Below are 115,343 nucleotides of genomic sequence, written 5' to 3'. Positions count from 1 at the left end.
TTGCTCATGCCTACGAGGAACTGGAAGAGTCCCACCGCACCATTAGCGAGCAGGCGTTGCTTTTAAAAGAGCTGAGCATCCGCGATGAATTGACCCAGCTCTATAATCGTCGCTATTTTAATGAACAGGCAATCAAGCTTTTTGCCCAAATGAAACGATATAACCATTCATTGAGCTTTATGATTGGCGATATCGATCATTTCAAGCGGATAAATGACAGATTTTCCCATGCTACCGGCGACGAGGTGCTAAAAGCCGTTTCCGGCATATTGAAAAACAGCACACGTGCAAGCGACATTGTCGCCCGTTATGGCGGTGAGGAATTTGTCGTTATTTTTCCTGAAACGCCGTTGATGCAGGCAGCGGCACAATGCGAAAGACTGCGTAAGTTGATTGAGGGTTTTCCCTGGTCAACCATACATCCCGATCTTCAGGTTACCATGAGTATGGGCCTGAGTGACGATCTTAGTCTTGAGCGCTTCGAACACATATTGGCGGCTGCCGATAATAATCTGTATCGGGCAAAAGCCGACGGCAGAAACCGGCTTTGTTCGGCGGCTTTGGAGCCTGAGTGTGCAACGCTTTAATATGCGCACCGCTTTGGCAGCGGTGCCGTGCAATACAAAGAAGCCAAGGGCGCGCATCCTGGAAATACACGAAAATTAGGCTTATTTAGAAAATAATTGACATCGTATGCATCAAATTGGCCGGCAGCCTGACAGACCTATGACTAGAAGATGCTCGAAGAAGACGAATTTATTAGGGTGGTGAAAAATACGCCGCTGGTGGCGCTGGATCTTGTTATTCGCTCCAAGGATAACGAGTTGCTGATGGGCATGCGGGTAAACGAACCGGCGGCGGGTTGGTGGTTCGTACCCGGCGGACGAATCCGAAAAGACGAATCAATCGAGGATGCGTTTTTGAGGATAACGAAGGCAGAGTTAGGGAAGCCCTACTCGATTGATCATGCCCGGCTATTGGGCGCATTTACTCATAAGTACCCGACAAACTTTACTCACGTGCCGGGCGTCAGCACGCATTACGTTGTTCTTGCTTATGAGCTACCGGTTGATGTCGATCAGCAGCAACTTCCGATGTAGCAACATAGCGAATATCGCTGGGTGGGAAAAAACGGCGATCTGACTATGGTTCATCCGAACGCCAAGGCGTATTTCCCCCACGCGTAGCGCCGAGGCCAATAAGTTAAGAAAAACCGCATCTTTTCGGTATCAGTCAAATTTGGCTTCCATTTTCAAAGATGATTTCCCCCACTTTATGTCCGTATTCATCCCACATAATAAGCGAACCATTTTTCCTGCCGTCTTTGTATTTCACTTCAACATATTTCTTGCCGTTTGAATGATGCATTTCATGTTTGCCTGTGAAGGGGGTCTCTGCATTAGGCCGGTAAGCAAGTTCATTTCTAATGTCCAGCTCCTCCTCGCAGGCCGGGGTTTGCAACCCCGTCCTATACGTTTTTGCAATGCCTGAGCTTAATAGCTATGTTTAACCAACACAAAACCTTTCGAATGTGGGCAACATGCCCCGTCCAGCTCTGGAGATTCTTCATTGATAAATATTATCTCGCCGTGTGTAAGGAACTGCTGCCTGAATGGGGAAGATGTCTGCCTTGGTTGCTTTCGCAGCATTGATGAAATTCTTCAATGGAGCGATGCAACAGAACAGCAAAAGCAAAAAATAATATATTTGGCAAATGCACGAAAATTGATCATCGATTTAAATATGGATCATATATAGATTCTGGCGGTGACAGCCAGGTAGGTCGGGTTAGGCTACGCTAACCCGACCTACGCAACTGAAACTTGCGCAAAAGGATTATTTTTTCTTAAACCCATGCACCATCGCCCTGGCCAGATTCTCTCGGTGGATATAGCTTTCTATAGCCACGCCTGCGACATGCACTACCACCAGAATCAACGTGAAGTTGGCGAAAAACTCATGCACTTCTTCCCACATTTTTTCGTTGGCCGGGCCTATAGCCGCCAGCGGTCCGGCGGCCTGGTCTGCGCCGTACACCGCAAATCCGGTGATAACCGTCGCTAATAGACTGACCAGTAATAAGACAATCATCGCCGCACCCGCCGGGTTGTGGCCGATGTAACGCTGGGTTTTTAATACGAGCAGGTCTTTAATATAGGCAATTGACTTGGCAGGGCTGCATAAAAAATTCGAGAACCGGGCATAGTCGTTGCCGATAAATCCCCAGACCAATCGGAATGCCAATAATCCGGCCACCAGATAACCCGCCCAGACGTGAACCGTTAATAAGTCATCTTCAGTCAGGTAAGCGATAAAAAATCCGGCAACCAGCAGCCAGTGAAAAATTCTAAGCGGGAGATCCCATACTTTAACTAATTCTTGCGAGTTCATTTTTGTACCCCTGTTCTTGTCGTGTTGATGAGCTATTAATTATATTTCATAGACATACAATGTATGACCGTCATTCCGGCATGGATTGCCGGAATCCAGGCACCATGGATGGATTGAATTGACCATTCATGGCACTAGAAACCCGCTCCCCGCGGCCTGACAAAGTAGACTTAAGAAAAAACCGGAAATGCAGTTGAGCTTAACATGACACTAAAATTCATTCTAGGTATTGGCGGCCTGTTCAACCCCATATCCGTAAAAAGAAACCCAGCAACAGCACGGAAAATCCGCCGATTTCCGCCACCGCCAGGATATTGAGCATAAGGTAATCTTTCGCTCGGTCGGCGGAATCGCGCAGGCTGTTATTGCTTTGGGTGGTCAAGCCTAGGTTGATATAGTGGAAAATAGCGATGCCGAAAAACAGTAGCGGAAAGATCACGGCGACGGTATTCACTGTATCGGAAAATGCGCTGGTCGCGGCGAAAACGGCAAGCAATTGCGCCGCAAACGCGTACATCAGTGCGGCACGGTGGGCGGTGTTGACATAGTGCGGCGTTTCGGCGCTTGGGTGCCGTCTCATGCAGAGGTACTTCCATGCGCCGGTCAGCAAACCGGTCATAAAGAAAATGCCGGAGGCGATAAGCGCAATGCGGGGCGCTGCGTGGTTGAGTAGTTCTTCCATTTTAGTATCCTTGAGTGTGTTGACAGTTTTGCCGAAGGGTTAAGCCTTTAGTCTGGTGTTTTTTACGGTTTCCCGCTGGTGCGAAACGGAACTAAAACTTGACCGTAACGGCTGTTTCGACTTTTATATGAAAACAATGAGTGAATATTTCTTTAAACAAGGTCCGGATCATGAATATGACTGCGTTATCCGATAAACTGCCGGGCAGAGCCGGTCTCAAGCTTTCGAGCAACGCTATTGCGCCGCGTGAAAGAGTCGACTGGTTGCGTGAGGTGATATGCCGTGAATACACGCATGTTGAGATAATCTCACCCGCCCATGGCAACTTGTCGCAAGACCTGATTATTTATCCTTGGGGAAATCTGCAACTGTCGATAATTCAATCCAGCCCGATCTCGTTACAGCGATTGCCCAGGGAGCCGCACTTGAGCAGCCAGGATGCCTACTTCGTGGTCATGCTTCTTTCCGGTTCCGGCCTGTTGGAGCAAAATGGACGGGAAGTTTTGCTCCGGCCGGGCGACATAAGTCTCTATGATGCGACCCGGCCGCACCGGGTTCATTGCTTTGGCGAGTTAAGCAAGATGATTTATTTATCAATCCCTCGGTCGGTGTTCAGGGACAGAATTGCGGGGATAGACCGTTGCACTGCGTTGCGCATTCCCGGCGCTCAAGGAATCGGTTTTGTTGCATCGAATTTCCTGCGCTCGTCCGCCACTCACGCCGACCAGTTACAAGACCACGAATTCTCCAGCCTTTCCGATCATGCGTTGGATTTGCTGACCTTGGCCGTCGCATCGGTGCGCCCGGTTGATTTTAATCTGTCCAGAAGCCGGTCAGTCTCGCTTAACGGCATCAAGACGTTCATCGAGCAAAACCTTAGGGATGCCGGTCTCGATACAGGTTTGATTACCCGTCACGCGGGTTTGTCGGCGCGTTATATCAACGACCTGTTTACAGATGAAAGGACTTCATTGATGCGCTACGTTTGGAAGCGCAGGCTGGAGAATTGCCGAAAGGATATGCAAGATCCGGTTTATGCAGGCCATCGATTGTCCGACATTGCATTTCGCTGGGGGTTTAACGATGCGGCGCATTTTAGTCGTGCATTCAAGCAGCGGTTTGGCTGTTCCCCGCGTGAATTCCGGCGAAGCTGTTCAACCTAGAAAAATTATTTGATCCACGAAAGCCAAAAGTAGGCGCCTCCAGGCGGCACGAAAAGCACGAAAATATTCAACTCGATACCAAGTTGCGAATCATCACCCAAAGGGTGAATGGCTGTGCAATACAACATAATGACTTTTTTCGTGTCTTTCGTGCTTTTCGTGAACTAACTGCGGTTTTCAGGTTGAACGGTGCCGAGGCTATTTTTCAACATCACTCACGATAGCCTCGGTTTGCCAGCCGCCGCCTAGCGCTTTATACAGGGCGACCAGGTTGCCGGCAAGCTGGGACTCGCTGGTGACCAGCAAGCTCTGGGCTTGATAAAGCGCGGTTTGGCTGGTCAGTACATCAAGAAATGCGGTCAAGCCCTTTTGATAGCGTTCGTTGGCTAATTGAACCGCCAGCTGGTTGGCGGCAACGGCTTTTGCCAATGCTTTGTGCCGCTGCTGCTCTTTGCTATAGGCGATCAGCGCATCTTCCACTTCCTTAAAAGCCGATAAAACGGTGGACTGATAAGTCAGGAAGGATTGCTCAAATTGCGCTTTTTTGCTGTCGATATTGGCGTTCAGTTTTCCCCAATTGAAGATCGGCAGTGTTAATGATGACGCTGCCGACCACGATTTTCCGACCGGCGTGAAGTCGGTGATGGTCGTGTTTTGCAAGCCGATGAACGCTGCCAGGTTGATTTTCGGGTAAAGCTCGGCGGTTGCAACGCCGACCGATGCGTTAGCGACGGCCAGTTGCCGTTCGGCGCGGCGAATGTCCGGCCTGCGTTGTAATAATTCGGAGGGGAGGTTGGTTATTACATTAGCGGCAATGGCCGGGATAGTGCCTTGTTGGTCAAGCCGAACGACCAGCGCACCGGGTTCTTTGCCGAGCAATACGCTGAGTGCGTGTATCGATTGCTTGACTGCCGTTTCATAATTCGGCAACTGCGCCTCGGTCGTTGCCGCCAGTGCTTGCGCCTGGGTCACTTCCAGCATGCCGGCAAGCCCTGTCTGTTGGCGGATTTGCGTCAGTTCCTGGGTTTCCTGCTGCGCATGTAAATTTTCACGGGTAATGGCGATCAGTCGTTGATTGGCGCGCAGCTCGATATAGTTGCGGGCGACTTCGCCCAACAGCGTAACCAGCACATCCCGGCTGTTTTCGACTTCGACATCAATCGTTGCATCGGCAGATTCTACCGCACGCCTGACGCCGCCGAAAAAATCCAGCTCCCATTGGGCATCGAAGCCCATCTGGAAAATGTTGATGAATTGATTGCCGATGCCAAAACCGCCGCCCGCAGAGGATGTGCCGGTTTGGGAAGCGGGTGAGGACGAGTTGTTGAACCGCCTGCTGGCGCTGCTCTTGGCGTCCAAGCTGGGCAAGCCTGCTGCAATGGTTGCTGAACGCAGGGCGCGGGCGTCTTTAACCCGCTCCAAGGCAAGCTTCAAATCCAGGTTGGACGCGATGGCCTCGCTGATCAGTTTGTCGAGAATCGGATCGTTAAAAGTCTTCCACCATTGTTCCGGTTGGGAACCTTGAACCGCAGGCGTTTCAGTCCATTGCCGGGGAATCGGGATTTTGGGGCGCTGATAGTCGGGGCCGACAGCAAAGCAGCCGGATAACAGCAGGGCGGCAAAAAGTGCAAGCGGGCGACGGGTCATAACGGTGAACCGCCATCTTCTGCATAATCCTTGGCTTCAATGAAGACATCCATTTGCTGGCCCACATAGACCGGCAGTTGGCTCCTGTCAAAGCTGTACAGCGCCTGCAAAACGCGGGTATCAACCTGTTCGGTGCTGTCGCCGGTCAGCGATTTTTTGGGGATCACATAGGGCTCGACATAAGCCGGAATCAGATCGGTTTTGAAGTTCCGGTTGCCGCGCAGGAAGGCCACGGCCTTGCTGTTTTTGTCGAACCGCCAGGCGTCATTCTCGTCAATGTCTACCCGCACATGCAGCTGATCCATATTACCCAGCACCAGCAACGGTGTGGTCAAGGCTCCGGCTTGGGCGAACTCGCCGGGCCGGATATTGACCTGCAACACCTCGCCGTCTACCGGCGCTTGAACGACGAGCCGGGCCAGCGTGGTTTGCGTCGTTGCCAACGCGGCTTCGGCCTGTTGCATCAGGGCTTTGGCGCTGTCCAGTTTGGCGGCGTTGATCTGCAGGGCATTGCGTCGCCTAAGCAATTCCTCGGAACTGATGGCGCGGCGGTCGGTCACCGCTTCGGCCAAATCGCTCAGCGATTGGGTATCTTTGAGCGAGGCATTGGCTTCGTTAATACCGGCTTGAGCTTTGGCGAGATCGGCGCGTTTAACGGCTAATTCCGCGCGGGTATCTCGGTCGTCCAGGTAAAACAGCGGCGCCCCGGCTTTGACCTTATCGCCGACCTTGACGGCCAAGGTTTTGACGATGCCGGACAAGGGCGTGCCGATGGCGATGTTCTGGCTTTTTGCCTCGACAATACCCGCCCCGGCAATAAACGATTTAAACGGCGCGGAGGCGGGCGGCGCAACGGCGGGAGCAACCGGTATCGGCTTATTGCTGTTGACGACCGTATAAATCGCAAAAAAGAATCCGACAGCCGCCAGTATCGGTAATGTGTATTTGACTTGCATACCACCTCCTGTAGATAGATTGTAACGACTCAGCAGTTAAAAAAAATGGAACGCTGATGCCAAAGCAGGCACCTCTAGGCGACGCTGATAATTATGATTAAATAAGATTTTATCTGTGTTCATCATATTCATCCGCGTCATCTGCGTTCTATTGTGTTTGAGAATACTGAGTAGTTACGATAGGTTTATGATTCGATTGTTTTGCTGAGCACGAACTTAATGGTTATTGTCCACGAAAAGGCTTTGCAGCATAATTTTTAGCCTTTAGCCTTTAGCCTTTAGCCTTTAGCCTTTAGCCTTTAGCCCTGCCCCTTTCACCCCAACAATATGCCCGTCATCCATTTCGGCGATGCGGTCGGCGAAGTCGAAAATCCGGGCGTCATGGGTGACGATGACCAGCGCCCGGTCTTTGTGCAAGGCCACTTCCTTGAGCAGGGTCATCACATTATGTCCGGTTTCATGGTCCAGCGAGCTGGTGGGCTCGTCGCAAACAATCAGTCTCGGACTATGAATCAGCGCTCGGGCAATGGCGACACGCTGCTGCTGTCCGCCGGAAAGCTCCGAGGGTAAAGCCGTCACTCTCGCGCCCAAGCCTACCTGCTCCAGCACAGCGACGGCTTTGCGCTCGGCATCGCTGCGTTTCATGCCGTTGATGATCAGCGGTACCGACACGTTTTCCGCCGCAGTGAGTGCAGGCAACAGGTTAAAGGCCTGAAACACGAAACCGATGTTGCGCGCCCTGAAATTCAGTTTGCGCTGGTTGCTCATGCTCAGTAAGTCCTCGCCGAATACTTCACAATAGCCGTCATCCTGGTCGAGAATACCGGCGATGACTGAAATCAACGTGGTCTTTCCGCAGCCTGAGGGGCCGACCAGCATCATCAACTCGCCCATCGCGATCTCCAGATTGACGCCGTTCAGCGCGGTCACTTTTTGGTCGCCGGTATCGTAAATCTTGACTACATTCTGGCAGCGTACCGCCAATGGTGATGGATTCATGCGTTAGCCTTTAAATACAATAGCCGGTTCCAAGCGAATCACTTTAATGATGCTGAGTAGTGCCGCAAAGATACAAATCAAGCTGACTCCGGCACCGCTAAACATAAGCAGTTGCCACGGAAACTTGAACGCCAGTATCGAATTGCGCATCGAATAGCCGAACAATGCGGTCAAGCCCACGCCTAACCCGTAACCGATGGTACCCACTAAAACCGCCTGTAGCAAAATCATGCGCAGCAAAACCCAGTTGCTGGTGCCCATCGCTTTCAGCACGCCGAATTGTCGCAGGTTCTCCAGCGTGCTGTTGTAGAAAGTCTGGCCGGCGATGGCCGCTCCGACGATAAAACCCAATAACACGGAAATGCCGAAATTAATCGGGATGCCGGTGTTGTGCATGAAATATTCATAAGTGAGGGTTTTAAACGCTTCCCCCGTATAAGCCGCCAAACCGGTAGTTGCCCGGATGCGTCGGGTCAATTCGGCGAGGTCTTGTCCTTGCTTGGCTTTAACCAGGACGAAGGACAACAACTTACGCTCCTTGGGCGCGTAGTTCTTGGCGCGGGAATAAGTGGTATAGACCACGGGTTGGGACTGAAAGGTGCGGGTGACCTTGGCGATGCCGACAACGATGGCGCGGTGATCGTTTAACTCCACGCTGTCGCCAATTTTAAGCGGAATGCGTTCGCCGCCGGGTGTGGGCTTGCCCAGTTTATCCCTGGCACCGTCTATATCGACGATAATGCCGTCGCTGCGGCGTAAATCTTCAATCGATCCTTCCAGCATGACCGGCGGGCCTCCGATTAAGGTGGCGTCGTCCAGGCCGACAACATTGCAGGTTTGGAAAGTGCCGTCGGCAAGTCGCGCTTTTAGAAGCCCCTTGTACATCGGCATCGCCCACTCCACGCCGGAAATGCCGCGCACCCGGTAAAGCTCGGTGTCCTGCAAGGGCTTAATGTCATCGACGAACTGGACTTTCTCGTCCATCACCCAAATATCGGGCAAACCGACATCCGATATGAAACTGTAAGAGCGCGACATCAGCCCCAAAAAAATCGCCGGTTGCTGGGTCATGATCAATGAGGCAAAGGTCAGTCCCATGACAATACCGAGATATTTGCCGCGATCCCCCATCAGCATTTTTATGGCAATGTGATTCATGGTTTTGAGTTCTTGGTTGGCTGGACGTGAAAGGATTCTATCATGCAACGCAAATTGATAACGGACAACCAGCGATGCCCATGTAGGGCGCGCCGTGCGCGCCAAAGGATAGCAGGATTATTCCAGCATCGGGGGAAGGCGCGCGTGGCACGCCCTACTCATCGTTCGTATTACGAGCAAGTGCTCGAAAACCCCACATAAATTGACAACGCACAAACGTATTCATAGAATACAAACCATGAACCACATGACCTCATCCCTGAAAATTAGCAAACGATGGCTGCGAAAGATTATTAGCTTTCACCGCAGTGCTGTCTTTTTGGTTCATTAGTCCCATTTTAGCAAAGCAACTGCGGGTCTTGTCCCCGTTGCTTTGGTAGTCTTTCCGGCAAGATTCGCAGTTTTTCCATTTTAAGGAGAAGTTTGTGCATCAACCCGAATCCGTTATACCGCCGAACAATCGTCAGGCTATTATCGGCTGCCTGTTTGTCTTACTTGGCGCGTTTGGCTTTTCAGCCAAAGCGGTGCTGATCAAATTAGCTTACGACTACAGTCATCAACTGGATGTCATCACCTTGATGGTGTTGCGCATGGCAATTTCATTACCTTTTTTTCTGGTGGTTGCGTTATGGCCAGTCAATAATTCGACAAAAGCGGAAGATGCACAACGCTTAAACAGGCAGGACTGGCTGATGATTTTCGGCTTGGGCATATTGGGCTACTACATTGCCAGCTACCTTGATTTTGCAGGGCTGCAATATATCTCGGCAGGTCTTGAGCGATTGATCTTGTTTCTTTATCCGACCTTCGTGGTTTTATTCACGGCGGCGATACAACGCCGGGCCATTAACCGGCATCAGGCACTTGCCTTGGCTTTAAGTTATGCGGGGATGATTCTGGTGTTTGTCGACAATAGGGCGGCAATGGCGTCATCGGGATTGTTGTTAGGTTCGGCATTGGTCTTGGCTAGCGCCATCGCCTTTGCTTTTTTCCTGATGGGTAGTGGCATGATGGTCAAACGGATAGGTTCGACGCGTTTTACCGCCTATTCGATGACCGTCGCCTGTCTGGCTACCGGCCTGCATTTCGTGATTCAGCACGGCGTCAAGCTATTGAATTTACCGGCCAATGTTTATTGGCTGGCGCTAATCATGGCGATTTTCTCCACCGTACTTCCGGCGTTTTTAATGAATGCCGGGATCAGTCGTATCGGCGCCGGTTCGGCATCCATTATCAGCTCTATAGGGCCGATAGGTACGTTGGCGCTGGCCTTCTTGTTGTTAAACGAGACCTTGACGGCGGCGCAACTGGCCGGGACTGCTTTGGTGTTGATCGGCGTTTATGTGGTCAGCCGGGCTAAGGCTTAAATGATTTATTAACAAGGAAAAAATGATGAAACTTTACCTGAAAATAATAACTTTATGGATATTCGCAGTCTGTTTGCCGGGTTGTCAGGAGTTGCCGGTAAAACAGCCTCAGATTGTTGAAAGCAATATCAAATCGGCGGACGGCGTACCCATTCACTTCACGATGCGCGGCAACGGCGATACCGCGCTGGTGTTTGTGCATTGCTGGTCTTGCGACAGCAGTTACTGGCAGGCGCAAATGGATTACTTTGCCGCCGACTATCGGGTGGTTGCTATCGATTTAGCGGGCCACGGTCAATCGGGAATGGGCAGGAAAGAGTATACGATTTCCGGTTTTGCGGATGATGTAGAGCACGTCATCGACAGTCTCGATTTAAAAAAAGTAATTCTGGTCGGGCATTCGATGGGCGGATCGGTCATTATCGAAACCGCACTGCGGATGCCGGAACGTGTTTCCGGGCTGGTTGCCGTGGATTCGTTCGAGACTAAGGTTCAATGGCCGCCGGAAAATAAAATTGCCGAAGTCCTTGCGCCGTTTAAAAGCGATTTTTATAAAACCACCTATCAGATGGTTAAGAGCATGTTTGCGCCGACCGCAGACCCGGTTATCGTTCAACATATCGCCGACGATATGGCTTCAGCGCCTCCAGAAGTCGGTATCAGCGCATTAACAAATATCTTTAAATGGGTATCCGGCGATTATCAAAAGCAGAGGAGTCGGTTGAAGTCCCCGTTGATTCATATTAATGCCGCTCAAACCAACAAACCGTCAGCGGCGGAAAAAGTCATTGTTGTGCAAAATGTCGGCCACTTTATCCCACAGGAAGCGCCGGACCGGTTTAATGCGGCTTTAAAACAGGCGCTTCAATAGGCCTGACTTAGCGCTGGTTTCCAATCTCCATATTGGGAACCTCAAAGGCGAAGCTAGAGCGTCCAAATCGAATTCCCAAGCTTGAGGCTCTCATCTTTATACACAAGTGCCTGTGGGACTCTGGCAAGGATACACAAGCCGTCTCTGCTCCGGTGCAAGCCTATGTCCATCGTTACATATTAAAGACGGCAGCGGGAGTGCAAGCTTTGCTTGCGCTTGCAGGCGAAGCCTGCACTCCAGCTTTCAACAACCGCCTGGACAGCCTTTGCGCGGGTACCCAAACTGGAGATTTGAGTACCCGCCGAAGATATGTATAACAATGAGAGCTTGAGCTTGGGATCTAGCGAACATTTCAAAGATTAGCATACGCTTCGTCATCCACAGCAGAATTCCATTCGCTCAAGGTGTCTTGTAGCGCTTCAGTAAAGGCCGAGTCGATCGGCGACTGGACACTGGTATGATCAATTTCAAAGGCAATTGCATCGCCTACACGTATCCAGGACATATAAAACCGGCTCCGGCTCATTTCGCCTTAAGTTTCTCTAATAATTGGAGCGTCAAAGCGTCCTGCTCGCCATTAAAATATTTATCAATGATACGGGCAAACACGGAGCATGGAGCTGCCACATAGGCAAACAATGTCATGGAAGATTTAAGCTTTAGATTATCAGGGTAACCGAAGATTTCTGAAATTGATCGTCCTTCAATGGCAAAAACCGCTTCGGCGCATTCCAGCAGTCTTTGTTCAAGAACGGGATGATTCAGGTATTGCCGAGCTTCTTCTATACTCTTAATGGCATAGTGTTTTGATGTTGCACTGTGCCCCAGGCCATCAATTTGCGGGAATATGTACCACATCCAGTGAGTGCGTTTCCGGCCGTTTCTTAACTCTGCGAGGACGCTGGCATAGATGCTTTCTTGCGCATTCGTGAAACGACTTAAGTCGACGGTGTTGCTTGCGTTTATCATGCTTGGCTCCTTGGCGAGCTACCCAACAGCTTATGATCCAGCTCAAGAGTGCCTGTTATACAAAGCCTTCACTATTTTGACGTAATTTTGGGTTTCGGGGTAGGGCGGAATGGAGTTGTTGTGCCGGATCACCGCATTTTCACCGGCGTTATACGCTGCAACGGCCAAGTCCAGATTCGAATCGAACATCTTGAGCAAGTCTTTCAAATAATGGGTGCCGCCGTCGATATTCTGGACCGGATCATTCCGGTTAACAACGCCGTAGCGCCTTGCGGTATCCGGCATTAGCTGCATTAAACCGACGGCTCCGGCTGTGGAAATTGCGTTGGCATCGTAAGCGGATTCCGCCTGAATAACGGCGTGTAGCAATCTGGCATCAACCTGATGCCGGTTGGCCGCCTCGGCAATAAGATCGGCGAATTTCTTTTTGTTAGTGCCCATATAGGGCAGGGCGGCGGCATAATTTATCGGCCTTGTTCGGATGATGCGTTTGTACAGGCTGTTTTTAGGCTTGTCGGTATAATAGATGCGGCCGTCATTCGCGATAAATTTATAGATGTCGGCCTGCACCTCGTTCGAGATGAGTAATGTGGTCAAGATAACGGCACAAATCTGTCTGGGACAGCTTTGCATTAACCCGAAGGGCAGGCAGGATAGCCTGACATGCATTCTCATCATATTGTCACCTATCGGTCAGGTTTAATAACGATCATCGTTGCGGCTTTGACCGCTCTGTTCCTGGCTTCATCGACAGTTTCAGCGGTAGCTAACGCAACACCCATGCGCCTGTTGGTAAATGCTTCAGGCTTGCCAAATAATCTGACTTCGCTGGTCGGCACACTAAGCGCCTTGTCCAGCCCTTCGTAAATCACGCCTTGTGCATCCAGGCCGCCCAATATGACGGCGCTGGCTCCTGTGCTTTGCATGCCGGTATCGACGGGTAAGCCTAAAATGGCTCTGGCGTGCAATTCAAATTCGTTTTGTTTCTGGGTGACCAATGTCACCATGCCGGTATCATGCGGTCTGGGGCTGACTTCGCTGAACCAGACGACATCGCCCTTGATAAACAGTTCAACGCCGAACAGGCCGAGCCCGGCGATTTCATTGGTTATTTTAAACGCAATGTCCTGTGACGCCTTGATGGCTGCGGCACTCATGGCTTGCGGTTGCCAGCTCTCGCGGTAATCGCCGCTTTCCTGTACATGGCCTATCGGTGCGCAAAAGTGAGTTTCGATTTCGCCTTGCTGATTCAGGGCGCGCACCGTCAGCAGGGTGATTTCAAAATCAAAGTCGATTTTTGCTTCAACGATGACCTTGCCGGTATCCACCCGGCCGCTGGATTTGGCGTAATCCCAAGCGGCCTTAAGTTGGTCGGCGCTTTTAACCATCGACTGGCCTTTGCCGGATGATGACATAGTCGGTTTGATAAAGCACGGATAACCGATGCCGCCGTCAACCGCCGCCTGCAACTGCTCAAAATTTTCTGCAAACGCATAGGCCGAGGTGGGGATTTTAAGCTGCTCGGCGGCCAGGGTTCTGATGCCTTCCCGGTTCATGGTCAGTTGAATCGCCCTGGCATTGGGCACCACGGTACATTGACTTTCCGCTTCAATGTCGAGCAGCGCCTGGGTCGCAATCGCTTCGATTTCCGGGATGATGAAATCCGGCTGTTCCAGTGCGATCAGTTTTTTGACCGCTGCCGTGTCGGTCATGTCGACCACATGGCTGCGATGCGCGACATGTTGCGCCGGTGCGTTCGGGTAGCGATCGACCGCAATCACTTCCACGCCGTAGCGTTGCAAGGCAATAGCCAGTTCTTTGCCCAGCTCGCCGCTGCCGAGCAGCAGGGCTTTGGTTGCGCTGTTTGATAATGCGGTGCCTATTTTCATTGTGAATCTGCCAGATAGTTGTCTATATCTTCTTTGGAAAAACCGATTTTTTTCGCCACGCGATCGGCATGACTGACGCGGGAAATGCCTGCAACCAGTTTGTAGGTCGGTGCGTCATTGGCAAACTCGACCTGCCTGGGCAAGCCTATGCCCTGAGCGACAAAATGATCGACCAGTTGATGGTTGTGGGTGATTAAGATGGTGCTGTTGCCTTTCCGGTAAAAGCCGTCCAGCACATTCGAAGACGATTCCATTTTTTCTTCGAAAGTCGTGCCTTCGGATAATTCGTCCAGCACCACCAGGCTTTTTGCGGTTGCGGCCAGGAAAATGTCTTTGGTTCGTTTCAGTTCGGTGCCGAAGCGGCCTTCGCCGTCATCCAGATGGCTGATTTCGGGGGCTTGGTAGAAAATCCGGTCGGCGACAGTCAGGGTTGCCGATTGGGCCGGAACAAAGCAGCCGATTTGCGCGAGCAGTTGGATTTGGGTGACGGTTTTGCAAAAAGCCGTCTTGCCGCCGCTGTTGGGGCCGGTGACCAGCACCAGTTTGTCGTCTTCCAAAACAAAGTCGTTGCCGACATAATCAGGATTCTGCTTGCCTAGGACAGGATTTCTGGCATCTTGCAGGTTTATCCGGTGATGCGGCGCGTCAACCAATTCAGGCAACACCTTACTGCCGCCGAATGCCTCGGAAAATTTTATAAACGACAGCAATTCGTCGAGCTGGCCCAGCGCATCCAACGTTTCGGCTACCGCCGGGGATTTTTTGAACTCATTTCTTAGCGGGATAATGCAGCTGTCCCGGTCAAAGCCGCCGACAATGGGGTAATACGCCAGCAATAAAGGTACGAAGAAAATAGTGGCAGTCGGGATGGCCTCGGTTGAAACCTGGAACATGTCGGTGGGGAAAAAATGCGCCAGCGCCCAGACGGCTGCGAAAAACAGGCTGATCAGCAGCGGTTTGAATAGCCGGGGCTTGAAAATAATCGCAGGTGAGATCAAGCCTTTTCTTTGTTCTTTGCACTGAATATTGTTTTCAGTGATGTAAACAGGTCCTTGCATCAGCGAATAAGGCCGAGATTCTGCAAAGGCTTTTATCTTGTCGAAAATACCTTGTAGATAGTGGCTTTGCGGGGCCTCTGTAGATTGAATTTGGTCGACCAGTTCCAACATAAAACGGATGCCGCGTTTATATTGCAGATAGCCGTAGCCTTCAATTTCATGCTCTTCTCGGGCGGTGCCGAAGGTTCCCAGAAATTCGCCGAACAACAGCAAATAGAAGTTTTTTTCATCGGGAACAGCCTGCTGTACGATCTGTTCCAGCTGTTCTTTGAGTGCCGGATTATTGCGCAGCTCTTCAACGGCTTGCTGTTTGGCTTTGATCTGATCCAGCTCATTCAGCGGTTGGGCTAAAGAACGGTAGAGCGCCGCCTGCCCGGCAATCGTTGATGCGTGATTAACGGCATCGAACAGTTTGTCGACTTCAATGGTGTTAAAGGTTCTTTCGTCAATAACGCCATCGCCGGTACCCAGAGCTTTGCTGGATTTGATGGTCGGCCAGCTGCTGTCTTGCCAGTTTTCTAATAGTGTTTGGTTCATCTGATTAGCCTTTTTGTCCGTCGTTTGCAACACCAAAAGTACGTATATTCAATCAATAAATATAAGCAGATTGACTAATTCACCACGAAGACACGAAGGGCACGAAGAAAAAAGCCACAATAAAAACTTCGTGTTCTTCGTGTCTCGGCAACTGCTCCATGCGTCGCATAAAGCGCCTACTGTTGGTGCTCTACCTCCTGCTTCCATGCAGTCGTTCGTGGTGCAATGTCTTAAATTAAAGCTTCTGCTCAAGCAGATTAACTATAGCATCAACATGGATTTCCGAGTCATTCAGCGCCGCGATATAACGATACTCCACGCCGCCGGACGCCATAAAAACAGCTTTGTTTTCCATGGCTATTTCTTCCAGCGTTTCCAGGCAGTCCACCGCAAACCCTGGGCAAACAACATCTATCTTTTTAATGCCTTGCCCAGGAAGATCCTTTAACGTGTCCACGCAATAAGGTTTCAGCCATTGCGCCTTGCCGAAACGCGATTGGAACACAATCATCCATTGTTTTTCATCGATGCCCAATTTTGCCGCAATCAAGGCGGCGGTTTTGTGGCACTGATGAAAATAAGGGTCGCCCCATTTAGTGAGTTGTTCGGGCAAGCCGTGAAAGGACATCAATAACAGCTCGTTTTTGCCGTGCTCCCGCCAGCTTTGCTCAATGGATTCGGCAACCGCAGCAATATAGTGACTGTGCTGGTGATAATCGCTGATAAAGTGAATGTTGGGTAGATGCCTCCACTGATTCAGCTCTTTAATCACATCGTCATAGATCGATGCAGTGGTTGTTGAGGAATATTGCGGGTACAACGGCAGGACGATTAAATTATCGATGCCCGCCGTTTTGAAGGCTTTTAACTGCTTGGCGATGGAAGGTTCGCCATAGCGCATCACATGCTGGGTAGTGACGCCTTTGGCATGCAACTTTTCGGCAACCCGCTCGGTTAATTGCAGGGTCAGGAAGATTAACGGCGAACCTTTTTCATCCCATACTTTGCGATAGGCCTTTGCCGATTTTCGGGGGCGAAAAGGCAGCACGAAAAAATGCAGTATCACCCACCACAGCGGTCTGGGCAGGTTGACCACGCGCGGATCCCAAAGAAACTCCTTAAGAAACCGCCTGACCGCCGATGTGGTCGGCGCGGTGGGCGAGCCCAGATTTGCCAGTAATACGCCGGTCTTTTTTGCGGTCATTTCAGGCTTATCGGTTGATCAGGTTTAAGAATTCCGAACGGGTGCTGATTTCCTTACGGAAAATCCCGGTCATCACTGACGTCGTCATCACCGAGTTTTGCTTTTCAACGCCGCGCATCATCATGCACAAATGCTTGGCTTCAATAACCACCGCTACGCCTCGGGCGCCGGTTGCCAGTTCAATCGCGTCGGCTATCTGTTTGGTCAGTACTTCCTGGATTTGTAGGCGGCGTGCGTACATATCGATAACACGAGCCACTTTGGACAAGCCCATGACCTTGCCTTTCGGCAAATAACCGACATGACATTTGCCGATAAACGGCAGTAAATGGTGTTCGCATAAAGAATACAGTTCAATATCCTTCACGATAACCATGTCTTCGGTATCGGCGGTAAAAATAGCGCCGTTCAGCACTTCTTCCAGGGTTTTTTCATAGCCGTTGTTTAAAAATTTGAAAGCTTTGGCCGCGCGTTTTGGCGTATCGATCAGGCCTTCGCGAGTTAAATCTTCACCGACTGCCTCAATAATGCTGGCAAAATGCTGTTCCATTGTTTCAATCCCAGTTATAAAAATAGCTGGTCAGTATACAGCATGGCGTTGGGAATTTTAAAGCTTCCGCTTCCTCGGCAATTGCTCCTGCATTGCTCTACCTCCTGCATCCATGCAGTCGAAGCTCACGCCCCTTGCCTACATCCCTGTAGGCAAAGCTTCGCTCTTTACCTAGATCCGGGTAGGCAGCGCTTCCAAAATCACCTTGATGTCCGCGCCGGGCTTGCAGGCATTTTCGCTAAGATGCCGTCGCCAGCCTCTGGCACCCGGCTCGCCATGAAACAGGCCTAAGATATGCCGGGAGATGTTGTTTAAGCGAACGCCATCGTTAAGTTCAAGTTGCTGCTGAATATAGGGGATCAACAAATCCATAATCATTTCCCGTGACCGGGGTTCTTTGGACTCGCCATAAAACCGCCGATCCACTTCGGCCAACAGATAAGGGTTGTGATAAGCCTCCCGGCCTACCATGACGCCGTCAACATGGGCCAAAACAGCTTCGGCCTGATCCAGGGTGGTGATGCCGCCGTTCAGGATGATTTCCAGCTGCGGGAAGTCCTGTTTTATTTGATAGGCCACATCGTAGCGCAACGGCGGAACATCGCGGTTTTGCTTGGGCGACAAGCCGCTCAGCCACGCCTTTCTTGCATGGATAATAAAAGTTTCGCAACCGGCATCGGCAACCGTCGATACAAAATGCACCAGCTCTTCATAAGAATCGCGCTCATCAATGCCGATTCTCGATTTAACCGTGACCGGAATTGAAACCGCCTGAGCCATTGCGGCAACGCATTCGGCGACCAGTTCGGGTTCCGCCATCAGGCAAGCGCCGAAGCGGCCGTTCTGGACTCGGTCGCTGGGACAGCCGACATTCAAGTTCACCTCGTCATAGCCGTAATCTTCAATCATCTTGGCGCAGATAGCCAGTTCACGAGGGTTGCTGCCGCCCAACTGAAATGCAACCGGGCGCTCGGCTGCGCTAAATTGCAGGAATCGGTGGTGGTCGCCGTGAATCAAGGCGCCGGTCGTCACCATTTCGGTATACAAAAAAGCATGTTGTGAAATCAGCCGATGAAAATAACGGCAGTGTCTATCAGTCCAGTCCAGCATCGGGGCAACGCAGAATTTTCTGCCGGGATGAGGTTTTTTATTTTGCTTACTTATCAATTTCTTGTCGGATAGTTGAGTTGATGAGGTTACGGATTGGCGGTGGGAGCGTGGGCGTTATGCAGTTCATCCGGTGGAACATTATAACGGGAGCCTATTCATAAACAGAAATTAGACGGGCAATCGAAGCCCAAACTGTCAGGTTTCACCCTACTATCGAATGCGGATCCATGTAAAATAAGCCAACATTTTAATAAGGAACTTCTTTTGAACACACCGACCTTCTGCCTTTGCGGATCGGGCATTGAATACGCTCAATGCTGCGGCCCATTTCATTCCGGCGAAAAAAAGCCCGTAACTGCCGAAGCTTTGATGCGTTCGCGCTTTACTGCTTATGCTTTGCATAATGCCGGTTATTTGCAGGATACCTGGGATGCCACGGTGCGGCCTGAATTGATCGATTTTTCCAAGGAAAAAGTCGATTGGCAACGCTTGGAAATCGGCAACACTAAAAAAGGCGGGGCCAAGGATGCTAAAGGTGTGGTGGAGTTTAAGGCGTATTATTTGGAGGATGGCGAAGAGTACGTCATGACTGAGATCAGCCAATTTATCAAACGCGCGGGCGGCTGGTTTTATCTGGATGGGCTGGTTAAATCCATCGGCAAGGTAGGTTTACAGACTAATCTGGGCAAAAATGCCCCGTGTTCCTGTGGCAGCGGCAAGAAGTTTAAGCGGTGTTGCGGAGCTGAGTGAGGCGGGGCATCAAGGGCGACCGGTTGGGCCGCCCTTGATTGGGCAGTTCTGATCAAGTTACTCAAAAAAACGTTATTTTTCACCTTTTGTGGGTTCTTCCGATTCCCCGATCAGGGCGGCCAAGCAATCCATCTGGCTTTCGGTATAGTTGGAGTGAGCTTCTGCAAGATCTTGTGCCGAACCGAAATCAGCGCGTAATTCTTCAAGGGTCTTTTTAGGGTCTTTAGACGAGGACAGCGTCAACATTTTTGTATAGTTACGGTAAGCGGTCAAGCGCTTGGGGTCGAGAGCAAAAATGCCGGGCATTTTGCCCGAGGTCGTATCGACGACGCATTTAGCCATGCGCTCGGGGGACAGTTTGTAGTCCTTAATGTCTTTTTCCAGCTGCATTTGCTCCAACACAGTCTCTTCATATTGTTTTTTATCTGCGCAACCGGAGAGTAATAATGCGGACAGGGAAATGAGCAGTAGTTTTTTCATGTGAGTATATTACCGTTATTAAATTGAAAATGCGCCGTGCGGCATTATACATCAGGCGCAAGGCGAAAGGCGAAAGGCAAAGGGGGCGCTCTTCTTTTTGCCCTTTGCCCTTTGTCTTTCGCCTGAATCAATCCATCTCCTTCATTGCCTGCGTTATCCAAGCCTCCGCTTCGGCATTGATGTCGGCGGCTTTGCGTCCCTTGGTCTCTATGACCGGGCCGATTTTCAGCTTGATAACGCCGGGATATTTTAAAAAACTATAGCGCGGCCAAAAATCACCGGCATTATGTGCGACCGGAATGACGGGGTAGCCGGTTTTATGCGCCAACATCGCGCCGCCGATATTGAACTTCAATACTTCCCTGGCTCCTGCGCGAGTGCCTTCAGGAAAAATCAGCACCCATAAGCCCTGGTTTAAATATTTAGTGCCTTGTTCGAGCAATGAACGTAATGAGGCGCGTTGATTTTTCCGGTTGATGACGATGGATTTCAGGGTGAGCAGCGACCATCCCCAAATCGGGAGATAAAGCAGTTCACGTTTTATGACGACTGAATGAGGCGGCAGAATATATCTTAACGCCAGCGTTTCCCACGCAGACTGATGATTGCTCAAAATAATGGCAGGCCGTTGCGGATCGATGGTTTCCAGTCCTTCCACTTCATAGGTGAGGCCGCAGGTCACTTTGGTTATCCAGCCGATAATAGCGCACCAGGCATGACCGATTTTCCAGCGTATTTTAAAGGTCGTCAGCATGCCTAGAATAAGCAATATTCCTACGATGGTAGCGGTAGAGAAAATACCCAAAAATAACAGGGCCGAGCCTATATAGTTTTTAGGTCTGGAGTCTTGATGTGAGGTGTTTTGCTGCGTCATATAAGTTCTCAAAAACAGGAATATCGAGATTAGGATTTTCAGTTAGGGTTTTTCGGCCTTTACCGGTTTTGACCAGTATCGGGCTTGCACCGACGGCCTGCGCTGCCTGGAGGTCGCGGAGCGAATCGCCGATAACCGCCATGCCGCTCAGGCTGACATGGTGGTCGGCTGCAAAGGCTTCAAGCAAGCCCGGCTTGGGTTTGCGGCAGTTGCAGTTGTCGTCCGGGCCGTGCGGGCAAAAATAGACGGCGTCGATTTTTCCGCCTTTCTCTTCGGCCATGCGCTGCATTTTTGCATGGATTTTTTCCAGCGTGGCGGCATCGAGTAAGCCGCGGGCTACGCCGGACTGATTGGTGACCACCACGACTTTATAGCCATGTTCGTTGAGCAGGGCAATCGCCTCAAGGCTGCCTTCAATCGGCAGCCATTGTTCCGGGGATTTTATGAAGTCATCCGAATCATGGTTAATGACGCCATCACGATCCAGCAATACGTAGCGGTTTTCGGGCATGGATTATAGTGCGTTCCCGCGCCGCTGGCGCGGCGCTGATTGTGTTCCCACGCTGGAGCGTGGGAACGATGAACCCTGTGGCATGTTCATTTACGATTGCAATTTGGAGATGTCGGCGCAGGTTAAGAACTGCTCGGACAACAGGTTGAGCAATGCCAGCCGGTTGGCGCGCAAGTCAAGATCATCGGTCATCACCATCACATGATCGAAAAAGGCATCGACGTCATTGCGTAAACCCGCCAAACGGTTAAGCGTCGCCTGGTAATTGCGCTGCGCCAGCAACGGTTGAATGTCATCGGCGGATTGCAGTGCGGCTTGCAACAGCTGCTTTTCTTGCGGCTCAAGCAATGCGCCGACGCTGGCGGCCGGTTGCGACTCCGATTTTTTCAGGATGTTGCGGATGCGTTTATTCGCCGCCGCCAGACTTTCGGCTTCGGGCAACTGCCTGAAGGCTTTAACCGCCTGCAAACGTTGCATAAAATCCAGCGGTTCGGCGGGAGTTACGGTGATGACTGCATCGAATTCATCGGCAGTGTAGCCCTGATCAAGACAATAGCCTTTCAATCGGTCGAAAATAAAATCGATAACCCGGTCGGATGTTCCCGATTGATCGGAAGTTGTTTTAATCTGAGCGCCGGCGAATTCCGTCAGCTCAATGATATTGATGTTGAGTTTATTCTCTATGATGGTTCGGAGAATGCCTAATGCGGCGCGGCGCAATGCATAAGGGTCTTTGTCGCCGGTAGGGATCAAGCCGACGGCAAAAATGCCGACCAGCGTGTCTATTTTTTCCGCGATAGCAAGGACTTGCCCCGTTGTGCTGTCCGCAGTCGGGCTACCGGATTGTTTGGGGAAATACTGTTCCTCAATCGCCAGTGCGACCTCTTCCGGTTCGTTGTCCGCCAGCGCATAGTAGCGTCCCATAATGCCTTGCAGGTTGCCGAATTCGCCGACCATTTCGGTCATCAGGTCGGTTTTGGCTAATAACGCGGCACGTTCGGCCAGTTCAATATTGGCGTTCAGGTGTCCGGCAATAAATTTCGCGAGATTTTGCACCCGTTTGGTTTTGGCGAAAACCGTGCCCAGATTTTCCTGAAAAACCACGCTGGACAAGCTTTCCACGCGATCTTCCAACGTTTTTTTCCGATCCTGATTCCAGAAAAATTCCGCATCGGAAAGACGCGGGGTTACCACGCGCTCATTACCCTGTTGGATGGACTTGGGATTGGTGCTTTCGATATTGCTGAAAGTGATGAAGTTCGCCAGCAAACCGCCGTCGGCATTTTTAACCGGAAAGTATTTCTGGTTGGTCTGCATCGTGGTGATCAATACTTCCGGCGGCAGCTCCAGGAAACGCGGGTCGAAAGTTCCGGTAATCGGCACCGGCCATTCGTTCAGGGCGGCAATCTCTTCCAGCAAATCGTCTTCGATATGCGCCTGACCGTGTACTGCGGCGGCGGCTTTTTGCGCCGCGTCACGGATCAGCGTTTTTCTTTGTTCAAGATCGGCGATGACGCGGCCTTGTTTATACAACACATCAGCGTAGTCTTCCGGCTTGGTCAGGGTGATTTTTTGCGGTGCGTGGAAGCGGTGTCCCTGAGTTGCCGCACCGGTTTTGAGGCCCAGGATTTCCGTGTCGATGACGCTATCGCCGTAAAGCAAAACAGCCCAATGTACCGGCCTGACGAACTCGGTAGTGAAACTGCCCCAGCGCATACGCTTGGCAATCGGCAATCCGGCGATGCTTTGACGGATAATGTCGGGAATCAGGTTTTCAGTCGCTTGGCCTTTGACGGCTTGAGTAAAGCTGAGCCATTCGCCTTTGTCGGTTTTCAGGCGTTCCAGTTGATCGAAACTGGTGCCGCAACTGACCGCAAAACCCAAGGCGGCTTTGCTGGGCGATCCGTCCGGTGCGAAAGCCGCTTGTATTGCCGGGCCGCGTTTTTCGACGGTTTTATCCGGTTGTGCTGTTGCCAAGTTTTCAATGAATACGGCCAGACGTCTGGGGGTGGCGTAGGCTTTGCTGCCGGTAAAAGTTAATTCGGCGGCGTTAAGCCCCTGGGTAATGTTGTTCAATAAGGCGTTGCTCAGTTTTAGCAAAGTCTTAGGAGGCAGTTCTTCCGAACCCAGTTCGAAAAGTAAGTGTTGTGCGGTCACGATAAGTTGCCTTTATATGTCGTTATAAGTTTATTAATTCGTGTTTATCAGCATTATAAGGATGTTCTTTTAAATACCTTGTCCAATTAGCCAATAAATTGATACCGATTGCATCTTGTTTTATTAAAGCGCGAAACAAACGTTTAAATCTTTGATCATTTTTACTGTACTCATGTTTGGTCTCATCCATGAGCTCTTTAAGTGTTATTGGAAGATCATATGCAGGGTCATCTAAAGAAATACCTACTCGTTTTGCCTCATCAAGAATCCATTGTTCGATTGGCGGATGAAATATCAAATAATGATTTTTTTCAGAATGCTTATATAGCTTTAAACAGTGCTTTTCAGTAAGTAATACAAATTTATAAGTATGAGATAAAGGTCTTTTATCGTAATCCAAAATACCTACGGAAAAATCATCATTCAATTTGTCTTTCATTACTCCAATAACTTTATTACAACTACGTTGGTGATTATAGCCACGTGTGCTACCGAATCTTTCAGGAGGAGTAATTGTTTCAACCAGGTTAGTATCGATATAACATTCTGGAATAATACGGTAATTGATATTAAAGCTCATCCGTAAATAGCTCAGAATTAAAGAAAAGGTCTAATCCATATTCATAAACATCATTTAATTCACCATCAGTCAGCCTTTTAATAACAGTCTGTCCATCCTTGAAATCAGCCATGAAAATCGCTAAATCATCACGCCTATTTTCCAAGAAGGTATCAAGAATATAAGGGCTGTGTGTAGCGATAAAAAACTGATTAGTTTCTGAGCTGATGATTTCTTTTGCTATATGCGTAATGTAAGGTGGAAAACAATGTGCTTCAGGTTCTTCAAACAATAAAATCGAATCTTCATTAGAAGCAATGGCGGCTTTAAAAAATATTATTCTTTGTAGGGTGTCGGCTATCGAATCATAAGGAAGTGAAAATACGAGGCCATCTTTTATTTCTTTCTGTATCCTTAACTCGTGATTTCCAGTATCAATAACCAACTTTAAGTTATATTCAGAAAAAATATCGCGCAGTTCTTTTTGTAATTGTTTATATTCTTGAATAACATTAAGTAAATTTGTGCCAAATGGTGGAATAAGATACGGTATATTTAAATTTTCCAATGCTGAGTTATGAATAAATTTATACTGCTTAATATCATATAATCCGCCTAACTCAGTAATATCAATATTTAATTTACTATTTACGGTTAGTTTGGAGTGTTTACCATCACTAAAAAGCAATGTAATTAATAGTTGCTCGTTATTAAGTACAAATGAGCCAAAGAGATCTCTCTGCTTTGAAGCTTGATAATCAACTCTACAGCTAGGAACATTACTACCACGATCATTATTATTCAGTTCAATAACAATCGGTTGAGTGGTGTCGCCATCAAAGAATAATTCCCGAATATTATTGAATCTGACGAATTGCGTCAGTTTTTTATTTTTATTAAGTCGGCTATAGCCGACGCCGAACAATCCAAGCGCCTCAAGAATATTCGATTTTCCAACATTCGGCTTACCAATCAGTAAATTAATACGTCTGCAATCGCTTAAAGTGACATCTTTAAGCGATTTGAAATTGGTAATATGTACCGAATTGAAGAATGTGGACATGGATTACTCGGCCGGATTCTGACACATCGGAAACCCCAGCGATTCCCTGCGTTGGTAATAAACTTCGGCAACGGATTTGGCCAAATTCCTGACCCGTAACAAATACCGTTGGCGCTCGGTAACCGAAATGGCGTGACGCGCATCCAGCAGGTTAAAGGCATGCGAGGCTTTCAGCACCATTTCATAGGCCGGTAACGGCAAGTTCAATTCGATCAGCTTGGTGCATTCCTGCTCGTAGGTGTTGAAACACTCGAACATGAACTCGACGTTGGCGTGTTCGAAGTTGTAAGCGGACATTTCCACTTCATTTTGATGGAACACGTCGCCGTAAGTGACGGTGCCGAAGGGGCCTTTGGTCCAGACCAGATCGTAAACGCTTTTAACGCCCTGCAAGTACATCGCGATGCGCTCCAGGCCGTAAGTGATTTCGCCGGTGATCGGCCTGCATTCGAGGCCGCCGACTTGCTGGAAATAGGTGAACTGGGTCACTTCCATGCCGTTTAACCAGACTTCCCAGCCCAAGCCCCATGCGCCCAGCGTCGGTGATTCCCAATTGTCTTCGACAAAGCGCACATCGTGTTCGAGCAAATCCAGGCCCAAATGGCGTAACGAACCCAGATACAATTCCTGAATATTGTCCGGCGACGGTTTTAACACCACCTGAAACTGGTAGTAATGCTGCAAGCGGTTGGGGTTTTCGCCGAAGCGGCCGTCGGTCGGCCTGCGCGACGGTTGCACATAAGCCGCGTTCCAAGGCTCGGGGCCTATGGCGCGTAAAAATGTGGCGGGATGAAACGTCCCCGCGCCAACTTCTTGATCCAACGGCTGCAATAAAATACAGCCTTGATCTGACCAGTATTTCTGTAAGGCCAGGATGAGTCCCTGAAAAGTAGATAAGTCGTTGTTTATGCTGGACACGGATTAACGCTCTTGGGCAATAAAAAGTGGGGGATTATAACTGAAAAACCGCCATGGGGCATATCGTTAGATTGGGTCGCCGCATATTCAGACAGGCGGATTCAGCAAGCATTTTGGCTTGGAAAGGTGTCTGCGGCTGTTAAGTGCAAGCGCATTCGCCGATGTCTTCAAACCAGATTTGCGGCGATTGTTCGATAAAGCGCCGCATCAGCGCAATGCAATCGGCGTCGTTCATTTCAACAATGTGTACTCCGGCATCCTTGAGCCAATCCAGGTGGCCTTCGAAGTTGACCGATTCACCGACTACCACCGTGCCGATATTGAATTGCCGGATCAAACCCGAGCAATACCAGCAGGGCGCCAGTGTCGTTACCAAAATCTTGTCGCGATAGTTGGTTTGGCGGCCGGCTTTACGAAAGGCATCGGTTTCGCCGTGGATGGAAGGATCGTTGTCTTGTACCCGGCGATTGCGGCCGCGTCCGAGCAGGTTGCCATGCGCGTCGAACAGCGCCGCGCCGACCGGTACGCCGCCTTCATCAAAACCGGCTTGCGCTTCGGCGAACGCCACAGCCAGCATGTTTGTATAGTTCATCGAGAAATCTCCAGTGTGGGCATCGCGTTATAGGCAGGTTATGCGCTTATTGTATCCCCAAACAGCGCGTTTAAGTGGAGTAGCGCTTGATTCAAGCTTTGGGTCATTTTTTCATCAATTCATTTTGAGGAAAATTGTTGTTGCTATAGTCTAGGACTTCAAGTAATTAGGTGGTGAGACGGTGTCTTACATCGTTATCCGAATTTTTGATGAACATCTGAATGGGTGTCGCTTAATGTTAGGTGACATTTTTCTATAATCAACAGGAGCATCGACATGAACGATCAACAAAAACAACGGGCTGTAGATATTCTTAACAAAATTATGGAGCTTGAACTGGCGGGGGTTGTGCGCTACACGCATTACTCGCTGATGGTTTACGGCTATAACCGCATTCCCATTGTTTCCTGGCTGAAGGGCAATGCTGACGAGAGCCTTGCTCATGCGCATAAAGCGGGCGAGCTGGTGACCTTATTGGGAGGACATCCTTCTCTCAAGATCGGCCCTTTATTGGAAACAGCCAAACACGATATTGGCGATATTCTAAGAGAAAGCCTGGAGCACGAGAAAACAGCGATAGCCGCCTATTTTGACCTGCTGAAAGCCTCCGAGGGCGTTTCAGTATTGTTGGAGGAGTATGCGAGAGAGATGATTGTCGGGGAAGAACTGCATCTGGACGAGGTGAATAAAATGCTTCGGAAACCGGGCGATGTGCAATCGTTTGACCAATAAGGCGGTTAAGGGGTGCGCATGAGGTAATCAATTATGCGCACCGGTTCCACGGAGAACATCAACAGATGACGGCTTCAATTGATGTGTTTGATGCAAACTCCTGAGATTATCCAAACTGCCGCCGGAAACGCCACACGCCGAAGCTGAAGAAGACTAAGCCCAATAGCGTTAACCCAAGCAGCGAATCCTTTAAAACAGCAATGCCCGCGCCTTTGAGCAAAATGTCATAGCCCATTTCAATAAAGTAGTACAAAGGGGAAATAGCCATGGCCCAGCGAAGACCTTGCGGCATGGCTTCCGGCGGCGTCCATGCGCCCGAAAGCAGCAATATCGGCATCAGCAGCAAAATCACCAACATTGACACCTGGCCCAGACTGCGACTGACAGTCGCTATGAACAGGCCAATCCCCGAAGTTGCGAAGACATACAAAGCGGTTACGGCAAAGAACAGTCCGATACTGCCTTTAACCGGCAAATGAAAAACCGGGATGATGATCAGGAATAAACACACCGCCGTGCCTAAAAGAATCACCAGGCTCATGGCGATGACCTTGGGCAGCAGAATCTGGAGCGGCGTCAGCGGCGATACCGCCAGTTGTTCGATGGTGCCGCGCTCCTTTTCCCGAACGGCCGCCGCCGCGGGCAGCATCATCGACAGTATGGTGATGACAGTCAATAGCTCCGAGATCGACATAAACCAGCTGTCAATCTGGTTGGGATTGTACAACACGCGATGACGATCCTCGATAACGGGCAGGCTATCCACCTGCCCTGCGCTCAACCCAAGCTGTTGCATTGCCAGGTCCTGGCCGAAGCCTGCGGTAATTTCCGTGGCGTACGAGGTTGCCAACGTGCCCAGCACCGTATTACTGGTATCCACCTGTAATTGAACGGCAACTTGTTTGCCCCGCAACAAGTCCCGTTGAAAGTGTTCCGGTATATCCAGTACCGCCAGGATTTGTCCTTTATTTAACAAGTTTTCAGCTTCTTTTTTACCGGAAATTTCTCCCTTCAAATCGAAATAAGGCGGTCGAAAACGATAAATCAATTCACGGGAGGCGGCGCTATGATCATGATCGATGACCATCACCGATGCGCTGTGAAGATTCAGTTTTATGCCGTTGCCTGCCATATAAACGTCAGCGGTAAAAAAATAAACAATGATCGCAAGCAGCACCGGATCGCGGAAAAGCTGTTTCAGCTCTTTAACGGTCATGGCGATGACGCGATCCCACCATAACAGGAAACGGCTGCTATTCATTGTTTCGGCCTTTTGTGGAAATTAAGGTAGCCGACAACCCACAGGATAATAGCGTAAAGCATTAGCGCAACCACATCGAACCAAAGTTCGGCCCAGCCCAATCCTTTAAGAAAACTGCCCCATGAAATGCGCAGATAATAAAGCGTCGGGAACAAATGCGCCTCAAATTGGGTTCCCGCCTCCATTGATTCAATAGGCACCAGCAGGCCCGAGTACAGCATAGCCGGGACAAAGGAAATCACCATGGTCAGCATGATCGCGGCAACCTGGGTTTGAACCAGCAATGATATCAGTAGGCCGGCACCCGCCGTACAGATCACATAGATTACTGAGGCGGCATAATAAAACAGTGGGTCGCCTTTGAAGGGGGTGCCGAACACGTTCATGACTACCCACCAGAGAATAAGAATGTTCAGGCAGGAAATCAGCAGATAAGGCAGGAATTTACCCAGAATAAATTCGCTACGGCTGATGGTGGAGGCATAAATATTGTAGATAGAACCGTTTTCCTTTTCCCGCACCACGCCCAGCGCAGTAAGAAACGGCGGAGTCACCATCAACACCAGCATCAGCAAGCCCGATGCCATAGACCACTGGCTACGCAACGCCTGGTTATACAAATAACGCGGATCAATCAATACCGGGGCAACTTGAGCAAGGGCTTGTTCTCTGGAAATGCCACGCGTTCCGGCTAAATAATCAGCCAAGGAATAGCTATTAAAATTGGCGATAATCGCCGATACATAACCTTTTGCCACCTGTGCCCGGTAAGGGAAAACGCCATCGATAAGGCTTTGTACCGATGTCGATTGCCCGGCCAGCAGATGCTCCTGGAATCTGGGTGGGATGATGATGGCAAAGCGTATATCGCTATGCGCCAACAGCGCGTCGAATTCGCGTTCGCTACGGACATCGCCTTTGTAATCGAAATAACGGGAATCAATAAACCGGTGCAGAAAATCCCGGCTCATGGCCGTCTTATCCTGATCGAGCACTGCGAACGGAATATTTTCCACGTCGAAGGAAATCCCCCAGCCCAGTACCAGAAAGATAACCAGAGGCAGCACGAAAGCCATGGCGAAAAACAGCCGGTCACGCAAAATTTCACGCCACTCTTTATAAGTTACCGCCCAGACACGGATTAAATTCATGACAGCTCCTGGTTTTCCAGGGCCAGAACCCGGTAAACAAAAACATCTTCCAGCGTAGGCGCATGGACAGTCAAATCAATCAGCCGAATGGCCTGTTTATCCAGTAAGGCGTCAATCTGTTTTTTCACTGTTTCAATATCCAGCGCCAACAGATGAATATGCTTGCCGAATAGAGCGGCACCCTTGAAATCGGCCTGTTTAAGTAAAGCCAGCGCTTCCAGTGGGCGGTCGGTGGCGATTTTAAGCAATTGCCCGGCTTCCTGTTGCAAGGCCCGGATCATGTTTGTTGGTGAATCGTCGGCTATGATACGGCCTGCATACATCAGCGCCAGATGATCGCAATGCTCGGCTTCACTCATGTAATGCGTAGTCACCAGAATAGCGACTTGTTCCACGCGGGCAAGGCGCACCAGAATATCCCAGAAGCGGCGGCGTCCGACAGGATCGACGCCTGAGGTCGGTTCATCCAGAAAAAGCACGCCGGGCTGGTGGGCCAGCGCACAACCCAACGCCAGCCGCTGACGGATACCCATCGGCAGGCTGCCTGTCAGCTGCCCGGTGACATCGGCTAATCCGGCAATGTCTATTACCCAGGCGATGCGTTGCTTGATGATGCTCCTGCTAACGCCATAAATGCGCGCATAAAGATGGATATTCTCCAGCACCGTCAGATCCAGATAAAGGGAAAACGCCTGCGACATATAGCCGATGCGTTCCTTGATAGTTTGTCCTGCATAACGCATATCGGCGCCCGCCACCTGACCTTCTCCGGCGGTGGGCGGCACTATGCCGGTCAGCATTTTAATGGCGGTAGTCTTGCCTGCTCCATTGGCTCCAAGCAGGCCGAATATCTCTCCTTGACGAACTGTGAAATCGATCCGGTCGACCGCACGGAATTGACCGAAATCGCGGGTTAATTGCCGCGCCTCTATAGCGATGCCTTGACCTTCAGGCAACGGCGGATCCAGACGGGGAACGGCATGATTGTTTGTCTTCTGATCGGCCAGTCGCCGCCTGCGCAACAAGGCAATAAAGGCATCTTCCAGTTCGGCTTCAGAGGCGCGAATGGCTTTAACTTCGACGCCAACGAGCAAATCGGAGACTGCTTTTGATGCCTCATTCGGAGATTTATCATCAACAAAAACCCGCAACCGGGAGCCGATGGCTTCCACCTGGGCATAATGATTTTTAAGTTGATCCAGCGCCTGAATCTGGGGTTCGGCCGACAGCTCGACCAGACTGCCTTGCGCCTGCCGACAAATAAACTCCGGCTCTCCTGCGGCCAGTATGCGTCCGTCATACATCAAGGAAAGCCGATGGAAACGAGCCGCTTCATCCATATACGCCGTAGAAACCAACGCCGTAACGCCCTGCTCGCGTAGCAGTTCGGCGAGAATGGCCCAGAAGTCGCCGCGCGAAACCGGATCAACGCCGGTTGTGGGTTCGTCAAGGACGACCAGTTCAGGTCCATGAATCAGTGTGCAAACCAGCCCCAGTTTTTGCTTCATGCCGCCGGAGAGATTTTTCATCGGCCGGTCGCGAAACTTGTCCAGCCGGGTTATTTTGAGTAGCTTTTGTTTGCGCTCGGCAAGTTGGGCGGGCGTTACCTGACGCAGTTGCGCAAAGAAATCGATATTTTCCTCGACCGACAAGTCGCCGTAGAGATTGAGGCCCAGCCCCTGCGGCATGAAACCCAGTCGCCCTTTTATGCGCTCTGCGGACGACTCGGAATCAACCTTGATACCGAACACTTCCAGCTCGCCTTGTTCAAAGGACAGCACGCCGGCAATCGCCTTCATCAAACTGCTCTTGCCGGAACCGTCCGGCCCGATCAGTCCGTAAATTTCGCCGCGCTCAACACTCAGGTCAACGCCTTTTACGGCGGCCTGTTTTTTATAGCTTTTGCAGAATCCCTGTATTTTGATGACAGGGTTTTCATTTACCAGCGGGGTTTCGCCCATGGCGCGTTCTCCTGCCAACGAATCACCGCGTCGGCGGGTAGTCCGGGAGTCAATCGGTGATCCGGATTTTCATCCAGATAGAGTTTGACGGCATAGACCAGCTTGATTCGCTCATCGGCGGTCTGGACTTCTTTAGGCGTGAATTCCGCCTGGGAGGCAATATAACGGAGCGTCGCCGGAAATGGCTTATCCGGAAATGCATCGGTATAAATCCGGGCAGGCAGACCTAATCGAACCTTGCCGATTTCTATTTCCGGCACATAGACTTTCAAATACAGACGATCCAGATCGACAATGTCGAATAGCGGACTGCCTGCCGCCACCACTTCACCGGTGTCGACAACACGGGTAGTAATCATGCCGGTCGCAGGCGCTCGAATAACAAGATCGTCCAGCATGCTTTGCGCCTCGGCCAGTGCCGCTTCGGCCTGTGTCACTTGAGCAGTCAGTGCCGCGACTTCGTCCTCCCTGGCTTTGACTTGGTCCCAATCCAGCCCCGCTTCCGCCAACAGTTTTTCGGCCTGAACAACGGCAGCTTGAGCCGTGGTGCGCTGCGCATGCGCCACCTTCCAGCTTAGCTCGGCCTGTTCGCTGCGCTGTTTGTCTACCGTTTGTCTTTTTAACAGTTCGCTGAACCGCTCGGCATCCTTGCGAGTCTGTTCTTCAGTGGCATTGGCGGAAGCCTGGAACGCATTGGCATGGGTAACCCCGGCTTTAGCCGTTTCTACCTTTAACGGGATGTTTTTCTTGAAAATTGCCAGCGATGTCTGCGCGGCCGTGAGCTTTGCTTTAATGACATCCACCGCCGATTTGGCCTGATCTAATCGGGCGCGGGTCTGGACATCATCCAGTTTGACCAGAATTTGGCCTTTTTCAACCGGATCGCCTTCCCTGGACAGCAATTCAGTGACGCGTCCCGGCCATTTACCGGCCACGGTGTAATGATCGCCCTCGATGCGGCCATTAGCCTGAACCAGTCCTTCGGGAAAAGGCGGTTCGCGCCACGCCAGCCACCAGACGACCAGTGCAATGAGCAAACCACTGATGAGCAGCGCGATAACAGTCAATATTCCGGTTTTATTTTCCATATTCGATGCAGGGAACCCAGTGTTATAAAATGCCTAACGCGCGCCGCAAATGTAGTGTCGCCAGTGTGGAATCATAATTCGCATTATTAAAATTATCGTGCATCGTCTTGCGCAAATCTTCCGCCTTAAGCAAGTCGGTATTGGTGGACAAGCCCTGCTGGTAGCGGTCGGTGGTGACTTTTAAGTTCTCATCGGCTTGCGCGATGGCTTGCTGAGTCACGGCGATGCGTTTTTGCGTTTCTTGAATATCCAGCCAGGCTTGGCGCACCTGCAAGCCGATCATACTGGATAAGTCGTCGCGTTGCTCTTTTAAGGCAATCGCTTGACGGGTAATCGCATCGCTACGATGACCGGAGCTGCCGTCGAATATTTTCCAATCCACGCCGACATTGGCCATCCACATGCCTTCAAAGGCCTGATAGCGGTTTTCCTGGTATTGATAGCCGCCATTGACGGCGACCTGCGGCAACAGTCCGGCTTTTACGCTCTGTGCCTGTTGGTCTAACGACTCTATTTGCTGCGCCAGCGTGACCAATTCGGGCCGTTGTTTTAACGCATTGCCGCTCAGGTCGTTTAATGTGCCTTGCGGGGATTCAGGGAATTGATGAGCCAGCTTAACCTCATCGGCAAGATTCCGGTCCAGTAGCCGGTTATAGTGCGCCTTGGCAATGTCCAGTTGATTATTTGCCTGCACGACCAGCTGCCGGGCATTGGCCAGCTCCACATTGGCCGCCAATACGTCGTTACGCGCGACCATGCCTTGATCGAACAGGTTATTCACATCCTTCATGTGCAGGTCGAGAGTATCGACATGGCTTTGCGCAACCTGCAAGGCGCTATCCATGCGCAATACCGTGATATAGGCTTCCGCCACCTGCATTTTGATATTCAATACCGAGGTGGTTTCATTGGATTGAACCGCTTGCAAGGAGGCTTCGGCGGCATCGATGTTATGGCTGATACGTCCGCTGGTGAAAATCGGCACCGAGGCAATCGCCTGGGCTTTGACGCTTCCGGCCTGAGCGGTGTTGAACTGGGCCGATTGCCCCGCTATCTGGGCTTTTGCCGCCGGTGTTTCGCTAAACTGGGTGTAACCGCTGCTTACGTTAAGATCGGGTAAGCGCTGCCCTTGGGCAGATTGCAATTGCTGTTCGGAGGCGCTGGTATCGGCTTTCGCCGACTTGATCTGGTGGTTGTTATTAATGGCGCTGTTCCAGGCGTCTTCCAGCGTTTCCGCCGAAGCCCCCGATGCAGTCAGAACCAGTAACAGTCCGATTAAATGATTTTTAGGACTTGGCATGGAGCATACCCCGCATGTAAAAAGCAATGACTTGTGAGACCAGGCGTTTTTTTTCGTCGGCGGAAGGCCGTAGCGTTTTCGACAACAGGCAGCGCAAATGCAGGTCGCCTTTCAGCATGCTGAAAAACGCATCCGCCGCAAATACCGGATCGGCGATATGATAGCTGCCGTCGGCATTCAGTTGCCGGAAATAGTCCTCCAGCTGCGTCAATACGGCTTGCGGGCCGCTCTGATAAAACAATTGACCCAGTTCCGGGAAGTCCGGGCTTTCCGCCACCACCAGCCGGTAAATGGCCAGCGCATCTTCGGCATAAATCAAATCCACTGCGGAGGTCGCGATTTGGGTCAGATTGTTTTCCACGCCATCCGACTCGATAGTCAGCTGGGTCATGGTTTGCAATAAAGACTCGCAAAGATCGGAAATGACTGCCGCGAGCAGGGCGTTTTTGCTGTCGAAATGGTTGTACAGCGTCGCCTTGGAAACCGGCGCGGCCTGGGCGATTTTTTCCATGCTGACGTTACGGTAGCCGTGCGCCAGAAACATGCGGGTTGCACCGCTAAGAATGGCTTGGCGTTTGGGGTCGGTGGGTTCTGAAGTCATGTTTTGTTAAATTTTAAGAGTGATGCGATTTATAGTCAGAAAAAATCACCACGAAGACACGAAGGGCACGAAGTTATTGGGCATTCCTTGATGGTTACAATCTTCAGTCATTTTGAAATGATATTATTCCCAGTTTCAATATGACGGCTATTAGGGAAAGCTAATAACCTGACTGAAATTTATATGGCAGCAGGAAGTATTCTATTCTTTAAACCTTCGTGTTCTTCGTGTCTCGGCAACTGCTCCTTGCGTTGCTCTACCTCCTGCATCCATGCAGTCGTTCGTGGTGAATCTATAACTTTTTGCGTAATGCCAAATGATAGTTTAGACTAAACTAAACCGTTTAGTTTATCAAGGTCATTTTATGCCCCGTTTTCGCTCTGTTTTACTGATTTTATTGATAGCCATTCCTTTAATCGCAGGAACCGGCTATTGGCTGCTGGATCGTCAGCATTATGAGACTACTGATGATGCTTATCTGCAAAGCAATATCGTGTTAATCAGCCCCAGAGTACAGGGTTATGTGACGCACATAGCTGTCAATGACAACCAGGCCGTCAAGCAAAATGACGTTCTGGTAACGATTGATGACCGGGATTATCAGGCCAGGGTTATTCAGGCGGAAGCCAATATTAGCGCGGAAGTAGCTCACATTGAGCGGCTGCGGGCAATGAAAACCTCCCAGCACGCGCACATCGAAACCGCCGGTGCCAATATCGTTGCGGTGCAAGCCAGACGGGAGCAAATCCAAAAAGATTTGCAGCGCGTTAATAACCTGATCGATCGGGGTTCGGCGGCCAGGCAATCCCTGGATAAAGTTCAATCGGAGTCCAAACAGGCAGCGGCTGAACTCAGAGGCTCCCAAGCCTCAGCCAGCGCCGAACACAATCAACTGGCCACGCTCGACATTGAAATCACCGAAACCGAAGCCCGCTTGGAAAACGCCCAGGCGCAATTGACCTTGGCGAAAATCGACCTGGAACATACCCAGGTCAAAGCGCCGGTAGACGGCATCATCGGCAATCGCGGCGTACAGCTTGGACAATTGGTGCGTCCCGGCGTTGCGTTGGCCTCGTTGGTGCAAAACAGCAAAATCTGGGTGGAGGCGAATTTCAAGGAAACCCAGTTGCAACACATGCGCTTGGGGCAGCCGGTTACGGTTAAAGTGGATGCCTATCCCGATCTTGAATTGACCGGTAAAGTGGACAGTTTTTCACCGGCCAGCGGTTCCGAATTCAGCATCCTACCTGAGGAAAATGCCACCGGCAACTTCACCAAAATCGTGCGCCGGGTACCGGTAAAAATAGTTTTCGATTCGGCTGAGAACATTCAGTTATTGAGGCCGGGCTTATCGGTTGCAGTCAAAGTAAAAGTACATTAATCCTGTGATGGAAACAGATAATCAGCAAACAGAAACGCCGCTGACCCTGGGCCAGTGGATCGGTTTTTTCAGTATGGCGGTTGGCGTGTTCATGGCGGTGCTGGACATCCAGGTTGTCGCCAGTTCGCTACAGGAAATACAGGCCGGGCTGTCCGCTACCAAGGATGAAATTGCCTGGGTGCAGACCTCTTACCTGATTGCCGAAGTCATTATTATTCCGTTGTCCGGCTGGCTGGGCCGGGTTTTCTCGACCCGCTATTTATATGTCATTTCTGCGGGCGGATTTACCCTGGCCAGCCTGCTTTGCGCATTCGCCTGGAATCTGCCGTCGATGATCGTGTTCCGCTGCTTGCAGGGCTTTCTTGGCGGCGCGATGATTCCGATGACTTTTACCGTGATCTTCATTCTGTTTCCCCCGCGTTTGCAACCGGCCATGACCATCGTACTCGGATTGATTGTGACCATGGCGCCGACCATCGGCCCGGTGCTCGGCGGTTTTCTTACCGAAACCTACAACTGGCAATTGCTGTTTTTGATCAACATCATCCCCGGCATCATAGTCTGCATGATGGTGTGGAAGTATCTTGATATTGATCAGCCCGACTGGGCGCTGTTGCAGAAAATCGATTTTGTCGGCATAGCGCTGATCGCGGTTTTCTTGGGCAGCATGCAATTCGTGCTGGAAGAAGGCGTGCGCAAGCAGTGGTTTGAAGACCATCTGATTGTCGCCTTGACGATTGTTGCCGTCGTTAGCGGCATCGTCATGTTGATTTGGGAGCTGAAAAATCCTCACCCGATTATCGATCTCTACGCATTCCGCAATATCAATTTTGCGGTGGGCTGCGGCTACAGTTTTGTGCTGGGCGTGGGGCTTTATACCATCATTTATTTGACGCCCATTTACCTGTCCAGCGTTAAAGGCCTTAACAGCCTGCAAATCGGCTACTACTTAATGGTTGTCGGGGTTTTTCAATTGCTCTCGGCGTTTATAGCCGGGCCGTTGGAGAAAAAAATGGATTTGCGCTGGATGCTGTGCCTGGGCTTTGGCTTGTTTGCGTTGGGCTCATGGATGAATGGCGGATTAACCGCCGAATCCGGGTATTGGGAGTTTTTCTGGCCGCAGGCTATTCGGGGCGGCGCATTAATGCTGTGTTTCCTGCCTATCAACACCTTGGCCTTAGGCCTGTTGCCGGTGGAAGAAATCAAGAACGCCAGCGGACTTTATAACCTGATGCGTAATTTGGGCGGTGCGATAGGACTTGCGGTTGCCAACACGCAAATGATTTATTTAACCAAAGCCCATTATGCAAGGTTGCGAGACTCGGTTACCGCAACCAGTTATCAGGCGCAGGAAATGCTGGAAGGATTAACCGCGTCGATGCAGCAAATGAATTTACCCGATCCTGATTTGGCCGCGTTAAAACAAATCACTGGGCTTGCCTTGCGGGAAGCGGAAGTGATGACTTTTAATAACCTGTTTCAGGTTATCGCCGTTATCTTCTTGGCTTCGCTTGCGATTGCGCCATTTCTAAAGAAGGTGGATGGCGAAAAGGCGGCTATGATTCACGAATGAAGCTGTCTCAGCGTAGGGCGCGCCGTGCGCGCCTTCTTCGTGGCGTGGGATTGATGAGCTTGATTCTCTCTGGCGCGCGCGGCACGCCCCACACAAAGTAACGCTTACGAAATAAGCGCTATTACGCAAACTTCTACCGGCTATCTACAGATTACCTTTTTATCGGACAATCCAGCTTTAATTAAGGTTAACTCATTGTCGTTGATGATAATTTAAGCTTGCACGGTATTACCAAGCCGGTGTATTTGGTGGTAGATTGTTTTTATTGCGGAATGAGTATGGTCGCCATGAACAACACCCGCGGCGGCGACTATCAAACGATCTGATTTTGGCGTAGACAACTATGCGCCGACCCTCGCTGATGCAGTCAACATCGTGCTTCAAGTTGAAACGATCAAAGACTGATCGGCCTTGTTTGTTAATGCAGCTCAGAGGAAAAAAACCATGAAACTTTATTACAGCAAAGGCGCTTGTTCGCTATCTCCCCATATCGTCGCTTGCGAAGCGGAACTGCCGATTGAATTGATTGAAGTCGATTTGCAAATAAAACGTACCGAAATCGGGGAGGATTTCCGGTTGATAAATCCTAACGGTTACGTGCCGGTGCTGATCCTTGACGACGGCAACAAGCTGATGGAAGGTCCCGCTATTGTGCAGTATCTTGCCGATCAGGCGCCGGATAAAGAATTAGTCCCACCGGCAGGCACATTCGAGCGTTATCAGCTGCAACAATGGTTGAATTTTATTTCAACCGAGATTCATAAAGGAGGGTTTGCGCCTTTGTTTAATTCCGCCACGCCTGAGGCCGCTAAAAAAATGGCGATTGCGACATTGACTTCGCGTCTGGAAACCGTTGCAGAGCATCTTTCGAACCGGGCATTTTTGCTCGGCGAACAGTTTACCGTGGCCGATGCTTATTTGTTTGTCATGCTGGGTTGGGGCGCTTATGTCGATGTCGATATTTCGCGTTGGCCGGTGCTGGCGGACTATGCCGCTAAAATTTCCGCGCGTCCCGCAGTGCAAAAAGCGTTGAAGGAAGAAGGGTTGGTTTGAGATTCGCTAGCTGGTAGGATGGGTAGAGCAGCGCGAAACCCATCCTACCAGCTTGTTCCAGCACAAGCTCCGCATTTGTTTGTACGCCATGTCCTGTTGGCATATACTCGGTTCAATCAAAAACAATTACACGATGAATTTATGAAGCATATACGACAAGTTAGGTTTTTTATAAGGCAGTCGCTGTTGGATATAGCACGTTAGAACTGACAATGCCCGTCTTGTATAAGTATTTGCCATCAAGGTACGCTCCTGAATTTCTCGATCGCGGCGAAATTCTGTTCAGAAACCTGACTTATTTTCGACAGCACGAGGGAAAGGTTCGTGGTGATGTTTATGAAGGCATTCATAAGAACCACCCTGGAACAGACATCGTTTTAGAGAGTCTCACCCAAGGAATTCGGTCAGTGGGGAAATTCTCGCTCCTGAACTCTACGAACGCTGATCTTGTATTCGCCTTTTGTCTTTCCAAACGACTCAGTAAAGGCTTGATGACTGAGTTTGAGTGTGATGCATGTATAGAGATTTTCAAACCGGATGAATTTATCCGTCGGATCCGCTTTACTCTAGCGCGTTTGACATCAGTACATCGAGTAGGACTTCTCGCTCAACCTGTTCACTATTACCACCCCGCCGAACCGGCACTATTTGATGTTAAGGAACCAAAGCAACTCGCGTTCGTCAAGAACGAATTCTACAAAGAACAGGAAGAGTTCAGGCTGTGTTTTGGCACGAGACAAGCATTCAAACTTGTACAGCAGATCGCACAGCCGCATCATGACCCATACGATGATGCTATGAAAGGCCAATGCAAGGAAAAGTTAGTCCGGGTCGGGGCTCTACACGATGTTGCTCGTTTCGTTCTGCCGTGAAGCAAGTATAAGGATATAACCCAATGAGCAACCAGAGCACATGTTTGATCTTTGCCCACCGTGGCGGAAATAAAGAGGCAGGAACCTTAATTGCCGAAAACACCCGCGCCGCCTTCAATAAAGCACTGCAACACCCGATAGACGGCATTGAAACGGATGTGCAGTTGAGTCTGGATGAGGTGCCGGTGCTTTGGCATGACTGGGAGCTGGATAAGCTGGGCCATCCGGGAAAATACATCGACGATTTTAATTTCGCGCAGCTTGAACAAATGGATTTTGCGGGATACAGCTCGCCCGATGCGGTGCCGGAAGGCGCTTTGAGTCTTAAGGAGTTTATTGACAGTTATCGGGGGCGTTGCGGTCTGGATATTGAGCTTAAAAGCCGCGACGGGGAACCGCAGCAACGGCTGGAAAGCAAGATACTGCAAATGCTGGCTATTATCGGCACATTGGCCGCCGATGGCGTGTTTATTTCCTCATACAGTCTGCCCGGCCTGATTTTTGCCCATCAACACTCACCGGATTTGCCGCTTTACTATCTGCTGTCCGGCCATCACACTCAAGCTGATATTGAGCGGTTCCTGACAAATTCGCCGGGAGCGAATTTGCATTTACCCGCAGGGTGCCGGGCAGGAAAGCCCGGCATGAAAGATTACAGCTTCCTGTCCGGTTTTTGCCTGCCCATCGACATTCATAACGAATCCATTGCAAAGCTTTTGCGAGAGCAGGGCAAAGGCGTCGGGGTTTATACCTGCAACAGTGAGCAGGAGATTCAAAAAGCACTGGATCTGAAGGTCAATATCCTGATTACCGATTACCCGCAGCTGGCATTACAGATGCGCGATTCGTGAAACGGGATTTTGTCCAACTGGCCGATCAGTATTTTGATGTGCTGATTTGCGGCGGCGGAATTTACGGCGCCTGGACGGCGTATGATGCCGCTTTGCGAGGTCTCAAGGTCGCGATCATTGATCAGGGCGACTGGGCCTCGGGAACCTCATCCGCTTCCACCAAACTGATACACGGCGGCCTGCGCTATCTGGAATCGCTGGATTTCAAACTGGTTAAAAAAGCCTTGCGCGAACGCGAGATGTTGAAGAAAGTCGCTCCGCATCGCGTCTGGTCGTTGCGTTTTGGCATTCCGGTTTTTAAGGACAGTCGACTAAATAGTATTCGCCTGAAAGTCGGATTGATGCTTTATGATTTTCTGGCCGGAGCGCTTGGCTCCGACCAAGTTCATCGTCATTTCAGTCGGGACGCCTTCGCGGAGCGTTTTCCCTGTCTCAATCCTACATTGTTAACAGGCGGTTTTACCTATGCCGACGCTCAAACAGACGATGCCCGCTTGGTTCTGGAATTGATCGATGGTGCGTTATCGGCCGGGGCGGTGTGCGTGAATTACTGCAAAGTAACCGGTTTTATTGAGAATAAGGGACAAGTCTGCGGCGCTAAGGTTCAAGACAAGGTCGACGGCAAAACAGCAGCCGTTTACGCCCGACAAATCGTTAACACCATCGGTCAATGGACGGCTGAAAGCGGATGCCGACTAACCAAGGGCGTGCATTTAATCCTGCCCAAGGCGCTGGGCAATGAAGCGCTGTTGCTGACCGCGAAAGCGGACGGGCGGGTGTTCTTCATGATTCCGTGGTACGGGCTGACGCTGCTGGGCACCACCGATACCGATTATAGCGGCGATGTCGATCAGGTTTGCGTCGAAGCGGATGAAGTCGATTATCTGCTGACCGAAGCCAATCGTGTGCTTGAAGTAAACTGGACTGAGGCCGACATTATTGGCCGTTATGCAGGACTGCGCGTTTTAAAACAGAGTTCAAAAACTACGCCGTCTGCGGTCAGTCGCGACTGGGAGCTGAAAGTCGCTGATAACGGCCTCTTGACCTCCATCGGCGGAAAAATCACTTCGGCGCGGGAAGACGCAGCTCAAATAGTCAATATGCTTTGTGAAAACTTAGGTATCAGTGAACCCTGCAAAACTAACGGCAGGCCGTTTCCGTGGCTGCCTGATCAGGATTATCAGCTGTGGTCGAAGGCGGCTGTGGCCGAAGCCGTAACACTGGGCATAGACAAAGAAAGCGCCCAATGGCTGATATGGCGACATGCAAAACGCGTGTCGATGATTTTTCAATTAATCGAACAGGATGCGGCGTTGGCAAGGCGAATAACGCCTTCGCTACCTTTTATTCTCGCTGATTTGGTGTTTTGTGCCGGTAATGAAATGGTCGTTCATTTGGAAGATTTGCTCAGACGGCGGATTCCCTTGTTAATCCTGGCAAAAATGACGCAGTCCGAATTACGGTCTCTCGCCGAAATGACTGCAACAACGCTGGGCTGGGATGAGACTGCTTTAAATAACGAATTTGTGATGTGCGTCAAAAAAAATATGAACTGCGAACAATCCGGTTCGATATTTTTTTGAGTTCCCAGGCGACGGTGATAATGATTCATTGGAAGAGGATTTAGTGGTATTTTTACGGTGCTTTATTTTTCTTTAAAGGCTATTATTGCGACTTCTTATAATTAAAAGAATAATAAATGATCTCCCCAAAGGCTTCTTTCTTGGTATTAACGTGCGGTTTTAACGAAATATACTAGAAATGAAACGCATCTTGCCTGTCTTTTTTATCTTTTCTGTATTTATTACCGGAAGTTACTGGTCTGCCTATTCCAATGTAGGGTCGACTATCTATTTTTATAATCCGGAAACAAACATCAATAATTTTGCCACGTTAAAAACAGCTTTTGATACGTATTTGGTGAACCATGGCGGTTATTATTTCCAGCCTTTTGATAGCAGGGAAAATTTTGAAGCGGTAATCAAGGAAAAAAAAGGCGATATTTATTTATTATCCAGTTGGCATTTAAAGGCATTACAGCAGAAAAATGTGCCGTTGAAAATAGCCTTGGTCGGCACGTCAAAGGGCAACACCATGCAAAGGAAGGTATTAAGTACGAAAAAAGACATTGCCGATGTCAGTATGCTTAAGAATACCGTAGTTGCAGGTGCAGGAAGTGAAGAATACATTCACAGTGTATTGAAGCAAATACTCGGCAAAGAGCAGGAAGCGTTACTTAAAGACATCAAAATACTCATTGTGCCTAAAGACATCGATGCGATTATGGCGGTGGGTTTTGGCATGGCGAGTGCTGCCATTTCCGCAGAAAGCGGTTTAGATAAGCTGGCGATGATTAATCCCAATCAATTTAGAGAATTACATAGCTTGGGGTTTAGCGAAAAGGATTATTTATTAGTTGCGGCAACATTGAAAAAGCCGGAGCGGCAAGAAGCGGAATTACTGGAAGTGTTACGAAAAATGTCGGAAGCCGATGCCGGTGGAGAGAATTTAAAGTTACTGGGCATAGATGGCTGGAGGGCAATGCAATGAAATGCTTCAATAATCGCCGCGCGTCTTATAAAGACAGGAGCCCCCTATGAAAATAATGGAATTTTGTAAGGTCTTAATCCTATTGAGTGTCTTTTGGGTTAGCGCCGGTTTTGCCCAGCCGAGTAAGGTGCTGATTGTTAATAGTGATAATGCCGTTTTTCGATATGGAACAATCGCCTCTGAATTTAAAAAAGTCTTGCAGCAAAACGCTTATCAATGGACTGAGTTTAATTTAAACAGTCATGCCGATGCCGAAGCGGAGCTGAAACAGCTTATCCAACAAGAAAATCCTGTGCTTATTTATTGCATTGGAACCAAAGCTTATTCGTTAGCGCGTAATGTTGCCTCTAACAAGAAATTGTTATTTTCAGCCGCTATTAATTGGCGAAGATTGGATATTGGCGAAGGAACTTATGGTGTAGCCAATGAATTGTCGTCTGCGCAAGAAATATCGTTGTTACGCTATTTCTTTCCAACAATTAAAAACATAGGCTTACTCTACAATGATAAATTCAGCCGCGAATACGTAGAAACCATTAAAAAAGATGCCTCAGCCTTAGGCATAAATATCATTAATCAGCCCATTAATGATGCGCAAGAAATCGGCGATGCGCTCAATGAATTGCTGCCGAAAATAGATATGTTCTGGATTATTTCCGATCCGGTTGTTTTAAGCAGCAAAGCGTCAGTGCAGCAAATTTTTCAATCGGCGCAACAACGGAAAAAGCCGGTTTACGCCTACAGCGATGTGTTTATAGAACAAGGCGCGGTTTTGGCAATTTCTGCCGATCTTGCAACGATTGGGCGACAATCGGCAAGTTTAGCTCTAATGGTGGATAAGGATAAAGTGCCGGAGGGGACGGTGCAAAACCCCGCGGGCTCAACGGTTACTTTAAATAAATGCGCTCTCGACGCCTTGCGGCTCAATTTCAATCAAGACGCTCTGGATTCGGTTAATAAAATCGTGGAGTGTAATAAATGATTAAATATTTATACACCCTACTGGTTGGCGCCTTGGTCTTGAATTCGAGTGCTTTTGCTGACGCGTCAGCACCGAATGACGATCTGGAAAAGGAATTGGCGTATCTTGCCGCCGAAAGGCAAGTCGTGGTTACGGCTTCGAAAATGGAAGAGCATGTGGACAAAACTATTGCTACAACTACCGTCATTACCCAGGACGATATTGCACATATCGGCGCACGTAATTTGTTGGATGTGTTGCGTTTGGTTCCGGGGATCGGTATTACTCAAAATCAGATTGGGTTACGTGAAATTGAGGTGCGCGGTGTTAAAACATCGCTGTCCGAAAAAGTGCAGATTATGTTGAACGGGCATCCGCTGGATCATAACCTGCAAAATGCCGGCAGTGCTTGGGTTTACGATGATTTACCGGTTGATACAATCAAGCGCGTGGAAGTGGTGCGTGGTCCGGGTTCGGCTTTATACGGCGCTAATGCTTTCCTTGCCGTTATCAACATCATCACCCAAAACGCCAAGGACTTGAATGGACTGCATACCTCAGCCGGTTGGGGTAGCTCGATACCCAGCAATATCGGGCATCCTGGGGCAAGCAATTTCATAATAGCGCCGAAGCGGCGTTGCATTTTAATTTTACCGATACCAACGGTATTAATTCGCCAATTCCCGCCGATAGTTCGAGCGTACAAGGTCTCAATTCCGCTGCGCCCGGTAAAAGCCAACTCACTGAGGGTCGTTATGACCTGGAATGGCAGTTAGGGTATCAGGACTTTAAACTGGACGGGCGTTATATCAATAAAAAAGCAGGTACATTTTTGGGAGCAACATCTATTCTTAGCGATGACAGGACTCAACAAGATTATAACGATTATTTCCTGCGCTTGAGTCGGACCTGGAAGATTCAAGATAAGTTCACGGTAGATACCCAGCTATTTCACGATTTTTTTAGTTATGATAATTTATGGCAGGTTGCACCGGCTCAATTTAGCCGTTTCGGGCTTCAGGATACGCGTACCGGCGGTGAAATTCAGGCTAACTATCATCTCAATGATGCCCAAACCGTGATCGCGGGATTTTCTTATGCAAAAGAGCAGCAGGGTAACCTTATAGATCAAGCAGGAACCGATCCGGCACATCTGACACAGGTGCTACCTAGTACCGAAGCAAGAACACGTCAACGTTGGGGCGTTTACATTGAAGATGTGTGGGATCCATTAAAAAACTTACGGATGACCGTGGGTGCTCGTTATGACCGATACAGCGACTTTGGCGGCACATTTAATCCCAGGATGGGCTTTAACTGGGAGTTTATTAAAAATTATTCACTCAAATTTTCTTATGGCACCGCTTATCGGGCACCTTCTTTCGGTGAGCTTGGTTCTATCAACAATCCTGTGTTATTGGGTAATCCAGCACTTAAACCGGAGCAGGTTAAAACTTTTGAAACGGGCATTATCGCCCATCCTGTGACGGGCTTGACGACTCAGGCTACCTATTATCACTCTGCAATCAATCAAATTATCACACAAGTTTTCGGGCAAACAACGTTTTTGCGTTACGACAATAATGGCAGCGTAGTTGCCGAGGGCGTTGAATTGGAGACGCGTTATGACTTTGGCGGCAAGCTGCAAGGTTCTTATATAAGCGCCAATCATGTCTTGCAGCATAGCGTCCAGCTTAATCAGCAGTTAGCGGATGTGCCGCGGCAGCGGACCAACCTGACAGCTTTGTGGGCTTTCGATAATACCTGGAGTAGCTTTGCGCATGTCCTTATCAAAGGCAGTACATTGCGCAATTTAGGCGACACACGGCCGGATGTGCCTGGATATGCCTTATTCGATCTGGGCTTACTGGGGAAAAACATGTTTGGCAAGCAAGTCGACATCAGTTTTAATGTCTACAACTTATTTGATAAACGTTATTACGATCCGGCTCCCGCCAGCTTGAATTTTATAGGTGATTATCAAATGACCGAAAGATCCTTTTTTGGGCATGTCAGCCTGAAATTTTAATTAAGGAACGTAATACATACGAGAATAGAAGCATGGATAAATTAGAGGTCTAGCAAAAATCCCTTTTTAATAAGCTTTAAAAATAATCCTAGGGTGATATGTTAGGCATAGCTTGTAACTTGTAGAGCGGTGGATTGCCTTTCGGCGAATCCACCTTACGGGTTAGGTTCTTAATAGATCATTTTATTTCTCCTTTCTAAAAGGGTTAATGTGAAAACCCATCACTCAATGTGAAAGAGTACCGGTTTGCCCCTCATCAAAAAACGCAGCCAGACAGGGGCGATCTTGGCTACCTAACAAGTTATTATCTAAAAATGCAAAGATTTCCATTATCCGTTGTAATACGCCATTAAATCCGGCAGTGGAATATATTTGTCGGGAATAGGTACATGATCTTCAGGGAACGCAGCCAAGGTTTCTTGAATATTTGATAAAAACAAGCTCACAAGTATAGTATTTTGCAATTTTTCATAAGCACACAGCCCGATAATACCGACCTCTGTTTCTAACGGTATGTTTTTAGGGTTTTTTTCAGGATCACTATTTATATCGGTATTTGAGAATGGTTGAGCGTCTTTCCTGGCAAGAAAGTTTATTGAATCAGGCCCCATAGCAGCATAGCATTTCCTTGTTACATTCCATGCTAATAGATTTTCATTTTTATAATAGATGAAAATTGTTTCATCTCCATTTGTTACCGTGATTTTTCCAGCTTCAAAACCGCTTATTTTTCTCTCTTCCTTATTGGTGATTATGCCTTCAAATAATGTATAACTGGCTAGTGAAAAGCTACCCAGAAATTTCAGGAATTCATGATAATCTCTGGATTCAATCATGTTCTGGCCTAAATTCCATGCAACACCCACTGTCCATTGAATGAATTTGGCTTGGTTTTGGCTAGATAAAATTGAGCAATTTAAGTCAGAGCCCTGCATTGGATAACATGCTAAACCAGCGGTGCTGTTATGTGACTGGGCAAATCGCCGTGCCTGATTCTCCGCATCCTCTGCATCTTTTACCTGTACAATTATTTTTTGATAATGTCCGGATTCGTCTGTATCGGAAGTCAAGATAACAGGATTTAGTGATAGCTTATTAATATTGAAAAGCGTCATGCTCAATTCCGGTACTGCTCTGCCGCAGGGATCCCCATTAATTACTGCGATCCCCTTTTTAGCTGAAATTATAAAAGGGATTAAGGCATTCATTGCCCCCATTTCAACGGGGATCAAATAGCCTAAGGGTTCTTGGCCGGATTGGGCTAGATAATTATCCATTTCCAAGAAAGCATTTAATGAAGCCGTTTTCCCGAAACCTTCAAGCATTTTAGCGGGAGAGCCTAAAACCGCCAGAAGAGATATGTTTTTATTTGCTTCAAGGTTATCAGGATTTACATAATACATAACATCGACATCGTTAATCATTTTGTCCATAAAAAGCAGGGTCAACCCAATTGATCCGCCGCCGCCGGATGCTAAAAAGCATGCGCCATAGACAATGTAGTTAATATCTTTTTTCGTTAATTGATAATTGCCTGGGCCAAAATCTTTTACTTTATAGTCATTTACACCCGCTTTTTTTATCGGTTTGTCTTTATCAAATGATGATTTTTGAATTGAAATTTTATTAAAATCATTAAGCATAAAAAATCCTCATTAAAATTAATGAATTATGTCTGTTTCGGTTGAAGGTTATCTGCGTTAAATACAGAAAAATTTTACTCGTATAACCTGGATAAATAATTCTGAACAGGGCAAAGGGATATTGTAAGCTATAACGTTGATAATACGTGGCAAAAACTGACGCGTATTTAGCGTAGCCATTTTCAGCGTTTGCGCGGCGTTGTCGGTGGTACGATTGGAAGCGGTAGGGAATCTATGCGGCGTTGACTTCATCGCCACCGGGCCAACCTCCAAAGCGGTGGACCTATAGTCAATCTATTAAGTTTTTTCAGTAGATATATCGTCTCGTTCCAATATAGCTAACACTACAGATAAGGGGTATCATCGGGTTAGCTTGCAGAGTGGTAAAAAATCTCAGGCCGATAATTTTACAGTTACCCCATAGCTTTCAGAGCGGGTTATACTGAAAATGTGAGTTTGACACAATGGTGATTTCCTAGACTTCTACCTTTAGACAAAGAAGGTGACATGAATAAAACACCTTACCCCGATGACTGGCCTGATATAGATACCAAGCTCTACAACAGGTCGGTCAAGTTGTTTAACGCCGTCAAAAACATGCTGAGCGTCAAGCTTGATCTGCACGCCGATCCACAGGTTTTGGAAGGCGACATCTTTTTATTTAATCATTTTTCCCGGTTTGAAACGTTCATACCGCAGTTTCTTATTTACGAGAAAACCGGGGCTTACAGTTGTTCCATTGCCTCTGCGGAATTCTTTCAAGAAGACAATGTACTGTCGCGGTATTTAAAACACGTTGGTGTTTTTCCTCACAACCATGCCCGACTGTTTGCGTTGCTGGCAGGGCATATTCTGCGCGGTCGTAAAGTCATTATTTTTCCTGAAGGCGGCATGGTAAAAGACCGGCGGGTTATCGACAAACGCGGTCATTACAGCATTTACTCACGGGTCACCGGCAACCGGCGCAAATTGCACACGGGGCCTGCTGTTTTGGCGCAGGGCTTGGAAACCTTTAAAGCGGCTATCCGTCACGCCCATAGTCAAAACGATGTTGCGCTGCTTCGGCAATGGAAAGATGCTTTGCAAATCGACAGTATCGATCAGCTGATAGCCGTAGCGAATAAACCGACGCTGATGGTTCCTGCCAATATTACTTTTTATCCGATTCGTTCCTCTGAAAACCTGTTGTTTAAAAGCGTTGAGCTGTTTTCTAATGGCCTGAGTTTGCGGCAGTCCGAGGAATTGCTGATTGAAGGCAATATTATGCTCAAGAATACCGATATGGATATACGCATGGGTAACCCTGTCGATCCTTGTGGGGCCTGGGGTTGGCGAACCCGTTATCTGATGAACAAGGTTATTCCGGAAATTAACACGATAGACGATGTTTTTACGCTGAATTCCAGGCCTAAAAACTGGAGGCAGCGTTTACTGGGATCGTATTTTATAAAAAATGCCCAATGTTCCCGCGATCGATACATGGAAGGTATTTATGCCAATGTTACTATCAATTTAAGTCATCTGGCGGCAACGCTGATCATGCATTACGTCGGTCAGGGACGGATGTATATCGAGAAACACAAGTTTTACAGTATTTTGTATATTGCTATCAAACACTTGCAAAACAACACGGTAATTCATCTGCATCGAAGCCTGCTTAATCCCGATGATTATAGCGACCTGTTTAAGGCGGCTAACAAGCGTTTCGATTATTTCATGTGCGTCGCAAAAGACGCCGGTCTGATCAAGGAGGATGAAAATTACTACCGGTTTTTGCCCAAACTTTGTGTCGAATCCGACTTTGACACCATCCGCCTGGAAAATCCGATTGCTGTTTACAACAACGAAGCCGCGCCTCAGCATACCGTTCGCGATACCCTGATTGATGCGATAGGCGAATGCTCAAATGCCGATAAAGACAAATTGGCCGCCTGGCATTTTGAAGATGAATGCCGCACTTTGGCATGGGAAAAGCAGGCTTACTCTAAACCTTTGTTTGGCGACATCAGCTATGAAGAAGCGGCGGTTGCCGATCCTTCGCCTTTTTTCATCCAGCCGGAACTTGCCAACGGCTTCGGCGTTTTGCTGGTTCACGGATTGCTCGCCAGCCCCGCTGAATTAAGAGCTTATGGTGAATACCTGGTTAAACAAGGTTACACGGTATTGGGTGTTCGGCTGAAAGGCCACGGCACATCGCCTTATGCGTTGCGCGACCAGAGCTGGGAAGATTGGTATCGTTGCGTGCAACGGGGTTTCAATATACTCAAGGTGCATTGTTCGCGTATTCTTGTTGTCGGTTTTTCCACGGGCGGCGCATTGGCGTTAAAACTGGCCACTGAACACTACCCTGAAATGATCGGCGTTATTGCCGTTTCGGTGCCGTTAAAGTTCGTTAATCCGGCTTTTATGTTGGTGCCGTTACTGCATGGCACCAACAAGCTGGTCGCTTGGGTTTCGGCTTTTGAAGGCGTAAAGCCGTTTATTGATAACGAACCGGAACACCCCGGCATTAACTATCGCAATACGCCGGTCAGGGCGCTTTATGAGCTGAGGCTGTTAATCGCACAGCTTGATGAATTGCTGCCGCAGATTAGCCTGCCTGTGCTGATTATGTATGGTGATGAGGATCCTATTGTCTCTCCCAAAGGCGCGCCGATCCTTATGGCTAAACTCGGTTCCAAACATAAGCAAATCCACGCCATTAAATCCCAGCGCCACGGTATTTTAATGGAAAATATCGGCGGCGCTTGGCGTGTGATTGATGACTTTTTGAACGAGTTAAGCGCCCTACACAATGTCACGTTTAACATTTTTAATTCACCACGAAGGCACGAAGAACACGAAGATTGAAAGCATTAGGATTGCTCATTCCCACGCACCGAGTGGGAATGCAGTTTAGGCGCGTTGCGCCCCGCGGTAGCCCGTAGCGCGGGCTGTTGGGGTTTCACTTGAGTCTATGGGGATCAGGAGAAAAGGTGATTAAAAGTCTTTTTATTCACCACGAAGACACGAAGTTTTTACCTTGATTTTTTCTTCGTGACCTTCGTGTCTTCGTGGTGAAAACAACAAATATGGGGGCAGTAAAATGAAAAATGTAGTTATCGCAGGATATTGCAGGTCGCCTTTCACTCCGGCGCAAAAAGGCCAATTGGCTAAAGTCAGGCCGGATGATCTTGTCGCACAGGTCATCAAAGGCTTAATCCATGATACCGGTGTTAATCCGGGAGATATTGAAGATTTAATTTTAGGCTGCGCCTTCCCGGAAGGCGAACAGGGCATGAATCTGGCGCGATTAATCGTTCATCTTGCCGAGTTGCCTATGACCATAGCCGGCACTACCATTAATCGTTTTTGCGGCTCCTCAATGCAGGCCATACATAATGCGGCAGGCGCGATTCAAATGAATGCCGGTGAGGTGTTTATCTGCGCCGGTGTTGAGTCCATGAGCCGGGTTCCGATGGGCGGCTTTAATTACCTGCCCAACCCCGGTCTTTATAAAGCCTATCCTCAAGCCTATATCGGCATGGGTGAGACGGCGGAGAATCTGGCCTTGCAATATCATATCGACCGCTTGGCCCAGGAAACTTTCGCCGTAGCCAGCCAGCAAAAAGCGGGCGCGGCCCAGCAAAACGGCTTGTTCGCCACTGAAATTATTCCCATTAAACGCGCTGACGGCGAGACCGTTCAATACGACGGCTGCATCAGGGCGGACTCCACGCTTCAGGCATTAGCCGAATTGCCACCGGCCTTCCTTAAAAACGGCAGCGTTACTGCCGGAACCTCCTCACCATTAACCGATGGCGCTGCCGCGGTGCTGGTGTGCAGTGAGAAATATGCAGACCTTCACGGTTTGGAAAAACTTGCCCGTATCAGGGCTATCGCAGTATCCGGTTGTGCGCCCGAAATTATGGGCATAGGACCGGTCAGCGCCACCCATAAAGCCTTGAAACGGGCCGGTTTGACCTTACAGAATATCGACATCGTTGAGCTGAACGAAGCCTTTGCCGCGCAATCTTTGGCGGTATTAAAAGAGTTGCCGATTTCGCTGGAAAAGTTGAATCTGGACGGGGGTGCGATTGCTTTAGGCCATCCGTTGGGCGCGTCAGGCGCCAGAATTACCGGTAAAGCCGCCAGCCTGCTGAAACGGGAAAACAAGCAGTTTGCTCTCGCCACCCAATGTATCGGCGGCGGGCAGGGCATAGCGACTATTTTGGAGGCTATCTAATGGACATCAAAAAAGTCGCGGTGATTGGCGCGGGGGTCATGGGCGCCGGTATCGCCGCCCATATCGCCAACGCCGGTATTCCCGTCTATTTGCTGGATATCGTGCCTACCCTTCGACCGGGCTCAGGGCAATCGGGTGTTGATAACCGGAACAGCATTGCCGAATCAGCCATTGCCAAGCTGCTTAAAGCCGAGCCCGCCGCATTCATGCATAAGAACTATGCCCGTTTGGTGACTCCCGGCAACATTGAAGACCATCTTGACTGGGTGGGGGACGTTGACTGGGTGATTGAAGCGGTGCTTGAAAACCCGGCCATCAAGCAGGAACTTTACCGGAAACTGGATAACATCTGCGGCCCCGATACCCTGATTTCATCGAATACCTCGACTTTGCCGTTGAAACTGCTGGCCCGCGACATGCCGGACAGCTTCAAACAGCGCTTCATGATCACTCATTTTTTTAATCCGCCCCGCTATATGCGCCTGCTGGAACTGGTTTCAGGTGCCGCGACCCGGCCGGAACTGGTTGCGGCCGTCAGCCGTTTTGCCGACACTCATCTGGGTAAAGACAGCGTTATCTGCAAGGATACGCCGGGATTTATCGGCAACCGCATCGGTATTTACTGGCTGCAATGCGGGCTGCTGGAAGCGATCAAGCTGGGTTTGACCGTGGAGCAGGCCGATGCGGTGATGTCGGCGCCGTTTGGCATACCGAAAACCGGCATATTCGGGTTGCTGGATTTGGTCGGGCTCGATTTGATTCCGCATATTTTGGGCGGGATGAAACTGGCTTTACCCAAGGAAGATGCCTTTCATCAGGTCAATTTTCTGCCCGAACTGGTTCAGACCATGATAGCGGACGGTTACACAGGCAGGAAAGGCAAGGGCGGTTTTTATCGTTTGAACGAAACAGGCGGAAAGCGCGTCAAGGAATCCATTAACCTGCAAACCGGCGGTTATCAGCCTAGCGAAAAATTCGCCTTGCCGGAGGTAGCCAAAACGCAGGATGAGTTAAGAGTTTTTTTGTCCGGCGATGACGCCCTCTGTCGTTTTGCCTGGCAAGTGTTATCCAACACTTTGGTTTATAGCGCCAGCCTGATTCCAGAAATTGCCGATGACATTGTTGCCGTCGATACCGCGATGCGTCTGGGGTATAACTGGAAATTCGGGCCGTTCGAGCTGCTGGATCGGATCGGCGTGGATTGGTTTGTTGATCGATTGCTTGCGAAAAACCGTGATGTGCCACCGTTGCTGGCAAGTCGTCACCGCCTGTACAAGATCGATTCAGGCAAGCGGTCGTTTGTCGATTTGTCCGGCAATTATCAGACTGTCCGCCGAACAGACGGTGTCCTGCTGTTAGCCGATATTAAATTGTCGGCTCCGGCGATACTGGAAAACCCGTCGGCCAGTCTGTGGGATATTGGCGACGGCGTTGCCTGCCTGGAATTTCACAGCAAAATGAATACGCTGGATATGGATAGTCTGACGTTGGTTCGGCAAAGCGTCGAAAAGGTCAAAACCGATTTTTCCGCATTAGTCATCCATAATGATGCCGACAATTTTTCGGCTGGGGCTAATTTGACTTTACTGGTGCAGGCCATCCACAGCCAGGACTGGCCTGCGGTAGGGCAATTGATCAAACAGGGGCAACAGACGTATAAAGCATTGAAGTATGCGCCGTTCCCGGTGGTCGGCGCGCCTTCAGGATTGGCTCTGGGCGGCGGTTGCGAAATCCTGCTGCATTGCGATGCGATTCAGGCGCATGCAGAACTGTATATCGGTCTGGTCGAAGTGGGCGTGGGTCTGGTTCCGGGTTGGGGCGGGTGCAAGGAATATCTGCGCCGCTGGCTGGAGTTTGCGAGACGTCCCGGCGGCCCGATGCCGGGCATTGCCCAGGCTTTTGAAACGATCGGCATGGCCAAGGTATCCAAATCGGCGGCGGAAGCCAAGGAGATGCTGTTTTTGTCCACCACCGACGGCATTACCATGAACAAAGACCGTTTATTGGCTGACGCCAAATCCAAAGCGTTACGGCTGGTGCCGGGTTATATGCCGCCTAAATCCAGTAGTTATCAATTGCCGGGAGCCAGCGCCAGAGCTGCAATGGATGTTGCAATCAACAACTTAAAGATGGCTGGAAAAATAACGGATTATGACGTGGAAATTTCGCAGCAATTGGCGGACGTGCTCAGCGGCGGCCAGTGCGACATCACAGAGCCGCTGACCGAAGACGGTTTGTTAAATCTGGAGTTGAACGCGTTTTTGCATTTAGTTCAACAGCCGGGCACTCTGGCTAGGCTGGAGCATCTTCTTAAAACAGGTAAGCCTTTACGTAATTGATATTACGCAATGACTAAGAAATTTTCACCACGAACGACTGCATGGATGCAGGAGGTAGAGCACCAACAGTAGGCGCTTTAAGCGACGCAAGGAGCAGTTGCCGAGACACGAAGAACACGAAGGATTAAATAATTAAGTTTAGAAAAATTAGTTGAATTTTCTCGTTTCCACTCGCTAAGTCTCGTTTTATGCGATGTACATTTGACCGTGATTCGCGGCGTAGCGGGCCTTCACTGCGTTTCCACGTAGCGCGCTCATCGTTATACACAAGTATCTGCGAGCTGTCGCCATTCCGACAGTTCCTTACCTGGCGGTAGGCGGAAAACAGGCCGATATACAGACCTTCCAGGTTTTTAAAACCTGGAAGGTCTAAGTGGCAACGATCTGAACAGGCGGGACGTTTCGAACGGAGCCAAAGGCGCGCACGGCACGCCCTACGTTGTCTCACAGACACTTGCGTATAACGATGAGCGTAGCGCGTGGGAACGAGGTGACTTCGTGGTGTCTTTATATGTTTGTTTAACATCAGTAATTAACTTAAGGAACATCCCATGATCTGGTTAATCGCATTACTCATTCTCGTCGGTGTTTTGGCTTATGGCCGGGCGTCTCTACGCTGGACTACGCTGGTTTTGTTCGGATGGTTAGGGCTTTATTCGATGGCGAAAGGGGGCGGCAACTTTGTACTTTTGTTATGGGTTGTTTTCGATGCTGTTTTTATCCCGCTCAATGTTCCGGCTATCCGCAAAAGATTATTCAGCCGCGTGATTTTCAAGATCATGAAAAAAATGTTGCCGCAAATGTCGCAAACCGAACGCGAAGCGCTGGAAGCGGGCAATACTTGGTGGGATGCCGAATTGTTTTCCGGCAATCCCGACTGGAAAGTCTTGCTGGATTTGCCCGTCGCAAAACTGACCGCCGAAGAGCAGGCCTTCATCGACGGTCCTGTAGAGACCTTGTGCAGTATGCTGGATGACTGGGACATTACCCACAATCGCCGCGATCTGCCGGTCGAAGTCTGGGACTATATCAAGGGGCATAAATTCTGCGGCATGATTATTCCCAAACGCTACGGCGGTCTGGAGTTCGGCGAGTACGCGCATTCCGAAATCGTGATGAAAATTTCCAGCCGCAGCAGCACTGCCGCCGTCACGGTCATGGTGCCCAATTCCTTAGGTCCCGCCAAGTTACTGCTGGCTTACGGCACCGAGCAGCAGAAAAATCATTATCTGCCGCGTCTGGCAACAGGCGAGGAAATCCCCGCGTTTGCGCTGACGGGCCCCCATGCAGGCAGTGATGCGGGAGCCATGCCCGATACCGGCGTGATCTGCTACGGCAAATTCGAAGGCCAGGACAAAGTGCTGGGCATACGTCTCAATTGGGAAAAACGCTACATCACCTTAGGTCCGGTCGCCACGGTGCTGGGTCTGGCATTCAAGCTTTACGACCCGGAACACCTGATCGGCGAAAAGGAAAACATCGGCATTACCGTCGCGCTGATTCCGACCGATACTCAAGGTGTTTCTATCGGCAGGCGCCACTTTCCGCTGGATTCGGCATTCCAGAACGGACCGAACTGGGGCAAGGACGTGTTTATTCCGGTGGACTGGATCATCGGCGGCGTCGATCAGGTCGGCAACGGCTGGAAGATGCTGATGCAATGTCTTGCTACCGGCAGGGCAGTGTCGTTGCCGGCGCTCAGCACCGGCGCGGCAAAAATGGCCAGCCGCAATACCGGCGCTTATGCCCGTATCCGCAAGCAATTCAACCTGCCGATCGGCGAGTTTGAAGGCATTGAAGAGCCGCTGTCGCGCATCGCCGGTGAAACCTATATTATCGATGCCGCGCGCAAAGTGACCGCCGCCGCTCTGGACGACGGACAGAAGCCGTCGGTTATTTCCGCCATTATCAAATACGAGCTGACCGAAAGAATGCGCCGGGTCATTAACGACGCAATGGACATACAAGGCGGTTCCGGTATTTGCCTGGGGCCTAAAAACTATCTCGGGCGAATGTACCAGGTGATTCCGGTCAGTATTACCGTCGAAGGCGCCAATATCCTGACCCGCACTATGATGATTTTCGGCCAGGGCGCGGTGCGTTGTCATCCTTACATCCAGAGGGAGATGGAAGCTCTAGGCCAGGAAAATCCCGAGCTGGCTTTGCAGCAGTTTGATGGAGTGTTGTTTGAGCATATCGGTTCGGTGCTGCATAATCTGGCGGCAGGTTTTTGGTTGGGACTCAGCAATGCCCGCTTTGTCGATGTGCCGGGCGATCAGGATACCCAAGGTTATTTCCGGCAGATTGCCAGGCTCAGCGTCGGCTTTGCGCTGGTCGCAGATTTTGCGTTGCTGACGCTGGGCGGTTCGCTTAAACGCAAGGAACGGCTCTCCGGGCGCTTTGCCGATGTCCTGAGTAATCTTTATTTGTGCTCCTGTGTGCTGAAACATTATCAGGATCAGGGACGTCAGCAAGACGACCTACCGTTGCTGCATTGGGCTTGCCAACAAACGCTGCACCGCGCCCAGCAATCCTTGTTGGCTATTTTTCACACCTTGCCTATGCGCTTTCCGGCTTATCTGTTAAGAGCTGTGCTTTTCCCCGGCGGCAAACCCTACTCACCGCCGGCCGACCATTTGATTCACCAGACGGCGGCTTTGCTGCTGAAAAATTCTCCGGCTCGAAATCGCCTGACCCACGGTATCTACATCAACCATAAGCCCGATGATGTGACCGGCAGAATTGAAGTCGCCTTTCAGGCCGTGTTTGCCGCGACGCATGTGGAAACCAAAATTCAGACCGCACAAAAGCAAAAACAGCTGCCGAAAGGCGCGATTCTGGATGTGCTGGATGCGGCGATCAGCAAGGCCATTATCAGCAAAAAAGAAGCCGAGTTGATAGTGGATGCTGAAAAGGCTCGGTTTACAGCCATTAGCGTGGATGATTTTAGCCCTGAGCAATTAAGTAGCGTTGGTGTTAAAATGCAAAGCAATCGGAACACTATTTAATTTATTAAATTGAGTGGCACTAAAGGGCGACTTCGGTCGCCCTTTATTTTTTATTTTTTCAGGAAACGACTCAAATGAGCGTAAACGCATTGTTTTCAAGATCACGGTTCACTATTGTGCTGCTGTTTTTATTGATTAATTTAGGTACTTTTGCATTGCTAAGAGTAGCCTTGCTGATCAAACAACTGGTCGACATCGACACGCCGATTTACCAGATAGCGCTGGCTTTCCTGATAGGGATGGTTCATGACCTGGCTTTTTTCAGTTACTTGTTAATCCCTTTCGTTCTGTATTTGCTGGTGCTGCCCAATCGTATTTACCAAAGCAAAATCCATAAAATAATCAGTTTTTCGGTCTTTATTGTCTGTTTATACGGCCTGTTTTTTATCGAGTTATCGGAATGGACATTCTGGGATGAATTCGGGGTCAGGTTTAATTTTATTGCCGTTGATTACCTGATTTATACTCATGAGGTGGTCAGCAATATCATTGAATCCTATCCTCTGGGATGGTTGCTCTCAGGTATTTTAGCCATTACCGCGATTTGTTTTTTGCTGGTAAGAAAAACTCTGTCGCGTACGTTTAATGCCGAGGAGTCGTTTTTGTCCCGGTTGAAAATTACCGGTGTCTTGCTGCTGTTGCCGGTTATAAGTTACGCCGCTGTCGATTCGACATGGTACCAGTTTTCAACTAATACCTATCTTAATGAATTGGCCGCCAATGGCCCTTATCAGTTCTTTTCTGCGTTTCGAAATAATGAATTGGATTACCGGCACTTTTACAAGGTGGGCGATGACCGGCAGCTATCCAGCGTGATCAAAAAACAACTGGGTGCCGAGGATGCATCTGGAGATTTATATGACATCAAACGCATGATTAAACCGGCAGGCGAAGAAAAACGCCTGAATGTCGTTTTAATTACCGTCGAGAGCTTAAGTGCCGATTTCTTGGCAACCTTCGGCAATAAAGAGAATATCACGCCGTACATGGATGAATGGTTTAAAGAGGGATTATTGTTTACCAATTTCTACGCGACCGGCACCCGCACCATCAGAGGCCTTGAATCCTTAACCTTGTCCATTCCGCCCACGCCCGGCCAAGCCATTGTCAAACGACCCGATAACGGCAATCTATTCAGCTTTGGCCGAGTCTTACAGCAAAAGGGCTATGACACCGCGTTTTTATACGGGGGGCGGGGTTATTTTGACAATATGAACGCGTTTTATTCCGGCAACGGTTACCGCATCGTTGACCAAACCGATTTCACCCCGGAGGAAATAACCTTTACCAATGCCTGGGGCGTTTCCGATGACATCATTTTTAACCGTACTATCAAAGAAGCCGATCAGGATTTTAAAAACAACAAGCCGTTCTTCTTTCAGATCATGACCACCAGCAATCATCGTCCTTACAGCTATCCGGAAGGAAAAATTGATCTTCCCTCAGGCAGCGGTCGACAAGGTGCGGTTAAGTATACCGATTATGCAATACATCAATTTATCGAGCAGGCTAAAACCAAACCCTGGTTTGATAATACCGTATTCGTGATGGTGGCGGACCACTGCGCCGGTAGCGCGCGCAAAACCGAGCTGCCCGTGGATAAATACCATATCCCTTTGTTTATCTATGCGCCCAAACATGTACCGGCAACAAGAAACGACATCGTGTCCAGCCAGATTGATGTCGCCCCAACCGTGCTTGGTTTTTTAAACCTCAACTATGAAAGCCAGTTTTATGGGCGCGATATTATGCAGATGCACAAAGACGAGGGCAGGGCATTGGTTAGTAATTACCAGAAACTGGGCTTGTTTAAAGGCAATAAACTGGTGTACTTGTCGCCTCAACAAAAGGTCGATGTGATTGACGATCCGTTAGGCGCGCACAAACAGCTGGATATGGATGCAGCCGCCTCACTGGTTACGGAAAACATGGCTTATTACCAGTCGGCGGATTATATTTGGTCGCATCGGCTGAGCAGGTATCAGTAACAATATGAGAGTGTGTGCCACATAACTAAGCAGTGCGTGGCATTACATTTTTGTACGGGCTGAGGTGATTTGGAGGTTGTGATGGAGTACCAAAAACATCGAAAAGCTAGTTGCGCAGTCTGTGGAAAAACGTTTCTCTGCAAAGATTTGCTTTCCGGAGACGTGGTTCGTGAATCGATTGCGAATCAAATACGCATGGATGTGCCGAATTGGTCTTCCGATAGCTTTATTTGCTTATCGGATATAGGGCGGTATCGGAGTCAATATGTTCATTCATTACTCGAAACAGAAAACGGAGAGCTTACATCGCTTGAGAAGGAGGTGCTTGATAGTCTTAGTGAGCATGAACTTCTTTCAAAAAATATAGAAATGGAATTTGAGCAGGTTTGGACGTTTGGCGAACGTTTGGCTGACCGGATCGCCAGCTTTGGAGGGAGTTGGAGATTCTTAATTATATTCTTTGTTTTTCTCATGGCTTGGATTGCAGTGAACACGCTGGCGTTTCTAGATAAACCAGCTGATCCGTATCCGTTCATCCTGCTAAATCTGGTGCTATCGTGCATTGCTGCAATTCAAGCGCCGATTATTATGATGAGTCAAAATCGCCAGGAAGCGAAAGACCGGATTCGCTCGCAACACGACTATCAGGTTAATCTGAAGGCTGAACTGGAAATACGCCATCTCCATGAAAAAATTGACCATCTGCTTTCTCATCAATGGGAGCGTTTAGTGCAGATTCAAGAGATACAGCTTGAGCTATTGACTGAAATCAATCGAAAAAAATCGCGTAATTAATGCGCAAGGCTGCCGATGGATGTTGAAGGCGGCGATATTTATTCAAACCAGGTTTCAAATCAGGCTAACAATTATTTGCCCCAGAGGGCACTGAAGGCTAAGGCACGAAGAGTTAACTTGGCGGGCGCGCTATATGCCTGATCAGTGTAATGAGCTAACGGGAAGCTCGTATTCCATCCCAAGAATAGCCCAGTGAAAACATCACGGCGTTAGAATCACTGGTTCCCGCATTTAAATTGAAATTTTGCAAATTCTTGTCTTGCTGGTAATCCTGCCATCTGTAAACGTAGCTGCCCTTGAGTTTCCAGTTTTTCGCGAGCTCCCAGGCAATACCTGGAGCCACAGTGAAGTAGTTCCGATTAAATTGATTGGTTGAGTTATTGAATGATTGTCCGCCGATCGATTTACTGCGTGAATAATTACTTGTGAGATCCAGCAAAAGATGCTTGGTTAAATGGTATGAATAATTAGCGAAGGTGGAGCTGGTTTCCAGCGTTTGGCCGATGGCGCTCGGGTTAACTGCGTTGGAAAAACCGGTAGAGAATTGGGTTAGCTGAGTACTATAGCTTAAATTGATATTAGCGACACTACCCAAGGATAACGAAGAACTCTGACCTGATGTGCTATCCGAACTCAGCTGGGTATCAACCCACAATGGCCCTCCACCCGCGCTTATGGCCCAGTCGTGATTGATTTTGTAATTCGCACCCAGTTGAAAGCCAAACAGGTTTTGAGTCGATGCGTTCGGTTCAGTGTATTGGACATTGGAAAAAAAAAGTTTTTCATTTAGGGAAAGGCGTCGGTTCCATTCATGATTCCCGCCCAGGTTAACGGTATAGGTATCATTGCCGCTGAAACCGGTGCCAATATTTGAAGCGCTGCCGTTAAGTGAGTTGCTATAGCTTGTCTTGGAGTACGAAGTGCCCAGGGTCATCTGATCCCGGGGTGTCCACTGCCAAGTCCACGAGGGCGCCAAACGATAGTTTTCAGCCTGACTGGCCGGCACGAGCAATCCTGTATCCGTGATTTGTTGAGAATAGGAACAGCTAACGGCGTACCCGCCGCTTAAACTAAAAACACTACGCTTTGCCCGATAATCATTGTTCGAGCCTAGATTATAGCTATTACAATCCCAGCGTGAATCATCGTAACGACGAATATCGCCTCGGCCTTCTAAGGCAACGTCCAGCGCCCCCGTTTTTCTGGAGGCTTGTAAACTTGGCGCCAAAAGGTATCCGGCAACAGACTCTTTTCGAATAGTGCTCAAGGAAATATTATCGTCATAATGCAGCTGTTGTCCCAAGGAGCCTTTCAAAGCCCATTCGGCGGCAGCTACGTCTTTGCCGGGAACAATACAGGCTAGAACAAGCAGGGCTATGCTTTGGTTGCGGTACATGCTTTTCTGAAATAATTTAAGGCGCAACAATAGTATCGCCGCTTTGTAACAGAATATTCGATTCTATGTTTTCGCCGTCCTCCACATCGCCGTATTCGAAAGGAAAGGATCTGGTTTGACCGTCCGCTTGACGCCTCAAAACTATAATGCTGTTCTTTTTTGCAAATGCCGTTAAGCCGCCAGCCATGCTCAAGGCTTGCATCACATCCATGGGGCCTTTCATTACGAATTGCCCCGGATGGGCGACCTCGCCGGTGACATAAACAAGGTTGCCCTCTGCGGCAAGCAGCCTGACGTTTATTTCGGAGTCAGGGATAAATTTATCAAGGCGTTCCTGCAATAACCTGACCAGGTCTTCAGTCGTTTTACCGGCAGCGGGGACGTGTCCGACCAAGGGAAAAGAGATCGTGCCATCCGGCAGCACTACGACCTCCTGTTTCAGGTTTTCCTCTTGCCAAACGGTGATTTCCAGCTTGTCGCCAGGATTTAGGCGGTAAACACTGCCTGCCAGAGCGGAAGTCTGATTGGACAGCAAAAGTATGCAGCCGAAAAAAATCGCCCCGAGACTGCGACCATAATATGAAGGTATCAAACTCTTTAAGGTGAATGTATTCATAATCGTTGCGTTAATTCATTAAGTTGTTAACCAATAAGCTGAATTCGAAAGATTCCAATTCAGCATGCCATGACAGGATGTCAATGTTTCAGCAGCGGTGTATCCAATCGTAATAGCCTCGGCTTGGGCCGCTAGGCAGCGCAAGTGTTCGTCGAGGAACGAATCAAAATTTTCAACAATAAGTCTACCATTTTTGAAAGCAGGTAGAAGAGTTATTTCGTTCCCCAAGCCTACTGAATGGTAGCTTCTGCCTGCTTCACTCAGCACCGTTTTGACGCCCCATACACTCGCAGCCCTTTCGTTTTCGGTAGAGACAGGACCGAAATTTTGCTATTAGTGATTCCGAGTCGAATCTTTTTCATAACTGCCTCAAATCGGTAATTGATTAACGATGTGCTCGCCAATTGCCAGTGAAGCTGTAGCGGCAGGACTTGGCGCGTTAAGAACATGTAAGGCATCCTGACGGACTAGCAGATGGAAGTCATCCACGAAATCCCCTGTAGGCTTCATGGCTTGCGCGCGGACGCCCGCGCCGCCGGGTACAAGGTCAGATGCGCGGATGTCAGGTACAAGCTGTTGCAGCGCATGACAAAAGTGTATTTTGCTGAATGATTGGATCAGTTCTGTGCATGCCATAGCAGGGTATTTACGGAGAAAACGCCATAAGCCGGGGAAAAACAGCATATCCAGCATGTCACTGCCGTTAAATTTCGTTAATTGATAACCTTCGCGAGCAAAGGCGAGAACCGCATTCGGACCGGCCTCGATGCCGCCTTGAATCATCCGTGTGAAATGGACACCCAGGAACGGGAATTGCGGATTGGGTACGGGGTAAACCAGATTTTTCACCAGATGTTGGGCCTCAGGCTTGAGATTATAGTATTCGCCTCGAAATGGAATAATTCGTATATCTCGCTGTTCGCCCGCCTGCTTAGCCACGAGGTCGCAGTGCAACCCGGCGCAGTTGATCAGGAAATCGGCATCGAATTCCGCTGTCTGCGTGGTGGCGACCCACGCGCCGGCTTTGCGCTCAAGGCGTGTTACTTTGGCGCCTGTGATAATACGGCCTCCTCGTTCTTGAATGCGCAACGCCAGTCGATCGCAGACCTGTCGGTAATCGACAATGCCTTCTTCCGGCACATGCACGGCGGCGAGACCGTTGACATGCGGTTCGATTTTGCGCATTTCAGTGGTTTCGATTTTCCGTAATCCTTGTAGACCGTTGGCGATACCGCGCCGGAGTAATTCATCCAATCGCGGCAATTCTTCGGGAGTCACAGCCACCACGAGTTTGCCGCAGATTTCATGCGCGATACCTTCCTCTCGGCAAAATTTTGTCATTTGCCGGATGCCGGTTACGGCTAATTTAGCTTTGGCCGAACCGGGCGCATAATAGAGGCCTGCGTGTAACACGCCGCTGTTGTGCGTGCTCTGGTGCGCGCCGACGATGGTCTCTTTCTCAAGCAAGGTGATACTTGCCAGCGGGAATCGCTCCTGTAGCCGATAAGCAGTTGCCAAGCCGACCAAACCGCCGCCGACAAGGAGAAAAGATTTTCGTGTATCCATAGCGTTATGCTCAAAAGTTGTGGAGATGGCGTGTCTATGTATTCTTGGCGGCCTTCAAGGGATTCTGATGCAAACAGTCAATAGACTGAAGCCGCTCCTTTATGAAAAAACGCTGAAAAAACCGAACCACCGGCCGCGCGTGATCTATCCTACGTTGTTTCTCCTGACAGACTTTCATGACCATAAAGACCACCGTGCCTGGGTCAGGACGAAAATGGCAATCAGTGCGTTAGTCGTCATGTGGGCAATGACGGCATCGCCAATCTGTCCGCGGCGATAAAGGGCCAAGGCATAACACATTCCGGCTAGAGTCCCCGCAATCCAGCGCTCATGCAGTAATCCGAAAAGTACCGACGTAAGCATGAACGAAAACCATGAGAACTGCACGAGCGGTACATTTTCGAAGTCTTTCGCAATCAGCTTACGGATCAAGTAACCGCGGAAGGCAAGTTCCTCGGCCAAAGGCACGGTGATTACCGAGCCGAGTACACGAAACACCAACCAGGCTGCCGCCGACCCGCTGGTAAGCTCCGCCAAGCCTTGCGATAGCGCTGTCTTGCTGCTGTCAATATCCGGTTCCAGTAATATCCATATTATGAATACCGCGGCCCCTATTGCCGGTGCATGCCAAGTCCATCGCCAACCGAGGCCGGCATAGGCCTTGCGAAAATAGTAAAGCGCTATGACGATAGCTACAACGCGTAGCGGATATAGCGTGTCAAAGCCGCTGGAGAAAGCCGATGTCACCATTGAAACCGCCATCAGAACCAGGAAGGGAACGAGCAGGGCGACGGCAAGAGGTTTACCGGTGCTAACTGGAACGTCCGGTTGGGTAGCGGCAAAGAACTGCAACCGGTTCGACAGAGCAATTGCACCGAGTGCAATTAGGGTAAACGCTATCCAGCCGGCTTGCGCATGAAAACCCCATGCCGCTATCTCAGAGGAAAAAGATGCTCCGATCACAACCAGTATGGCGATGCGTAGGGCGTTGGCTAACCAGATAGTGATTATCCCGAGAGGAAAAAGCCAGAAAGCTTGCGGAAAACGCAGTTCCTTGCGGAATAGCCAAAGATAGATTGCAAGAAATACCGTGATGAGGGAAATACCTTCGATACCCGAACAGGCGTAACTGATTTCAACCTGGAAATCGGCGGTGCCTAATAAGAATCTCTCCGGCTGATAGACGAGGTCGGAATAAACCCAGCCGAGCAGTGAATGGACGAGTTGCAAGGTAGGTACGGCCAGAGAGTTCCAAAATTCTTTTTGACCGAGGGGAGCTTCTTGCCGGACGAGCATTCCTATGAGCATCCAGGCGCATAGTCCCAGCAGGCATCCCAAGAGTAATGACATCTGCTCTTGGCGAATCAGCCGCAACCAAAAATGGCCTGGAGCCAAGGCGAGCAGCCATAGCAGCAGTGTTGCGCTTGCCAACGCAAACCAACCTGTAAACCAGAGGGTCGACAGACGAGCGGGATTGGTGGGCGTTTCAAATATAAGTGCGGTGATAATCGCGAATGCAATGAAAGCGAGGATATGGAATGCCAGCCAAACCGACCAGCGATAATCGCTCGACTGCTCCTGTAAATTGCTGAGAATGAGCTTAAGTCGTGGACTGGCGATAAGGAGGCAAGCGCAAAAAATCCAGAGACTTAACGACCATATCTCTTTCGAAAAATGGAACAGCCACGCTGACCAATTGGCATTATTGACCAATAGGAGGGGCACTTCATATTGAGCGGTTATCACTATCAGTTCGAATGCCATGATTGCTAGAAGCGCCATCCAACGAATAGCCAATCGTTTCGAGGTTACGGGCATGTTTACTGGCATCACATATTCAGAAATCATTCACTATTCTCATCTTGCGCAAAAAACGTTCAAATCAGGATGCGTTCAACCTAGTTAATTTTTTGAATAATAAGGGCTTGTCGATTTTTCAGAAGCTAGACGTTTTTTTGCTAATAAGGGTAACTATTCGATTTTAGCAGTAAAAAATGACCTAGCGGTTATCGTCCTTCGGCGGCTCGCGTTCGTCCTGCATCCACCCTGTCGCATACTTTATTTCGTTTGCACACGACAAGGTGAATGCAATGTCTTGACTCCGTGTCGGACGGCCTTGTATTTTGACTGCACTTTCACTAGCGTTCCAGCTTCGCCAAAATACTCCATGCAGCTACGCGGTGTTCTGCTAATGCTGCATTTTTGTATTCTTTCAATGTTCTGATCCGGTTTTAATACTCAACATCAAGTAATGTTAAGAGCGTCGAGACCGAGACCTTTCACCCGCTAGCAATAAAGCGCCCGCCAGCAGGGCGATCGCACTGGTTCCGGATGCAGCATCAATTTCAGGGGCCTTTACATGCCCATGTCCGTGCCTATCTCCATGCCTATGTTCATGCGCCTCTACATGCGGCCTGTTTTCTCCTCCACGTTCAGCCCAAACAGGACCCGTTGTCAGTAACATAATCGTCGCTGCGCCCGTTAATAATATTTGTTGAATTTTCATATAAATTACCTCAGTTTTCTATTTTGTTTGGTGAGAAAAGAAAAGCCGAACTGCTGTATGCAACATTAATAAGGTTGCTTGGGTAGTTTAGCTTGTTTTGGATTTAGAGCCCCTCGCCTCCCTCCTGTTACAACTTTTCAACAGGATTGGCTTTAATTTCGCCAATGTGCCTCAGTCAAGCTGAAGTTTTAAAGCAGAGAGGGACGCATACTGAGTCCTAATCCATAAACTTAAATAAAATCGTTGGAATGGCGGAAGCAAGATCATAGTAGAGGAAAAAAATCACCGGCACAATTAGTGGGAATACTTAGGGGACTGTTCGAGAATAGAAAATTAAAAATAACATATAGCGCGGCATGCCTGGTCTGTAAGCTACATCCTGTATGCAAGAAATCTATAACGCTATTCTCGGACATATTCCTGAAAGGATGCCTATCTTCATTATGAGAACCGATATTGCCGGCCCTGGCAGCGACTAAGAATTTGGTTGAAAATAACTTCCCGAAACCACTATTTTCGATCGTCGAGCCGTTCGTGCTGAGCTTGTCGAAGCATGATCGGCTTGACGCGGTAGGCCGAAATTTTCCCGCTCACCCTTCGACAAGCTCAGGGCGAACGGAAAAATTTCACTCAATCCATATCGGGAAGTTATTACTGACCATATCCTAAAATCAAAGGCGCCAAACCCGAATGCCGGCTTGCTCCAGACTGGCCCGATCAAAACACGCTTTAACATCGATAAAGCAACCGCCCTTGATCAGTTTTTTCTGGAAATCATCTGCCGTGATGGATGTCAGCTGCTTGTGGGAGACCGTCGCCACTATGGCATCGGCGCGAGGCAGCTCGTCCCAGTCAAGAAGATGAACACCGTACTCGTGCAGCGCTTCTTCCGGGTCGGCATAGGGGTCATGCACAAACACTTCAATACCGTAGCTCTTGAGCTCGTTGATTACGTCTGCCACCTTGGAATTGCGTAGGTCGGCACAGTTTTCCTTGAAAGTAAGGCCGAGCACATTTACTCGTGCGCTTTTGATGTAACTACCTGAAGCAATCATGTTCTTGACTGTTTGTTCGGCGATAAGCTTGCCCATACCATCGTTGATCCGGCGTCCGGCTAAAATCACCTGCGGGTGATAACCCAGCATCTCAGCCTTGTGCGTAAGGTAATAAGGATCTACGCCGATACAGTGGCCTCCCACTAAGCCGGGGCTAAACTTAAGAAAGTTCCATTTGGTACCGGCCGCCCTAAGCACCTCGCTGGTGTCAATATCCAATTTATCAAAAATTATGGCCAACTCGTTCATTAAGGCGATATTGAGGTCGCGCTGTGTGTTCTCAATCACCTTGCACGCTTCCGCCGCCTTGATTGAAGAAGCTCGATACACACCGGGTTCCACGATACTTTCGTAGAGTGCTGCAACTTTCTCCAGGGTTTCCGGCGTATCGCCCGAAACCACTTTGAGAATTTTTGTCAATGTATGCTCACGGTCGCCCGGGTTGATACGCTCGGGTGAATATCCCACAAAGAAGTCTTCCTTCCATTTCATGCCGGATTCGCGCTCCAGTACGGGGATACAGATTTCCTCGGTCGCGCCCGGATATACCGTGGATTCATACACCACAATGACGCCCTTCTTCATGTTCCGACCGGCATTGCGGCTGGCGCCGATTAACGGAGAAAAATCCGGGATATGTGCCCCATCCACTGGCGTGGGCACGGCGATGATGATGATGTCGGCCTCGGCCAAACACGCTGGGTCAGCCGAATACTCGGCATGCACCGCAGCACGCATTTCCTCATCGGGTAGCTCACGGGAAGGATCGACGCCACGCAGGCAGGATTCTACCTTGGACACATGAATATCGAAACCGATAGTGCGCGAATGCTTGCCGAACTCAATGACAAGCGGGAGACCAACATAACCGAGACCGAGAATTGCAACAGTAGTCATTTAATTATTACTCCTAATTCTTACAATGCCTTTGCCAAACGACAAGGATAATTCTTTAGATAATAGAACGATAAAGCGATGATCAGAAAAAGTAGAACACTCAACTTATAACTAAAGTTCCGGGGTTAAATAAAACAAACCAAGTAATGATGAATAATGTTAGTCCTATGGGGAGGGTAAATAAATACGTGTAACCGCTTATATTCGGCTGAGGGTGGCAACACCGGCAACAGCCGTAAAACCCTGAAGGACGAGCAGGGTGCGATTGAGGTTACAACGTCGCGTGATCGTAACGGTAGATTGGGGCCAGTGTTTGTGGCAAAAAATTAACAATGGCTTGATATTGTCGGCGGTCAAATTCCGCTGTTTATCTTAATATGAAAAATTGACAGTAACATCTCAAGCTTCGACTCAAAAGAATCCAATCCGACCGACCAGTCAGCGCCCCGGTCATACCCATAAATCCACATGGAAAATAAAGCGCAAACCATGAATGCCAATATTGACCATTTTATGTCTACAAATAGCTTGTTTTTCACAGCTGAGTCGCTTATCGCGGTTTTGGAAATAGGTTCCAAGTCATTGAGTCCGCTATAACCAGAGGGCGCAAGACGGAGCCATTGCAGTGACTTTAGTACCGGACGCGGAATTCTATCCAGTGAAATGAGATTGAGGAAAACTTGAATCGAGTAAACACCGCTTAGTAAAACAGCCAGTGTACCGACCCCCATCGCCAACAAAAATGGCAATGCATAGAAGCCGCAGAAAACGACTACGATCAAGCCAAGAAACAGAAAACTTGTTTGCAAGTTCGCGGTGGAGCAGCGAAAACCGCTGAGCCGCCGAACGATTGCGTAGATCATAAACGCATGAAAAACATAGGATCCAAAGAACGCGATACCGGCACCCTTCAAACCGAAAGAGCTCACACAGACCCAAGCGAGACCAAGGTAGACGACAGTCCAAGCCAGCTCTGAAAATATCAGGAGGTTTTGCACGTTTTTTGCGACGATAATAAAGCCCATCGGCCAGGAAATCACGCGAAGGATCATGCCCAGACATAGCCAGCGCAAGATTTCCACCGCGCCTTCGAATTTAGGGGTGTAGAAGAGCGCGATGACCAGTGGTGCAAAGGTCAGGGTTGCTATAATGCCCGGTCCTGCTAACAACATGCTGACATGGGCTTGTTCATTCACCACGCGGTTGCATTCGGGATTGTCCTTGGCGATAGCGGCTAAGCGAGGATAGAAGTCCGCTCCCATCGCCTGCAAAATGAATCCGATATAGAGTCCACCCAGCGCCCAAGCCGATTGGTACAATCCTGCTGCGTCGAAGCCGACTTTGCGAACGACTATGAGGCGCACCGCATAGGCGGCCCCAGTCATCAACAAGCCGCTGACCATGAATGCGAAACCGAGCTTCAACAGGGCCGCTGCTTCCTGCCCCACTTGAGAAGCCGATATTGTATGCATTTGTGTCTGTATTTTTCGGCTGTACCACCATGACGTGAGGAGCGTCATCGCGGCGACAAGTACGAGCGATATTACTACACCCTCTTCGCGGAGAAAATATACCGTGGGGATGCTGATGAGCGTCCCGAAAAGCGCCCCCAATACACTCATCTTGGCGAGGTCGGAGATTCTGCGCATGCCTTGTATCAATGCGCCCTGACCTGCGGAGACTAGATTGAAAAATACAGCAATTGACAGTAGCGCTACAGCAGTAGCATGTTGGTCGTTGCCAAAAGTCAGCTTCGACAGCGGCCCGGAAAACCCGATAAGAAAAACTGCGCCAAGCACTCCGAGCAAGATCGATATTCGTCGCAGCACTGCGGCAGTTCGCGCGATCCGCTCCGTGTCGTCCGAGCCGACGGCCTCGGCAATCTGCCGCACACCGCTACTATTAATGCCCATGCCGGCAACGCTAATCGTAAGGTCGGTAATCGATCCGTACAGGCCCATCAAGCCGACTCCGGACGGGCCCAGCAACATCGCCATAGCCTTGGTGCGAATGATCCCAATGATGATGTTCAGCATCGACGAACCGCCGATCAACGCCGAAGACTTTAAAATCTGTCCGTAGGTATGTTTTTTAGTCATGGAATTTCCATATTAGTAAGATGCTAAAGCCGAACATGCTGAATTGCCACAACAAACGATCTTTTCCGAGATCTATTAGCGCCATTTTTCGCTTCTTCGTCGCCACTACCCCCTAAGAAAGCGGTGTTGGCTCGAGGTCACACTGGAACGTAACCCAATTGCGCTCAAATGGGACGTCCTGGCTTGGTCCGACTGATGAGTAAAGTCATTTCAATAGGCTACCTAACGACATATTGACTGTCAAATAGCACTAATACCTATGTACTTTTGCCTACGTAAAAACATGTAACTAATAGTACGTAATTTAAGCAAGCGTTAATGTCTGATTAATACACTTTAAGCGGGGTATATAGAAATATGTAACCCAATCTTGCTCAAATGGGACGTCCTGATTTGAGCCGCCTGGTGAGTAAATTAATTTCAGTGAAGCGGCTAACGACATAGGGGGGGGGGGGCAGTAAGCGTCAATGCTTACGTGTTATCACCTACGTAAAAATATGTAAGTAATAGTACGTATATTTAAGAAAACGTTAATATTCCAGCAATACACTCTAGTTGAGTTATATAGAAATAATATCGCATGGATAAAATGGAAGAGACTTCACGATTTTTGTGATTTTTCTACGTTACACTTTAGGCGAGTCTTATAGAAATCCTTTTGCATGGATGAAATGGATCATATGATTCTTATAAATTTTCAATATAATTCAATATGATATAAAAAATAGAGATCGAATGTCTCGTAAATTAATGGTCTTATGTATTAGAGGTAACATTATGAATAAATCGACTAAATTGGTATTTTTGCTTTCGCCCCTAATCCGCTTTTCAGAAGCGGTCTTTAGCTTGTCTCAGCCCCCTAGAATTACCCCCTACGCCTTTAAATCCAATTAAGAGGACTATGGAATCTATTATGAAAAATTATCTTACGAACACCTCCTTGCGCGAGCTGTTCCCTCACTTTTTGTTGGTCGGACTCGCCCTGTTTTTATTCAGTGGCAATTTATTAGCTGGAAGCGCAAACCTCGCCTGGAATGCCAGTACGTCATCCAGTGTGGGGGGATATAAAGTAGCTTACGGTTTAAGTAGCGGCAATTACACCTCAACCATTGATGTAGGCAATGCAACTACTTCCGCGGTATCGGGTCTACAAGCGGGTACCAAATACTATTTCGCTGTGAAGGCCTATGATTCGACCAAGACCGTCGAGAGCGCTTATTCTAATGAGTCCAATTTGACAGTACCTGCCGCGACGACGGCAGTAACGGCGGATTTTACAGCAAGTAAAACCAGCGGTGTCGCAACTTTGGCGGTGGATTTCACGCCTGTCACAACCGGGACCATTACCAGCTGGGCATGGTCTTTTCCCGGTTCCTACACGCCTACCGTGACGAACACAACGGCTAAAGTTACCACAGCGACCTATGCGACCCCAGGGACGTATAGTGTAAGCCTGACGGTAACCGGAGCCAGCGGAAGCATCACCAAGACCTATCCGAACCTGATTACCGTGACGGCGACTTCGACTCCAGCGCCAGCGCCGACTCCGACTCCGACTCCAGCGCCGACTACATCTACCAGTAATACCGGCTTGGTGGCAGCCTATGGCTTTGATGAAGTCAGTGGCACTACTGTTGCGGATGCATCGGGTCAAGGTAACCTCGGCACTATTAGTAATGCAACCAGGATAACCAACGGTCATAGTGGAAATGCACTGAGTTTTAATGGTACGAATGCCTGGGTCTCAGTCAATGACAGCGCAGCACTGGATCTTTCAACCAGTATGACCCTTGAGGCATGGGTGTATCCAACATCCCTGACTACCGGCGGAAAAACTGTATTCTCGAAGGAAAAGTCCGGAGGGGCGGTCTATAACCTCTATGCCAATGAGGATGCCAATGTACCTCTTTCTTCTTTCAATGATGGAAGTTATCGCGTCATATCAGGTCCCAGCCAGTTGCCGGCAAATCAGTGGGCACATCTTGTGTCAACCTATGATGGGCAATATCAGCGGATTTATGTGAACGGTGTAGAGGTTGCCAAGCGAGCACAGACTGGCCTGATTCAGCAATCTACAGGCGCGTTGCGCATCGGTGGAAACAGTGTTTGGGGCGAGTATTTCCAAGGCTATATTGATGAGGTACGCATTTATAATCGGGCTTTGACCGCAACAGAAGTCACTTACAACTTAAAGACTGCAGTCAGTGTTTCAAATCCGCAGCAGTTTGTAATGGGCGACAAAATCAAAGAGCCTTGGGTCGATTATAAACCGCAGGGTACAGCGCAAGCATACCGGACGACACCTCAGAAGACCGGCGTAGTAACCACTGTGCAGGTTTATCTGGATGCAAGCTCAACTGCAACGGAACTGGTTGCCGGTGTTTATAAGGACAATAGCGGTCATCCTGGGGCTCTTGTCGCTCAAGGTAAATTGAGTACGCTTAAGTCTGGAGCGTGGAACTTGGTACCGGTTCCCGTAGCCTCTGTTACCGCAGCCCAGCCTTATTGGATTGCGATACTGGGATCGAAAGGGCAAATCGGATTCCTTGATCTATTGGGATCGGGAACCGGTGCGCTGGAATCGAGTGCTTCCACCACCCTGACGAGCTTACCCGCTACATGGACTGGCTCGGCATATAAAGCCAGTTCGAATATGTCAGCCTTTGGGAATGGCTATTAATAACGGGTCAATGACAGCTTAAGCGGCATACCGATGGGGCTGGCATCGCATTGGGCGAGGCCAGTCTCCGTCGGCTACCGCACAGGCGGGCCGGTAATAATCTACCGGCATTTGGATCCAACTGAGCTGGAGGCAGTTTCTGGCGAACAAATGTCTGATCAAGGACATGTTAGCTAGTGCATAATTAACAAAATCTGAAATCGATATTTATAGATGAGTGTTGATGCCTAACCATTTCAACTTAATATATTTTGTAAAGAGAAATTAATGAAAACCTACCATTTTAAAAAAATCATTTTGTTTTCCATTCTACTTGGATCATCCCAAGTTTCTTGGGCTGCTTGTACCCAAACCCTGAGCCCTGGTGCCAATGTGGCTACAGCCATTTCGGGTGCCGCTGCCGGCTCAACAATTTGTTTAAATTCAGGAAGTTATGGCGGAGTAAGCCTTTCCAATATTGTCAAAACGAGCGATGTTATCGTGCAATCGGTTTCCGGACAGGGCGCCTCAGTTTCATCCCTCAGCATAAGTAACGGTTCCAACCATCTTAAGTTCCAGAATTTAACGATAGCAGGGATGGATATATCCGATAGCACTACCAAAAATATCACTGTTGCTGGAAGTAAGTTTACCGGTCAAGCGTCTATTGGTACATCAGGCATGGTCAATGCCAATATTCTGATTGATAACAATACATTCGACGGTATATCTGTTTGTGCTAACTGCGCTGAAGGACGTTTACAGGTATCTTCATACCCAATGGGCTCTCAGCCTGTAGGCGTTACCATTACCAACAATCACTTTGGCGGTGGCGGGGAGTCTGACGGCATACAGGTTGGCACTTATGGTGTTGTAATCGGGCCTGGAAATGTTTTTGAGGGGATTCAACAGGGAAATTATGGCCGTCATGTTGACGCTCTTCAGCTTTACGGTCAATCCCATACAACAATAACTGGAAATATTTTTACGAATGACTCTACTTTCATTATGGCTCCTGATGGAGGCGATACCGAGGTAATCACTAACAATGTATTTTGGGCGAGTAGTGGAGGGGCAAATTCAGTTCAACTTGGTAGTCATAAAAACGGTACGTTTAAGCACAATACAGTTAGAGGGACAGCCGTGGACATTGATGCAAAAACCGGATCACCTGCAAGTACCAATGCGTCAGTTCAGGATAATATTATGATTAATGCCAACTTTAGTTTGAACTGTACTAGTTGCACCATTATGCATAACCTGTTCGACAGTAGCGGCTCAGCCAATGGCACCAATAACCTCATTGGCACTCCAACGTTTATTGGCGGTACTAGTCCTACCACACCGGCTGGTTATCAATTAACATCAAGCTCTTTGGGCTACGGAGCCGCTTCTGACGGAACCAACGTGGGTATTAACTCTATCGGCACAGGCGGCACAACAACGACGCCCCCCTCCGTAGCCATACTCTCTGCACCTACGAATTTGCGGGTGAACTGAGAGAGGTCAACATGCTGAAGGCTGTTTGAGGAATTTGCAGGGACAGCAAAGCAGTTGACTAGCGGGCATCCCGCTCCGATTTCTGGAAAGATGTAAGTGAGAGTTTTTCATCGACTGGTCGCGGGGCGGGCTGCATTTCAAGATTACCATTCTATAATCTTACGTTTTCACTCAATACAGCCCTCTTTTCCGTATTCGTTCTTTTATTATTGTGCTCCCGCATACGCGGCGATGGTTTCACGATAAACATCCAGTAATTTCACTCCAGCTGCATTCCAGGTGATTTCCGGGACAAGGCGAAGACTCTCTGTCCGCAATCGCTGCAAAAATTCGCGATCCTCTTGCAGCAGATTAATGTGTTGGGTGAGCGTCGAGACATCACTGACCCGATGCACAAGTGCATTTTCCATATGCTCACAAATCGCACCGGCGGCCTCCGATACCAGCAAGACACATCCGCTGCCTCGCGCCTCCGAAGTCACGAGCGCGCTTCCTTCTTCAATGCTTGGCAGAACCAGAATATCGCTCTGCCGCATGAGCTGGGGTACGTCAGTTCGATGTCCTAAAACCTGGACACTAGGATGAGACAGCATCGAAGCAAGTTTTTCAGCATATCCAGGGACAAATCCACCCGCGATCATGAACTTTCCCTCGTGGCATGCCGTAGATTTCAGCCATGCTTCCAAAGCATAATGAACGCCTTTTCTTGGCGCGCAGCCACCGACAAACAACATGGTCAGCCCGACTCTCTCCTGACGCGATCCCGAATCGGAATAATAGATCTGTTCGTCGAAACCATATTGGTGTCGAGCGAGTCTTTCTTTAGAGAAGCCAAGATCCTGGAAGCTACGTGCCACAAAGTCAGACGGGCACAGCAACCGGGTCGCTAACGCGTATTCAGCTTCCTCCTTGATGAGCACGTCCTCTTTATACGAATGCTCGTGATCTGGCGGCAAAACCATCCCCAACCGTTCGCATTCCTTCTGCACAACTTCATAAGCGAATCTAGTGTGTGCATTAGGTCTTTCCATGACTGTAGGTATACCAAGACGAGCTGCAGTTTCCAATGTTCTTAATGCGCCCAGCGGCCAAGTGTGGACTATGTCGATTTGCCCGGCCAATTTTTCGAGCCGCTGAGAAACAATATAATCGTGCAAAGAAAAAGCCCTCATGTCACCGAGAACCTTATACGGGATGCGTATTTTTCCCCAAGAAAGGGTTGGATTAATCTTTATGCCGGCTGGCAGTGGTCTACTCAGAGCACCCGGGAACACTAGAATTTCAGCTCCAGCCTTTGCCAAGCCATACACTTGATACCAAGCAGTTGTGCAAATCCTATCGGCCCCTAGCTTGTGCGGAAAGCTATATAAAACTCGAATTCGCTTATCTTGTTGATTCATTGCTTTCCTCATCTCGGATCAAAGACATAAAGTTATGAATAATCATATAATTCAAAAATACTTTCCTCACTAATCTATCCAAAATACGGTATCGCAAACCATTCCTTCTTTGCTCGTTCTAAATGGGAGTGCAATTATTTTCGCCCCAATGAACGCAGTACTCGTTTTAGATTTTTACGTATAAACCCCGGCAGCAGTCGCTTGAGATCCAAATATTTAGGTTGAAGAATTTGCGGCATTAATTGTTCGTTGACGACGTATCGACGGTCCAAACCGTCGAAGTCTAGGCTGGAAGCCGGAACGACACGTTCTTCCCAATGCACCCCCGCTAGCTCAGAGCTGGAATTAGCGAATCCGGCGCGCGTCTGGCGTACGGACGCCACAGCGCTGCTCCAATTTGCGAGCGCTTCATGACCGAATGACGTTCCGGATTCGATTGCAGTACGCCTGCTCCGTAGCCTCTGTTCGATTTGCTCGGGAGAACGGTAAGCATAGTGTTTTACCCATATGCGAACTGGGTAAGCCTGCGCTCGATGTAAAGACTCTGGCCATCCACCGTCTTCACGGGTCCAGACGATACCATCTCGATGTTTGAAAAATCGGGGTTCACTCCAATGATTAACGTAGAAGCGAAGTCGCTGCTGAACGGGTGTTTCAGAGTACTTTGCTGGATTCTGATGATATAGCTCCGCATCTTTATCAGTAAAATAATACGAGAAGCTAGCGGTCCATACCGTGTCGACATTAGTGGGTATCTTAGCAAGAAAAATACGAGGGTCATCAATATAGAACTCATCCGCATCAAGCCGACACCACCAGTCGCCCGGGCGACATCTTGACTGAAATGAATTAAAAATGTCGGCACGCAGACCATCGCTGAAAGGAGTATCGTCCTGCTTGTATGGAATGATCTGGGGATAGCGCTCAGCAAGTTTATGGATGAGTTCCCATGTACCGTCGGTGCTGCCGTTATCGAAAACATAAACATGATCGCACCAGCGCAGTGCTGCTGTCATGGACTCCTCAAGGACATCAGCTTCGTCTTTAACTATACAAAGACCATGTACTTTCATATCTTTCTCCTTCTGATTTATCTCAATAACAAGGTTCTCAAAAAATTATCCTTGACCATAGCAGGCTTTAGACCAGTAGTCCTGCTAGTGTGACAGACGATATCTGTCACGCTCCGAACGCTTGCCGAAATATAGCATCGACAGTAGCACCCGCGTCATCCCAGGTCGCGGAGTGTACGCTTGCCGTACCCGCCTGAGATAGCGTGTCGAAATCGACCATCGTGACCAAGGCCTCAAGCTCTGCTGCCAATGCGTGTGGGTTCAGCTGCGCATAACGAACAAATGGATTGTCCAGGACAATGCGGTTGTGAACGGCATCATTAACAACAGGTATACATCCAGCCGCGAGCATCTCATGGGGAACCAGCGATACGTTCGTCAGAGATAAACTTAGCCCCGCATAACACCGATTATAAATATCGTTGAGTTGTTCGGGTGTAACACGACCGTGGTCAACGAAGGTGAATGGCAGATTGCCCATCTTATCTCCGTAGAAGTGAAGTTCGATTTCCGGCCGACGCTTAGCGAATATCTCGAGCGCCATCAGTCCAAGTTCGAAGCCGCGACGCGCTACTTCAGGCCTGGCGTAGAATGCTACACCGGAACGCCGGCAATCCGACAAGCGCTTATAGTGAGAGCTATCGCTCCCGAACTCGAAGTAGTCGGCATCCATAGAGAACTCGGAACGGAGTTTTTCCGCCAACCACCGGCCGGCGGTAATGGCGTGAAAACCCATTCGGTAGGTATTTTCGGCTAGAACGTTTAAGGCTCCCGCGGGGTAGAAGTAAGGTTCAAAATCCTGTACAAAGTAAAAGCGTTTTCCTTCACTACGAGCATTAAATACTGGATATGCCGTGGGCCAAGAGGTGGCTACAATAGCGTGAGCGTTTTCCATTCCATCGTCAATATTTGCCACATGCCCATGGAAACCGTAAGAATGACGCAAGATCGATTCATAATATTGATGGTCGACGTGGTGAATATCGTAGAAGTAAACCCGGTTGACATATCCGTGTGCTTCAAGATATCTGATGATACGGAATAGCGTAGTATGGCCGCCCGACCCGGCACCGGCAGGGATCATCACCCAATTGATGGATACCGGCTGATCAGGGGCGGCCTTCGGAACTATTACAGGGAAAGGCCGGGATAGGTCAGCCTCTATAACATCAATAGGGCGGACTGGCATCATAATGTCTTTCGGGGTAGCCCATTGCACTAGTGCTGTTCGCGTTCGACGGATAATTCCGCCGTACCCTTCGGCCTTCCAGATGTTACGTAACTGCCGGTAACGGCGCGAAAGCTGGAATCCAGCTCGATCAATCATATTCCTTGCCATTTCCACCTCTCATGTCGCAACAAGCTGCAAACTCGACGCACAATAGCCGGTATGGCGAAGACTTGGGTTCGGTTACATATAATAGGTCCGACGAATCGCCGACGACGGAGCGCTACGGACTCAGGTGTTACTTTAGGATAGGTTGTCGTTGCAAATCGCTCCAACTCATTGGCAGCGCATTCTTCCACTTCGTTGCGATCATACGCCCGACACGCTTCCCATAGAGCTTCGCGTGCAAGGGCACGGTTGGCAAGATCGTGGAGACGATAGGCATCTGTGACAACGTTTTGATGGTGCTGAAAGAAGCTGTCGAACGCAGCTTTGCGCTGCTGTAAATCGACTAGCTTGTTTTGGTATTTGGTACGCTGCATGCTGGCCGCGTGTACGCGATAGTAGGCCTGTGGTACGCCCCGCACATACGCAATATTGGAGACTGCGGCAATCCTTAGCCACATCTCAAGATCGCCGGTATGGGGAAGTTCGGGACGATAGCCACCCACGGCTCTCTGAACGGTTCCTCGCACCACAACTTCGGGTGACGAAATGACATTGTGTCCGCCTTGACATCTACCTTCCAGCCATTCGGTTCCTAACCACCGGGTGTAGCTGCACTCTCGACTCTTGATGCGTGGGATATCGTCCTCTTGGGCGAAGTAGAGCGAACGTCCGTAGACTAAGCCAATGCTTTTGTCGATATCCATAATTTGGACCGCCCGGCTAAGCGAGCCGGGGACCAGCAAGTCGTCTGCCGATAACAAAACACTGTATTCGGCAGCTGACCAGCCCATCAATCCTTCATTATACGTCGCAATGTGACCTTTGTTCACTTCGTGCCTGCGGAACTCGACCCGGCTATCAGCCGCGGCCAGTTCCTGACCGATTTGAGCTGTGTTGTCCGATGAACAGTCATCAATTACGAGTACGCGAACATTGACGCCGCACTGGGATAGCACGCTATGAACGCAGGCGCTCAAATACCTTGCATAGTTGTAACAGGGTATAACAACATCGACGGTGCTCATGCAATACCTCTAAATTAATCAATAGTTTTCATGTACAGGCATGGCTATGCACAGCATGCCGGTTCCTGTTGTCATTATGAACAGCTTTACCCAACCTTCATGGATTGGGCCAGGGCAACTGGAGACAAGCCCAAGCCTTCGCTATATGCGGAAATCAATTCGGGCTCCGAGTATTCCCATGCCAATGCATTGGCTACTCTATCACGGCCAATTTCACCCATTTTTTCGCATTCGTCCGGATTGTCCAATAACCGGCTAACTTGCTTCGCGAACTCCAGCTCGTCGTTCGGTTTTACATAAATGGCTGCATCCTGAGCGGAAAAGCGAGTTTCGACCAAGTCGAACGCGACTGTCGGTTTGCCTAATGCCATATATTCCATCAACTTGTTCATAGTAGATTTGTCATTCAATGGACTTAACGGATCCGGTTGCACACACACATTAACTGCCGAAAGGTGCTTACGGGATTCGAACTCGGAAAGGCGACCGGTAAACAAAACGTAAGCTTCAATTTCCAACTCCTTGGCCAAGGCTTGCACACCGGCTAAGGCATCCCCGCTTCCGATGATGATGGCCAGAAAGTCACGTCGTCCAAGAGTAAATACCATTTCGCGTATAGCCCGCAGCCAGTAGTCAACTCCGTCTTGCGGACCTATAGTGCCAATGTATCCAATCCGATAATTTGCTCGCCGAACCAAGTCAGGATCGGGCTCCAGCGGTTGGTAGGTAAGAGGGGGGCCATTCCGGACAATAAACACCTTGTCAGGATGCTTGCTTCCCCGCTTGATGGCTACTTGCTTGTAGGATTCATTGGTAACGATAACTGCGTCAGCCGCCGCGTAGGAAAGTCGCTCCATAAAACACAAAATTTTATAAATAAGGTTTGCACGCGGTTGCTCAAAGCGAGAAAGATAAGTCTCCGGCGCAAGGTCATGTTGGTCAAACACAAACCGCTTTCCAAACAATTTAAATAGGATGCCAATGACACAAAGCGTATCGGGTGGATTGGCTGCATGGATTACGTCAACGCCTTTGCTTATCGAGACCCATGTCGTTAACAACAACATGGCTAAAGTGGCATAGCCAAATTCAAAAGCATAGCTGAGTACTCCTACGCCGCCGGGCGGGGCGGGGAACCGATAGACACTGACGCCTTCAATGTCTTCTGTCCACGGTTGAGCAGGGCCTCGAGGAGCAATAACGGACACTTGGTATCCGGCCTCAAGTAATGCCTGCGCCTCCCTGCGTACCCGGAAATCAAAAGGGTACGAATTATTTTCGACAAGTAACAACACTCTAACCGATGATGGCATAGTACCGTTCCCCCATTAGAGCATCCTCATTACGCACCAAATCAATCATTGCCTGATTAGGGCATAATCGTTGTCGTGCATTAGCGTATTCCGGCGAGTTTTTCGTGACGGCGACCGGGCTGTTACTTTGGTTGATTAAGTCAACTTCAGCGTAGTTGGGACTCACTGTAAACATGTTGTGACCATCGGTGACAAGACAAGCCGCCGAAATACAGATGTAACCCAGTCCAAATATGTTAATTTCCATATTGATTCCTTTTAAGTTTTAGTCAAACTGAGTCCGAAATTTCAAGCTTGGTATATTGCACAATAAGTGTCGATAGGCGGCCGATAATAACTAACGGCAAAAAACAGTATTATTGATTCACCTGCGTATGAAATCCATCCATCAGCCTAGCGGGTGGTCAGTTATTTAATGACAGGCAGGTTTTAAATTCGGTAGGATTTTTGACCCGTTACAAAACCGTCGCAGCAACAATAACTAAACACTTGATGTTATTAAATATGAAAAGCAGGAAAGAATATATTGGTACAAATACCTAGCATTCTAAGCACTACAACACTAACAAACGATCTCTAGCCTCGGTCAGTAAACGGCGTAAAATGAGTGGCACTCCTGTCGGCTTGAGGCTTGCTTTAACGCAAGGGGAGGAGGGGGGCGCGCGCTCAATGAGGATTTTAGAACCCATTTCCTTCAACAAAAGCAGATGCTCGCCCGACATTATTTTGCGTTGAAATCCATCGGCAGAAGTCGTTTGCCAAGTACAATTATCAATTGATTCGGGACTTTCGATTACGATTTTTGTTGCCTCGTTTGGAAGCTCAAAGGCGATGCTCCTCCCCAGCGGTTTTACGAGGCATGTTGTTCCTTCCATCCGCCATAGATAGCTAAGCCTGCTCAGGTCGGTCATGTTTGACCAGAATACGTTTCCCAAGCCATTGATGAATCGTGCGTATTCATCGAATACCGCCCCCCCGTCTTTCAAATCCTGGTGATGTCCTCTAAGGATCATCGGCTGACCAAGATAGGCGGCAAGCAGCAGCGAGTTTTTGACATTGCTGGTCAATCCCCATCGCGGGAGAACCGGGCAGTCCTGAATGATCTCAGCAGGAAAAAAGCCCAGAGTTTTTGTCCACGGCTTGTCTTGGTTATGTGCGCGCAAGGACCCTGTCGAAATGCAAGCCGATTCAAATCCACACTTTGAAAGCTCAGCCAACATTGCATCCGAGCAAGCGCCATGCGGCGGCACCATCACCCGGCAAACGTGAATATTAGTTTTCCGCTCCAGGCGTTTAATGCGTTGAATTGCCTGTTGCAGTAGGCCCTTCCGCATTGCTTCCGAGTAATTCCGCGCCAGTTCCTTTTTTGCATGGTCGTTCCCGTGAATCAATAACGAAAGCCACTGCGAATTCGCTCGAAAGAGGTCGGCGGTTGCCGCATGTGTGAACCATGTATCAAGTGGAATAGTGGCGAAAGAAACGTGGTAGTTCTCTTTTTGCGCATGAGCAATAATCTCACGATAATCAACAAAGCCATATCGCGGCCAATGCAGGTTTGGGTCATCTATGATAAACCCCGCCCGCAAGGGTGCATTCTGATAAGCCGTATTTGCAGTGATTTCACGAACGAATTGCAACAGCACAAGCATTTCCAGGAAGCATTCCCCATTAAAGACATCGTTGAAATTTTCTTCAGTAGAGATGTGCGGGAGAGGCAAAGCCGATCTGAAATGCTTTACTCCACCGACTTTGGACAGTACCCAAATCGGCCCCCGCTTGCTGGACGCGAGAACCGTTTCATCGGGACGCGCAGCAAGAACAGACTCGACCTGCGCCAGTTTGGTGTTTACCCTGCGGCCTCGAAACGGAAACGGCACGTCTGGGTCATTCGCAAATTCCACTTCAGTCTCAATTTGCGGAGATTTGTTCGCTGGCTCGGCAGGTGACGACAGGCTTATACGGGGGACGCCGGCCGCATCTTTGTCGGCGCTGTCATCGATAACAATTGCACCATCCGCTTCAATGCCGTCTTGTGCGCCGAAAATAAAGTTTATCGGTAATAACTGCTCCAGGATGGAAAATAATTCCGTTCCGGGTGGGGATTTAAAATGCGGAGAAATTTGAATGTGGTAAAGCTTTGTCATTTTAAAAGGCCTCTCTGAAGAATTTTTTTAGGCTGCTTTGGGTAATCCGATTACCGCGCTAGATCCCTTTACCGGTCAACAGCCAGCGCAAGCACACAGTGTCTTCCTTAAGCTTGTGACGGCTGTCAATAGAGCTCCCCATGCCCAAGCTTCGCTTCACGCCGCGAGTCAGTAATCGAGAGCCATGATGCGCCAGTATGAGCAAGTAGCAAACAATATGACCGGCAATTCCGTGATGCTTCCGCCAATACTTCAATGTGGCGCGCAGTATTTCAATACTGTAACGGAGCGGCGCGTTTGATGTGCTGGCACCGCCAAAATGTGTCGCCGTAGCTTCGGGCACGAACATCACTTTCCATCCGGCATCCCGGAAACGTTTACACCAATCGATGTCCTCACCATAGAAAAAGAACTGCTCATCCATGCCGTCGACCTCATCCACTGCCTGTTTTCTTGCCACGCAGAAACAACCGCTCAATACCTCCGCTTCCATGCATTTGGCATGGTTCCGATGCGGCACCTCAAAACCCGAAAACAGCTGCCAGTCCGGAAAAATCCGGTCTAGCGCCAGTATCCTGCATGCCGTATTCCAAACGGTCGGCACCTTACGGCACGTCCGCTGCAAGTTGCCGTCGCCTCCGATGACCCGGGGACCAACCAAACCGACGTCATTATGCTGATCAAGAAATGAGGCAAGTGTTTGCAGGCAGCCTGGGTGGATAATCACATCCGAATTCACCAGTGCGTACATGGATCCTTTGGCGCACTTCATGGCCAGATTGTTTGCCCGTGCAAAGCCAAGATTTGCCCCGGCGCGAATTAAGGTGACCTCCGGAAATTCTTTCTCCACCATTTCCGGCGAGCCGTCTTTGGAGGCATTATCGACCACAATCACTTCTTGTACGCAGGACGCACCTGTTTGACGAATCGAATTCAGACAATCCCGCAAATAGTCGCGGGCATTCCAACTAACTATGATGACAGAAATTGATTTCATGATTGAGTACTCTCCGAGTAGATTCAGTAAAAGGGGAACCCTATATTAGGGATTGAACCGGCAGCGCTATCCGAAGGGAAGCCAGGATACGCGGTGCTTAACCGTGGAATCAAGCGCTTAATCCAACACGTTTTTGCAGAGAGATTTACTCGCTGAGTGAGTCTCCACAAGGCATGAGTCTTCTGTTGTCCGATCCCTCCTTTATTTCGTTTTTTCATCCCAACCTCGATACATAGCGTGATTGTCTCATGCGGCCGACTGACTGTTTGACCTCCACATTGACGGCAAATGGCTTTGCAACCTGAACGGCACTAATACCGGCCAAAATAAGGTAAAAGAAAACAACTGATTGGTCGAAGAGGGAAATCGACCAGAAGTTCCACACATGTCCAAACAAAATCGCTCCTAATGTCCAGATGAGAAGCCTCTGTTCCATCGAAGCACTTTCATTCTCCCGCAGCGTTTTTCCTACTTTACCGAACCCGGCAACCAGAACCATGATAAATAGAAACATAGACGGCAGCCCCCCCATCACACCTATCCCCAGCAAGTGATTGGTAATGTCGGTATGATTAGCGTTAGCGAATATGCCTGTCGCCATCCAATGCCGTGTATAGTCGGTACCTGCTAACCACCATTCATCCAAATGCTCAATGGACGACCGAATCAGCTGCGCCCGATGATAGCCGGTGCTGCCGCCGGAAATGTCAATTCGCGCCATCAGAAAGTACACAGGGTCTTTCATGACCGCGTCCAAGGCGACAATCGCTGTTAAGGCGAGCCAACGGATCGAGCGTAAATGATCACGGACTTTCCAAAGAGCCAATCCGAATAGGATGAAAAGAAGCATCATGATGGGGCCGCTCGAAGTGCTGGCAAAGATGATGCCCCCGGCAGAAAACAATCCCAGCACTGCGTGCTTGCGGTGACTTTTCCACAAATACAGAGCCATCGGGAAACATGTGGCGCCCACAACTCCAGCCAAGATCGGGTGAGAGAATGGTCCGGAAGCACGAAAATGTCCATTACGGAAAGTGGCGACTTCTTCTACTCCACCTAAAATTGAAAAGAAATTCTTCCCGGTGGCTTTTTCCAACAGCATGAGCACCGCGATCGGCACCAAAGCAACACACAGCGCTTTGAAAATTTGCTCAACGTCTTTCGCGTCTTGAATAAAAACCCTGAATAAAAAATAGCATCCCACTTCGCTCCACATGAGACCTATCCGGAAAACCCATGCATCGGAGGTATGGAAAATGCTGCTGGCAATTAAAAAAACGGCCCAGAGAACAAGCCATCGATCCACTTGATTCATGCCGTTTGCAATCCGTTCCCCCTTTAACAGGACGCGTAAAATACCGACCGTCACCAGAATCCGCACCACAGTAAAATGCGCAGGCCCGATTTCCAGCACCTGACCACGAGTCATATAAGCAGCGCCAATCAACAAAGGAATAGCGGCCAATCTTCTCGGCAAAACGAGGAGAAATGCGCTGACGACTAATGTGAATAGCAATCCTATAGCGTTCAATTTACCGACTCAAACGGGGATGGTGACAGACCGGCAAATTGTTGATGCCAAAGCGCCAGCACCAGCAAGCTGAAAACCTCTTTGGAATAACCTTTACCCTTCTGGTGCGATTGCAACAGGTTGGTAAGCGCTTCTTTACAAAAATACGAATCCAGACCCGCATTTGTTGCCAATATCGTGTCGAATACAAAATCCTTCATCTCCTTACGCATCCAGTCATCGTAGGGGACCGGAAAGCCTGTTTTTTTCCGGTTGAGAATTTCCTGGGGAACGGTTTCCACTAAAGCCGCCTTCAGGATGCGCTTCAGTTTCCAGCCGTTCACTTTGTAATGCAGCGGCAGCGAGGCCGCAAATTCAAGCACCCTGTAATCGAGCAGAGGAACCCGAAGCTCAACCGATGCCGCCATCGTCATTTTATCCGCTTTGACCAACAGATCGTCCGGTAACCAGGTCTTAGTGTCCACGTATAGCATGCGGTTCAGCAGGGGTTGATCGCTCACCTGCTCGAACAATCTGCGTGTGGGTATTCCCGATGACTGCATGTCGAGAAATGCCGCAAATTCCTTGTTATAAAGTTCAGGCTTGCGTTGGTTGAACGGCGTGTAAGGTGTTGCTGTGCGGCTCAAATAATATTCGGCAAGCGTTGGCTCGACCAGATTCGCATACTGTCCGATGCGCTTATAACCTGCATGCCCCAGAGCTTGAAATCCTAGGCGCAGGAGACCCTTAGCCGGTCCGCAGGCCGATTTCAATTTTTCAAGGATGAGAAGATTCCGGTAAGTTTGATAACCGCCAAAAGCCTCATCGCCGCCTTCACCCGACAATAACACTTTGACTGAGGATTGCCTGGCCAGCTGCGACACAAAATATAGCGCTATGGCAGGAGGTTCGCAGACCGGCTCTTCCATGTGCCAGACATACTTGGGAAGAAACTCGCGAAAATCATTGGCGGACATCGAGATTTCATGATGAATCGTCCCGAATTTTTGCGAGGCCAATTTAGCATAGGGCCGCTCATCCTGAAAATTTGCGCCGCTGAAACCCATGGTAAACGTATGCATCGGCCTATCCGCGTGCTGAGTCGCGTAACTCAGTATCCCTGTAGAATCCACGCCGCCGCTTAACAGCACACCCACGGGTACATCGCTGATCATGTGATCCTTCACAGTGCGGCTAAGTAATTCCCGCAGAACATCGACAGCCTCATCGAAGCTAGGGGGGCAGGGCGGTATTTCAAAGCGCAAATCCCAATACTGTTCTACCGATGTCCGCCCGTCCTGTACGGTGAGGTAATGGCCGGGATCCAATTTAAAGATGCCGTCGAACAACGTTTCATTTCCCGGCAGATAATAGTAGGTAAGAAACCGGTCTATGGCGTGCGGATTGACCCGCCGCTCGACGTCCGGGTCGACGAGGAGCGATTTTATTTCAGAAGCGAAAATCAGGGATTTACCGGTATTAGTATAGTAAAGAGGTTTTACGCCAACACGATCGCGCGCCAAAAGCAGACGCTGTTTACGCTCATCCCAAAGGGCAAAGGCAAACATGCCGCGAAGTCGAGCCACGCATTGATCGCCCAGCTCCTCATATAAGTGAACGATGACCTCGGTATCCGTTGTGGATTTGAAGTGATGGCCTTTCTCTTCAAGCTCGGTCCGCAGCTCGTGGAAGTTGTAGATCTCTCCATTGTAAACCACCCACACCGTGCCATCTTCGTTAGACATAGGCTGTCCTCCCGTGTCCAGATCGATGATACTCAATCGGCGGTGGCCCAAGCCAACAGGTCCCGACAGGAACTCACCGCTTCCGTCCGGCCCTCGATGTTGAATCATATCCATCATTTGGCGGAGGAGACCCTGACCAACGGGGTTTTGCCGATTAAAATTCAGTTTTCCACAGATTCCGCACATTAACTTTCCTTATCAGAGTTCACGACAATGATCGAAAGATCGACCGATGTCATGGGTGTTGGATAAAAGGCCATGGGATTAGGGCTATCCGTATATGCCGGGCCGACGCAAAAGGAACCGAATCTGCTGCCGCCGCAGGTAGTGGATGGCTTCGACGTCCCCTACCTGCGGGATTCTTTTCAAGTAACCCGTACAAAATCCTGCCAACAAAGCCAGTGATTCAAGAAGGAAAGGCTTGCGTAGAGCTCGCTTCACACATTTGGCCAGCATAAAAATAGGGTGATAGCCGGTAATGTAGTTAGCCCGCCCATTTTTGAACCGGTCTCGCCAAAAACCATCCGCTCCGCCAGTGGGCTTGTGCTGGACCAATTTGAGCTCAGCGAAAGTCCGTGTAGCCCAGCCGTGCAGGTTGGCCTTGACTTCATCTATGGTGTCCCAACCCGAGGCTTTGACTAGCGGGTTGATTTGTTCCCAGCAGGCGCGGCGGTAAATTTTGGTTGCCCCCCTGACATGGAATAGCGGATCTCCTACGGAATCCACTTTCAGTTGACCCTCTTCCAGCTGACAGATGGTCCCGCCGCCGATTCCCAATTTCTGTTCGGCTTCAAAGATTTTGAAGCACTGTTCGAAATAATCAGGGGCAAACGACAGATCACCGTCTAGCTTGACGATGAAATCCCAATTTTCATCGTTCAGTACAGAGTACCCGGCATAGAAAGCTTCCATGACCCCGCCGCCGGCAGCCCGGAATCCCCGGTTTTCCCTATGAATCACTTTTATCCAGCTAATCTGGGCGGTGCGAAGATCCAGTATTTCACCGGTGCCGTCAATTGAACCGTCGTCCACAATGAGCCATTGGGAAGGCAGGATAGTCTGGCAAAGGACGGATTCGAGCGTTTTCTCTATATAAAGCGCCTCATCCCGTACTGGCGTTATAATTATGTATTTATGTATATTGTTCAATTTGTTAGCGCTCCTGTGGAAAGTATAAGGATAACTGAAACTGCCAATCTCCCGATTCGGTATGAACCTCGTTCATTCGGGCACATTACGATAGTTGAAAGGGTTGGCCTGCATTCCTGTTGATAAATACTCTGTTTCTTTAAATAACATAATTCGCCTCCTATTTAGTGCGGCAAAAGACGACAACCGTGCTTTACTCATTATCCAAAGCTTGCCGTCAGTTCTAGTCAGCCTCGGATACATATCCATACTGGTATGTTGGCAGCGGCTGCCTCGACTTGTTCAGAACGAGGCCAAGCAGGTTGGTCTGCTCCAGAATGTACATGGAATGTTGAAGCTCTTCGGACGTATTCTTTCCATCCTCGACAACGAGTAGCGCGGCATCGGCATAGGGCATCAATACCATCGCATCGTCCGCTGCAAACAGCGGAGGGAGATCGAAAATAATGATCCGGGATTCGTAGCGCGATTTGATTTCTTGAATCAGACTGATCATTTTTCGGGATGAAATCAATTCCGAAGAATTGTTATCGGAACTTTTCCCGGGCAATACAACCAGGCGCTCAATGCCGGGATTGACTAAAACATCCTCCAATGGAACATCGCTCGTCAGGCAATCGACCAGCCCGAACTCACACTGGAGACCCAGGTATTGGCCCACACTTGGGCGTCTGAGATCAGCATCAACGATGAGCACGCTTTGGTTGCCCTCCATCGCTATGGCAATCGCCAGATTGACGGATATGAAAGATTTTCCAGCCTCCGGGGTCGCGCTCGTTATGGCAAAGCTATTCCAGTTATTTTCCCGCAGTTGCTTGAGGACAGTGGTCCGGAGCACGCGAAAATAATCCGCTCGTGGATCGTTGTTGAGCCCCATAATGACTCGATTATTCCGCAGTACATCCGGATCAATCATGACCGAGTGAGTTTTTGTGTAGCGGATCGAGTCGAGTGGGTATTTATCAGTATTTTTAATCATTGATTTCTCTCCATGAAGGGCGCTAACGGAAGGAAAAAGAAATATATTAAAACGGCGATAACCAACAGGATCAAAACTGCGCCGGTCCAGACTGCGATTTTCCTCTCTTGACTCTGCTTGACAAGTCGGTCTTCCAACTCGGCTGGAGACTCGATGTAGGGGACTACAACGAGCGGCATAAGACCGGTAACTTGGCTAATTGCTCGATACCCCCTAACGCCGGGTTCCATGAATTCGACAAAAAAAGCAACGCCAAGACCCGCGATGAGTCCCATAAAAAAACCGCCGATGGCCACTTTTCTCCTGATTGCTTTTTCCGGGTGCGAAGCAATGACAGGTTGTTCGATGATGGTAATGGTTTGGCCCTGCTGCTGCTGTTCCAGGGTTTGAACCAGTTTGGCATCCAGCCATTTTTCTTTGAGCTGAGTGTATTTCTTTATGGTGTTATCCCGCTCCCTGATCAAGTCGGTATAGCCTATTTCAACCTGAGGGGCCAGTAAGAGGGTATTGTGCATTTTCTCAAGTTTTTCTTTCAAATAGTCCTGCTTCTGTACCAGCGACTGAAGTTCCGATTGACTGCTTTTATATTGTGCTTCTACACCGAAGTAAGCCGGGTTAGCTGTCTGCATAACCGCCTGTTCCGGTTGCGAACGCGGCGGCTTGTTTTTCAATTGTTGTTCCAGCTTATCGATTTGTTTTTTACGCTGGGCTATATTCGGGTGGTTACCGCCATAGGTTTCTTCCAGTAATTTGAGTTCGCGCTTTGCCTCAGTCAACTGTTTGAGAACGTCTTCCTCAGCGGGTTGCCCTTCAAAGGAGGGATCCAAAGCCTTTATTTCACGTTTTAGGCGAACCACGGACGGATGAGTAGGGGAATAAATGCTGGAAAATTTAAGGTATTGCGCCCGCAAGGTCCTTAGGGCGTCGTCCTTGGTTTGCGGCGCTTTGTCATCGAGTGTGACGGGTAGTTCTTGTTGCGCTCTAGCCAACTCCGCCGATAAGAAAGCCATCCTTTCCTTGGTCGTACGGATCTGGCTATCGGTGTCCCTCATTTCGTTCTCCATACGGTCTATTGCCGCCATATTCCCTTGCACTTGCTCCGGCAAGCTGAAGTTATTTTGCTCCTTGTATTTTGCGATTTTTCCGTCAATGTCTTGAAGTTCCCGGTTTAGTTTGTCCGATTCCTCCATGAGGAAATCAGTCGCTCTAATAGCGCGCTGAGTTCTGGCCTTATCATTTTGCTCAATGAATAAAGTAGTCAGCTTATCGGCAACCTCTTTTGCCTTGATTGCGTCGTTATCGCTAAACGAAATATTAAAGGCGATTTCGGCCATTCCGGAGTTAGCCTGGGGCGTTAAGGAGGAGGTGGCTAACTTAACGTCAGTATTCCCCTTAAAAATATCCGCCAGATCAGATCTCGTAAAGCTATTCTTAATATCATCATAAAGACCATTCGATTCAATAATCGAAAGTACATTATCGGTCGTCATGACTCGCTGATAAATGGATTGAACCTGCTCATCCGCAAATTGAGAGACAGTCGAATCGAGAAGACTGGTCGGGATTGGCGCGTCGATTAATATCGTTGCCGTTGAGCGATAAATTTTGGGTAAATTATACGCAACGGCCACTGATATTAAGCTGACCAGCAGCCAAGTCACCACGATGTAATACTTGCGCCGTTTTACAAGGTCAAGGTAATCGGCTAGTGATTTAGTGTAGGGTTCCATAGCTTTTTAAAATGGGAATTCTATTCAGTTAACAGGCATAACGCCCAATGCATCATGGAGTGCCTTTACTACATAATCTTGCTGGTCAGGACTCATTTGAGGGAACAACGGCAAGATAATAGTGTGATCCTGAGCTTCCTGGCTATGCCGGAGGCGCTGACAAGATCCGTCAGCGCAGACACAACCCTCGGATCTACCGACACACGACCATGCATTAGCCGGATAAGCGACTTCCCGATGTGAGCACATCACACCTCGCCGAGTCGCCACACCCGCATCCAGCATGGACTGCATAACCTGCCGTTGGTCTGATTCAACAGGCAGGCGAACACAAAAGCTTTGCCAGGTACTGCGCGCCCAGTCTGGTTCCACCGGCACACCCAGTCCCGGTATCGTGGCGAGCAGTGACTGGTAGCGGGAAGCCAACTCCCGGCGCTGGTCGACAATCTCCGGTAAACGCTTAAGTTGCTCCCTGCCAACCGCCGCCTGTATATCAGTCATGCGGAAGTTGTAGCCGACAATAGGATAAGACTCGAAGATGACCTGGCTTGCGCCATGGCGCACCGTATCGGGGACGCTCATGCCGTGCTGTCGCAACAGCCTGAACTTGGCGTCCCATTCCGCATTCGCCGTGGTGATCATGCCGCCATCGCCAGTGCTGATCACCTTGCGCGGATGAAACGAAAAGCAGGCAACATCGGCTTGCGGGTTGCCGATTTTTTCCCATTGACCCTGCCAAAGAATTTCGCTGCCGATGGCGCAAGCGGCATCTTCAACGACGGGGATCGAATGACGGTGCGCTATGTCGAGAATCGCCGCAAGATCGCAGGGCATTCCGATCTGGTGTACACATAAAATGGCGCGAGTGCGTTCGGTTACGGCGCTTTCGATCTGGGTGGGATCCATATTGAACGTATCGGGGTCGATGTCCACGAATACCGGCGTGGCGCCACAGTAGCGAATCACGTTGGCGGTGGCGATATAGGAGTGACTGACGGTTATCACTTCGTCGCCAGGCTGCACGCCTACAGCCAGCAGCGCCAAATGCAAGGCGGTGGTGCAACTGGATACCGCACAGGCGTACGGTGCGCCTACGTATTCTGCAAACTCTTTTTCGAATGCGGCAACTTCCGGACCCTGACTGGTCCATCCGCTCAAGATGACGCGCCGCGCCGCCTCAGCCTCTTTTTCGCCTAACATGGGTTTGGTAATAGGGATCATGATTGCACCTCCGGTTTGTTTGTGCGCCACCAGTCGACCAGCTGCGAAAGCCCGTCTTCCAGGTCAATCTGTGACTTGAATTTAAGTAATTGTTCTGCCTTGGTCGTGTCGGCCAAGCGCCTGGATACAGGATTCACTGTTCGCTCCGGCCCATACTCCGGTTCCAGATCGGAACCCATCACTTTAAGCAGGGTGATAGCCAAGTCATTGAGGCTGGTCTCGGTGCCGCTGGCGATGTTGAAGACATCGTCGGTCTGTTCCGCTTGCAGGGCCAGGATATTGGATCGGGCGACGTCTTCGATGTATACGAAGTCCATGGTTTGGGCGCCATCTCCAAGGATCAGCGGCGGCGTTCCGGCCGCGATGCGCTCCATCCAGCGGATCAGCACCTCGGTGTATTTGCCATGAATGTCCATGCGCGGACCATAGACATTGAAATAGCGCAATGCCACGTAGGGTAGGCCGTACATTTCATTGAACGACCGCAGCAAGCCTTCCAGCATAATTTTGCTGGCGCCGTACCAGGTGCGGTTGTTGTAAGGATGATGATCCTCGCGAGTAGGGAAGGTGTCGGCCAAGCCATAAATCGATGCCGAGGATGCCGCCACTACCTTTTTTACGCCGGCAGCCTGCGCGGCTTCCACGACATTGAAACTACCGTCGCACATCACCTTCATCGCATCACGCGGGTTGGCCGCGCAAGCGGTGATGCGAAGGGTTGCCATATGGATCACTGCGTCCATGCCCTGAGTCGCGCGGCGAACGGCCTCCGGATCGCGAATATCCTCCTGAATCAGCGTCACGCGAGGATCTTTCAAAGCCGCCTCAACATTGGCCAGCGTCCCTCGACTTAAGTCATCGAGAATGACGATGCTTGCGGGCGAATAGTCCCGCAGTAACAAATCGATGGTTGTGGAACCGACCAGACCGCAGCCGCCTGTGACCAGTATGTTCGAATCTTTAATGTCCATTAATCAATTTACCTCTCTAAATGACGTCTTCGTTTTATGCTCAAAAAATACCGAGGTTGATCGCGTAACGGCAAGTCAATGCAGTGCTGTTGGACAGCCCGTTCTACGCGATTCACCTTCTTGAGTATTGTCGTAATTTATATTTTTTAGAATTGCTCTCGCCCCGGCTCCACAAGGAAAGTGTGGCGATAGCCGCTAGCAAAACTTTTTTCCAATCTCGTGGGCGGGATTACCCACAACCCGTGTATCGGCCGCAATGCCGCTAATGACATTGCTACCGAGACCAACCAAGGCTCCGCTGCCAACGCGCAAACCGTTCATGATGTTTGAACCGCTGCCGATGTAGCAGTTTTCTTCGATGACAGTGCTGCCGGCAATGGTTACGTTGGAGCCGATCAGAACCCAATCGCCCACCACTACGTCATGATGGAGCACCGTATTCGGCAGAATGCAACTGTGCGAACCGATGACCGCGTTGCTCGTAATCACCACCCCCGCCATGATCAACACATTACAGCCAATCGAGGCGAGGGGGGACACCCTGGCAGTGGGATGGATCACATTGGCAAACCGTTCCTCGGCAATACCCAGACCTTGAATGACTTCTTTTCGAGACCGATAGGAACTGGGACTGCCTGGGATAGCCAAGACGCGCGCATCGGAAAACTGCGCGAATGCGCCTCTGTCCAATACGGGGTAGCCATGTGGATCGATGCCTCTCTTCTGCGGCGTGTCATCCACAAAACCAATGAACCGGTAGGCGCTTCCGATACAATCCAATGCCTCGATACCGTTTCCGTTGTAGGGAAAAATCAACAGTGGCTGCGCGTCTTGCATATCAATGTCTCCTTTTTGTTAAGCGGGCTCAGCCATCGACTGGTTCGCAAGCAGGGTGACGGCCTTACTGACTTCTTTACATTGAGCCAAGCTTAACTCGGCGAACATGGGAAGGGAAAGCACTTCGTTGGCCGCTTGCTCCGAGTGGGGGAAATCCCCCTGGGTATAGCCCAGATCGGCATAGGCCGGCAGCAGATGCACAGGGATTGGGTAATGAATGCCGGTCTGAATCCCTTTGTCTTGCAAGGCTTGTTGCCACTCACTTCGCTGCTGGGTACGGATCGCATAGATATGATAGACATGTCGAGCATAAGGCATCGCCTCCGGCGTTGCCACGCCGCTATCTGACATCAGCTCGTTGTAATGCGCTGCGGCTGCCCGCCGTGCTTCGGTCCATGCTTCCAGATGGCGCAGTTTGACTCTGAGAACCGCTCCCTGAATGCCCTCCAGGCGGAAATTGTAGCCCTTGAGCACATGCTGGTATTTCTGCTCTGCACCCCAGTCACGCAGCATGCGGATGGTCCGGGTATATTCGGGGTTGCTGGTGACCACCATGCCGCCTTCGCCGTAGGCGCCGAGATTCTTGCCGGGATAAAAACTAAAACAGCCCATGTCGCCGATGCTGCCTACGCGTTTGCCTTTATACTCCGCACCGTGGGCTTGAGCCGCGTCTTCGATGACCACCAAACCATGGCGTTTGGCGATGTCCAGAATGGGATCCATATCCGCCGGTTGCCCATACAGGTGTACGGGAAGGATGGCCTTGGTTTTATCAGTGATTGCGGCTTCGATCGCCTTCACATCGATCGTGAAGGTGCGAGGATCGATGTCCACAAACACCGGCGTAGCGCCGGTATAGTAAATCGCCGCTACGGTCGCCACAAAGGTAAAGGGAACGGTAATCACCTCATCGCCGGGGCCAATTCCGGCCGCGAGCAGGGCAAGGTGCAACGCGCTGGTGCCGGTATTCACGCCAATTCCGTATTGGGCCTGACTATAGCTGGCGAATTCCTCCTCAAACGCTGCCACTTCGCTGCCCAAGGTAAACTGGCAGGTATCCAGTACGCCCAGAATGGCCGCGTTCACTTCATCCTTAATTCCCGTGTACTGCGCTTTTAAATCTACGAACGGTATCATGCTACTCTCCTACCTTGGTACATGGTTGAACCGTTGATTTCAACGGATCGGCCATGTTCATTCATTGAGCGGGTCGCCGCCTCGATTAATTCCACCACCCGCAGACCCAGAGAACCGCTGGTCTGCGGCGTCTTGCCGTTTTCGATACAATCGACAAAATGTTCGCCCTCGACGCGCAAGGCCTCTGAAGAGTCCAGCTGCGGCGCCCACATGTCCCCGGTACGATAGCCGACCCGCATTTCGTAAATCTTTTGCGGGTCATCGGTGAAATTGACGCCCTTGTCGTAAATCTTGATCTTTTCGCTCGGCTCCAGATCATCGTAGATGATCATTTTCTTGCTGCCGCCAATCAGAATCTGGCGCAATTTTACCGGTGCCAGCCAACTCACATTGATATGCGCTATCATTCCTGAGTCGTAAAACAGGGTAATGTAAGCCAGGTTTTCCGGTGTGTGGGGAAAGTGGTTGGTACCGACGGCGGACACCGCCACCGGCTGTTCCCCCAGCAGATAGTCGAGGATCGAGAAGTCATGTACCGCCAAATCGGCGATGACGTTGGCATCCCGTTGGAACAAACCGAGATTGATCCGGGTGGAATCGTAGTAATGAATACGCCCCAGCTCTCCCGACTTGACCAGATCCGCCATTTTGCGCACCGCGCCTGTGTAAATGAAGGTATGGTCGACGATCAATACGAGCTTGCGTTTCTCGGCTTCATTAATCAGTTTGCGTGCCTGCTCCGCGGTTTCCGTCATCGGTTTTTCCAGCCAGACATGTTTACCGGCCTTGAGAGCTGCCATTCCCAGTTCGAAATGGCTATTGACCGGGGTCGCTATCGCGATGGCATCGATGTCTTTATTCTCAAGCAAATCCTGAAAACGCGATGTGGTTTCTACCCCGGGAAAGCGCTTTTGAACAATTTCGAGTTTTTTCGGGTCGAGATCAGCAACGCCGGCAACGGTAAGCCCCGGTGTCTCGGCGAAATTCCTCACCAGGTTGGGCCCCCAGTAGCCGTATCCAATAACACCTATTCTAATCATGATAGTTCTCCTTAATTGGAATGAAATAATTGTTTTACTAAAAAAATGGGTCTTCTTGTGTAGCAACGGTAAATCATCGAAGATTGAGGACAATTCCAACGCCCCCCGGCATAAAAGTTAGCCACGGCCGAGCTGATGCGAATAATCCCCAGTCCGTGGACTAGGCAAAACTTGTTACCGTCTCGCGGCCTTCTCCCCGTATGCGCGCATCGCCAACGACTCGGGCAGGGACGCCGGCGACAATTGCATAATCGGGCACGTCGCGGGTAACCACGGCTCCAGCGCCAATCAAAGCCCCTTCGCCAACAGTGATGCCGCAAAGGATGGTCGCGTTGCTGCCTATAGAGGCACGGGCCTTGATGCGGGTTCTGATAACGTGCCAATCGTCCTCTGTTTGCAGCTCTCCGTCCTCGTTAACCGCTTTTGGATAAACATCATTGGTAAACATGACACCGTGGCCGATGAAGACGCCATCCTCAATGTCAACGCCTTCACAAATAAACGTATGGCTGGATATTTTGCAGCGGGCGCCCACCGAAACGCCTTTTTGTATCTCAACGAATGTGCCGATTTTGGAATCCTCTCCAATAATGCAACCGTAGAGATTGACAAGTTGAGGGTGGTATATGGCAACCCCGTGGCCTAAAACTACATTCTCTTTAATCATTATTTTTTCTCCTTGGTTGGCATGAGTTGTTCTCTTTATTGCAAAGCGCTTGTTGTCCAAATACGGGCTATTGGTAGGTAACCTGTACCGCCGCCAAGTCCAGCGAAAAGTCGCGGCTGGTGTTTGAAGCCGTATTAATGATGCGCGTACGGAAGCTGGTATCCGACAAGTTACTCGCGGTCCAGGCGCGGCCCCACGTATCGGCGGCACCGCCCAAAATATAAGTGGCCTCACTGGTGGTGAGCGTCGCTGTGGTCTTGGCCGCAGTCCATGTCGTGCCGCCATCCCAGGACAGCTGTACGCACATCTTGGGCGTGCCGGCAGTGGCGTCGACCCGTGTATCCAGGCGAACTTGAATACCCGCGATGGACGCACCGCCCGGCAAGTTGAATCCATAGTTGTAGTAAACATGTTTATCCTTGCCGGTATTGGTACATGAAGTATTCGTGTTAGTGCCGCTGTTCGTATCTACCGCGAATAGACCATCGTTGGCATAAGCATTGGTCGGAGTTGTCTGGAACCCGTTGTTGTCGCCGGCGCTGGCCGTGACTGCCGCGTTAGCGTTAGGTGATAGAAAAGCAGTAGTGCTTGCCGTGGTGAACGACCAGGTGACGTTTGTCGCCAGTGCATTGCCGGCCACATCCTTGACGCGCGGATCGGTCGCGCCGCCCTTGACGGTAGCGGTATAGGTCGTGCCCATATTAAGCGGCAGGCTGGGCGTCAGTATCGCTGAATGGGTGCTTGCGTTATACGTTACCGACGCAATGACCAAGATGCCGAGTGTATCCCGCAACTCGAAGGTTGAGGCCGTGACGGTCGTCGGATCTATAGCCTCGCTGAAGGTCGCTGTGACGGCCGTGCCCGTCGCAACCGCGGTTGCGCCCGGAGCAGGGCTTTGAGATGTCAGCGTCGGCGGCGTCGTATCAGGCTGCGTGGTAGCCGTAGCCACGGTCGAGTAGGCGCTCAGATTGCCCGCCGCATCGGCCGCCCGTACGCGGTACTGGTAGGCTGTTCCCGGAATCAGCCCGGAATCCCCAAAGCTCGTGCCGGTTGGTGTTGCGACCTGGACAAAGTTGGAACATCCGGCTCCCTGGCAACGCTCGACACGGTAGCCGGTAACCCCGACATTGTCGGTCGATGCGCTCCAGGTCAGGCTGATCTGCGTGGTGCTGGCCGCCGTCGCTGTCAAATTGCCCGGCACCGAGGGCGGGGTTGTGTCCGAACCCGAGCCAACATTCACGGTAATGCCTGCTCCCGGTAGCTCCAGGTTGGCGCTGTCGTCGACCGCCCGGCTCTTGATCGTTGCCGTTGCCGAAGCGCTTGGCGTCGACCAGCTGTAGGTCCAGTTGCTGCGGCCGGTCGCTGCGTGCCATGTTGCGCCGCCGTCGACGGAAACCTCTACTCCGCCTACTCGGCCGCCTCCGGTATCGGTCGCCGTTCCGCTGATAGTAACCACGCTTCCTGTTTGTACACTGGCCCCGGTCAGCGGCGAGGAGATCGTCGAAGCGGGTCGTATTGCATCGGTAGACGCCGTTGCCGTCAGCAGTCCCGCTTGCAAGGTATTCGGTTGTAGGCCCATGTCGGCGAACAGGTTGACCGTCGCTTGCTGCATCCTAATATCCGTTGGCGTACCGGCCCGGTCGTGGGTGCTATCCAAGCCCCAAGGCCACTGCACGGTGCCTGCTCCGAAAACCAGCGCTCCGCTGCTGTCGGACCGATACAGCGTCAGGGCATGATTCGCGGTAGCGGAGCCGAAGGTGGAGCCGTAGTCGGTCAGGACCGGTGCGTTATTGACAAGGGTCGTCGAAAGCCGAACCAAACCGGCAGGCCGGAAACCGTTGTCCAGATCCTCATCCCACTCGTAGCCCAGAGTACCGTTCGGTAAGGTGAAGCTGGTACCGACCGCCAGATTAGCAATGCTGGTGTTTCGCCAGAACCGCATCTTGCCGTCCGCTTCCGGCACCGTAATGCTGGTGGTGGCGCCGTCGTTGACCGTAAAGATGGTGCCCAGCAACGCGTTCTCAGGACGTCCTCCATCGGCTGGCGGCGAATTTCTGGGGTCGCGCCAAGTGCCGGTCCAAGTCGGCGGGTCGGCGGGGTCTTGATTGTTGGGGAAACCATGCGTCTCCTTGTAACACACCAGGGTTCGATTGGCCGTACCCGAGGCGTCGATGCTGTTCTCCCAACGGGTCTTCCAGAACACCTCGTTGCCGCTGAAGAATGCCAAGTGGACACCCGCGTCACGCGCTGCTTCTACGTTGGCGCGTTGCGTGCCTGACCAGTATTCGTCGTGGCCGACCGAGAGGAATGCCTTATGGTTAGTAATCAGGTTGCCCCGCCGGTCGCTGTCCACGCCGGTGAAATAACTGACGTTGTAACCGTTAGCCTCAAGCCAGCGCACCATCGGATACTCGACGTTGAATACCCAGTCTTGTCCGTTGTCCACGTTGCGCGTATTGAAAGGCCTGTTGTAGCTGACCTTGTAGGCCCGGCCAGTTGACGCGCCGCCGGTGCCTGGGCCGGTGCCGCCGTACAGACTGTTGCCGCCGTAGTTGTTGTATGCCTGCCAGGTTGTATCCGAGGTCTGGAACAGAAGCGGCGAGGTGCCGGCGTCGTCGCGCACCACGAACATGATATGGCTGGCGCCATTAGTATCCGAACGCACGGCCCGGGCGAAATAAATGCCGGAGGTCGCATCGGAGGGTACGGTCCAGGATGCAGATTGCGTCCAATTACCGCAGTCCATCAGTCCTGTGGCGTTGGTCAGGCAGGCGGGCTGATTTTGAATCGGCAAAGAAGAGAGCGTGGCCACTTTCCTCGCACCGTTCCCGCCGTAATAGCCCATGCGGTAGATGTCGAGACGATAGGCCGCAGGGGTTTTGATCTTGAAGTTGACCGTGCCGCCCCGATTTACGCTGATATCCGTCGCAAAGCCCTGAATGGTCAGGTCGCCGGCGCCGGAAATGTCCCATTCGCTCGAAGGGTTGCCGGGCTTACTGTTCTCGCACACGATCGGGTTGCCTCCGGGCGAACAGGGGTTGACGCCGGTGGTGAACGACCACGTGAAGTCCGCCGCAAGTGCGTTGCCTGCAAGATCTTTGACGCCGCTCGTTCCGCCTTTCACCTTGGCCGTGTAAAGTATTGATGACGTTAATGTAGTGGTGGGCGTCAACGTTGCCGTATTGGTGGCCGCGTTATAAGTCACCGCCGCGGCCACAAGGGTATTAGCCGGGTCGCGCAGCTCAAAGGTCGCGGTGCTTAGGGTCGCCGAGTCCATCGCTTCGTTAAAAGTCGCGGTCACGGGTGCAGTCGGGTTGACTCCTGTAGCGCCTGCGGTGGGCAATGTCGATGCGACGGTCGGCGGTGTCGTGTCCGGACCGGTGTTGCTGGTGAAGACTACGTCCACCCAATAGTTGCTCGACTGGAAGGCGTTTGTGGGGAATCCACCGGCGGCGCCGTACAGGTACACCCCATTGCCGCCACTCTCAGTGTTATTGAAGGCATAGAGCGGCCCGCTGGTTACTCCGTTTGTAAAATAGTTGCTGTTAGCGGAATACCGTCCAATCGGGGCCAGATAGGAGGCCACGTAAGTGACGTTGGCGGTGACCGCTACCGGCGTCGCAAAGGTCACCTGCTGCCAACCGGATGCAGTCTCGTTCTGGAACGTGGCGCTGGTAAGCAACTGCCCCGTGCCGCTCCACAATTTGCCGACATGTGTGCCGGTATTGGCGCTGCCCTTATAGAAACGAACGCCGCAGATCAAGCCGTTCACAGTGGACTTGAACTTCACTCCGAGTTCGACCGAGGAGGTGTCTGAAGCAGCGATGATCGTCGGCGTTGGATTGCTGGGCCAGATGGAGGTGGTACTTCCTGAGCAGCCTGTCGCTGTACCCGATACTGTCGTGAACGACCATGTCATGTTGACAGCCAGTGCGTTGCCCGCCAAATCCTTGGCGCGCGGGTCTGTCGCGCCGCCTTTGACAGTGGCCGTATAGGTCGCACCTGCCGTAAGCGCACTGCCGGGAGTCAAGGTCGCCGTGCGGTTGGTTGCGTTGTAGCTGACCGTCGCCGAGACAAGGCTATTCGAGGCGTTACGCAATTCGAAGGTCGATGCCGTAAGGGTGGCCGCATCCATCGCTTCGCTAAACGTCGCGGTAACGGTTGTGTTCGTCGCGACTCCATTTGCCCCGGACACAGGACTCTGAGTTGTCACAGTCGGCGGCGTTGTGTCGGGGCCGGCGTTAGACGCAAACACTACGTCCACCCAGTAGTTTGTGGAATTGAAACTGTTCGACGGAAAACCGCCTCCGACGCCATATAAGTACACGCCGTTTGGACCGCTCACGCCGCTTTTCAGCAAATGTACGGGGACGGCATCAACCCCCGACGTACCGAACTCCGGATTGATTGTTGCGGCGTAATTGCCGCTGGGCGCGTAGTACGAGGCGACGTATACGGTACCGGCAGTGACCGGTACCGGCGAACTAAAGTTCACTTGCTGCCAACCCGTGGCGGTTTCGTTGCTGAAGGTCGCCGTTGCCATCTGCACCCCGGCGCCGGTCCAGAGATGTCCTACGTGGATGCCGGTGTTAGTGCTGCCCTTGTAGAACCGGATGCCGGAGATGAAGCCGTCAATATCGACAGTGAATTTAACACCCAATTCGACGGCACTCGGATCGTTTACGGACGGAGTGCTTGGGATGGTTGAGCTGCTCCACGCGCTGCAGGGCGTAGCGGATGCGCACGGTTGGGCCTGCGTCGTGAAGGACCAGGTGTAAGGGGCCGCCAGGGCATTACCGGCTAAATCCTTGATGCCGGTCAGAATTCTGGCGGTATAGAGCGTCGAACCCGCCAGCAAGTTGCTGGGCGTCAGCTTCGCGGTGCGTGTGATGGCATCATAGCTGACCGTAGCGGACACCGGCGGATTGCTTCCGGCCTGCAATTGAACGTTGGACGTAGTGACGGTCGCCGGATCGATCGACTCGCTAAAGGTGGCCGTGACCGTAGGCTGTTGAACTACGCCGGTAGCGGCGCTTGCGGGGGAGGTCGAAGTTACCGTTGGGGGCGTCGTGTCTGCGCCGTAAGTCGCGGTGTAGGTTCCCGTCGTCGCAGCCGCCGCGAAAAAGGCATACGAAACGCCTTTGACGGTATCGATCGTATAGGCAACAGAGCCATTCGGCCCGGTGAGGCCAAGGATAACGCCCGTAGCGGATTTTGCCGGCAGCATGGCTTGCAGTCCATTGGCGCCCGCACCCGGTGTAATCGCAAAACTCAGGCTGCTGCCGTTCCAGGCCAGCGCTCCGAACGATGAGCTGTTGCGGCCGTCCAGCCAATTCAACATCTGAACGCTCGATACGACCGGGACACTGCGAGCGAGGGCCGAGTTGACTGTCTGGGTCGCTTCGGGAGTTTGCGGCACGTCGGTATGGGCGTTGATGGTATAGGCGCCATAATAACCTTCTGCGCCGAGCGCTCTGTCCAATAACGTATTAATGGTGAACGGATAGGTTTGGCCGGACTCATCGGTCATTTGGCTCGTCGCCTGATAAACATCGATCAGATTGCCGCTTAGGTCGGCAAACCGCATCGGCATCGCCGAACCGGTGAAGTTTCCTGGGCGGTCATTGGCCCAGCTAGGCGGCCAAAAGTAATAGCTGGTGTCGAGCCGAATGCCGTGATTAAACTCGGTTTGCGCCCCGGTAATCCAGTCGCTCCAGGCGATACAATGGTGCCGTTGGGTAATAGGCGCGGGAAGACTCGGATAGTTGGTATGGAAATCGGCGAGCTGCTGTGTGTAGAAGGCCTCAAGCGTAGCAGGTGTATAATCTGCACAGTTGGTGTTGATGTGCAGGCCCACCTCGAAGCCCGCGGCGTTATAGGCAGCGGCTTGCGTATTGGTTAGAAGGGTAGGTTCGACGAATATGTACGAGGTACCCCTGACGCATTCCCAGTTGGCCACGTTGCAACCCGCCGGGCTCAACGTGTTGAATTGATCAAACCGCGGTCCGGTTCCGCCATTCCCGTGGTCATCGCCGGTCATGATGACAACCGCTTTCTCGCCGCGTGGGAAGTACCAGAAGCGCGGCAAGGGTTTTTTGGCGAGGTTCATCTTGGTAATCAGGTTGACCAGCAGGCGTTGTTGCTCGTCCGCCTGGGGCACGGCCACCGCGTTGTTCAGGTCCACCCAGTCAGGCTGGGGATCGCCAGTGGCATTGCCGTAATATTTGTCATCAGAACGGATGGGCGAGAGTCCGTCGCGTTCTTGGGCCTGCCAGGTGGGATTGCCTTGGCGCGTGTAGACGATGGAGGTGGCGAGGTCATAGGTGAACGCCGCAGCCTGACCGGTTCCGACACTGTTGAGGGTCAGGGCGGGATTGGCGGTTGCTGTGCTTACATTGCTGTAAAGCGTCGCAAGATTCGTTGCGCCACTCAGGGAGTAGCGATCGGCCGAACCATGGAACTGGATGGGCTGATTCACAATGCCATTGCCCGGTGCCTTTGAGGTGTCGACAAGCAGGTAAGCGTTCGACAACGTAGTATTTGTGGCTGTGAGTCCCAGCAAGGTGGCGAGTTGCGGATCCGGACGTATCGCAATCAGGTTGCCCCCGCCGTTGACCCAATCGGTGAACAGGGTCGCCTGCGCGGCGGTCAGGGGCGTCGAGGCCAGAATGACCACGTCATAGGCTGCGAGCGAGGCGGCACTCATTGTTGAGAGGTCGGCTTCGGCAAATTCATTTAAGCCTTCGCTCCGAAGAATCTCCGCGTAATACCGGTTAAATACTCCACAGGTGGGACATGTGGCGGTAACGACCAGAATCGGTCCGCCCGGGGGGGTAGGGATAGCCGCTTCGGCGGCAGGAATCAGCCAATCCATGACCCGATTCAAAATCCGTGATAAGTGAAGTTTTGTCGATTTATCAGAAGCCGGATTGGTCTTGCGGCTAGTGCTGTCAGCCACGGCTTGGTTTGTTTCGATGACCGGAAATTCAAGGATTTCCTCGGAATTATTGGACTGGGGTTGTAAAGGTACGTTGATGATCTGTTTTGTTTGGCCCTTCTCAACATCCCACTCTTTGACCTCGCCGTCCTCACTCCCTGCAATCAAGCTGCCGCTCGGACCGAACATGAGCGCGCTGATGGCATTCGTTGCGCCGGCCATTTGCTTGTCCAATTTACGCGTCGCCGTATTCCAAACCAAAATTTTGGTGTCTTCGCCCGCGCTGACCAGTTTTTGTCCATTCGGGCTGAAAGCAACCGCTCTAATGGCTGCCTGGTGTCCCGCAAAGCTCTGTATTTGCTCGCCGGTTGCGGCATTCCACAAAATCACCTGGCTATCCGCGCTTCCGCTAGCCAGGAACTTGCCGTTTCGGCTGAAAGCAACCGCGTTGACCTCATTCGAGTGACCCAGTAGCGTTTGCACAAGCTGGCCTGTTTTTACATCCCACAGGAGGATACGACCATCGGCGCCTGCGCTAGCCAGGCGTTTTCCGTCGGCGCTGAAGCTGACAGCGTTCACGAAATCAGTATGACCGGAAAGAATTCTGAGCAGCTTGCCTGCTTGCGCATCCCACAACATGATTCTGGTTTCTTCGCCGGCGCTGGCGAGGAGCTTGCCGTCAGGACTGGCCGCGACGGTCCTGATCGGGTGTTCATGGCCGAATAAAGTCCGGCCCTTTTTGCCATTTGCGACGTCCGTCATTTGGATTTCCGTGTCCCGGCCTACGCTCACTAACTGCTTGCCATCGGCACTGAAAACAACGCCGGTTACAGCGGCGCCATGGTGTTCTGAAAGGGCAAAACGCTCTTTCCCGTTTGAAGCCCAAAGCCTGACCTTACCGTCCCTGGTCGCACCGCCATAGAGAGCTCCATCCGGACTAATGGCGAGGGCCGTAACGCCTTTCCAATCGTGGTTGCTCTTCTTCTTGCCGGGTTTTTTAGCGTTCTGGTTAACGATGGTTTCTTTAACGATTTGGCTATTTCCATTGGACAACTTCGGCCCCGCTACGCCGGCGGCCAAGGCTATATTTGTGATTGAGTTGCTGGAAACGAGTCCTTGCGGGTTTACATTGGCGGCGCCTAACGAGGGAACTTGAAAGAACAACTGCTCCAGTCCGGTCATTAAGTCCCATACGACGACCTGCCCGGTTTTGCCCACGCTGGCCAAGGTATTCTGATTGGAATTAAAAATGACCTTGTCCACCCAATCCGTATGTCCCGTTAGAAGCTGGGGCAGTTTATTGGATACATCCCACAAAAAAACCGGTTCGCTCTCGCCCACGCTGGCCAAGGTCTTGCCGTCCGGGTTGAATACCAGGCCGGTAATAGCGACACCGTTTTCTCCCGGTAGGTTCGCCTGTTCCTTGCCTGTTGTTCTATCCCATAGTTTAATCCGGGCATCCTGGCCGCCGGTGGCCAGGATCTTACTGTTCGGGCTAAATGCAATGGCATTAACGCCATTTTGGTGGCCGGTTAAAATCTGGGATGTAGAACCGGATTGCGAATCCCAGAGCGTGATGCGGGCATTCTGACCTACAGCGGCCAAGGTCTTGCCGTCCGGGCTAAATAGCAGGTCGGTGACGGCGGTAACGCCGGGCAGGTTCAACTGCTTCAGGCCTGTTGCCTTACTCCAGAGGTTAATTTGGGCATTCTGGCCGCCTATGGCCAGAATCGTGCTGTCCGGACTAAATGCGATTGCATTAACGCCGCCTTGATGATCGGTTATGACCTGAGATGTGGAGCCGGATTGTGAATCCCAGAGCGTGATACGGGCATCCTGACCCACAGCAGCCAAGCTCTTGCCGTCAGGACTAAAGGCCAGGTCGGTAACAACGCCGCTCTTGGGAAGGGTTAACCGGGAGTCACCGGAGGTGACGTCCCATAGTCGAATTGAGTTGTCGCTTACGCTAGCTAGCGTGTTGCCGTCCTGGCTAAAAATAATATCGCTAACCGGGTTTGCAAACTGGCTCGGAAGTGTCATGCGCACTTGGCCGGAGACCACATCCCAGAGCATGATTTGCCCGTCGGAGTCCGTACTGGCCAAGGTATTGCCGTCCGGGCTGAACGCAACGGGGTCGGGCCCCTCGCCAGGGAGTTTTATAGAGGACGTCTTGATTGCCTGATTGGCGCTTGCAGCTCTGGCAGGTTCCGAAGTGCCTATTGTTTGAACAAAAGCAATCAAAGCCAGAATGATAAGTACGCGACTCGTCAGGTATTGATAGTTTATTTTTAGCTTAATCACTCGCTTGCTCCTACACGATTAAGTCACTGAAAACGTGACGATCACTGGGTCGACCCTTCTTCAGATTTAGCTGTTGAATGCTTTTAGGCAAACCAAACGCTCTGAGGGTTATCCAGTGAAATTCAACCGAAAATGTATAATTTAGTGTCATTCCTAAGCCTATAGCCTAGCGTCTTGACCGGGTTTTATTGCTTTACGCATTACATGGCGCCTCTGCACCTTAAAACTTCCTTGACCGTTCTGAGTAATATTTTTAAATCAAATAGTAGAGACCAGTTCTGAATGTATCGAATATCGAGCCTCACCGAGTCATTCCATTCTGTTTTGCTGCGTCCTTCTACCTGCCAGAGTCCGGTGATTCCCGGCTTCATCTCCAGTATTCGCCTGAGATGCCACGCTTGGTATTTCTCAGCTTCGTAAGGAAGGGGCGGCCTTGGTCCAACCAGGCTCATGTCTCCCTTTAACACATTAAAAAACTGCGGCAGCTCATCGATACTGGTTTTTCGAATGAATTTTCCAACCCTGGTTATCCGGGGATCGGATTTGATTTTATAGAGTGGTTTTTCCGCGTCCCCTTGATTGGTTTTTGCGTGATTACCGTTGATAAAGTCTTGGACGTATTCACGGTGTATTTGATTATCCATATTCACATGCATGGATCGGAATTTGTAGAATGTGAAAGGGGTGCCTTGCTTGCCCAGGCGGGTTTGACTGAAAATGACAGGCCCCGGCGAAGTTGCTTTGATAGCCAATGCTGTAATTAACATGACAGGCATAAAAGCAAGTATGCCGATAATCGAGCCTACGATATCAACACCTCTTTTTAATAAAAATTTAAACGATGAAGCATCCGGTGCATCTCCTGAATCCCACAGTTCGAAAGGGAAAGCATCGGGTCGAACGCATCCGTTTTTTGCCAGGCTTTCAAATATATGATCGGGATAACTTGAGGTAGTAATAGAAAATTGTGACGTTTCATTAACTAATTTTGCGCAAATTTCTTTCGCTCCTGTCTCGTCTGTATCGGGGAGAAGCACGCATAGGGATTTATGGTTAACGAAGCCGCTAATGTCGGTGTCTCGTGTTTTTTCCCGAACAACACCTAAAATCTCATTCATATTAATAGATTCAGCATCGGTCTCTTTATCAAGGGTTAGTAATATGATTGATAACGTGGATTTAGACCGCTGTGCCCGGAGCGTCTCAAGACGCAACTGCTTGAGAAAACAGAAATCATAAAAAAATTCACCGGAAGTAACCCGATATTGGCTTGAATTATTGGGTGGTACGGGGGCTGTTCCAGGGTCTGCTAATAAATATTCATTTATTTTCATTTTCATTCCCAATATCTTTACTATAGTGTAGTTACTTGGTTTGCTTTATTATTAAAAATGTCTTATAAATCAATATATAACGAAATAATAAAGTAACTTATCATGAGTGACAGGCAAGCGTAAAAATCAACACATTACGGTCAATGAAAATTAACTTCTTTAAGCGATCTTTGTTGAAAATCGACATAAGCCATTGATTCTTTGTTGACGGACTAACAAATAGCACGTTTAACTTAAGATTTATCATTTTATAACTCATTGAAATATAGTGTTATTTATGTTGATTGAGGGTTGCATAATGAACGAACATGAGCATAGCGGTGCCTATTTAAGTAATTATTAACAATCAAATGGCTATAAAAACAAACATCACCGTCATAGGATAAATTCGGTTTTAACTTATTGATTTAAAGTTGTTTTATGTCGCCAAGTCGTTGTGCTATATGTCAATCAATGAATGGCGAATATTGAGCTCTAATCCATTAACCAGAAAAATCGTTGGCATGGAGCTTAGGTTAGAAGAAACAAATCGTTTGCACAATTAGTGGAAATACTTATTGGGTGGAAGTATTAATCGCCCGAAGGCATGTTATTCGGGCCGCGGACACGCGTCGGCACGACAATCATATCTAATGTATTGCTGCCAGATTAAGTCGAATTAAGTTCAGGCCCATAATAAAACAGCGCGTGTTGATGGCGGCAGAGTGGCAATCATGAGAGGCGTGTTGATTTGCGGCGGCGGCAGTTTTACGCGAGGCGTGTTGTTGTGTAAGGCGCCGTCGCACCGAACCCCAAAGTTGTACGAATAGAGGTCATCTGTCACAATAACGCCCACTTAGTGACTAACAAAAGGACAGCTCCATGGCTGAGATAACTGAAGTACCTAGCCCTTTTTGCGGTATCGGCACGGATGACCTGACCATTCAGGTTGACGGTGTATCGCTTAAGGTGGTTGAAAACGGCTGTGCGGTTAATACGCCCGCTTTTGAACAGGCGATTACCGATACCCGTCCAAGAGTCGATGGTAAGGATGTCAGTCTGGATGTGGCCGTGGCAAAGGCGGCGGCGCTGTTAAAAAATACTAATCAACCGGTTATCGGCGGTTGTGCAACGGATGTCAACGGCATGCGGGCGTTGCTGGCATTGGCCGATCGTAGCGGCGCTGTGGTCGATAATATGAATTTTACCGGCGCACGGAACAACTTCCTGGCCTTGCAGGATTCCGGCTGGATGAATACGACGCTGGCGGAAGTAAAAAACCGCTGTGATTTGTTACTGGTAGTCGGCATCGATCTGGAAGGTTTTTCGCCGCGCTTTTTTGAGCGTTATCTCTGGAATAAAGAATCCATGTTTATGGATGATACAGCCAAGCGTGAGGTTATCTATTTAGGTAAAGCGCCTTCCGGTACGGCCTCGACTTCGCCTGACGGCCAAACAGCGCTGGTTTTTGAATGCGCAAACGAAGACTTGCCGGATGTTGTCGCGGTATTAAGGGCGCTGGTTAAAGGCAATCCGATTCGGGTCGATTCAGTCGGCGGTATTGCGGTTGCCGATTTACAGGGTATTGCCGATAAATTAAAAGCGGCAAGCTATAGCGTAGTGACCTGGGCGGCCGGTGCGTTGGCTTATAGCCAAGCCGAATTGACGGTGCAGACCATTTCTGAAATGGTTAAGGATATTAATGACCGGAATACCCGTAGCTCCGGTTTGCCGTTAGGCGGTAAAGAAGGTGATCAGACGGCTAACCAGGTTTGCGGATGGACTACCGGTTATCCGGCGCGCACCCGTTTTTCCAGCGGCTTTCCAGAATACGATCCCTTTTTGAATGATGCCAATTTTTTGCTGGGCAATGGCGAGGCCGATGCTTTGGTTTGGGTTCAGGCATTTAATGCTAAAGCCGTACCCCCGGAAACCGCTTTGCCGACTATTGTGGTGGGCCGTTCCGGGATGACCTTTGCAAAAGAACCGGACGTGTTCATTCCTGTCGGTACACCGGGTATTGATCATGTCGGTCATGCTTATCGTATGGATAACGTGGTTGCGATACGATTGAAGAAATTACGCGAATCCGGCCTGCCCAGTACGTCTGACGTGCTTAATGCCATTGAACAAGCTTTGTAGGAATATAGTATGTTGATTAAATTAACAGGCGGGGCTGTTTATGATCCTGCCAGCGGGATTGATGGTGCGAAACAGGATATTTACATTCAGGACGGACGCATCGTCGACAAGCCGGTCGGCGATTTTAAGGTCGATAAGGAATACGATTTAAAAGGCAAGGTGGTGATGTCCGGCGCGATCGATATGCACACGCATATCGGCGGCGGCAAAGGCAATATCGCCAGAACCTTGTTGCCGGAAGATCACCGCGCCGATCCCGTTGCGCGCACCGATATTACCCGTTCCGGCTGCGGCCATGCGATGCCCAGCACTTTTGTGACCGGTTATCGTTACGCGGAAATGGGTTATACCGCCGGTTTTGAGCCAGCCGTATTGCCGGTCAACGCACGCCAGGCGCACATGGAAATGGCCGATATTCCGATTCTGGATAAAGGCGGGTATGTGTTGTTGGGCAGTGACGATTATTTGCTGCGCATGCTGACGGCTAAAAAAGACCAGAAAGCGATTAATGATTATGTTGCTTTTACCATGCAGGCCGCTAAAGCGATTGGCGTTAAAGTCGTTAATCCCGGCGGTATCAGTGCGTTCAAATTTAACCAGCGCAAACTGGAGCTGGATGAGCAAAACAGCCATTACGGCGTGACGCCGAGAGAGATTTTAAAGTCACTGGCGACCGCTGTTAAGGAATTGGGCATTACCCATCCTCTGCATGTTCATGGCTGCAACCTGGGTGTGCCCGGCAACATGAATACCACGCTGGATACCATTCAGGGCATAGGCGGCTTGCCGATGCATTTAACGCATATTCAGTTTCATAGTTACGGCACGGAAGGTGATTTCAAGTTTTCATCGGGTGCGGCGGCAATTGCCGAAGCCGTCAATAAAAACAAAAACATCACGATCGATGTCGGGCAGATTCTGTTTGGACAAACCGTAACCGCATCCGGCGACAATATGCGTCAGCATGCCAATCACAAACATGCCAGCCCGAATAAATGGGTGACCATGGATATTGAATGCGATGCCGGTTGTGGCGTTGTGCCGTTCAAATACAAAGACAAGAATTTTGTCAATGCGCTGCAATGGGCGATCGGTCTGGAAACTTTCTTGCTGGTTGATGATCCTTGGCGTATTTTCCTGACTACGGATCATCCCAACGGTGCGCCGTTTACCAGTTATCCGCATTTGATACGCTTGCTGATGGATAGAAGTTTCCGTAACGATGTGTTGTCCACGATACATCCCGAAGCGCAAAAAATGACGACTCTGGCATCGATTGAGCGCGAATACAGTTTGCAGGAAATTGCGATTATGACCCGTGCCGGTGCGGCCAGGTTGATCGGCCTGCAAGATCGCGGCGGCTTGAGTGCCGGTAACTGGGCGGATATTACCGTTTATACCGACAACGCCGACCGGCAGCTTATGTTTGAAAAGCCGGATTATGTGTTTAAAGACGGTGAATTAGTGGTTGTTGACGGCAAGGTCATTCATACCAAATGGGGTACGACTCATGTCGTTAAACCAGAGTTTGACGCATCGCTGGAAAAAGATTTGCAAAAATATTTTGACCGCTTCCTGACCATGAAGCTCGGTAACTTTAAAATCAGTGACGATGAAATAACAGAGGATGGGCGCGGCAGTCTGACGGTGCATCCGCTTAAAGGAGATGTGGCATGATCATTTGCAGCTTTATGGGTAATAAATAATGACTACATTAGCCTTTGATACCTACGCGTACATTCGTAAGCTGAAAGAGTCGGGTATACCCGAGGAACAAGCGAGGGCTCAAGTGGAAGCGCTAAGTTTGGCGCTTGAGCAGTTTCAATCTGAATTGCATTTGTCCGAATCTGCGACTAAACAGGATATTAGAGAGTCTGAATTAACGTTGGAGTTAAAGATTGCTGAAACTAAAGCTGAATTGGTTCGCTGGATTGTGGGAGCTGGATTTTTACAAACGGCCTTGATCGCCGCATTATTAATTAAACTGAGCGCTGGAATATGATTATTAACGGTGTAGCAATAGACGCAACCTTTGCCGAGGCCTTTCCGATGAAAGCTACTCGCGCCATCATCACCGCACAAAACGAAAAATGGGCGATGATTTCAGCCCAAGCCATGACCGGATTTGCCACTTCGGTGATTGCCTGTGGGTGTGAGGCTGGGATTGAGCGGGTTCTTGATCCTTCTGAAACCCCGGACGGACGTCCCGGCGTGTCCATCATGATTTTTGCGATGGGCGGCAAAGGCTTGGCCAAGCAGCTTGAAACGAGGGCGGGGCAGTGCGTATTAACATCGCCGACCTCGGCCCTGTTTGCGGGTATTGATGGCGGTACTCGGATAGCATTGGGTAAAAACCTGCGTTATTTTGGCGACGGTTTTCAGGTATCCAAGCTTATTGACGGCAAGCGTTATTGGCGTATTCCAGTGATGGATGGCGAGTTTTTAACCGAGGCGACTACAGGGCAAGTCGATGCTATTGGCGGCGGCAATTTTTTAGTGTTGGCCGAATCGCAACCGCAAGCCTTGGCCGCCTGCGAGGCGGCGATTGAAGAAATGCGTAAAATCCCCAATGTGATTATGCCTTTCCCTGGCGGCGTGGTGCGTTCGGGTTCCAAGGTCGGTTCAAAATATGCGGCTTTGGGCGCATCAACCAATGATGCTTTCTGCCCGACGCTAAAAGGCATGACCAAAACCGATCTTTCGCTGGAGATTGAATCGGTCATGGAAATCGTAATTGACGGTTTAACCAAAGAAGACATTGATAAAGCCATGCGTGTCGGTATTCAGGCTGTCTGTGATTTAGGTGCTTCGAATGGTATCAAACGCATTAGTGCGGGTAATTACGGTGGCAAGCTGGGACCGTTCCACTTTCACTTACAGGAGATTATGGCATGAGCGCTTTAACCTTTACGCTGAAACAAAGACTTGATCAACGCGTGGATATGTCGCCGCTGGTTTGTCAGAAACTGGCTGATTTGGAGCTCGCTGAAATTGCCGCGATTACCTTGCAGAATGGCAAGCGTAAAATCCGGGTAGATGAAATATTCAGCATTGCCGGTACTGATGCGCAAAATATCGTGATAAAAAACAGCTTTGGCAAACTCGATTTTATCGGTAAGGAGCTGGAGGGCGGGCGTATAACAGTCGAAGGCGATGCGGGGGCTTATCTTGGTTTAGGCATGAAATCAGGAGCGATTGAAGTGTCTGGCGATGTCGGTCTTTATGCGGCCTGCGAAATGAAAAAAGGTGAGCTGGTCATTAACGGGAATGCCGGGGATTTTTTGGGTGCGGCTTTGCCGGGCAACAAAATGGGTATGAAAGGCGGAACTATTCTGGTGAAAGGTAATGTGGGCGAGCGTGCCGGTGACCATATGCGCCGCGGCAATATCCTGATTGAGGGTAATGCCGGTGATTATTGCGGCTCCAGGATGACAGCGGGTACCATTGCGGTAATGGGGCAGACCGGCAGGTATCTGGGTTTTGCGATGCGCCGGGGTACGTTATTGTTATGGAATCAACCGCAGGCATCGGCAAGATTTAATGATTGCGGTGCGCATACTTTGGCGTTTTTACCGATATTGTTTGCATCATTTAAAAAGCTTGATTCCAAATTTGCCGATAACTCGGCGGCCTTTAACCGGGTGCAGCGTTATGCCGGCGATATGTCGGAAATGGGGCGCGGTGAGGTTTTGGTTAAAATAAGCTGATCAATATATTAGGTTAGGGATGAATGAAAGCCTCAGTATAAAAGCTGGGGCTTTTTTATGGGTTCGCTAATATACCTTCAGTCTGTTTTTTCAAGGTTGTATTCAAATAGAGTTATGGTAACAAGATTAACAACAACTAATCATAGTAGGGATATTGCCGGGTTGAAGTATGTCTATCCGGTGCTTTCCAGGCGAGCAGGCGGCTTGTCTATCGGCATCAATTTTAATATTAATAACGCCTGTAACTGGCGTTGCATTTATTGTCAGGTGCCTGATTTAAAAATCGGCGCCGCGCCGGATTTGGATTTTCAGCTATTGGAAGACGAGCTGAGATTTTTTCTTGATGACGTGTTGAATGGCGATTTCTATCAGCGCTTTGAGGTTGATGAAGACAAGCGAATCATTAAGGATATTGCTATTTCCGGCAATGGAGAGCCGACCAGCTTAAAAGACTTCGATAAGGCTGTCGCTTTGATTGGGCGGGTAGCGACGGAAGCAGGGGTTTTGCCCCAGAGTAATTTTGTGTTGATTACCAACGGTAGTCTAGTGCATCGACCTAGCGTTCAGAATGGCCTGAAAAAATTAAAGGAATATGGCGGAGAAGTCTGGTTTAAGTTGGATAGCGCTACGGAAGAGGGTAGGGCTTTAATGAATAATGCAGGACAAAGTTGCCAGGCGAGCGTGGATAACCTGTTGCTTTGTGCAAAGCTGTGTCCGACAAAATTGCAAACATGTTTATTGGACTACGATAAACAAGGCTTGTCCCCGAAGGAAAAGGGCGCATTTCTTGATTTGTTGAGGCGTATTAAAACAAAGGGTTGTCTGTTGAAGAGGGTGATGTTGTATACGATTGCGAGACCGTCTCTTCAGCCGGAGTCCGATCGGCTGGAGAGCTCGCCTGTAGAGACGCTGAATGCATTTGCTGATGAAATCAGGCTCTTGGGTTTTGATGTGCTGGTAAGCTGTTAATTTAAGCGCTTATGTCCAGCAAAGAGCCAATCGTTTTTTTATCGGCTTCAAGTAATTTAACTGCGGCAGAGGTTTCAAATTCAGCTTCTTTTAGACTGAGTACTGGCTTGATGATGTCGCCGGATTTGAACTCTGAGCTGCCGACTTCATTGTTTTGTATGGGCAGCTTAGCTATCACTTGAGCAGCATCCGCTGATTTCTGTTGAGCGGTATTGATTAGATTGACTGCGCTGGTAGTTGGTGTAATGCTCATTTCGTACCCCTTATACATTGAATTGGCGTCAAACTAATACTACATCGATATGGGTAATATGCAAAGATTGGATTGTGGTTTTAGAATAGAAATGTGAATAACAAAGCATTTTTTCAAACGACGAACGACTATATGTGTGTGGTTTTTTTGAATTTATAGCTTGTTATGCTCGTATAATTATGGATATAATTACGAGTTCATTTAAAGTGCGAATGTGGCGGAATTGGTAGACGCGCTGGATTTAGGTTCCAGTAGGTTATCCTGTGAGAGTTCGAGTCTCTCCATTCGCACCACCCAATTCATAATAAGAGTTAGCGATTCATCGTTAACTCTTCAGTTCTTTTGAGCCGTTTACCGGTATTCTATAAAAATTCTTATTTAAATTTTAGTTGAGGTAAAGAAATGCAAGTTTCTGTCGAAAAGACATCAGAATTAAGCAGAAAAATGACTGTTAGCGTGCCTGAAGAGATCGTTCAGGAAAAAATGGCGGCACGTTTAAAGTCGTTAGCGCGCGAAGTTAAAGTTGATGGCTTTCGTCCGGGTAAAGTGCCCCAGCATGTCATTAAGAAAATGTATGGAGATCGGGTTCGCGGTGAAATAGCGGGGGATCTGGTTGAATCTACTTATTTTGAAGCATTGAAAGAACAAGATTTAAGGCCCGCCGGCTATCCGCATATTCATTCGTCAGATGAAGCCGAAGGTTTCAAATATACCGCTGAGTTTGAAGTCTATCCTGAAATATCGCTGGAAGGCGTTGAGCAAATTGAAGTATCGCGCCCTGTTGCTACCGTTCAAGATGTTGATGTTGACGGTATGATTGAAAAGCTAAGGGCGCAAAAGAAAAGTTGGACTATTGTTGAGCGCGCGTCTCAGGAACATGACCGTGCGACGATTAGTTTTTCGGGAGCTTCCGAAGACGAAAACTTTACCGACGGAAAAGTAGAAAACTATCAGGTTGAAATCGGCGCGAAACAAATGATTCCAGGTTTTGAAGAAAATCTGATCGGCCTTAAGGCAGGCGCTAGTAAAACCTTTGAAGTGTCTTTTCCTGAAGAATATGGCAATGAAAAACTAGCCGGTAAAGTGGCTAAGTTTGAGGTTGAGGTCGTCAGTATAGAGGAGTCTGTGCTGCCGGAAATCGATGACGCTTTTATCAAGGCGTACGGTATTGACGGTTCGGTGGATGCGTTCCGTGAAGACATTAAAGGTAATCTGGAAAGCGAGCTCGAACAGGCCTTGCGTGGCAAGCTGAAAAACGCAGTGATGAATGCGCTATATGAAAAAATTCAGATTGCCGTTCCCAATACATTGGTCGATCAGGAAGTCGAAAGTATGA

92 protein-coding genes and 1 tRNA gene (2 of these 93 only partly in view) are annotated in these 115,343 nt (G+C 49.9%); 34 read left to right on the top strand and 59 right to left on the bottom strand.

Annotation, left to right across the window (positions count from 1 at the left end; genetic code table 11):
* Together METTU_RS17605 and METTU_RS17600 are read left to right on the top strand one after the other, a co-directional pair.
* Positions 1–587 carry the 3' portion of a GGDEF domain-containing protein gene (locus METTU_RS17605; protein WP_006893220.1) on the top strand. 760 nt of this gene lie to the left of the window's left edge, so only the last 587 of its 1,347 coding nucleotides appear in the window; the start codon falls outside the window, past its left edge; it ends in the stop codon at positions 585–587.
* Positions 588–737: 150 nt separating this feature from the next.
* A complete protein-coding gene (locus METTU_RS17600; protein WP_006893218.1) occupies positions 738–1,100 on the top strand; it encodes an NUDIX domain-containing protein in 363 nt (120 codons plus the stop codon).
* A 133-nt stretch (positions 1,101–1,233) separates the two neighbouring features.
* Here METTU_RS17600 and METTU_RS17595 read toward each other — a convergent pair whose 3' ends face one another.
* Positions 1,234–1,461, bottom strand: a complete 228-nt coding sequence (locus METTU_RS17595; RefSeq protein ID WP_006893217.1) for a toxin-antitoxin system YwqK family antitoxin — start codon at positions 1,459–1,461, stop codon at positions 1,234–1,236.
* Positions 1,462–1,569: 108 nt separating this feature from the next.
* Between METTU_RS17595 and METTU_RS22740 the strand changes: the two genes are divergently transcribed.
* Positions 1,570–1,758, top strand: coding sequence for a DUF1289 domain-containing protein (locus tag METTU_RS22740; protein ID WP_006893216.1), 189 nt, complete (start codon positions 1,570–1,572; stop codon positions 1,756–1,758).
* A gap of 78 nt (positions 1,759–1,836) precedes the next feature.
* Here the strand turns inward: METTU_RS22740 and METTU_RS17590 are convergent, their stop codons facing one another.
* On the bottom strand, positions 1,837–2,391 hold the full coding sequence (locus tag METTU_RS17590) for a cytochrome b/b6 domain-containing protein (protein ID WP_006893215.1): 555 nt from the start codon (positions 2,389–2,391) through the stop codon (positions 1,837–1,839).
* A gap of 241 nt (positions 2,392–2,632) precedes the next feature.
* A complete protein-coding gene (locus tag METTU_RS17585) occupies positions 2,633–3,073 on the bottom strand; it encodes a hypothetical protein (RefSeq protein ID WP_006893214.1) in 441 nt (146 codons plus the stop codon).
* Positions 3,074–3,243: 170 nt separating this feature from the next.
* Between METTU_RS17585 and METTU_RS17580 the strand changes: the two genes are divergently transcribed.
* Positions 3,244–4,236, top strand: coding sequence for an AraC-like ligand-binding domain-containing protein (locus METTU_RS17580; protein ID WP_006893213.1), 993 nt, complete (start codon positions 3,244–3,246; stop codon positions 4,234–4,236).
* A gap of 198 nt (positions 4,237–4,434) precedes the next feature.
* Here METTU_RS17580 and METTU_RS17575 read toward each other — a convergent pair whose 3' ends face one another.
* From METTU_RS17575 to METTU_RS17560, 4 genes are all read right to left on the bottom strand, one after another.
* Positions 4,435–5,883: an efflux transporter outer membrane subunit gene (locus METTU_RS17575; protein ID WP_006893212.1), complete on the bottom strand. Its 1,449-nt coding sequence runs from the start codon at positions 5,881–5,883 to the stop codon at positions 4,435–4,437.
* Entirely contained in the window at positions 5,880–6,839 is a 960-nt protein-coding gene (locus METTU_RS17570) for an efflux RND transporter periplasmic adaptor subunit (protein ID WP_006893211.1), read from the bottom strand. Before METTU_RS17570 ends, METTU_RS17575 begins: the two co-directional genes overlap by 4 nt.
* Before the next feature lie 285 nt (positions 6,840–7,124).
* Positions 7,125–7,838 carry an ABC transporter ATP-binding protein gene (locus METTU_RS17565; protein WP_006893210.1) on the bottom strand — a complete coding sequence of 238 codons (714 nt, stop codon included), beginning with the start codon at positions 7,836–7,838 and terminating at the stop codon, positions 7,125–7,127.
* Positions 7,839–7,841: 3 nt separating this feature from the next.
* Complete coding sequence (locus METTU_RS17560; protein WP_006893208.1) at positions 7,842–8,996, bottom strand: ABC transporter permease; 1,155 nt, start codon at positions 8,994–8,996, stop codon at positions 7,842–7,844.
* 425 nt (positions 8,997–9,421) lie between these two features.
* Here METTU_RS17560 and METTU_RS17555 point away from each other — a divergent pair, with 425 nt between their 5' ends.
* Both METTU_RS17555 and METTU_RS17550 read left to right on the top strand, forming a co-directional pair.
* Positions 9,422–10,363 (top strand): DMT family transporter, encoded by a 942-nt coding sequence (locus METTU_RS17555; RefSeq protein ID WP_006893207.1) that lies wholly within the window; start codon positions 9,422–9,424, stop codon positions 10,361–10,363.
* A gap of 22 nt (positions 10,364–10,385) precedes the next feature.
* Positions 10,386–11,234 (top strand): alpha/beta fold hydrolase, encoded by an 849-nt coding sequence (locus tag METTU_RS17550; RefSeq protein WP_081466946.1) that lies wholly within the window; start codon positions 10,386–10,388, stop codon positions 11,232–11,234.
* Positions 11,235–11,586: 352 nt separating this feature from the next.
* Here METTU_RS17550 and METTU_RS23785 read toward each other — a convergent pair whose 3' ends face one another.
* From METTU_RS23785 to dusA, 8 genes are all read right to left on the bottom strand, one after another.
* The gene (locus METTU_RS23785; RefSeq protein ID WP_006893202.1) at positions 11,587–11,739 is read right to left on the bottom strand and encodes a hypothetical protein; all 153 of its coding nucleotides are present in this window, start codon (positions 11,737–11,739) and stop codon (positions 11,587–11,589) included.
* A 17-nt stretch (positions 11,740–11,756) separates the two neighbouring features.
* A complete protein-coding gene (locus tag METTU_RS17545) occupies positions 11,757–12,203 on the bottom strand; it encodes a DUF1810 domain-containing protein (RefSeq protein WP_006893200.1) in 447 nt (148 codons plus the stop codon).
* Between the two features lie 42 nt (positions 12,204–12,245).
* Positions 12,246–12,881, bottom strand: coding sequence for a lytic transglycosylase domain-containing protein (locus tag METTU_RS17540; protein WP_006893199.1), 636 nt, complete (start codon positions 12,879–12,881; stop codon positions 12,246–12,248).
* Between the two features lie 8 nt (positions 12,882–12,889).
* Positions 12,890–14,092, bottom strand: a complete 1,203-nt coding sequence (purT, locus tag METTU_RS17535; RefSeq protein WP_006893198.1) for a formate-dependent phosphoribosylglycinamide formyltransferase — start codon at positions 14,090–14,092, stop codon at positions 12,890–12,892.
* Positions 14,089–15,687: a MutS-related protein gene (locus tag METTU_RS17530; RefSeq protein ID WP_006893197.1), complete on the bottom strand. Its 1,599-nt coding sequence runs from the start codon at positions 15,685–15,687 to the stop codon at positions 14,089–14,091. The genes purT and METTU_RS17530 overlap by 4 nt, the downstream gene beginning before the upstream one ends.
* Before the next feature lie 235 nt (positions 15,688–15,922).
* Positions 15,923–16,891 (bottom strand): ferrochelatase, encoded by a 969-nt coding sequence (hemH, locus tag METTU_RS17525; protein WP_006893196.1) that lies wholly within the window; start codon positions 16,889–16,891, stop codon positions 15,923–15,925.
* A gap of 7 nt (positions 16,892–16,898) precedes the next feature.
* Positions 16,899–17,441 carry a GTP cyclohydrolase I FolE gene (gene folE / locus METTU_RS17520; protein ID WP_006893195.1) on the bottom strand — a complete coding sequence of 181 codons (543 nt, stop codon included), beginning with the start codon at positions 17,439–17,441 and terminating at the stop codon, positions 16,899–16,901.
* A 171-nt stretch (positions 17,442–17,612) separates the two neighbouring features.
* Positions 17,613–18,608 carry a tRNA dihydrouridine(20/20a) synthase DusA gene (gene dusA, locus METTU_RS17515; RefSeq protein ID WP_006893194.1) on the bottom strand — a complete coding sequence of 332 codons (996 nt, stop codon included), beginning with the start codon at positions 18,606–18,608 and terminating at the stop codon, positions 17,613–17,615.
* 207 nt (positions 18,609–18,815) lie between these two features.
* Here dusA and METTU_RS17510 point away from each other — a divergent pair, with 207 nt between their 5' ends.
* A complete protein-coding gene (locus tag METTU_RS17510) occupies positions 18,816–19,301 on the top strand; it encodes a YchJ family protein (RefSeq protein ID WP_006893193.1) in 486 nt (161 codons plus the stop codon).
* A 72-nt stretch (positions 19,302–19,373) separates the two neighbouring features.
* Here the strand turns inward: METTU_RS17510 and METTU_RS17505 are convergent, their stop codons facing one another.
* The 8 genes from METTU_RS17505 to METTU_RS17470 all read right to left on the bottom strand — a co-directional run bounded on the left by METTU_RS17505 (position 19,374) and on the right by METTU_RS17470 (position 26,455).
* Positions 19,374–19,781 (bottom strand): hypothetical protein, encoded by a 408-nt coding sequence (locus tag METTU_RS17505; RefSeq protein ID WP_006893192.1) that lies wholly within the window; start codon positions 19,779–19,781, stop codon positions 19,374–19,376.
* A gap of 127 nt (positions 19,782–19,908) precedes the next feature.
* Positions 19,909–20,655 carry a lysophospholipid acyltransferase family protein gene (locus tag METTU_RS17500; protein ID WP_006893191.1) on the bottom strand — a complete coding sequence of 249 codons (747 nt, stop codon included), beginning with the start codon at positions 20,653–20,655 and terminating at the stop codon, positions 19,909–19,911.
* Positions 20,615–21,166 (bottom strand): D-glycero-beta-D-manno-heptose 1,7-bisphosphate 7-phosphatase, encoded by a 552-nt coding sequence (gene gmhB, locus METTU_RS17495; RefSeq protein ID WP_006893189.1) that lies wholly within the window; start codon positions 21,164–21,166, stop codon positions 20,615–20,617. Before gmhB ends, METTU_RS17500 begins: the two co-directional genes overlap by 41 nt.
* Before the next feature lie 90 nt (positions 21,167–21,256).
* Complete coding sequence (glyS, locus tag METTU_RS17490; protein WP_040580978.1) at positions 21,257–23,326, bottom strand: glycine--tRNA ligase subunit beta; 2,070 nt, start codon at positions 23,324–23,326, stop codon at positions 21,257–21,259.
* A gap of 19 nt (positions 23,327–23,345) precedes the next feature.
* Entirely contained in the window at positions 23,346–23,903 is a 558-nt protein-coding gene (locus tag METTU_RS17485) for a hypothetical protein (RefSeq protein ID WP_006893185.1), read from the bottom strand.
* Entirely contained in the window at positions 23,893–24,945 is a 1,053-nt protein-coding gene (locus tag METTU_RS17480) for an AAA family ATPase (protein ID WP_006893183.1), read from the bottom strand. Before METTU_RS17480 ends, METTU_RS17485 begins: the two co-directional genes overlap by 11 nt.
* A gap of 3 nt (positions 24,946–24,948) precedes the next feature.
* Positions 24,949–25,863, bottom strand: coding sequence for a glycine--tRNA ligase subunit alpha (glyQ, locus tag METTU_RS17475; protein WP_006893182.1), 915 nt, complete (start codon positions 25,861–25,863; stop codon positions 24,949–24,951).
* 139 nt (positions 25,864–26,002) lie between these two features.
* Positions 26,003–26,455, bottom strand: a complete 453-nt coding sequence (locus METTU_RS17470; protein ID WP_006893181.1) for a nucleoside deaminase — start codon at positions 26,453–26,455, stop codon at positions 26,003–26,005.
* Positions 26,456–26,731: 276 nt separating this feature from the next.
* On the opposite strand from METTU_RS17470, the gene METTU_RS17465 reads away from it, so the two are divergent.
* Positions 26,732–27,187, top strand: coding sequence for a ferritin-like domain-containing protein (locus METTU_RS17465; protein ID WP_006893180.1), 456 nt, complete (start codon positions 26,732–26,734; stop codon positions 27,185–27,187).
* A gap of 106 nt (positions 27,188–27,293) precedes the next feature.
* On the opposite strand, the gene METTU_RS17460 is transcribed toward METTU_RS17465, so the two are convergent.
* The 6 genes from METTU_RS17460 to METTU_RS17435 are packed head-to-tail and all read right to left on the bottom strand — an operon-like array spanning position 27,294 to position 34,549.
* The gene (locus METTU_RS17460; RefSeq protein WP_006893179.1) at positions 27,294–28,448 is read right to left on the bottom strand and encodes an ABC transporter permease; all 1,155 of its coding nucleotides are present in this window, start codon (positions 28,446–28,448) and stop codon (positions 27,294–27,296) included.
* The gene (locus METTU_RS17455) at positions 28,445–29,599 is read right to left on the bottom strand and encodes an ABC transporter permease (protein WP_006893177.1); all 1,155 of its coding nucleotides are present in this window, start codon (positions 29,597–29,599) and stop codon (positions 28,445–28,447) included. The genes METTU_RS17460 and METTU_RS17455 overlap by 4 nt, the downstream gene beginning before the upstream one ends.
* Positions 29,596–31,560, bottom strand: coding sequence for an ATP-binding cassette domain-containing protein (locus METTU_RS17450; RefSeq protein ID WP_006893176.1), 1,965 nt, complete (start codon positions 31,558–31,560; stop codon positions 29,596–29,598). The genes METTU_RS17455 and METTU_RS17450 overlap by 4 nt, the downstream gene beginning before the upstream one ends.
* Positions 31,539–32,648, bottom strand: coding sequence for an HlyD family secretion protein (locus tag METTU_RS17445; RefSeq protein WP_006893175.1), 1,110 nt, complete (start codon positions 32,646–32,648; stop codon positions 31,539–31,541). Before METTU_RS17445 ends, METTU_RS17450 begins: the two co-directional genes overlap by 22 nt.
* 22 nt (positions 32,649–32,670) lie before the next feature.
* The gene (locus METTU_RS17440; RefSeq protein WP_006893174.1) at positions 32,671–33,948 is read right to left on the bottom strand and encodes a TolC family protein; all 1,278 of its coding nucleotides are present in this window, start codon (positions 33,946–33,948) and stop codon (positions 32,671–32,673) included.
* Positions 33,935–34,549 (bottom strand): TetR/AcrR family transcriptional regulator, encoded by a 615-nt coding sequence (locus tag METTU_RS17435; protein ID WP_006893171.1) that lies wholly within the window; start codon positions 34,547–34,549, stop codon positions 33,935–33,937. Before METTU_RS17435 ends, METTU_RS17440 begins: the two co-directional genes overlap by 14 nt.
* A gap of 364 nt (positions 34,550–34,913) precedes the next feature.
* On the opposite strand from METTU_RS17435, the gene METTU_RS17430 reads away from it, so the two are divergent.
* The 10 genes from METTU_RS17430 (at position 34,914) to METTU_RS22735 (ending at position 45,819) form a co-directional block, all read left to right on the top strand.
* On the top strand, positions 34,914–35,930 hold the full coding sequence (locus METTU_RS17430) for an HlyD family secretion protein (RefSeq protein ID WP_006893169.1): 1,017 nt from the start codon (positions 34,914–34,916) through the stop codon (positions 35,928–35,930).
* Between the two features lie 7 nt (positions 35,931–35,937).
* Positions 35,938–37,503, top strand: coding sequence for a DHA2 family efflux MFS transporter permease subunit (locus METTU_RS17425; protein WP_006893168.1), 1,566 nt, complete (start codon positions 35,938–35,940; stop codon positions 37,501–37,503).
* A 444-nt stretch (positions 37,504–37,947) separates the two neighbouring features.
* Complete coding sequence (gene gstA, locus METTU_RS17420) at positions 37,948–38,556, top strand: glutathione transferase GstA (RefSeq protein WP_006893166.1); 609 nt, start codon at positions 37,948–37,950, stop codon at positions 38,554–38,556.
* 212 nt (positions 38,557–38,768) lie between these two features.
* The gene (locus METTU_RS17415; RefSeq protein ID WP_006893165.1) at positions 38,769–39,428 is read left to right on the top strand and encodes a hypothetical protein; all 660 of its coding nucleotides are present in this window, start codon (positions 38,769–38,771) and stop codon (positions 39,426–39,428) included.
* Positions 39,429–39,451: 23 nt separating this feature from the next.
* Complete coding sequence (locus tag METTU_RS17410; RefSeq protein WP_006893163.1) at positions 39,452–40,279, top strand: glycerophosphodiester phosphodiesterase; 828 nt, start codon at positions 39,452–39,454, stop codon at positions 40,277–40,279.
* Complete coding sequence (locus tag METTU_RS17405; protein WP_006893162.1) at positions 40,276–41,862, top strand: glycerol-3-phosphate dehydrogenase/oxidase; 1,587 nt, start codon at positions 40,276–40,278, stop codon at positions 41,860–41,862. The genes METTU_RS17410 and METTU_RS17405 overlap by 4 nt, the downstream gene beginning before the upstream one ends.
* Before the next feature lie 178 nt (positions 41,863–42,040).
* Complete coding sequence (locus METTU_RS17400; protein WP_006893160.1) at positions 42,041–42,829, top strand: PhnD/SsuA/transferrin family substrate-binding protein; 789 nt, start codon at positions 42,041–42,043, stop codon at positions 42,827–42,829.
* Between the two features lie 46 nt (positions 42,830–42,875).
* On the top strand, positions 42,876–43,811 hold the full coding sequence (locus METTU_RS17395) for an ABC transporter substrate-binding protein (protein ID WP_006893159.1): 936 nt from the start codon (positions 42,876–42,878) through the stop codon (positions 43,809–43,811).
* Positions 43,808–44,566, top strand: a complete 759-nt coding sequence (locus tag METTU_RS24645) for a TonB-dependent receptor plug domain-containing protein (RefSeq protein WP_050897799.1) — start codon at positions 43,808–43,810, stop codon at positions 44,564–44,566. The genes METTU_RS17395 and METTU_RS24645 overlap by 4 nt, the downstream gene beginning before the upstream one ends.
* Positions 44,458–45,819 carry a TonB-dependent receptor plug domain-containing protein gene (locus tag METTU_RS22735; RefSeq protein WP_254258087.1) on the top strand — a complete coding sequence of 454 codons (1,362 nt, stop codon included), beginning with the start codon at positions 44,458–44,460 and terminating at the stop codon, positions 45,817–45,819. Before METTU_RS24645 ends, METTU_RS22735 begins: the two co-directional genes overlap by 109 nt.
* 329 nt (positions 45,820–46,148) lie before the next feature.
* On the opposite strand, the gene METTU_RS17385 is transcribed toward METTU_RS22735, so the two are convergent.
* Positions 46,149–47,462, bottom strand: coding sequence for an S-methyl thiohydantoin desulfurase family protein (locus tag METTU_RS17385; protein ID WP_006893156.1), 1,314 nt, complete (start codon positions 47,460–47,462; stop codon positions 46,149–46,151).
* 507 nt (positions 47,463–47,969) lie between these two features.
* Between METTU_RS17385 and METTU_RS17380 the strand changes: the two genes are divergently transcribed.
* From METTU_RS17380 to METTU_RS17355, 6 genes are all read left to right on the top strand, one after another.
* Positions 47,970–50,312: an alpha/beta fold hydrolase gene (locus METTU_RS17380; RefSeq protein WP_006893155.1), complete on the top strand. Its 2,343-nt coding sequence runs from the start codon at positions 47,970–47,972 to the stop codon at positions 50,310–50,312.
* Positions 50,313–50,547: 235 nt separating this feature from the next.
* A complete protein-coding gene (locus tag METTU_RS17375) occupies positions 50,548–51,687 on the top strand; it encodes a thiolase family protein (RefSeq protein ID WP_006893154.1) in 1,140 nt (379 codons plus the stop codon).
* Positions 51,687–54,026 carry a 3-hydroxyacyl-CoA dehydrogenase/enoyl-CoA hydratase family protein gene (locus tag METTU_RS17370; RefSeq protein WP_006893153.1) on the top strand — a complete coding sequence of 780 codons (2,340 nt, stop codon included), beginning with the start codon at positions 51,687–51,689 and terminating at the stop codon, positions 54,024–54,026. Before METTU_RS17375 ends, METTU_RS17370 begins: the two co-directional genes overlap by 1 nt.
* Before the next feature lie 551 nt (positions 54,027–54,577).
* Entirely contained in the window at positions 54,578–57,034 is a 2,457-nt protein-coding gene (locus METTU_RS17365; protein ID WP_006893152.1) for an acyl-CoA dehydrogenase, read from the top strand.
* A gap of 74 nt (positions 57,035–57,108) precedes the next feature.
* Positions 57,109–59,022, top strand: coding sequence for an LTA synthase family protein (locus METTU_RS17360; RefSeq protein WP_006893151.1), 1,914 nt, complete (start codon positions 57,109–57,111; stop codon positions 59,020–59,022).
* A gap of 81 nt (positions 59,023–59,103) precedes the next feature.
* Positions 59,104–59,817, top strand: a complete 714-nt coding sequence (locus tag METTU_RS17355; protein ID WP_006893150.1) for a DUF1003 domain-containing protein — start codon at positions 59,104–59,106, stop codon at positions 59,815–59,817.
* A 154-nt stretch (positions 59,818–59,971) separates the two neighbouring features.
* On the opposite strand, the gene METTU_RS17350 is transcribed toward METTU_RS17355, so the two are convergent.
* From METTU_RS17350 to METTU_RS17325, 7 genes are all read right to left on the bottom strand, one after another.
* A complete protein-coding gene (locus tag METTU_RS17350) occupies positions 59,972–61,213 on the bottom strand; it encodes a porin family protein (protein WP_006893148.1) in 1,242 nt (413 codons plus the stop codon).
* Between the two features lie 16 nt (positions 61,214–61,229).
* Positions 61,230–61,829, bottom strand: a complete 600-nt coding sequence (locus METTU_RS17345; RefSeq protein WP_006893147.1) for a polysaccharide biosynthesis/export family protein — start codon at positions 61,827–61,829, stop codon at positions 61,230–61,232.
* A 369-nt stretch (positions 61,830–62,198) separates the two neighbouring features.
* Positions 62,199–63,395 (bottom strand): L-2-hydroxyglutarate oxidase, encoded by a 1,197-nt coding sequence (gene lhgO / locus METTU_RS17340; protein ID WP_006893146.1) that lies wholly within the window; start codon positions 63,393–63,395, stop codon positions 62,199–62,201.
* Positions 63,396–63,569: 174 nt separating this feature from the next.
* Entirely contained in the window at positions 63,570–65,243 is a 1,674-nt protein-coding gene (gene xrtE / locus METTU_RS17335) for an exosortase E/protease, VPEID-CTERM system (RefSeq protein WP_006893145.1), read from the bottom strand.
* A 406-nt stretch (positions 65,244–65,649) separates the two neighbouring features.
* On the bottom strand, positions 65,650–65,859 hold the full coding sequence (locus tag METTU_RS25000; protein ID WP_367301510.1) for a VPEID-CTERM sorting domain-containing protein: 210 nt from the start codon (positions 65,857–65,859) through the stop codon (positions 65,650–65,652).
* 713 nt (positions 65,860–66,572) lie between these two features.
* Positions 66,573–67,853 carry a nucleotide sugar dehydrogenase gene (locus METTU_RS17330; protein ID WP_006893143.1) on the bottom strand — a complete coding sequence of 427 codons (1,281 nt, stop codon included), beginning with the start codon at positions 67,851–67,853 and terminating at the stop codon, positions 66,573–66,575.
* A 353-nt stretch (positions 67,854–68,206) separates the two neighbouring features.
* Complete coding sequence (locus tag METTU_RS17325; protein ID WP_006893142.1) at positions 68,207–69,952, bottom strand: O-antigen translocase; 1,746 nt, start codon at positions 69,950–69,952, stop codon at positions 68,207–68,209.
* Between the two features lie 913 nt (positions 69,953–70,865).
* Between METTU_RS17325 and METTU_RS17320 the strand changes: the two genes are divergently transcribed.
* Both METTU_RS17320 and METTU_RS17315 read left to right on the top strand, forming a co-directional pair.
* Entirely contained in the window at positions 70,866–72,632 is a 1,767-nt protein-coding gene (locus tag METTU_RS17320) for a LamG-like jellyroll fold domain-containing protein (protein WP_006893137.1), read from the top strand.
* Positions 72,633–72,899: 267 nt separating this feature from the next.
* Complete coding sequence (locus tag METTU_RS17315; RefSeq protein ID WP_006893136.1) at positions 72,900–74,111, top strand: right-handed parallel beta-helix repeat-containing protein; 1,212 nt, start codon at positions 72,900–72,902, stop codon at positions 74,109–74,111.
* Between the two features lie 206 nt (positions 74,112–74,317).
* Here the strand turns inward: METTU_RS17315 and METTU_RS17310 are convergent, their stop codons facing one another.
* From METTU_RS17310 to METTU_RS17205, 21 genes are all read right to left on the bottom strand, one after another.
* Complete coding sequence (locus METTU_RS17310) at positions 74,318–75,511, bottom strand: glycosyltransferase family 4 protein (protein ID WP_006893135.1); 1,194 nt, start codon at positions 75,509–75,511, stop codon at positions 74,318–74,320.
* 134 nt (positions 75,512–75,645) lie between these two features.
* On the bottom strand, positions 75,646–76,584 hold the full coding sequence (locus METTU_RS17305; protein ID WP_006893134.1) for a glycosyltransferase family 2 protein: 939 nt from the start codon (positions 76,582–76,584) through the stop codon (positions 75,646–75,648).
* A gap of 106 nt (positions 76,585–76,690) precedes the next feature.
* Positions 76,691–77,911 carry a rhamnosyltransferase WsaF family glycosyltransferase gene (locus METTU_RS17300; RefSeq protein ID WP_217182919.1) on the bottom strand — a complete coding sequence of 407 codons (1,221 nt, stop codon included), beginning with the start codon at positions 77,909–77,911 and terminating at the stop codon, positions 76,691–76,693.
* On the bottom strand, positions 77,908–78,945 hold the full coding sequence (locus METTU_RS17295; protein WP_006893132.1) for a glycosyltransferase family 2 protein: 1,038 nt from the start codon (positions 78,943–78,945) through the stop codon (positions 77,908–77,910). The genes METTU_RS17300 and METTU_RS17295 overlap by 4 nt, the downstream gene beginning before the upstream one ends.
* An 86-nt stretch (positions 78,946–79,031) precedes the next feature.
* Entirely contained in the window at positions 79,032–80,258 is a 1,227-nt protein-coding gene (locus tag METTU_RS17290) for a glycosyltransferase family 4 protein (protein ID WP_006893131.1), read from the bottom strand.
* Positions 80,242–80,505 carry a Rossmann-fold NAD(P)-binding domain-containing protein gene (locus METTU_RS17285; protein WP_006893125.1) on the bottom strand — a complete coding sequence of 88 codons (264 nt, stop codon included), beginning with the start codon at positions 80,503–80,505 and terminating at the stop codon, positions 80,242–80,244. The genes METTU_RS17290 and METTU_RS17285 overlap by 17 nt, the downstream gene beginning before the upstream one ends.
* Positions 80,506–80,812: 307 nt before the next feature.
* The gene (locus METTU_RS17280) at positions 80,813–82,402 is read right to left on the bottom strand and encodes a hypothetical protein (RefSeq protein WP_006893124.1); all 1,590 of its coding nucleotides are present in this window, start codon (positions 82,400–82,402) and stop codon (positions 80,813–80,815) included.
* Between the two features lie 58 nt (positions 82,403–82,460).
* Complete coding sequence (locus METTU_RS17275; RefSeq protein ID WP_006893123.1) at positions 82,461–83,399, bottom strand: glycosyltransferase family 2 protein; 939 nt, start codon at positions 83,397–83,399, stop codon at positions 82,461–82,463.
* Between the two features lie 214 nt (positions 83,400–83,613).
* Positions 83,614–84,930 carry a hypothetical protein gene (locus tag METTU_RS17270; protein WP_150107885.1) on the bottom strand — a complete coding sequence of 439 codons (1,317 nt, stop codon included), beginning with the start codon at positions 84,928–84,930 and terminating at the stop codon, positions 83,614–83,616.
* Positions 84,927–86,840 carry an asparagine synthase (glutamine-hydrolyzing) gene (gene asnB / locus METTU_RS17265; protein ID WP_006893120.1) on the bottom strand — a complete coding sequence of 638 codons (1,914 nt, stop codon included), beginning with the start codon at positions 86,838–86,840 and terminating at the stop codon, positions 84,927–84,929. Before asnB ends, METTU_RS17270 begins: the two co-directional genes overlap by 4 nt.
* 84 nt (positions 86,841–86,924) lie before the next feature.
* Positions 86,925–87,803, bottom strand: a complete 879-nt coding sequence (locus tag METTU_RS17260) for a glycosyltransferase family 2 protein (RefSeq protein ID WP_006893119.1) — start codon at positions 87,801–87,803, stop codon at positions 86,925–86,927.
* Positions 87,804–88,026: 223 nt separating this feature from the next.
* Positions 88,027–88,782 (bottom strand): CpsD/CapB family tyrosine-protein kinase, encoded by a 756-nt coding sequence (locus METTU_RS17255; protein ID WP_006893118.1) that lies wholly within the window; start codon positions 88,780–88,782, stop codon positions 88,027–88,029.
* The gene (locus METTU_RS17250; protein WP_006893117.1) at positions 88,779–90,512 is read right to left on the bottom strand and encodes a GumC family protein; all 1,734 of its coding nucleotides are present in this window, start codon (positions 90,510–90,512) and stop codon (positions 88,779–88,781) included. Before METTU_RS17250 ends, METTU_RS17255 begins: the two co-directional genes overlap by 4 nt.
* Before the next feature lie 24 nt (positions 90,513–90,536).
* Positions 90,537–91,733 carry a DegT/DnrJ/EryC1/StrS family aminotransferase gene (locus METTU_RS17245; protein WP_006893116.1) on the bottom strand — a complete coding sequence of 399 codons (1,197 nt, stop codon included), beginning with the start codon at positions 91,731–91,733 and terminating at the stop codon, positions 90,537–90,539.
* Complete coding sequence (locus METTU_RS17240) at positions 91,730–92,704, bottom strand: NAD-dependent epimerase/dehydratase family protein (protein WP_006893115.1); 975 nt, start codon at positions 92,702–92,704, stop codon at positions 91,730–91,732. The genes METTU_RS17245 and METTU_RS17240 overlap by 4 nt, the downstream gene beginning before the upstream one ends.
* A gap of 195 nt (positions 92,705–92,899) precedes the next feature.
* Positions 92,900–93,541: an LbetaH domain-containing protein gene (locus METTU_RS17235; RefSeq protein WP_006893114.1), complete on the bottom strand. Its 642-nt coding sequence runs from the start codon at positions 93,539–93,541 to the stop codon at positions 92,900–92,902.
* 18 nt (positions 93,542–93,559) lie between these two features.
* On the bottom strand, positions 93,560–94,678 hold the full coding sequence (locus METTU_RS17230; RefSeq protein WP_006893113.1) for a DegT/DnrJ/EryC1/StrS family aminotransferase: 1,119 nt from the start codon (positions 94,676–94,678) through the stop codon (positions 93,560–93,562).
* Positions 94,675–95,718, bottom strand: coding sequence for a Gfo/Idh/MocA family protein (locus tag METTU_RS17225; protein WP_006893112.1), 1,044 nt, complete (start codon positions 95,716–95,718; stop codon positions 94,675–94,677). The genes METTU_RS17230 and METTU_RS17225 overlap by 4 nt, the downstream gene beginning before the upstream one ends.
* Before the next feature lie 160 nt (positions 95,719–95,878).
* The gene (locus METTU_RS17220) at positions 95,879–96,385 is read right to left on the bottom strand and encodes an acyltransferase (protein ID WP_006893111.1); all 507 of its coding nucleotides are present in this window, start codon (positions 96,383–96,385) and stop codon (positions 95,879–95,881) included.
* 67 nt (positions 96,386–96,452) lie between these two features.
* On the bottom strand, positions 96,453–105,623 hold the full coding sequence (locus METTU_RS24110) for a N,N-dimethylformamidase beta subunit family domain-containing protein (RefSeq protein WP_006893110.1): 9,171 nt from the start codon (positions 105,621–105,623) through the stop codon (positions 96,453–96,455).
* A 200-nt stretch (positions 105,624–105,823) separates the two neighbouring features.
* Positions 105,824–106,957 (bottom strand): exopolysaccharide biosynthesis polyprenyl glycosylphosphotransferase, encoded by a 1,134-nt coding sequence (locus METTU_RS17205; RefSeq protein WP_006893109.1) that lies wholly within the window; start codon positions 106,955–106,957, stop codon positions 105,824–105,826.
* 861 nt (positions 106,958–107,818) lie between these two features.
* Between METTU_RS17205 and METTU_RS17200 the strand changes: the two genes are divergently transcribed.
* The 6 genes from METTU_RS17200 (at position 107,819) to METTU_RS17175 (ending at position 113,754) form a co-directional block, all read left to right on the top strand.
* Positions 107,819–109,078: a formylmethanofuran dehydrogenase subunit B gene (locus METTU_RS17200; protein WP_006893107.1), complete on the top strand. Its 1,260-nt coding sequence runs from the start codon at positions 107,819–107,821 to the stop codon at positions 109,076–109,078.
* Positions 109,079–109,087: 9 nt separating this feature from the next.
* Positions 109,088–110,755: a formylmethanofuran dehydrogenase subunit A gene (locus METTU_RS17195; RefSeq protein WP_006893106.1), complete on the top strand. Its 1,668-nt coding sequence runs from the start codon at positions 109,088–109,090 to the stop codon at positions 110,753–110,755.
* A gap of 28 nt (positions 110,756–110,783) precedes the next feature.
* Entirely contained in the window at positions 110,784–111,080 is a 297-nt protein-coding gene (locus METTU_RS17190; RefSeq protein ID WP_006893105.1) for a CCDC90 family protein, read from the top strand.
* Positions 111,077–111,973, top strand: coding sequence for a formylmethanofuran--tetrahydromethanopterin N-formyltransferase (gene fhcD, locus METTU_RS17185; protein WP_006893104.1), 897 nt, complete (start codon positions 111,077–111,079; stop codon positions 111,971–111,973). Before METTU_RS17190 ends, fhcD begins: the two co-directional genes overlap by 4 nt.
* Positions 111,970–112,785: a formylmethanofuran dehydrogenase subunit C gene (locus METTU_RS17180; protein WP_006893103.1), complete on the top strand. Its 816-nt coding sequence runs from the start codon at positions 111,970–111,972 to the stop codon at positions 112,783–112,785. The genes fhcD and METTU_RS17180 overlap by 4 nt, the downstream gene beginning before the upstream one ends.
* 114 nt (positions 112,786–112,899) lie before the next feature.
* Complete coding sequence (locus tag METTU_RS17175; protein WP_006893102.1) at positions 112,900–113,754, top strand: radical SAM protein; 855 nt, start codon at positions 112,900–112,902, stop codon at positions 113,752–113,754.
* 1 nt (position 113,755) lies between these two features.
* Here the strand turns inward: METTU_RS17175 and METTU_RS17170 are convergent, their stop codons facing one another.
* On the bottom strand, positions 113,756–114,007 hold the full coding sequence (locus METTU_RS17170; RefSeq protein WP_006893101.1) for a hypothetical protein: 252 nt from the start codon (positions 114,005–114,007) through the stop codon (positions 113,756–113,758).
* Between the two features lie 208 nt (positions 114,008–114,215).
* Here METTU_RS17170 and METTU_RS17165 point away from each other — a divergent pair.
* Positions 114,216–114,300: transfer RNA gene (locus tag METTU_RS17165), tRNA-Leu, on the top strand.
* A 109-nt stretch (positions 114,301–114,409) separates the two neighbouring features.
* Positions 114,410–115,343: the 5' portion of a trigger factor gene (tig, locus tag METTU_RS17160; RefSeq protein ID WP_006893100.1), read on the top strand. It continues 362 nt past the right edge of the window; the window shows 934 of its 1,296 coding nt (coding positions 1–934); the start codon lies at positions 114,410–114,412; the stop codon falls past the right edge of the window.

Source organism: Methylobacter tundripaludum SV96, assembly GCF_000190755.2.
In the GTDB taxonomy this organism is placed as follows: domain Bacteria; phylum Pseudomonadota; class Gammaproteobacteria; order Methylococcales; family Methylomonadaceae; genus Methylobacter_A; species Methylobacter_A tundripaludum.
The sequence above is the reverse complement of the archived record's forward strand: the minus strand, read 5'-3'. Positions and strand labels throughout refer to the sequence as shown.

Coding starts and splice junctions, on each gene's coding strand:
- METTU_RS17600 (WP_006893218.1), top strand. CDS start 738: ATGCTCGAAGAAGACGAATTTATTAGGGTGGTGAAAAATACGCCGCTG.
- METTU_RS17590 (WP_006893215.1), bottom strand. CDS start 2,391: ATGAACTCGCAAGAATTAGTTAAAGTATGGGATCTCCCGCTTAGAATT.
- METTU_RS17585 (WP_006893214.1), bottom strand. CDS start 3,073: ATGGAAGAACTACTCAACCACGCAGCGCCCCGCATTGCGCTTATCGCC.
- METTU_RS17580 (WP_006893213.1), top strand. CDS start 3,244: ATGAATATGACTGCGTTATCCGATAAACTGCCGGGCAGAGCCGGTCTC.
- METTU_RS17575 (WP_006893212.1), bottom strand. CDS start 5,883: ATGACCCGTCGCCCGCTTGCACTTTTTGCCGCCCTGCTGTTATCCGGC.
- METTU_RS17570 (WP_006893211.1), bottom strand. CDS start 6,839: ATGCAAGTCAAATACACATTACCGATACTGGCGGCTGTCGGATTCTTT.
- METTU_RS17565 (WP_006893210.1), bottom strand. CDS start 7,838: ATGAATCCATCACCATTGGCGGTACGCTGCCAGAATGTAGTCAAGATT.
- METTU_RS17560 (WP_006893208.1), bottom strand. CDS start 8,996: ATGAATCACATTGCCATAAAAATGCTGATGGGGGATCGCGGCAAATAT.
- METTU_RS17550 (WP_081466946.1), top strand. CDS start 10,386: ATGATGAAACTTTACCTGAAAATAATAACTTTATGGATATTCGCAGTC.
- METTU_RS23785 (WP_006893202.1), bottom strand. CDS start 11,739: ATGTCCTGGATACGTGTAGGCGATGCAATTGCCTTTGAAATTGATCAT.
- METTU_RS17545 (WP_006893200.1), bottom strand. CDS start 12,203: ATGATAAACGCAAGCAACACCGTCGACTTAAGTCGTTTCACGAATGCG.
- METTU_RS17540 (WP_006893199.1), bottom strand. CDS start 12,881: ATGATGAGAATGCATGTCAGGCTATCCTGCCTGCCCTTCGGGTTAATG.
- purT (WP_006893198.1), bottom strand. CDS start 14,092: ATGAAAATAGGCACCGCATTATCAAACAGCGCAACCAAAGCCCTGCTG.
- METTU_RS17530 (WP_006893197.1), bottom strand. CDS start 15,687: ATGAACCAAACACTATTAGAAAACTGGCAAGACAGCAGCTGGCCGACC.
- hemH (WP_006893196.1), bottom strand. CDS start 16,891: ATGACCGCAAAAAAGACCGGCGTATTACTGGCAAATCTGGGCTCGCCC.
- folE (WP_006893195.1), bottom strand. CDS start 17,441: ATGGAACAGCATTTTGCCAGCATTATTGAGGCAGTCGGTGAAGATTTA.
- METTU_RS17505 (WP_006893192.1), bottom strand. CDS start 19,781: ATGAAAAAACTACTGCTCATTTCCCTGTCCGCATTATTACTCTCCGGT.
- METTU_RS17500 (WP_006893191.1), bottom strand. CDS start 20,655: ATGACGCAGCAAAACACCTCACATCAAGACTCCAGACCTAAAAACTAT.
- gmhB (WP_006893189.1), bottom strand. CDS start 21,166: ATGCCCGAAAACCGCTACGTATTGCTGGATCGTGATGGCGTCATTAAC.
- METTU_RS17485 (WP_006893185.1), bottom strand. CDS start 23,903: ATGAGCTTTAATATCAATTACCGTATTATTCCAGAATGTTATATCGAT.
- METTU_RS17480 (WP_006893183.1), bottom strand. CDS start 24,945: ATGTCCACATTCTTCAATTCGGTACATATTACCAATTTCAAATCGCTT.
- METTU_RS17470 (WP_006893181.1), bottom strand. CDS start 26,455: ATGAACTATACAAACATGCTGGCTGTGGCGTTCGCCGAAGCGCAAGCC.
- METTU_RS17465 (WP_006893180.1), top strand. CDS start 26,732: ATGAACGATCAACAAAAACAACGGGCTGTAGATATTCTTAACAAAATT.
- METTU_RS17460 (WP_006893179.1), bottom strand. CDS start 28,448: ATGAATAGCAGCCGTTTCCTGTTATGGTGGGATCGCGTCATCGCCATG.
- METTU_RS17455 (WP_006893177.1), bottom strand. CDS start 29,599: ATGAATTTAATCCGTGTCTGGGCGGTAACTTATAAAGAGTGGCGTGAA.
- METTU_RS17450 (WP_006893176.1), bottom strand. CDS start 31,560: ATGGGCGAAACCCCGCTGGTAAATGAAAACCCTGTCATCAAAATACAG.
- METTU_RS17445 (WP_006893175.1), bottom strand. CDS start 32,648: ATGGAAAATAAAACCGGAATATTGACTGTTATCGCGCTGCTCATCAGT.
- METTU_RS17440 (WP_006893174.1), bottom strand. CDS start 33,948: ATGCCAAGTCCTAAAAATCATTTAATCGGACTGTTACTGGTTCTGACT.
- METTU_RS17435 (WP_006893171.1), bottom strand. CDS start 34,549: ATGACTTCAGAACCCACCGACCCCAAACGCCAAGCCATTCTTAGCGGT.
- METTU_RS17430 (WP_006893169.1), top strand. CDS start 34,914: ATGCCCCGTTTTCGCTCTGTTTTACTGATTTTATTGATAGCCATTCCT.
- METTU_RS17425 (WP_006893168.1), top strand. CDS start 35,938: ATGGAAACAGATAATCAGCAAACAGAAACGCCGCTGACCCTGGGCCAG.
- gstA (WP_006893166.1), top strand. CDS start 37,948: ATGAAACTTTATTACAGCAAAGGCGCTTGTTCGCTATCTCCCCATATC.
- METTU_RS17415 (WP_006893165.1), top strand. CDS start 38,769: ATGCCCGTCTTGTATAAGTATTTGCCATCAAGGTACGCTCCTGAATTT.
- METTU_RS17410 (WP_006893163.1), top strand. CDS start 39,452: ATGAGCAACCAGAGCACATGTTTGATCTTTGCCCACCGTGGCGGAAAT.
- METTU_RS17400 (WP_006893160.1), top strand. CDS start 42,041: ATGAAACGCATCTTGCCTGTCTTTTTTATCTTTTCTGTATTTATTACC.
- METTU_RS17395 (WP_006893159.1), top strand. CDS start 42,876: ATGAAAATAATGGAATTTTGTAAGGTCTTAATCCTATTGAGTGTCTTT.
- METTU_RS24645 (WP_050897799.1), top strand. CDS start 43,808: ATGATTAAATATTTATACACCCTACTGGTTGGCGCCTTGGTCTTGAAT.
- METTU_RS17385 (WP_006893156.1), bottom strand. CDS start 47,462: ATGCTTAATGATTTTAATAAAATTTCAATTCAAAAATCATCATTTGAT.
- METTU_RS17380 (WP_006893155.1), top strand. CDS start 47,970: ATGAATAAAACACCTTACCCCGATGACTGGCCTGATATAGATACCAAG.
- METTU_RS17375 (WP_006893154.1), top strand. CDS start 50,548: ATGAAAAATGTAGTTATCGCAGGATATTGCAGGTCGCCTTTCACTCCG.
- METTU_RS17370 (WP_006893153.1), top strand. CDS start 51,687: ATGGACATCAAAAAAGTCGCGGTGATTGGCGCGGGGGTCATGGGCGCC.
- METTU_RS17365 (WP_006893152.1), top strand. CDS start 54,578: ATGATCTGGTTAATCGCATTACTCATTCTCGTCGGTGTTTTGGCTTAT.
- METTU_RS17360 (WP_006893151.1), top strand. CDS start 57,109: ATGAGCGTAAACGCATTGTTTTCAAGATCACGGTTCACTATTGTGCTG.
- METTU_RS17355 (WP_006893150.1), top strand. CDS start 59,104: ATGGAGTACCAAAAACATCGAAAAGCTAGTTGCGCAGTCTGTGGAAAA.
- METTU_RS17350 (WP_006893148.1), bottom strand. CDS start 61,213: ATGTACCGCAACCAAAGCATAGCCCTGCTTGTTCTAGCCTGTATTGTT.
- METTU_RS17345 (WP_006893147.1), bottom strand. CDS start 61,829: ATGAATACATTCACCTTAAAGAGTTTGATACCTTCATATTATGGTCGC.
- lhgO (WP_006893146.1), bottom strand. CDS start 63,395: ATGGATACACGAAAATCTTTTCTCCTTGTCGGCGGCGGTTTGGTCGGC.
- xrtE (WP_006893145.1), bottom strand. CDS start 65,243: ATGATTTCTGAATATGTGATGCCAGTAAACATGCCCGTAACCTCGAAA.
- METTU_RS25000 (WP_367301510.1), bottom strand. CDS start 65,859: ATGTTACTGACAACGGGTCCTGTTTGGGCTGAACGTGGAGGAGAAAAC.
- METTU_RS17330 (WP_006893143.1), bottom strand. CDS start 67,853: ATGACTACTGTTGCAATTCTCGGTCTCGGTTATGTTGGTCTCCCGCTT.
- METTU_RS17325 (WP_006893142.1), bottom strand. CDS start 69,952: ATGACTAAAAAACATACCTACGGACAGATTTTAAAGTCTTCGGCGTTG.
- METTU_RS17320 (WP_006893137.1), top strand. CDS start 70,866: ATGAAAAATTATCTTACGAACACCTCCTTGCGCGAGCTGTTCCCTCAC.
- METTU_RS17315 (WP_006893136.1), top strand. CDS start 72,900: ATGAAAACCTACCATTTTAAAAAAATCATTTTGTTTTCCATTCTACTT.
- METTU_RS17310 (WP_006893135.1), bottom strand. CDS start 75,511: ATGAATCAACAAGATAAGCGAATTCGAGTTTTATATAGCTTTCCGCAC.
- METTU_RS17305 (WP_006893134.1), bottom strand. CDS start 76,584: ATGAAAGTACATGGTCTTTGTATAGTTAAAGACGAAGCTGATGTCCTT.
- METTU_RS17300 (WP_217182919.1), bottom strand. CDS start 77,911: ATGATTGATCGAGCTGGATTCCAGCTTTCGCGCCGTTACCGGCAGTTA.
- METTU_RS17295 (WP_006893132.1), bottom strand. CDS start 78,945: ATGAGCACCGTCGATGTTGTTATACCCTGTTACAACTATGCAAGGTAT.
- METTU_RS17290 (WP_006893131.1), bottom strand. CDS start 80,258: ATGCCATCATCGGTTAGAGTGTTGTTACTTGTCGAAAATAATTCGTAC.
- METTU_RS17285 (WP_006893125.1), bottom strand. CDS start 80,505: ATGGAAATTAACATATTTGGACTGGGTTACATCTGTATTTCGGCGGCT.
- METTU_RS17280 (WP_006893124.1), bottom strand. CDS start 82,402: ATGACAAAGCTTTACCACATTCAAATTTCTCCGCATTTTAAATCCCCA.
- METTU_RS17275 (WP_006893123.1), bottom strand. CDS start 83,399: ATGAAATCAATTTCTGTCATCATAGTTAGTTGGAATGCCCGCGACTAT.
- asnB (WP_006893120.1), bottom strand. CDS start 86,840: ATGTGCGGAATCTGTGGAAAACTGAATTTTAATCGGCAAAACCCCGTT.
- METTU_RS17255 (WP_006893118.1), bottom strand. CDS start 88,782: ATGATTAAAAATACTGATAAATACCCACTCGACTCGATCCGCTACACA.
- METTU_RS17250 (WP_006893117.1), bottom strand. CDS start 90,512: ATGGAACCCTACACTAAATCACTAGCCGATTACCTTGACCTTGTAAAA.
- METTU_RS17245 (WP_006893116.1), bottom strand. CDS start 91,733: ATGATCCCTATTACCAAACCCATGTTAGGCGAAAAAGAGGCTGAGGCG.
- METTU_RS17240 (WP_006893115.1), bottom strand. CDS start 92,704: ATGGACATTAAAGATTCGAACATACTGGTCACAGGCGGCTGCGGTCTG.
- METTU_RS17235 (WP_006893114.1), bottom strand. CDS start 93,541: ATGCAAGACGCGCAGCCACTGTTGATTTTTCCCTACAACGGAAACGGT.
- METTU_RS17230 (WP_006893113.1), bottom strand. CDS start 94,678: ATGATACCGTTCGTAGATTTAAAAGCGCAGTACACGGGAATTAAGGAT.
- METTU_RS17225 (WP_006893112.1), bottom strand. CDS start 95,718: ATGATTAGAATAGGTGTTATTGGATACGGCTACTGGGGGCCCAACCTG.
- METTU_RS17220 (WP_006893111.1), bottom strand. CDS start 96,385: ATGATTAAAGAGAATGTAGTTTTAGGCCACGGGGTTGCCATATACCAC.
- METTU_RS17205 (WP_006893109.1), bottom strand. CDS start 106,957: ATGAAAATAAATGAATATTTATTAGCAGACCCTGGAACAGCCCCCGTA.
- METTU_RS17200 (WP_006893107.1), top strand. CDS start 107,819: ATGGCTGAGATAACTGAAGTACCTAGCCCTTTTTGCGGTATCGGCACG.
- METTU_RS17195 (WP_006893106.1), top strand. CDS start 109,088: ATGTTGATTAAATTAACAGGCGGGGCTGTTTATGATCCTGCCAGCGGG.
- METTU_RS17190 (WP_006893105.1), top strand. CDS start 110,784: ATGACTACATTAGCCTTTGATACCTACGCGTACATTCGTAAGCTGAAA.
- fhcD (WP_006893104.1), top strand. CDS start 111,077: ATGATTATTAACGGTGTAGCAATAGACGCAACCTTTGCCGAGGCCTTT.
- METTU_RS17180 (WP_006893103.1), top strand. CDS start 111,970: ATGAGCGCTTTAACCTTTACGCTGAAACAAAGACTTGATCAACGCGTG.
- METTU_RS17175 (WP_006893102.1), top strand. CDS start 112,900: ATGGTAACAAGATTAACAACAACTAATCATAGTAGGGATATTGCCGGG.
- METTU_RS17170 (WP_006893101.1), bottom strand. CDS start 114,007: ATGAGCATTACACCAACTACCAGCGCAGTCAATCTAATCAATACCGCT.